This is a genomic window from Caballeronia sp. S22, assembly GCF_964261745.1.
Classification (GTDB): domain Bacteria; phylum Pseudomonadota; class Gammaproteobacteria; order Burkholderiales; family Burkholderiaceae; genus Caballeronia; species Caballeronia jiangsuensis.
Genome location: NZ_OZ180035.1, coordinates 1,541,311 through 1,656,653, shown reverse-complemented (window position 1 = coordinate 1,656,653; position 115,343 = coordinate 1,541,311). Strand labels below are relative to the sequence as shown.

Sequence of the window (115,343 nt, the reverse complement as noted above, 5' to 3'; positions counted from 1 at the left end):
CGCGAGATGCGTCCCCACAGATCCGGCTCCCAGGAGATTTGCGCGTCGATCAGATAGTCGGGCACGGTCACGCCCGCACTCGATTTGTACAGCACGTTCGACGACACGCGCGACTGGTTGAATGCCGCGTTCGCGGTGATCGTAGGGAAGTAAGCCGAACGCGCCTGCGCAGCCGCGGCGCGTGCCCCGCGATAACGCGCGGCGGCCGCGGCAACGGTCTGGTTCGCAGTCACGACGCGTTCTTCGAGCGCGTTCAATTGCGGATCGCCATAAACCTGCCACCAGGGCGCGCGCGGCGTCGCGTCGGCGGGCTGCGCGGGCCTCCAGTCCTGCGATGCCGCAGCGGACGCGGCCTCGGGCAGATCGAGCAGCGTCTGCGACTTGTACGCTGCGGGCACCGGCACGTCGGGCCGGACATAATCCGGGCCCACAGCGCAGCCGGCCGATACGGCGATAGTTAGCCATCCTACGATTCTGACCGATGCGCGCATCATCACGATTCGTTTCCTTCCGCCTTCGCCGCCCCGCCGCGCGCGGCCCCGCTCGCACCCGCGCCCGTGTCCGAGCGGCCGATACGCACCGTCGCGCCATCGATGACCGAATCGGGCGGATTCACGATCACGCGCTCGTCGCCATTCAGACCGGAAACGATGGACACGCGCGTGCCGTAGTCCGTGCCGAGCGTGATCGGCAGAAGCTTCACGCGATCGTTCGCATCGACGCTCGCGGCATGCACGCCATTGGGCCGAAACAGTAGCGCATTGCCCGGCAGCGTGAAGGAAGGATTCGCGCTCGTGAGACGAAAGCGCACCTGCGCATAGGCACCCGCGAGCAACTCGCCGGTCGGATTCTTCACATCGACTTCGACACGCATCGTGCGCGCGACGGGATCGACCGCGCCCGCCGTGCGTACCGTGATGCCATCGAACTTGCGATCGCGTTCCTCGTTGAGCAGCAAATCCGCGGGCAAGCCGACCGTGATCATGCGCGCATACGCCTGCGGCACATCGACGAACACGCGCAACGTCGACGCATCCTGAATATGAAAAAGCTCGCGGCCCGCTGCGCCGCTGCCCGCATCGATCAACTGGCCGACATCGGTATTGCGCGCCGTGACGACGCCATCGAATGGCGCATAGATCTTCTGGAACGACACGAGTTGTTCGAGCCGCGACACGTTCGCCTGCGCCGCATTCAGCGCGGCTTCCTTCGCGAGCATGTCGCCGTTCTTCTCATCGGTTTCCTGACGCGACACCGAGTTGTTCTTCAGCATCTGCGCCCAGCGTTCCGAAGTCGTCTTCGCCAGCAGATAGTTCGCGCGCGCCGTTTGCGCATCGGCGCGGGCCTGACGAAGCTGATCGTTGATCTCGGGCGCATCGATCTCCGCGAGCAACTGGCCTTTCTTCACCTTCGTGCCGATATCGACGGTCCAGCGTTTCAGATAACCGTTGGTGCGCGCGAAGATCGGCGCATCGGAAAACGCGCGAATATCGCCCGCGAGCACGAGATCCTGCGAAGCCTTCATGCGAGCCGGCTTGATGACCTCGACCGTCTGCACGCCATGCTCGTTCGCATCGCGCTCGAGTTCCGCATGCGCCGCGCGCCGCGACCATATGCCTTGCGCGACGAGCACGACGACCACCACGAGCGCGATCACGAGCCATAAGCGCCCGCGTCGCTGATTGCCCGATCTTTGCGAGCCCTGCTCTTTCATCCTTGCTCCACCCACGTATCGATTGCTTATTGATTCGTTCTATTGCGCCGCTTCTCTCGCCGCCGCGTCCGGTCCCTTGCCGCGCGCTTCCATGCGCCGGTAGATCATCGAGAACACGACCGGCACGAAGAACAGTGTCGCGATAGTGCTGACCATCAGACCGCCGATCACCGCGCGCCCGAGCGGCGCATTCTGCTCGCCGCCTTCGCCGAGGCCGATTGCCATCGGCACCATGCCGATCATCATCGCGAGCGCCGTCATCAGCACGGGCCTGAAGCGCGAATAGCCCGCTTCGAGCGCGGAACGCACCGCATCGCCGTGCTCGGCGAGCGCCGATCGCGCGAAGCTCACCACGAGAATGCTGTTCGCGGTCGCGATGCCGATACACATGATCGCGCCCGTCAGCGCGGGAATCGACAGCGTCGTGTGCGTGAGGAACAACATCCACACGATGCCCGCGAGCGCGCCCGGCAATGCGGTGATGATGATGAACGGATCGAGCCACGACTGGAAGTTCACGACGATCAGCAGGTACACGAGCACGACCGCGAGAATGAGGCCGAACGCGAGACCGGAAAATGATCCGTTCATCGTCTCGACCTGGCCGCGCATATCGATCGACGAGCCCTTGGGCAACTCACCGCGCGCTTCGTCGATGATGCGCTGCACGTCGTCGGACACCGCGCCGAGGTCGCGCCGCTCGGTTGTCGCATAGAGATTGATGGTGGTCTGCGCGTTGTAGTGATAGACGACCGCATCGCGCGCGCTGCGCGACAGCGATGCGAGCGCGCCGAGAATATTCGTCTTGCCGCTCGCGGACGTGACCGGAATGTTCGCCACCGATTGCAGCGAGTCCATGTCGTATTGCGGCGCCGTCGTGATGACGTTGTAGCTCACGCCGTTCACGGGATTGAGCCAGAACGTAGGCGTCGTCTGCTGACTGCCCGAGAGCGTGATGAGCAGGTTGTTCGCGACATCGCGCTGCGTGAAGCCCGCTTGCAGCGCCTTGGTGCGATCCACTTCGACATTGATCGACGGCAGATCGGACGGCTGCTGGATGCGCGCATCGACGAGTCCCGGCACGCGGCGGATCTTTTCCAGCAAGCGGTTCGCGAGCGCGCGATTGGCCTGCGCATCGCGCCCGGTGATGGCGATGTCGATGGGCGCGGGCACGCCGAAGTTGAGAATCTGGCTCACGATATCCGCGGGCAGGAACGAGAATGTCACGCCGGGAAACTCTTGCGGCAGGCGCTTTCGCAACTCATGGATATAACCTTCGGTCGGCGCGTGATCTTCGTTCAGGCTGATGAGCACGTCGGCGTCGGCGGAACTGACCGTGCCCGTGTTGCTGTACGAGAGGTTGATGCCCGACACCGGCAAGCCCATGTTGTCGATGATCGAGCGAATCTCGCCGCGTGGAATCAGTTGCCTGATGCGTGCATCGACGCGATCGGTGAGCGCAGCCGTTTCCTCGATGCGCGTGCCGGTTTTCGCGCGCAAATGCAGGGCGATCACGCCCGAATCGATCGACGGAAAGAAGTCGCGTCCGAGGAACGGTGCAAGCCCGAGCGAGAGCAGACAGCACAACAGGAAGAGCGCCGCGAAGCGTCCCGGATGCATGAGACGCGCTTCGAGAAAGCGTCGATAGCGATTGCGCACAGATTCGAAATGTCGCTCGAACGCGAGATGGATGCGCACGAACGGATTGCGCGAGCCCTTCATCGATTCGACATCGCCGCCCATGTGCTCGTGATGGCGCAACAGGTATTTCGCGAGTGTCGGGATCAGGGTGCGCGAGAAGAAGTACGACGCGAGCATTGCGAACACGACGGCCTCGGCCATCGGCACGAAGAGGTAATGCGCGACGCCGGTCAGGAGGAACATCGGGATGAACACGATGCAGATCGAGAGCGTCGATACGAGCGTCGGCACGGCGATCTGCTGTGCGCCATCGAGAATCGCCTGCTCCAGTTCCTTGCCCTCTTCCAGGTTCTGGCTGATGTTTTCGATTGCAACTGTCGCGTCGTCGACGAGAATGCCGACCGCGAGCGCGAGACCGCCGAGCGTCATGATGTTGATGGTCTGCCCGATCGCGGACAGCGCGACGATGGACGTCAACATGGACAGCGGTATCGAGATCGCGATGATGAGCGTCGCGCGCCAGCTTCCGAGGAAGAGCAGGACCATCAACGCAGTCAGCCCCGCCGCGATCACCGCTTCACGCAAAACGCCCGACACCGATGCGCGAACGAAGAGCGACTGATCCGCTACCGGTTCGATCCTGAGCGACTCGGGCACCATGCCGCGTAACGTCGGCAACAGGTTCTTCACGCGCGCGACGATATCGAGCGTCGATGCATTGCCGCTCTTGTTGATCGTGAGTAAGGATGCGCGCGTGCCGTCCACGCGCACGATATTGGTCTGCGGCTGAAAGCCATCGCGCACATGCGCGACGTCCTTGATATAGATCGTGCCGCCCGGACCCGTGCGGATCGGTATGTCGTTGAGTCCTTCGATCGAACCGGGGCTCGCGTTCAGGCCGACCGAGTATTCCGTCGAGCCGATCTTCGTCGTGCCCGTCGGCAGAATCAGGTTCTGCGCGCTGATCGCGTTGACGACATCGGTGGGCGCGAGGTTCTTCGCCTGCAGCTTGCGCGAGTCGATATCGACCATGATCTGCCGCTGCTTGCCGCCATAAGGCAGCGGCACCGATGCGCCCTGCACGGTCGCGAGTTGCGTCTTCAGGAAGCTGTTGCCGAAGTCGTAGAGCTGCTGCTCGGTGAGTTCCGCCGACGACAACGCGAGCCGCAAAATCGGCACTGTCGATGCATTGAACCGCAGGATGTTAGGCGGCGTGATGCCCGGCGGCAGCGAGCGCAATTGCGTCTGCGAGAGCGCGGTGATCTCGGCGATCGCTTCATCGACATTCGCGTTCGGCTGGAAGTAGATGCGAATCACCGCGATGCCCGGCAGCGATTCCGACTCGATATGCTCGATGTCGTTCACCGCCACCGACAAGCCACGCTCGTAGTTCAGCGTGATGCGCCGTTCCATCTGATCGGGCGGCAAGCCCGTGTACGACCAGATGACGCTGACTACGGGAATATCGATGTTCGGAAAGATATCGGTCGGTGTGCGCAGGATGACGAGCGGACCGATGATCAGCAAAAGCAGCGACAGGACGATGAACGTGTACGGGCGCTTGAGCGCGAGTCTGACGATCCACATCTAAATTCTGCCTGCCCCGTTTGGTGTTCGTTATTCGAATACTGTTCGACTACTGCGCGAATGCACCCGCTACGATGACACAACAGAAGCTTACGAAACAATTCGCGCAAACGGTTGCGAGGGTTTATGCGGAAGGATTTCTGCAGAAGAATGCGAGGCCGCACCGAAATTGGAGCGCGAGCGCCAATTGGTGGGAAGCGGATTGCGCCTCGCAGAACGCGAGGCGCTTAAAGAAAAACAGGGCTTTTAGACGGTCGCGGGACGCAGGTCGAGCACGCGTTTCGCCTTGCCCGTGGCGGTCGTCGGCAGCTCGCCGGAATCGAGCACGCGCACTTGCGTCGACACACCGACCATCGTCTTGACGCGGCTTTGAAGCTCGCGCGAGAGACCGGCACGCTCGCTGTCGTTCAACGTCGCGCAGACTTCGGCGCGAGCTTCCACGGAAACGGACAGCGAATCCATGTGACCCTCGCGCGATACGCACAGTTGATACTGGCCGCTCAGGCGCGGAATCGCGAGAATCAGTTCCTCGATCTGGCTCGGGAACACATTCACGCCGCGAATGATGAGCATGTCGTCCGAGCGGCCCGTGATCTTCGCGAGACGGCGCATCGAGCGCGCGCTCGGCGGCAGCAACGACGTGAGATCGCGCGTGCGATAGCGGATCATCGGCATCGCTTCCTTCGTGAGCGACGTGAAAACGAGTTCGCCTGTGCTGCCTTCAGGAAGCACTTCTCCCGTTACCGGATCGATGATCTCGGGATAGAAATGATCTTCCCAGATGGTCGGACCATCCTTCGTTTCGATGCATTCGCATGCGACGCCCGGACCCATGATTTCCGACAGCCCGTAGATATCGAGCGCCTGAATGCCCGCGCGCGTTTCGATCTCGCTGCGCAAGCCCTGGCTCCACGGCTCTGCGCCGAAGATGCCGATCTTGAGGGACGTGTTGGCCGGGTCCATGCCCTGGCGCGCCATCTCGTCGAGGAGATTCAACATATACGACGGCGTGACGAGAATGATCTTCGGCTCGAAGTCGCGGATCAGTTGCACCTGCTTCTCGGTCTGGCCACCCGACATGGGCACGACCATGCAGCCCAGACGTTCCGCGCCGTAGTGAATGCCGAGGCCGCCCGTGAAGAGGCCATAGCCGAAGGCGTTGTGCAGTGTATCGCCCTTGCGCCCGCCCGCGGCGCGAATTGAGCGCGCGGTGACATTGGCCCATGTGTCGATGTCCTTCGCCGTGTAGCCGACCACTGTCGGCTTGCCCGTCGTGCCACTCGATGCATGCACACGCACGACCTGATCGCGCGGCACCGCGAAAAGCCCGAAGGGATAGTTGTCGCGTAAATCGGTTTTCGTCGTGGTCGGAAACCGCGCGAGATCGGACAGCTCGCGCAGGTCATCCGGATGCACGCCTGCCGCATCGAATGCGCGGCGATAGTGCGCCACGTTCTCATAGGCGTGTCGCAACGACCACTTCAGGCGTTCGAGTTGCAGCGCCTGAAGTTCGTCACGGCTCGCGCGCTCGATCGGTTCCAGTTCGCCTTGCTGCGCATTGGATTGGACCACGGTTGTCTCCTGCATGATTGAATGAATGATCGATGAATGACGCGAATTCGCTTTAGTGGAAGCGCTGGCCCGAATAGCGCAAAGCCGAAATCAGCGGCGATGCGCGATAGCGGTCTTCGCCGTAATGCGCTGCGAGATTAAGCAGTACATCGTGAATGCGTGCGATGCCGATGCGCTCGCCCCACGCGAGCGGCCCGAGCGGATAGTTCACGCCCTTCTCCATCGCGAGATCGAGATCGGCGCTCGTGCAGACGCCCTGATTCACAGCGTCTGCCGCTTCGTTGACGAGCATCGCGACGGTGCGCATCACGGCCATGCCGGCGATATCGTTCAACGGCACCACGGCATAGCCAGCCTTTGTCAGCGCGCCGGCTGCGGCGGCGTAAGCATCGTCGTCGCATTGACGCGCAAGCGTGATCGCGATGCTCGGCGCGTGCGCATAGTCGAGCGCGAGATCGATCAGCACGATGTTGTCGATGCCGAGCGCGTGCGCACGTTGGGTGGCGGTGCGGCCATCGGTGACGAAGAGATACGCGTCGTCGATTTGAGCGACGAGGCCGGGCATATCGTTGCGCTTCGCGCTCGCATCAGCGAGGCGCGCTTGCAGATGCTCATACAACGGCGCGCTTTTACCGAGCACGATGTTCGAAGGCGTGCGCGTATGCGTCTCGATGCGCGCAGCAGGCTTCGCGGCATCGGCGCCATAGTCATAGAAGCCACGGCCCGTCTTGCGGCCGAGAAAGCCCGCGTTCACCAGTTCCTGCTGAATCAGCGAAGGCGTAAAGCGCGGATCGTTGAAATACGCGTTGAACACCGATTGCGTCACGGCAAAGTTCACGTCGTGACCGATCAGATCCATCAGCTCGAACGGGCCCATTCTGAAGCCGCCCGAATCGCGCATGACGGCATCGATGGACGCTGCGTCCGCGCCCTGCTCATTGAGGACACGAAGAGCTTCGGCATAGAACGGCCGCGCCACGCGATTGACGATGAAACCCGGCGTCGACTTTGCATGAACCGGCTGCTTGCCCCATGCGGCCGACGTGGCGTACACGGTCCGCGCGACATCATCGGATGTAGCGAGTCCGCGCACGACTTCGACGAGCGCCATCAGCGGCGCGGGATTGAAGAAGTGCATGCCGACCACGCGCGATGGATGCTTCAGGGGCGCAGCGATCGCCGTGATCGAAATGGACGATGTGTTGGTCGCGAGGATGCACTCGGGCGTCACGATGCTTTCCAGCTCGCCGAAAAGCGCGCGCTTGACGTCGAGCCTCTCGGCGACGGCTTCGATGACGAGCGACGCCGTGCGCAAGTCCGCGAGATTTGTAACGATACGCACGCGGTCGACGGCGTTATCTCCTGTTGCCTGATCGAGCTTCTTCTTGTCGATCAGGCGCTGCACGTTCGTCGCGATGCCGATGTGCGCCTTGTCGAGCGCTTTCGCGTCGAGGTCGTAAAGCAGCACGGTGTGCCCCGCGAGCGCCGCGACTTGCGCGATGCCCGCGCCCATCGCCCCCGCGCCGATCACGCCCAAGATCGCCGATGTCTGGATAGCCTGTGTCATGTATCGCCGCCCTCAAACGCGCTCAATCGCGATCGCGATGCCCTGGCCCACGCCGATGCACATCGTGCATAGCGCATAGCGGCCGTTGCGGCGTTCGAGTTCGTACATCGCGGTCGTGACGAGACGCGCGCCGGATGCGCCGAGCGGATGACCGAGCGCAATGGCGCCGCCGTTCGGGTTCACGCGCGGATCGTCTTCCGCGAGGCCGAGTTGACGCAGCACCGCGATGCCTTGCGATGCGAAGGCTTCATTGAGTTCGATGACGTCGAACTGTTCCAGCGTAAGACCCGTGCGTGCGAGAAGCTTCTTCGTCGCGGGCGCGGGACCGATGCCCATGATGCGCGGCTCGACGCCCGCCGTCGCCATGCCGATGATGCGCGCGCGCGGCGTGAGGCCATTGCGCTTTGCCGCCTCCTCGTTCGCGATGATGAGGGCGCATGCGCCATCGTTCACGCCCGATGCATTGCCCGCCGTCACGCTGCCGTCGGGACGCACGACGCCCTTCAGCTTGGCGAGCGTGTCGAGCGTGGTTTCGCGCGGATGCTCGTCGCGATCGACCGCAATCGTTTCGCCCTTCTTTTGCGGCACATTCACTGCAACGATCTCCTGCGCGAGCGTGCCATCGGCCTGTGCGCGCGCGGCGCGCTGCTGGCTGCGCAGTGCGAAGCGATCCTGCGCATCGCGAGAGATACCGAAATCGACGGCTACGCTCTCCGCGGTCTCGGGCATCGAATCGACGCCGTAGCGCTCGCGCATCGCACGATTGATGAAACGCCAGCCGATGGTCGTGTCGAAGATATCGGCCGAACGCGAGAAAGCGCTCGAAGCCTTGGGCATTACGAATGGCGCACGCGTCATGCTCTCGACGCCGCCAGCGAGATAGAGCGAGCCGTCGCCCGCCTTGATGGCGCGTGCGACGCTGCCGACCGCATCCATGCCCGAGCCGCACAGGCGGTTGATCGTCGAGCCGGGCACGTCGATGGGCAAGCCCGCCAGCAAGCCCGACATGCGCGCGACGTTGCGGTTGTCCTCGCCTGCCTGGTTCGCGCAGCCGTAGATCACATCGTCCACCTGCGTCCAGTCCACCGATGCGTTGCGCTTCATGAGCGCGGTGATGGGCACGGCGCCGAGATCGTCGGCGCGGACGTCTTTGAAAACACCACCATAGCGGCCGATGGGCGTACGAATCGCATCGCAGATGAAGGCTTCAGTCATGACAAGTCTCGATGTGGAGGATGATCGATCGCCACGAAGCCGCACAATGGTTACATTGCTAAGGGCTTCGGGCTTGAATTGATTGTTCTGGAAATGCTTCGGCTTCAGGCGCATCGTTGCGATGCGCGTCTTTCATAGGAATCGGGACGGCGTCTCTTTAGCGCTCGTCGAAACTCACCACCACGCGCTCGCTCACCGGATGACATTGGCAAGTCAGCACGAAGCCATCATCGATTTCGTGTTGTTCGAGCGTGTAGTTCTTCTCCATCTTCACTTCGCCTTCGAGCACTCTTGCGCGGCACGTGCAGCACACACCGCCCTTGCACGCATACGGCAACGCGAGTCCCGCTTTCAAGCCCACATCGAGCACGCTCACGCCTTCATACGGCAGCCGCAATTTGCGCTTCTTGCCGTCGATGATCAACTCCAGATCCGCCGCCGGCGTGCTCTCCGTGATCTCGATGGCAGGCACGCCCGCTTGCGGCAACGGCGTGCCGAAGCGCTCCACGTGTATCTGCTTGGGCGCCACGCCCGAGTCCTTCAACGCCGCTTCGGCTGCATCCATCATCGGGCCGGGGCCGCAGATGAACGCCTCGTCGATTTCTTCGGGCGAAAGCAGCGTCTCCAGAAACGCCTTGCACTTCGCTTGATCCAGCACGCCGTTAAACAACTCCACGTCCTGCAGGTCGTCCGACAGCACGTGATACAGCGAGAACCGGTCCATATATCGATTCTTCAGATCTTCGAGCTCTTCGGCGAACATGATCGCATCGACGCTGCGATTGCCATACACGAGCGTAAAGCGGCTCGTCGGCTCCGTATCGAGCGTCGTCTTGATGATCGCCAGCACCGGCGTGATGCCCGAGCCGCCCGAGAACGCCACGTAGTGTTTTGCGTGATCCGCGTTCAGGTGCGTGAAGAAGCGCCCGTCGGGCGTCATCACGTCGATCTCGTGGCCGGGCTTCAGGGTATCGAACGCGAAGTTCGAGAAGCGCCCGCCACGCACGCGCTTGATGCCGATGCGCAATTCGCCGTCGCGATCGTAGTCGGTCACGCCCACGCAGATCGAGTACGAACGGCGCGTCTCCTCGCCATCGATATGCGTCTTGAGCGTCACGAACTGACCCTGCGTGAAGCGAAACGCATCGCGCAGCGCGGGCGGCACCTCGAACGAAACGGTAAACGCGTCGGCGGTTTCGGGGCGGACCTCACGGATGCGCAGCGGATGGAATTGCGGAGTCGCCATGTTTTTTCGGCTCGCTATCGTTGATTCGGTTGATTCGGTTCAGTACGGCTTGAAGTAGTCGAACGGCTCGCGGCAGTCGATGCAGCGATACAGCGCCTTGCACGCCGTCGAGCCGAATTGCGCCAGCTTCTCCGTGTGCGTCGAGCCGCAGCGCGGACAGGCGATCGTCGCTTTCTGGTAAGGCACGAAGCGGATCGGCTTTTCCGTGCTGCTGCATACGCCCGTCGGCGGTGCGATGCCGTAACGGCGCAGCTTTTCGCGTGCTTCGTCGGTGATCCAGTCGGTCGTCCACGCGGGCGCCAGCACCGTCTCGATGCGATGCGCGCCGAGCTCAGCCCGATCGATCGCGTGTGCGATGTCCTCCGCAATCTGCGACATCGCAGGACAGCCCGAGTACGTCGGCGTGATCACCACTTCGAGCACGCCATCGTCACCGTGACGCACCTCGCGCAGAATGCCCAATTCGCGGATCGATACCACCGGAATCTCCGGATCGGGCACCGCTTCGAGCACGTCCCACGCGCGTTCGATGGTTGCGTTGGCGGTATTCATTTACCAGCTTGCGCCCGGATGCTGACGCGCGAGACTCTGCATCTCCGCCAGCAGATAACCCATGTGCTCCGAGTGCTCGCCGTGCTTGCCCGTGGTGATGTGCTTCACCTCGGCGGGCGCTTCGAGCGTCGCTTCTTCCAGTGCCGATGCGACCTGCTCACGCCATGCCGCTTCGAACTCGCTCGCGAGCGGCGCGATGCCCGCATCGGCGACAGCTTGTTCGATCGCATCGGTGGCGAAGAACTCGCGCGTGTACGGCATCAGATAATCGAGCGCGGCCTGCGCACGACGATGCGACTCCTCCGTGCCATCGCCGAACCGCACCAGCCAGTCGCGCGCATGATGCAGGTGATAGCTCGTCTCTTTGACCGACTTCGCCGCGATCGCCGCGAGTTGCGCATCGCTCGATGTCTGCAGCGCGCTCCACACTTCCATCATCAGCGCGCAGTACAGGAAGTTGCGCACGATCGTCACCGCGTAATCGCGCTCGGCGCGCGTCGTGCCCGCGAGCGGGCCGAAGTGCGGCAACTCCGCGATCGTGTAGTTGGCGAACTCGCGCTCGCTGCGAAAGTACGCGTAGTCGTCTTCGGTTTTCTTGCTGCCGTTAAGCGATGCTTCCAGCGACGCCGCGTGCGTGTACAGGAGGCGCGCCTGACCGATCAGATCCAGACTGATGTTCGCCAGCGCGATGTCTTCCTCCAGCGCCGGGCCGTGGCTGCACCATTCGGCGTTGCGCTGCCCGAGGATCAGCGCGTTGTCCGCCAGACGCAGCACGTAGGCGAGATGGTCCTGACTCATAGCTCTGTCGCCCTTACATGTGATTGATTTCGTCGGGCAGCACGAAGAATGTCGGATGCCGATAGATCTTGTCGGCCGCGGGCTCGAACAATTCGCCCTTGTCCGCCGGGTCCGATGCGGTGATCGCCGCCGAGGGCACCACCCAGATGCTCACGCCTTCCTGACGGCGCGTGTACACGTCGCGCGCCATGCGCAGCGCCGCACCCGCATCCGGTGCGTGCAGGCTGCCGCAATGCTTGTGATCCAGTCCCTGCTTGCTGCGCACGAACACTTCCCAGATCGGCCATTCCTTGTTCATCTTCATCGTCTCCATGCTCATGCAGCTTGTTTGTGGGCGCGGACCTTTTGCTTCTCCGCGTAGGCGAGCGCCGCTTCGCGCACCCAGGCGCCTTCGTCGTGCGCCTTTACGCGCGTGGCGAGGCGCTCCTTGTTGCACGGGCCGTCGCCGTTGACCACGCGCCAGAATTCTTCCCAATCGATCTCGCCGTAGTCGTGCGCGTTTCGTTGCGCGTTCCACTTCAGATCGGCGTCCGGGAGCGTGACGCCCAAGATCTTCGCCTGCTCGACGGTTGCATCGACGAACTTCTGGCGCAGGTCGTCGTTCGAGATGCGCTTGATGCCCCATGCGAAGGACTGGCCGCTGTGAATCGAGTCCTTGTCGCTCGGGCCGAACATCATCAGCACCGGCCACCACCAGCGGTCCACCGCCTGTTGCACGAGGTCCTTCTGCGCCTGCGTGCCCTTCATCATCGCGAGCAGCGCGTCGAAGCCCTGGCGTTGATGGAACGACTCTTCCTTGCAGATACGGATCATCGCGCGGGCGTACGGCCCATAGGTGCAGCGGCACAGCGGAATCTGATTCATGATCGCCGCGCCATCAACCAGCCAGCCGATCACGCCGACATCGGCCCAGGTGGGCGTCGGGTAGTTGAAGATGCTCGAGTACTTCGCCCGGCCAGCGTGCAGCGCAGCGACGAGCTGGTCGCGCGAGACGCCCAGCGTTTCGGCCGCGCTGTAGAGATACAGGCCGTGGCCGCCTTCGTCCTGCACCTTCGCGAGCAGAATCGCCTTGCGCTTGAGGCTCGGCGCGCGGCTGATCCAGTTGCCCTCGGGCTGCATGCCGATGATTTCCGAGTGCGCATGCTGCGAAATCTGCCGCACCAGCGTCTTGCGATAGGCCTCGGGCATCCAGTCCTGCGGCTCGATTTTGCCGTCGGCCTGCATCACCGCGTCGAAGCGGGTTTGGTCGGGAGATGAGGCGGATCGGTCCGCGTCAGTGGCCTGCGTGGGGCTCGGGAGGTCGAGGGATTGGGTGTACATGCGGGGCTCCGCCGTCTTTTTTGAGATGCGATGGAGCGAGTATAACTATTAACCGACCGGACGGTTGATTAATTTTGCATGCAACTATTGCGACATAAATAGCATCGCGTTAACCCGAAATTCCAGTCTCACGAGAGGTCCGAACACACGCAAAAAAGCCCAGCCGTATACACGGACTGGGCAAAACCACCGGTTAGCCGGCGGCGGAGGTTGCTTCACGTTCGCGCAAGCCGCGCCGAGAAGCGCATTTCGAATTTCGTATGCAATCGACCGGAACGTGGCATCACGGATGCCGATCGCCGAACATCTTGAACTACTTTATTGCCCGAAGAACACACCCTGCGGATCGACGCGCTTGCTCGCACGGCCCGATTGCGACGCCGCGCCCGTCGACGCTCCATAACCTTCCGCCTGCGCCTGAGCGATGCGCACATCGGCGACGCGCGTTTCGGCTACCTGAAGTCTTGCGGGGTAAGACGCGTCTTCCGCGATGGGCGAATAACCGGCCTTCTGAAGCTGGACGAGTTCCCCGCGAACCTCGGCGCGACTCACAGGCGCGCTCGATTGTGCGAAGGCTGCAAGCGGTGCGGACAAAACGGCGGCTGCGATGACTGCATTGACCCATGATTTCATGATCGGCTCTCCCTGTTATTCGATGAAGCCCGGCGCGCTGGAAGTCTCGAGACATGCCGAGCGGACGACCGAAGTGTAGGTGCACAGCCGTCGATGATCATTCACCGGTACAAAGAAGCATCTTTACGAAATTCGTAAAGAAACAGCGGGCCAATGTGACGCTAATAATGCAGTGCAAGAAGAAGGGACCACACGAACCTGTCATCGCCGACATTGCGCGGACACTTCCACGCAATGCAACAATGCCTCGACGCAATTATTCCTATATCGACAAAGATCATTCAACGGAAACGAGAATGATCTTCGGGAGGCTCGTCTTTACACTCCGTTCACAAGCTGCTTAACACGAAACCAGCAGCACGATCAGATATCCGAATCGGAGGTAGTCAACATGAAGACGTTCATTTCCGCAGTCGCAGTCGCCGCTGCTCTTGCCGTTCCCGCACTCTCGTTTGCACAACAGGCGGATACGCCGGTCACGCGCGCTCAGGTGCGTGCCGAACTCGTTCAACTCGAAAAGGCCGGCTATAACCCGAACATCAGCGACCCGTCGTATCCGTCGAACATCCAGGCAGCGCAAGCCCGCGTGAGCGCTGAGCAACTCGCCCAGGCGCCGGTCCACTCGAGCGACTATGGCTCGGTCACCAACGGCTCGTCGCAGTCGGGCCGCACGACCGGCACTCAGCCGCGTGCGCTCGGCGCCTACTTCGGCCAGTAAGAAGCAGACAGCATCGCCGGCCGATTTCGGTTGGCTATCACACAAGAGGGCGACATCCGTGCGATGTCGCCCTCTTGCGTTTTGCACGCGAAATGCTTTGTGCACGATGGCATTTTGCATTCGACATGTTTAATACCGCGCGGCGGCAGCCGATCGTCGCATCGTGTCCGCGACGATTCACACCGACGCGTCCTGCCCCTACTCTTGCCCCTCACGCCACCGGCTGCGAGCGGCTCCAGTCGCACTCCGGATAACTCAGCGGGCTCCACGCATTAAGCCATACGACTGCATCGTAGAAGCTCATGCGAACGCCGCGTCGACTACGAAGTGCGCACGAGTGCTCGATGTCCGCCGCGCGTCATAAGCGACCTGTCTTCCGCGCCCGCAATTCCAGTCGGGCCACCGCCCCTTTAGCGGTGATCGATTCTTCCGCCGGTTCTTGGGAAGCACGTCCATCGCTCTCACTTGCCGCACGAGTCCGTGAAAAGGCCGTCCATCGCGTTCATAAAATCAAATTCGATCGCGGCCATTCAGCCCCTCGATAACCCACCTCGCAGCGTGGTTCGCGCCACGTATCGACGCCATCGATAAGGTCTATCGATGCGGCTTTATGGACACCGCGCACACGATGTCTATGATCCGCAGGACAGATGCGGCCCGATGCAGGCCGCCTCACCGCAAGCGACATAGCCGCGAAGCCCCGACGTGCAAAACGTCGCTTCACACGGCCTCGCAAAACAGAGATACAAGGAGACAGTCTTGAGCTCACCCATCGCCTTGCGCGTCGATCAATTCATCGATACGCGCGCCCTCTCTTCCTTTCAGAAACGCATCCTGTTGTTGTGCTTCCTGATCGTAGCCATCGATGGCTTCGATACCGCGTCCATCGGCTTTATCGGGCCGGCCTTGCGCGAGCAATGGCATCTCACTGCCGCATCGCTCGCTCCGCTCTTCGGCGCAGGACTCTTCGGTTTGATGGCGGGCGCGCTTATCTTCGGCCCGCTTGCGGATCGTTTCGGACGCAAGACGGTGCTCGTCGGATCGGTCGGCGTGTTCGGTGCCGCGAGCCTCGTATCGTGTTTTGCGCCGGATCTCGCGTGGCTCATCGCTTTGCGCTTCATCACGGGCCTCGGGCTCGGGGGTGCGATGCCCAATGCGATCACACTGACGTCCGAGTATTGTCCGAGCGAGCGGCGCTCCGGCCTCGTCACGCTGATGTTCTGCGGCTTCACGGTCGGCTCCGCACTCGGCGGTCTCGTCAGCGCGCAGTTGCTCGCGCAGGTGGGATGGCGCGGCATTCTCGCCATCGGCGGCGCCGCGCCGCTGCTGCTCTTGCCCGTTCTCATCGTCGCGTTGCCCGAATCGATGCGCTTTCTGCTCGTCGCGAAGCGTAGGACCGCCGCGCGCAACGACGAACGCATCGAGCATATCGCTCGAAGCATCGATCCTTCGCTGCCCGTCGGTACGCGCTTTCAAGCAGGCGAAGCGCCGATGAAGTCGTCGGTGCGCGCGCTCTTCGCGCCGGACGTGCTCGCGGGCACGCTGCTCTTGTGGGCCACGTTCTTCATGAGCCTGCTGATCGTCTATCTGCTGTCGAGCTGGATGCCCACGCTTCTGTCGAGCAATGGCCTATCGCTGAGGCAGGCGTCGTTCATGAGCGCGACGTTCCAGATCGGCGGCACGGCGGGCGCGATCCTGCTTGGCCGCCTCATGGATCGCCGCGAGCCGCATCGCGTGCTGTCGTCGGCATATCTGGTCGCGGCGGGCTTCATCGTGTTGTGTGCGTTCGCGGGCGGATCGGTGCCGATGATCGTCGTTGCGATCTTCGGCATCGGCGTTTGCGTGAGCGGCGGACAGGTCGGCGGCAATGCGCTCGCGGCAGGCTTCTATCCGACCGGCAGCCGCGCGACAGGTGTCGCGTGGGCGAACGCGGTGGGCCGCAGCGGATCGGTTACGGGATCGCTTCTCGGTGGCGTGATGCTCGGCCAGCAGTTCGACTTTCGCACCATCTTCCTGCTGCTCACGGTGCCGAGCGTGATCGCGGCGATCTCACTCGCCATGCTGGCGCGCGAGCGCCGCCGTCAAAGTTTCGACGCCGCTTCGGCCGCGATGACCGTGGCTGAATGATGCATCAAGCATATTGAATGCAAAGCGCCGGAAGGCATTTTGCATTCATTGCCCTTCGCCGCGTTCATGCGATTCCAGAAATAATTCCGTCAGCACCGTGCGCAGCCAGCGATGCGCGGCATCGTGATGAAAGCGCTCGTGCCAGTGCTGCTTCACTTGATACGTCGGCACGTCGAAAGGCAGTTCGAACAGGCGGATGCCTGCTTCATCGGCGATCGGTTCTGCGAGTCTGAGCGGCACCGTCGCGAGCAGATCCGTGCGCGCGATGATGTTGGCGAGGCCCAGATAGTTCGGCAGTTCGAGCACGGCGTGACGCTCGACGCCGAGCTGCCGCAACGTGCGGTCGACGACCGAATGCCCCGTGCCCGAAGGCGTCACGACGATATGTCCTTCGGCGAGAAATGCATCGAGCGTGGGCGCATCGGCGGCATTCTGAATGCGCGGATGATGGGCCGCCACCATGCCGACAAAATGCTGCGTGAATAACTTCTGCTGATAGAAGCCCGCTTCGAGTTGCGGCATGAAACCGACCGCAAGTTCTGCCTCGCCCGATTCCAGCAACTGTGGCGTCGTGTCGTCGATATGCAGCACGCGAATGCGCACACCCGGCGCAATCGCACGCAGCCGCTTGAGCAACGTCGGCAGGAGCACGATCTGGCTGATGTCGGTCATCGCGATGCGAAACACCTGCTTCGCGGTCTCGGGATCAAAAGACTTGCGATGCTTCGAAAGCGCGTCGAACGAAGCGAGCAACGTGACCGTGCGCTGATGCAGGTCGCTGGCGAACTGCGTCGGCTCCATCCCGGCCGACGAGCGCACGAAGAGCGGGTCCTGATAATGCTCGCGCAGCTTCGCGAGATTGAAGGAGATCGTGGGCTGCGACAGCCCGAGATTCGCCGCGGCTTGCGAAACGCTGCGCGTCGCGTGGATTTCGGCGAACACCTGCAGCAGCCTGATGTCGATGTCGGTCATCGGATCATTGTAGTCACGGCCCTTCATGCACGAAAGCGAGAGGAAGGACCATGACGGACCCGGCAGACTAGTTCGCCGGGATCGTGACCACCGGCGACTTCGCCGTGTCCGTGACCTCCGCGAGCGCCATCAGGTTTTGCACGACCGTGAACGCGTATTTCGAATCGAAGTCGCCGCGATCGATCCAGTAATGCGACTCGTCGTAGAGCACGCTCACATACGCGTCCCGCGGCACCTTCTCGCCCACCTTCACGACGATGGTCGGCCGCGTCTCCCCACCGATCAGCCCGATGCCCGGCTTGGTCGCGCCGCTGCCCACTTGCGCGTCGGGAACCGCGATCTGCGCGCCGAGATCGGTGAGGATGCCAAGCACCGAACGCGTGACCATCGGAATGCGGTTCTGCTCCGACGATTGACCATAGATGATTTCGTAAGTCTTCATTTTCGGGGAGAGGTGCAGGAGCTTTCTCACGAGCGTTAGATCGTCGACCACTTCCTTGTTCGACCCGCTGCGCGTCGCGCCGAGCGTGATGAACACGCCGCCCTTGTCGGCGCTGTTGCCCTTCGCGCTCTTGTCGGGCTTGCCGTTCTTGCCGGCCTTGTCGTCATCCGTGTTGCGAGTTTCGATGTTGAGCTCGCCCGCCAGTTGCAGCCTGCGCAATGCCTGTAGCAGCAGAAAGAACTCCGGCGATCCGGATGCGTTCGGCCCGCCCAGCGCATTGCCATTCTGCAAGCCGCTGATCGACTGCGCGGTGATGCGCAGCAGCAGGTCGATTGGAATGCCGCTTTCCGCGAGCGGCATCACGAGCGTCGGCGAAAGCGGCCGGATGTAGGCGCTCGCGTAGGCATCGCCGGTGGTTGGCGTGAATGTGAAAGTCGGATGATTGGAATACGAGACGCTGCCCGTCGCCTGCGCATAGTTAGGTTGCGCGCCGGAGCCGGCATTGAGCACGACGCCGCCTGTCGTATCGAACGTATATGCGGCGATGATGCTGCTCACGGTGAGAAACGACGGCGCGTCGGCGAAGCGCAAACCGACAATCGCTGCAAGAATTTCTCGCTTCTTCGCATCGCCGAGCGCCCGGGCGTAATCCACCTGATCGGCTTTGAGGCGGCCCGGGCCGATGCCCGCGCAGCCTGCTGCGAGAATGGAAACGGAGAGTATGGCAATCGATAGGGCTTTCCTTGGCATGGCTCTGTATGAAGGTGATGAGGAGGATCGTCGGCGTGTAGCCACGGAACATCCGGGCCACCGCCGCAAATTTCATACCTTTGAGCGCAAATGAACGGCCGAGACCGGCGCGAACGATCGCATCCGGCGCGTTGCACGCCGGTTTATCGACAGCGTCGCGACCCGACGGGCTTCGTCAGGCCGCAAGCACGATCAGCCTACGACGCGCCGTGCTGCTGCGCTTTCGACTGAGCGTGCGTTTCCTGCGAGGGCCCCTGGGCGATGTGACGGTTCGCTTCCTTGTGCTGAGCGACGAGCTCATCGAGCCGGTCCTGCGCGAAGCGCGGACCGTCGTCGCGTGCGAAAGCAGGTGCGGCAAGCGTCGCTGCCGCAAGGACGATGACTGTGGCGAAAGGCGTTCTTTTCATGATTCACCCCGCGATTGAATGCGGCATGCCCCGATTGCCGCCGCCCGACTAGCATCGCACATCGGCGTGAAAGCTGCGCGGCGTGCGCTCGCGGCGCGTTCGGCCGTTTTTTGCACGCCGTACGCAAAATGCAGCCGCGCGTGGCGGGCACGCGCGAATAAAACAATCGACGTGATCCAGTTCGAAACGCGTCAGCGCACGGCTTCTCGACATGCATTCATCGATCGATCCAAATTAATTCAGTATTCCGAATTGACTATCAAGTTGGATGCCGATTGCTCGTGTGCGCGCCACGCCGATCCGCCCGACGAAGATGACGAGGCTAGGCCGACATAGAACGTCTCGTCGCGAGCTAACTCTCGTCGAGCTCGAACTCGACGCTCGGATAATCCTGTAGCCGCCCACTCACCTCCGCTTCGCGCTCGCTCGTGAAAAGACCATCGAGATAATCGAACGAGAGCTTGCCGGCGAGCGCCTTCAACGCGAGTTCCGCGCTGCGCTTCGGCTCCGTGGCGATATCGCCCGAATCCATGCACGCGCAAAACTGTCCATTCCTGGAATCCATCGCGCCGATGTCGATCACCTTGCCATCGACGTTTTGCGCAAGCACGCGCTGCTCCACCGCGTAAAGCCTGAACGGCCGTTCGAAGCTCGCGGGCGGCTCGGGATTGCCTTCCTTCATTCCACGATTGACCATGATGCGATTCTCCCGGTCCGTGTATCGATCGAATCGATGCAGCAAGGGCCGAGCCCGCCGTCTTTGCATTGCAGCATCGACGCGCCTTTCTGCGTGCGCCGCGCCGTCCTACATTGAACCATCGGGCACGCAATCAAAGGAGCAGTCACCGTGAACGGAACCATGAGCGGCAAGATCGCGGTCATCACCGGCGCGAGCCGCGGACTCGGACGCAACGCCGCATTGCAACTCGCGCAGCACGGCTGCGGCGTGATCGGCACTTACAACCGCAATGCGGATGCCGCGCGATCGCTCGTCGACGAAATCGCGAAAGCCGGCGGCAAGGCGGCCGTGCTGGAACTCGACGTCGCCCGCTGCGAAACGTTCGCCGCCTTCGGGGACGCGCTCTGCAAGACGCTCGAAGACAAGTTCGAGCGTGAGAACTTCGACTTTCTCGTGAATAACGCGGGCATCGGCATTCATGCGCTCTTTGCCGAAACAACGCCCGCGCAATTCGACGAACTCGTCAACATCCAGCTGAAGGGACCGTTCTTTCTGACGCAGACGCTTCTGCCCTATCTCCACGAGGAAGGCGCGATCCTGAACGTGTCGAGCGGACTCACGCGTTTCGCGTTACCGGGCTTTGCGGCGTATGCCGCGATGAAAGGCGGAATCGAGGTGCTCACGCGCTATCTCGCGAAGGAACTCGGGCCGCACGGCATCACTGTGAACACCATCGCGCCGGGGGCAATCGAGACGGACTTCGGCGGCGGCGTCGTACGTGACGATCACGACACCAATCAGTTCGTCGCGGACAACACGGCGCTCGGGCGCGTCGGCTTGCCGGACGATATCGGCGGCGCGATCGTGGCGATGCTCTCGGATGGCAATCGCTGGATGACGGCGCAGCGCGTCGAAGTGTCCGGGGGAATGTTCATCTGACGCAACCATTGCGCCGCACGTAAAAAAACCCGGACGCACAAGGCGTCCGGGTTTTGCATACAACATGCGTAATGCCTAATGCATCACGCAGTGAAACGTCGCTTAGAAGCGGTGGATGATGCCCACGCCTGCTGCGAACATGCTGCGCGATGCCGACGGTGCGCTTTGGAAGCCATCGCCGATGGTCGCGTTCGCTGCGGTCTGGCTATTCGTAGACGTGTTCGACGGAACAGCCAGCGTGTTGCCGTTCGCGCGCTGGAATGCTTCCAGTGCGTACAGGCCCGTGCGCTTCGAGAGCGAGTAGTACTGGGACAAGTTGAACTGGTGGTACGACGCTGCGTCGTTGATGCCGTTCGCCTTGCTCGCCCACGTGTAGCTGTAGCCCGCCGCGAAGTCCCATGCCGGCGTCGCCTTCCAGTGCAGCACCGTGCCGGCCGTGTTGAACACGGCTTGGTCGGTGAAGCGCGAGTTCACGCCAGGAATGTACTGAACGTTCGTGTACGTGACCGAGATATCCCACGCGCTGTTGAACTGGTAGCCGCCCGCAACCGCGAAGCGCTGCTGAGCCTGTGCGCGCTGGTAGCCAGCCGTCACCGCCGACACGCCCGGTTGGCCCGAGCCATCGGTCGCTGCCGTGCTGTTGATCGTCGTCGAGTTGCTGCTGTAGACGCCGCCGCCGTTGGCCGCGTTGTTGATGCGCGAGAACGCCACCGCACCACCGATCGGACCTTGCTGATACTGGATCGCAGCCGACCACGTCGAGCCTTGGTACACGCTGTCGGGCACGCCCGCGAACGAGTACGAACCGCTCACCGTCACGCCGTAGAACTTCGGCGACGTGTACACGACCGAGTTGTTCGCACGGTAGATCGTGTCCAAACCGTCCAGATCGCCCGGGTGCGCGCCGAAGTAGCCGGTCAGCCAGTTCGTCGGGCTATACGGAGAAAGCAGCGTGTAGTACGAGGTGTACTGGCGACCCAACGTGAAGGTACCGTAGCCCGGATTCGTCAGACCGACCCAAGCCTGGCGGCCGAACATCGCGTTGGTGAACTGCTGTTGCCCGCTGTTGATGTCGAAGCCCGATTCCAACTGGAAGATGGCCTTGTTGCCGCCGCCCAGATCTTCCGCGCCCTTCAAGCCGAACCGGCTGCCCGCCCAGATGCCCGACGCCATCTTGACGTTCGAGCGGCCCGGGTTCGTCTTGGCCAGATTCGTCTGGCTGCTTTGGTAGACGATCGAATCGTCGACGATACCGTACAGCGTGACGCTGCTTTGCGCGAATGCCGGCGCGGCGGCTGCAAACGCCGTGGCTGCGACGACTGCGGCCTTGGTCAACGTGAAACCCTTCATTTTTTCTCCTCAAGCGGTGGGCAATGACTTGCGTGCGAGTGCTGGAACCGGTGCCGCGTTCGCGACTTCGTTATGTTTCAACTCGTAACTTTTATCGCTGGCAAGTGTATGGCTTACAGACCGAATGGGAAAGAAAGACGCACTGGGGTGTCGTTTTTTTTCACTGTCTGGTTAACCAGTATTTTCTGGCTTGCAGATATTAGGCAACCGGGCGCGAAACTGACAACAGACTGACGGAAACGTGGCGTGCCGACGGCTTCAATGCGACCGTTCAATGACGTGCCGGATGTTTAAAAACGATCGTCCGTTCGTGAGAAAGCGACGCGTGGCCCGGTGCGTGCGGCTCGCGAGGTTGCTGCGCCGCAAAATCCGGCGATGCCTTTTGAAATGGGAGGAAGGATGGCCGAAGCAGATGGCCCGAGAACCGCTGACTCGCTTACGCGCGTTATTCAGGCGACAAGGAGCGCCGGCGCATCGAGAATTTTCTGAAGGCTACCCGACGATGCCCCGACGTGAAAATGAACATCAGGCGAACGCGGTGCAAGCTTGGTCCGCCCGATCGACGGTCAGTGCTCGATCTTTGAGCGCAGTTCGCGCGCCGTTTCGAGCAACCCTTCATAGCCCGAGCGCGCGTGCGATGGCAGGTCCGGATCGCCGACGAGCGTGCCGAGCGTCTCGATGATGCTGTACAGAATGCCCTTCGCCGCGCCGGCCGCCATCTTGCCCGCAGCGTAGGATTCGTCGACGTGCGAAATGGCCGCGTCGAAATGCTCGACTTCGGGATGCGCGTCTCCGATACCCGATGCGTCGTCATCGCGCGGCTTGGTCGGGTCGCTGTTCATGATGATGGTCCTCCGTGTGTGGTCTCTGTCTTCTGTATAGCGCCACCGCGGGCGGCGTGCAATCGGCGCAACGCCGCACATCTCAGGATACGGGCTATTCCTGGATCGGCTGGATAAAGTGCACGCGGCGCGTATCGCCCGTGCTTCTGCCCGCGCCATGCGGCACGCCGCACTCCGTCAGAAGCGCGCGCAGTTCGATGATCACCGGAAACACCTCGTGATTGTGGTCCGCGCCCTGCCGGTCATGCGCCTCCTGCTCGCGCTCGACGATCCACCGATCCTCCTTGAAGATGCGCTCGGTAAACCACACGAGCAGCGGCCAGGCGGCATCGAGCAAACCGGGAATCTTCGGGCGGCGGATCGACAAGAGACCAAACGTGCGGTTCGTGCGCTGCTCGGCGTCGAGCGGCACATAGGCGATCCACAGATCCATCACCATGGTGTCGTCCTTCGTGCGGATCTTGAGCGTCTGATACGGATAGTCGGTGCGGATCGTCATCACGTCCTTATCGCTATCGTCGGGCTTCGCGCCGCGCTTTTCCCCGAAAACGAGCGCCTCGCCGATCGGCTGCTTGCCCGCCTCGCGCGCGAAGATGTAGTCGACTTCGACCCAGTCGTCGCCGCGCCGTCTGCCGAGCGAACGCGCGCGCATGCTGCCCATCTGTCGCCGATGCAGAAACTGATGGTTCATGTCCATCAGGTTTTCGTGCATGAAGGAATAGTGGCACTTCACCTCGCGGCCGAAGCGGCGCGTCTTGTAGGCGCGATCCGAGGCGGAGCCGAGCTCGGGGAACTTCGCGGCTTCGGCGCGCGCGGGGTCGCCGGTGAACACGAAGACGAGCCCGCCTGCTTCGCGGCACGGATATCCGCGCACACCGTTGGGCAGACGCTCGCGGCCGAGATAGGGGATATCGGTGCAGCGGCCGGTGCAGTCGTAGGTCCAGCCGTGATAGCAGCAGCGGATCGATTCGCCATCGACGACGCCCGCGGACAAGGGCACTTGCCGATGCGCGCAGCGGTCCTCGAGCGCGAACACATTGCCCGACGCGGTACGCACGAGCACGATCGGATCGCCAGCGAAGCGCACGGCGAGCGTATGGCCGGCCTTCACCTCGCGCGACCACGCGAGCGGATACCAATGATCGGGATGAATGTCGACCCGGCGCAGATCGCGCGGCGGCCTCGTCGGGGTATCGACGGAACCGGCTTCCTGCTCGCCCTGCGGTAACGCTGCGTGCATGTACGACGCCTCCGTTGAAAGGAGATCGGATTGAGCGCCGCATCCACACGCGGCGCAATGAACGACCATTCGCAGTCTACACGGCGTCGATCATTTCGGCGCGTGCCGAATAGCCGGGCGATGCCCACGCGCGCACGTCATGTCGCCTGCCCGAGATGCGCGTGCAGATGATCGATGAGCGCGCGCACCTTCGGCGGCAGAAAGCGATTGGGTGGATAAAGCAGCCACACAGGACCCTGATAGGCGCGCGCCTGCGTTTCCCAATCCGCGAGCACGGCCTCCACGCTGCCCGACGCGAGCGCATCGCGGGCGGCGAACTCCGGCAGCGTCGCGATGCCGAGTCCGCCTTCGGCCGCTTCCAGCCGCGCGCCCGCGTGATTGGCGATATAGCGCCCGCGCACCGCGACCGTCACCGTTTCGCCGCTTCGGGTGAAGCGCCAGCGATTGTCGTCGGCTGTTTCGCCGAGATGGATGCAATCGTGATGCGCCAGCTCGCGCGGATGCAGCGGCACGCCGCGTTCCCGCAGATATTCCGCCGCTGCGCACAGCAGCCAGCGCACGCGCCCGAGTGGCCGCGCGGCGAGTCCTTGCGGGGGATGATTCGTCGCGCGGATGACGAGATCGACCTCGCTGTCGAGCGGATCGATGTCGTGATCGGTGAAGACGAGTTGCAGATCGACGTCCGGATACGCCGCGAGAAATGCCGGCACGAGCGGATGAATTACGGATTTTGCATACGCTGTGGGCGCTGACAACACGACGCGCCCCTGCGGCTTGCCCGACGACTGCCCGGCTGCATCGACCGCGCCCGATGCGGCCGCCGCCATGTCGCGGCAATGGCGATACACCTGATAACCGGACTCGGTCACGCGAATCTTGCGGGTCGAACGCTCGAGCAGGCGCGTGGCGAGCGCCTCTTCGAGACGCTTGATCTGGCGGCTGACCGTCGATGGCGTGCTGCCCAGTTGCCGCGCCGCGACCGAAAAATTGCCCGCATCGACGACGCGTGCGAATACGGCCATATCGGGCATCAGGTCGAACAGATCGGCTGGGTTCATTTGTGCATTCGCGACCATAAAGCTGTGCGTCAGAACCGGATTATCGCTTCGCCTGCATCATTCGACAATGACGGCTATTCCTCACGGAGACGCCGCATGACCATCGAATCCCCCGCCCGACGCTTGCTTCCTCTTTCCGACCTGCTGCTCTTCGTCGTTGCGATGGTGTGGGGCAGCAGTTACGGCATTGTCAAAACCGCGCTCGCGTTCTCCCCGGTGCTCGCGCTGCTCGCGTTGCGCTTCGGCATCACGTTCTGCCTGCTCGCCGTGAACCTGCGCCATCTGCGGCACGCGAGCGCGGCGACGTTGCGCGGCGTGCTCGTTCTCGGCCTGCTGCTGCTCTCGATTTTTCTCGCCGAAACATTTGGTGTTTTGCATACGCGCGCCGCAAACGCCGCGTTTCTCATCAGCTTGTGTGTCGTGCTGACGCCGCTCGTCGAATGGGCGCTGCTCAAGCGGCGTCCCGGCGCGGCCGAGTGGCTTGCGGTCGGCGTGTCGTTCGCGGGCGCGTGGCTGCTCGCGGGCGATGGCGCGTTGTCCTTCGACTTCAATTTCGGCGATGGTCTCATCCTCGTGGCCGCCGTGCTGCGTGCGCTGTCGGTCTGCGTGACCAAGCGCGTGATGCGCGCGGCGCCACTGCCCGCGCTCACTGTGACAGCGGTGCAGGCGGGCGTCGTCGCATCGGGAAGCGCGGCGATCGCCCTGATGTTCGCGCCGTCGCAATGGCAGCCCTTGCCCGCGCTCGCCGGCCACGGCATGTTCTGGGGCTCGGTGCTGTATCTCGTGTTCGCATGCACGCTCTTTGCATTCTTCGCGCAAAACTACGCGATCGGACGAAGCAGTCCGACGCGCGTGTCCCTGTTGATGGGCAGCGAGCCCGCATTCGGCGCGCTCTTCGCGAGCGCATGGCTCGGCGAGCATGTGTCGATGGCGGGCTGGATCGGCGGAGCGATGATCGTCGCGGCATCGCTGATGGCGACCGTGCGCTGGCGCGGCGCGTTCGTGGCGCGTCCGGGCGAAGCGTGAACGCACGGTGAACGCGGACCGCTTTACGCCTGCTTCTCGAACACCACACTGAAGTTATTGGCCGGCATCGCGACCGTCTCCACGAGCGTCAAACCGGCCTTCTCTCCCAGCGCCGCGACCGCTTCCATGTCGCGCACGCCCCAACGCGGATCTCGTGCGCGCAATTGCTGATCGAAGGCTTCGTTGCTCGGCGCGGTATGCGCGCCGTTGCGCCGATACGGCCCGTACAGATACAGCACGCCTCCCGATGCCAGGCGCGCGCCCGCGCCGCGAAAGAGCGATTCGGCGGCCTCCCACGGCGCGATGTGAATCATGTTGATGCACACGATGGCCGCCACGTTTCCGATGCCCCAATCGTTGTTCAGTACGTCGAGCGCGAGCGGCGTGTTCAGGTTCGCGAGTCCTGCGTGAGCGCGCCAGGCAGCGATGGAATCGCGCGCATCGGCATCGGGATCGCTCGGTTGCCAGGCGATGCCCGGCAGCGCCGCCGCGCAGTGCACGGCGTGCTGTCCCGTGCCGCTCGCGATCTCCAGCACGACGCCGCTGCGTGGCAGCACGCGCGCGAGGACCGATAGAATCGCATCGCGATTGCGTTCGGCGGCGGGCGCGCGGCGGCGCACGGCGTTGTCCCAATGTGCGGTGTCGTCGGACCCGGAAGGTGCCTGATTCATATTCGATGGCACATGCGTGCGCGTAGAGTGAAAGTCGCATCGAGCCTAACGGGACGTGCCAAGAAGCGTCAAGCAGCACGCTCCGCAAGCGAGAAACATCACTGCCATGGCGCGATTCCTGCTGACTCGGCCCGCGGAAAAGCGCGGGCTGCAAGCAAACCTGTGTATGCTCCCGGTTGATCCCGCGTCCGCTTTCGCATTTTGCATGCATGCGTGTTGCATGCCGAATGCCAAATTGAATGCATTCGATGCGCATGCAAAATTCAAGCGCGACACGACATGCGCGCCGAAATGCATCCCGACAGACTCAGGCCCGCGCACGCGGCGCGATCGAAATGGAGTGAATCATGGAGCACGATCAGAACCGGAACGCGGCAAAGCAATCGAACGACGGCCCCGACGACGACATGATCGCGTTCGCGAGCGAGGTGTTCGATGTCGCCCGCCGTGGCGATGCGGCGATGCTCGATGCGCTCCTGAACAAGGGCTTGCCGCCGAATCTGCGCAACGACAAGGGCGACAGCCTCGTGATGCTCGCGAGCTACCATGGCCACGCGAACGCGGTGCGGGTGCTGGTCGAGCACGGGGCCGATGCGAACCTGCGCAACGACAATGGCCAGACGCCGATCGCGGGCGCCGCGTTCAAGGGCTTCAAGGACGTGATCGAAACGCTGCTCGAACACGGCGCGGATGTCGAAGGCGCATCGCCCGACGGACGCACCGCGTTGATGATCGCGGCGATGTTCAACCGCGTGGAGATCGTCGACTTGCTGATCGCGCGCGGCGCCGATCCGGATGCGCGTGACGCGGGTGGTTTCTCCGCGCGGGACGCCGCCGAGAAGATGGGCGCGCCCGATACGGCGGCACGGCTTGCGAGGTCATCGGATGAGCGGACGCCGCCGCCTGAAGCGTGAGGGCATCCGACCGGCACAATGTTCCTTGCATGCAGAATTCAGTCCGCTGAACGAACGACGCCTCGCGCACGTCGAATCGACCTGACAACCACCGATCCAACAACGAACCAGACAAGCAGGTGACCCGGAACCATGGAGCTTTTGCGATGACAGGCGGTATCCCGCATCGGGGTGATGCGTCGCCGATCGACCTTCACGCGCCTGCGCGAGCGTGTCGGGCGGACAGCGCCTTCAATGCCGCCGCAGGTTTTATGCTGCGCGTGGCTGCGTTCATCGTCGCGATTGCGCGCACGTTGCGCGCGCTGCGTCTCGCCGCGAGCCTTTCGATCGCCGCCGCGCTCGCGCTCTCGGGATGCGGGCTGATGCCCAAGCAGGTGCCCGCGCCGATCGTCGAACACTCGTATATCCCGGCGCCCGATGAAGCCGGCTCCGGCGAGCCCGAAGAGCCCTTGCCCGCCGTGCAGGCGCCCGAACCGGCGTCCTCCGTGAAGCCCGCGCCCGCGCCGAAGCCGAAGCGCCGCGTCGTAAAGCCGAAGCCGCCCGAACCGGCCGTGGCGCCGCCGCCGGAACCGCCCGAGCCGCCGCCGCCGCCGCAGATCATCTCGACGCGCATCATGCAGCACGATCAGTTGCACGGCCTGCTCGATGCCGAGGTGCAGCGCCCGGACGGCAAGGTCGTCGGCCGCGCGGTGGACATGTATATCGACGGATCTGCGAAGCCGAAGCTCCTGATGGTGAATCTCGCGGGCTTCCTCGGTGTCGGCGACCGCAAGGTCAATTTCCCGTGGACGGCCTTCCGCTTCACGCCGAATTCGAAGACCGCGCCGATCACCTTCGTGCCGCCCCCGCCGCCCGCGAAGGGCAAACCGGCCGATCCGGTGCCGAAGCCGCAGCCCGTCGCGGAGGCACCGGCGAATTTCATGCAGCTCGTCGATTCGACGGTGTCGCAGAAGAACGGCTCGCGCATCGGGCGCGTGGTGGACGTGCTCGTCGACGCTCAGGCGCAGCCCCAGGCGCTCGTGCTCGATCTTTCCAGCTCGCTCGCGGGCGACAAGCGGCATGTCGCGGCCAACTGGGGCGACCTGCATGTCCTCTCACGCAACAAGCAATGGCAACTGCAGATGGATTTCAACGACGCGCAAATGAAGGCCGCGCCGACCTACTCGCCCGAGCAGCCGATCAAGATCGTGTCGCCCATCGTGCCTGCGCCGGCTTCGTCGGCGAGCGCGGCTTCGGCACCGGCTTCGTCGGGCGCGGCCGGGGCTGGGGCGACAGGCGCGCCCGGCGCGGCATCGGCGCAGGTACAGGCTTCGGGCGCGCGCCCGGCCAGATAACGGATAACGAGATCGAGAACCGATTCACAACATGGTAATTGCACGCAGTCTGCGCGCGCTCGACTGGCTGAACTTTTTCGTCGCCAACGTGCAGACCGGCTTCGGCCCTTTCATTGCTTCGTACCTCGCGGCCAACAAGTGGACGCAGGGCGAGATCGGCCTGATGCTTTCCGTCGGCACGATCAGCGCGATGGCGAGCCAGTTGCCGGCAGGCGCGCTCGTCGATGCGATGCGCAACAAGAAGTTCGCCGCGCTCTCCGCGATCATCGCGATCATCGTGAGCGCGCTCCTGCTCGCCGCGAGCCCGACGTTCGTCCCCGTCTTCGCCGCCGAAGTGCTGCACGGCTTCGCGAGCTGCATGCTCGTCCCGGCGATGGCGGCGATTTCGCTCGCCCTCGTCTCGCGCGCCGATCTCGGCGACCGGCTCGGTCGCAACGCGCGCTGGGCGTCGATCGGCAGCGCGCTTACCGCTGCGTTGATGGGCGCGTTCGGCGAGTACCTGTCGCTGCGTTCGGTGTTTTTCCTGACCGCTGCACTCGCGGTGCCGGCGATTTTCGCGCTGCGCATGATTCACTACGATGCGCCGCCCGTCGTGCCGCGCGCACCGCCCGGCAAGCCCAAGCTCACGCCCGAGGGCGAAGAGCGCGAATCCTTGCGCGACTTGCTGAAGGACAGGCGGCTTTTGATTTTTGCGGCGTGCGTGGTGCTGTTTCATCTGTCGAACGCGGCGATGCTCAATCTCGCCGCCGGCGAAGTGACCGCGCACATGGGCGACAACGTTCAACTCGTGATTGCGGCGTGCATCATCGTGCCGCAGTTCATCGTCGCGGCTTTGTCGCCGTGGGTCGGACGACAGGCGCAGAAGTGGGGCCGCAGGCCGGTGCTGATCCTCGGATTCTGCGCGTTGCCGGTGCGCGCGATTCTGTTTGCGGGCGTTAGCAGCCCGTATCTGCTGGTGCCGGTGCAGATGCTTGATGGCATCAGCGCGGCGGTGTTCGGCGTGATGCTGCCGCTCATCGCGGCGGATGTCGCGGGCGGGCGCGGGCATTACAACCTGACGATCGGGTTTTTTGGGCTTGCGGCGGGAGTTGGGGCGACGCTTTCGACGGCTGCTGCCGGGTTTGCTGCTGATCGCTTTGGCACTGCGATGAGCTTCTTTGGACTCGCCGGTGCGGGGGCGCTCGCGGTTCTGATGGTCTGGCTTGCGATGCCGGAGACGCGGACCGCGCATGGGGTGGTTGAGGGGGAGGTTAAGCCTTCGGTTTAGGGGTTGTTTTTTTCGCCGGATCCCGGTTTCGTGTCGGTCTATTAGCACTGCCCCTCCCCGGGGCGGGGGTCACTTTCTTTGCTGCTGCAAAGAAAGTAACCAAAGAAAGCAGCTTCTCATCGCCCGCGGTCACACGCACGTTAGCCATACTTGCCAGCCCGCGGTGGCACTCGCCTAAGTGTCGTCCTCAAAGGCCTAACCGGGCTTGGCTCGCGCACGGTCTGTCACCTCGCACCGCTTCACTGACTGGTTCAGCACCGAATAGCTCCGGCCTGCTTCGCGGCCGATGGGTCAATCGGGTTTGCGGGCGCACGCGCACTGCGACGCTTCCATCTCACTGCATTCGTGATTCGATGGTTTCCCTAGCATACCCAACGGCAGCGCGTAGCGCTGTGCCGAAGCTCTTTCGTGCTGAACCCGCGCCCTAACACCACTAGCTTGTCAGACCGTGCGCGAGCCAAGCCCGATTGGGCCTTCGAGGGCGACACTTAGGCGAGGGCCACCGCGGGATGGCAAGCATGGCCAACCTGCGTGTGACCGCGGGCCTGAACGAGCTGCTTTCTTTGGTTACTTTCTTTGCAGCAGCAAAGAAAGTGACTGCCGCCCCGCACAGGGGCAGTGCCAATAGACCGACACGAATACGGGACCCAGCGAAAGCAAAAACAAAAAAACTCACCCCAACGGCCTCAACCCCTCAAGCAAAGTAGGAATCAACTCACTCACCGTCGGATGAATATGCATAGCCCGCTGCAAAGTCATAAACGGCGCATCCGCATTCATGATATCGATGAACGTATGAATAACTTCATCCCCTTCGATGCCATAAATCGCCGCACCTAAGAACCTTTGCGTCCTGGCATCGACGAGCGCCTTCATAAAACCATCGGTTTCACCGCGCTCTCTCGCGCGCCCCACCCGCGACATCGGCATGGTCGCAAGGAGCGCCTCGCGGCCGTCCTTGCGCACCTCTTCCTCGCTCATCCCCACACGCGCGAACGGCGGATCGACGAACACCGCGTAAGCCATGATGCGCGTATCGACGCTTCGCGACTCCCCATCGAGGAGATTCGAAGCGATGATCTCGTAGTCGTTCCAAGACGTATGCGTGAACGCGCCGCGCCCGTTGACATCGCCGAGCGCATACACGCCTTCCACTTGCGTGCGCAACTGCCCGTCCACGTCGATCATGCCGTGCCTGTTCACCGCGATGCCCGCATGCTCCAGACCGAGGTCGTCGGTGTTCGGCGTGCGTCCCGTCGCGAAGAGCAGATGCGACGCGTCGATGGTTTCATCGCCGCAGACGATGCGCATACCACCCGACAACGGCTCCACGCGCCCGATCTGCGCCCCGAACCGGAACACGACACCTTCGCGCACGAGCACGTCCTGCATCGCGCGCGCAACGTCTTTATCTTCACGCGTCAGAATGCGCTCGCCACGCACGAGCAAGGTTACGCGGCTGCCGAAGCGCCGGAACATCTGCCCGAATTCGAGCGCGATATAGCTCGCCCCGACGATCACGAGATGCTCGGGCACTTCGGTCAGTTCGAGAATCGTCGAATTGGTCAGATACGGCACACCTTCGAGCCCATCGACCTTCGGCACCACGGCGCGTGTGCCCGTGTTGATGAAAACGAGATCGGCTTCGATGTCTTGCGTCGAACCATCGGCCGCCTCGATGGAAAGCGCGTGCGGCGCCGTGAAGCGTGCATGTCCTTTGAATACCGTGACGTTCTTCGTCCCGCGCAGCCACTTCTCGATGCCCGTGCGCGAGCCTTCGATCACCTCGTCCTTGCGCGCCTTCACGCGCGCCATGTCGATGGTGATATCGCCGCCGATCATCACGCCATACTGCGCCGCCGTTCGCGCGACATGCGCGGCGCGCGCGCTCGCCACGTACGTCTTGGTCGGCGTGCAGCCGACGTTCACGCAAGTGCCACCGAACAGATGCCGCTCGATCACGGCCGTGCGCTTGCCGCTTTGCGCGAGCCGCACGGCAAGCGGGGAGCCACCCTGCCCCGTGCCGATGACCACTGCATCGAAATGCTGTGCCATGCTGGGTTCTCCGTGCGAATGAAGCAGATGACGAATCGCGATGCCGCCATCGAAATGCATCTTACGCGCAAGTCGATGAACCGGCAGACACGCTGTACGAGGCGTGTCCCGCGCAAACGGGCATGGCGCGTGCTGTCGCTGTTACGAACGTGACGCGCGTCACGGCGCGCGGTCCGCTCAACCCTCAGCACACGAAGTCCGAAGGCATTCATGATCGAGACGATCTGGTTTCTCGTCGTCGGCGGCGTGCTCATTTTCATGGGCCTTGCCAGCTCGACGTTCAAGCGCCTGCCGATCAGCACCGCGATGTTCTATCTCGCGATCGGTTTCGCGATGGGCCCCGGCGTAGCCAATCTGCTGACGCTCGACCTCGCGGCCGATGCAACCGTTCTCAGGCGCATCACCGAAGTCGCGATGCTCGTGTCGCTGTTCGCGATCGGCCTGCGGCTGCGCGTTCCGCCCATCGACCGCCTCTGGATTCTGCCGATCCGGCTCGGCTTCGTCGCGATGGTGCTCACGGTCGCCGTCCTCACGCTCTTTGCCGCGTACGCGCTCGGGCTCAACTGGGGACCGGCGCTGTTGCTCGCCGCGATGCTCGCGCCGACCGACCCCGTGCTCGCCCACGACGTGCAGGTGGAAGCACCCGGCGACATCGACTTGCTGCGCTTCTCGCTGACGGGCGAAGGCGGGCTCAACGACGGCATCGCGCTGCCCTTCGCGCTGCTCGGCATCGCGGTGTGCAATGTCGAGGCGACCCCGAACCAGGCGTCGCTCGGGAGCTTCGCGTTGCAGGCGATGTGGGGCATCGCAGGCGCGCTCGTGAGCGGCTGGCTGCTCGGCGCCTTGTCGGTGCGGCTCGTCGCCTATCTGCGCACGCGCCACGGCGAAGCGCTCGGACCGGAAGGTTTCTACGCGCTCGGGCTGATCGCGCTGTCGTACGGCGTCGCCGAGTTGCTGCATACCTATGCGTTTCTCGCGGTCTTTGCGGCCGGCCTCTCGATGCGCCGTGTCGAGCAGAAAGAAAGCGGCGGCAAGTCCGCGCGCCAGGCGGTCGGCAACATCGACGCAGAGGATGTCGGGGCCGCCGCCGCCGATCCGGCGCGCGCGCACGCGTTCATGGCCGAGCGCGTGCATGGCTTCACGATCGAGCTGGAACGCATCGCCGAAGTGGCGGTCATGCTGATGGTCGGCGCCGTGCTCGCGACGATGTGGCGCGACCTGCTCACCTGGAAAGCGGCCGCGCTCATCGTCGCGCTATTCTTCGTGTTGCGGCCCGCGGCGGTCGAGGCATCGCTGATCGGCTCGCATGCGACCGGCGCACAACGGCGGCTCATGAGCTGGTTCGGCATACGCGGCGTCGGCTCGTTTTATTATTTGCTTTACGCACTCGAGCATGCGCCGCGTGACGTGGCCGCGCCGCTCGTGCCGCTCGTCATCGCGACTATCGTCGCTTCGGTCATCGTGCATGGCATCACCGCCACGCCGCTCATGAACCGCTATCAGCGCGCGCGCCCGGATGAATGAGTTTGCAACTTCTCTCGAGGACAGATCAGGCGTGAAGCATCTGATTTTTTTCTGCGGTCATGCCGGCACCGGCAAGACGACGCTCGCCAGGCAACTTTTCGCGCCGCTCATGCAGGCGACCGGCGAGCCCTTCTGCCTGCTCGACAAGGACACGCTCTACGGCGCCTACAGCGCGGCGGCGATCGGTGCGCTGACCGGCGATCCGCACGATCGGGACAGCCCGCTTTTCATCGAGCATTTTCGCGATCCCGAGTATCGCTGTCTCATCGATACCGCCGCTGAAAATCTCGCGCTCGGCGTGAGTGTCGTGATCGTCGCGCCGCTCACGCGCGAGGTGCGCAGCGCACGCCTCTTCGATCGTGCATGGCTCGGCATCGATGACGATGTCTTCATTCGCGTCGTATGGGTGCATGTGGATGAGAGCGTGGCGCGCAAGCGCATCGTCGCGCGCGGCGATCCGAACGATGCGTACAAGCTCGCGCATTGGGAAGAATATCGTCAGCGGCTCTTCGTGCCGGACGCGGCGCTCGCGCAAACGCTCGTCATGTTCGACAACACCGCGCCGTCCGATCAGGCGCGCGACGCATTGCTCGCACGCCTGATCGCAACGTAGCGAAGCTCAGGCAGCGGCCAGTTGCCGCGCCGTCACCACCGCGTTCGCGCCTTCGTACAGCTTGCCGAAGCGGTTGTTGAGGAACGCGTCGAGCGGCACCTGCTCCTGACGCACGAAGCCGCTTTGCGGCAGCACGCCTTCGCGGAAGAGATCGAGTTCCGCGCAGATCGCGCCGGCGGTCGTGATCTGGATCGCGCTCATCGGCAAGCCGCACACGTCCTTCGCGAAGATCTTGCGCGTGAACACGTCCTGCACGAGCTGCCCGCGACGCATGCCCGTCACCGTGACAAAGATCAGCACGACATCCTGCGCCGTCGACGGCACCGCGCGCTTCAACATCGTCTTGAGGCCGTCGCGGTCGGATGACATGCGCAGATCGTCGAGCAGAAACTTCATCAGGTCGCGATGCCCCGGATAGCGCACTGACTTGTAGTCGAGCGACTCGACCTTGCCCGCGAGCGTTTCGCACAGCGTGCCGAGTCCGCCCGACGTATTGAACGCCTCGTACTCGATGCCATCGAGCGAAAAATGTTCGACGCCTTCGAGCGGCTGCACCCATTGCGTGCGACCTTCGCGAATCGCCTCGCATGGCTGGCAATATTCATTAATAAGGCCGTCGATGCTCCAGGTGAGGTTGTACTTCAGCGCGTTGGTCGGAAACTCGGGCAGCGCGCCGACGCGCATTTTCACCTCGCGCACGTCGTCGAGACGCTTCGCCAGATCGTGCGCGACGATGCCGATGAACCCCGGTGCGAGACCGCATTGCGGCATGAACGCGAGCTCGGAATCGTCGGCGATCGCGCGGATCGCGTGGGTCGCGCGTACATCCTCGGTCAGGTCGAAGTAATGCACGCCCGCCGCTTTCGCCGCCGACGCGACATTGATCGCGAGGTAATACGGCAGCGCATTGACGAGCGCATCGAAGCCGATCAATGCCTGGCGCAGCGCGGGCGTGTCGGCGGAATCGACGCGGCGCGTCGGGATGCCTTGCGCATCGAGAAGCGCGAGCGCGTGCTCATCGCGATCGAACGCGACGACGTCGAAATCCCCCGTTTCACGCAGCAAATGGGCAATGCTTTGTCCGATCAATCCGGCGCCGACGAGGGCCACTTTCATATTCCTCTCCTTTATGTGTGCGGATGGCGGGCGATCCGATGCCCTTCTTCACACAGTTTAGGAGCGCGCGAATACTGATCCTAGACACAAAATGATGCGCTTCGACGATGCTTTTCGTCGTTTCGACGATCGAACGCTGCGATATGTAGCGCTCAGCCGACGCGATCGATCTTCCGCGCGAGGATGATGGAGGTCGTGGTCCGCTCGACGCCTTCCAGCGCGCCGATCTCGTCGAGCAGGTCGTTGAGCCTGTCGGGCGAATCGGCGCGCAGCCACGCGACGTAATCGAATTCGCCGCTCACCGCGCAGAGCAACTGAATCTCCGGCATGCGCGCAAAGCGCTTCTGCAGATCGCGGCCGTACTTCGGCGTGAGCTTGATGCCGACATACGCCTGGATGCTCGCATCGAGCACGTCCTGCCCGAGCCGCACGCCGTAGCCCGCGATCACGTTGTTCTTTTCGAGTCGCGCAATGCGCGCGATGACCGTCGTGCGCGCGACGTCCAGTTGCCGCGCCAGATTCGCGACGCTCTCTCGCGCGTTCATCTGCAGCAACGCGACGAGATTGCGATCGATGTCGTCGAGCTGGTCGAGGCGCGGCGGTCTCATGTGTGCGTCTCCGTTGGCATCTTGTGTTTTGCGTTATGCGTTTTGAATGCCATCTGGCATTCAGCGTTTTGTGTTTTGCATTATCGCCGAGACGTCGTGAAACGAATCCCGATCACGCGAGCACACGGTCACACGCCGAGCTTCGTCACCATGAAATCGACGAAGCTCGCGAGCTTGGGCGTTCCGCGCGTATCGCGTGGATAGACGAGATGCGCGGGCGACGGTTTCGGCAGGCAATCCTGAAGCACGGCGACGAGCGCGCCGCTTTTCAGCTCGTCTTCGACGAGCGCATGGGGCTGAAGCACGAGACCGAATCCCGCGAGCGCCGCCTTTTTGAGCGCTTGCCCGTTGTTCGCGCGAAAGCGTGCGGACTGCGTGCGATGCGTATGCATGGCGTCATCCTCGCCTTCGAGCCGCCAGCCCGCCTCGCGGCCCAGATGCACGAAACCCAGGCACTCGTGACCCGCGAGATCAGCAGGCGTCGCAGGCGTGCCCGCGCGGGCGAGATAGGCAGGCGACGCGCACACGGTCATCGCATACGGCTTGAGCGGACGCGCGACGAAGCTGGAATCGGCGAGCGTACCGATGCGCACGGCCGCGTCGAAACCCTCTTCCACGATGTCGACCACGCGGTTGGTCAGATCGAGCTCGACGCTGATCTGCGCGAACGCCGCCAGAAACTCGGTCACCGCGGGCGTGACGAACTGCACGCCGTAAGTGAGCGGCACGGTCACGCGCAATACGCCACGCGGCGTCGCGCTCATCGATTCGGCGAGCGAATCGGCCGCATCGACCTCCGTCAGAATGCGACGACAGCGCTCGTAGTATTCGCGGCCGATCTCGGTGAGGCTCTGACGCCGCGTCGTGCGCACGAGAAGCCGCGCATCGAGCCGCGCTTCGAGCGCCTGCAGATGCTTGCCGGCCATCGGCGCGGATATCGAAAAGCGCTCCGCTGCGGCGCTCAGGCTCCCGGCCTCGACGATGGCGACGAAGACCCGCATGCTCAACAAGGTATCCACTGCGTTTTTTCCAGAGACGTTTCGAATGTAAGCAGTTGTGGCAATGCAGGCGAATTCGCACGCAATCGTGATACTAATATCCGCCGATGGCGTGCTCATCGCGCTGCCTTTCAGCGCAACTTACGACGCACGCCGCTCTTAATATCGATCGAAGGTAACCCGAATGAAAAGAACACTCGTTGCATTGGCCGCTTTCTGCGCTTTTAGCCCGGTTTTCGCGCAGACGTCCGCGCCCGCCGCGGCATCGGCGCCCGCCGCGCAGACCGCGGCATCCGCTCCGGCCGCCAGCAAGCGCGAGGCGCGCGTCGAGGAGCGTATCGCGGATCTGCATTCGAGCCTCAAGATCACGCCGCAGCAGGAAGATCAGTGGTCGAAATTCGCCGACGTGATGCGCGACAACGGCCGCACGATGGCCGATCTCTACCGCCAGCGCATCGCGCAGCGCGACACCATGTCCGCGCTCGACGACATGAAGCAATACGAGCAGATCACGCAAGCGAACGCGGATGGCACGAAGCGCCTCGTCGAAGCTTTCGAGCCGCTTTACGCGAGCCTTTCGCCCGAGCAGAAGAAGCTCGCCGATACGAGCTTCCGCGACGAGCACGGCAAGGCGAAGCACACCCACGCGCATCGTCGTCCGCATGCGGCGGGTGCGGACGCGGCATCGACGACCAAGCCCTGAACGGCCGTCGAACCGGAAAGCCCGCATCGCGCGATGCGGGCTTTTTTTCGTCCGACGGGTGCACAATGGCGCGAATGCCGTTACGATCCCGCTCCGCCAACGTCATTCCGGATCGCATCATGCTCAATCTGTCCAAACTCGATCTCGCCACCGATCCCGCCGCACGCCGCGTCGTGAAAGACGAAGCCGTCGCCGTCGAATTCGCCGCTGCATCGGGCGAACTCATGAGCCTCGAAGGCCCGAACCGCTATGCGAGCGGCGACGCGATCGTCACGGGCAGCAGCGGCGAGCGCTGGGTCGTATCGCGCGAACGCTTCGATGCCAAGTACGTACCCGAAGGCGGCATCGCGCATGGCGAGTCGGGCGCCTATCGCAACCGTCCGAGCGTCGTGCTCGCGAAGGAGATGCACGAGCCCTTCTCGATCGCACGATCCGCCGCCGGCGACATCCTGACCGGCGACGCCGGCGACTGGGTCATGCAATACGCACCGGGCGACCATGGCGTCGTGAAGGCGGCGCGCTTCGCGAAGGTCTATCGCGACGCTTAAGCGAAGTCCTCGCCCATCTCGATGTCCACTTCGCGCGGCACGGTCTGGCCGTCCGCGTACATCTCTTCGAGCGATCCGAGCGTCGCTTCGACATACGCCCGCAGCACCGCGTAACTGCGCGCGTGCATGCGCGGCGGCATCGCACGATAACGCGCGAGCGCGGCCGGATCGAAGCGCACGTCGATCGTGATGCGCCGCGCGCTCGACCCGAAGCGCATCGCCACGTAGTGAATTACGAGCGAGGTCCGGCCCTCATCGTCCTTACGTTCGGCGAACTGCGTCTGCTCGGGAAAGAGGTCGCAGATCACGTGCGCGAGCATGTCGATGTCCGCGCTCGGACAGTCGTATTGATAGTCGTCCATTCGATATCGAAATCCGATTGAAGCGCTCGCCCGGCCGCGCTCAGGCGATCCGGGCGGCAGCGCGCCGATAGTAGCGCACGAGCGCCACCGCGACGATCACGCCGAGCACGAGATACACGGCGTCGGCGGCGATGAGCGGCACGAGCCGCGCCTGAAACAGCGCGGCGGGCAAGCCGACGAGCGCATGCGCGGCGATGAGAAATGCGAGCGCATGACGCGAGCGCTCGCGCAGCATCTGCCACATCAGCGCGGAAAAGCCGAGTTGCAGCACGAAGGCGCTCGCGCGTTCGACGATGAAGATGCCCGCCGACAACGGCGACAGGCTCATCAGCACCAGATGAATGCGTGCGAGCGCTTCGAGCGGCGCGCTCTCGAAGTGCGAGTCGAGCGTGCCCCGGTTCGCGAGCACCGCGTAGACGATCCATTGCACCTGCACGAGCACGCCGACGATCCACGCTTCCGCCCCGCCGTGCCCGATGCCGTAGCCGAGCGCGGGCCCGTGACGATCGAGCGCGCCCGGCTCGCGCGAAATGAGCCATTTCATCGCGAGAAAGCGTCCGACTTCCTCGCACAGACCCGCCGCGATCGCGCCGTAGATGACGAATATCGCGGGATTCACGAGCCACGCCGACGTGACCGGATTGCTCAGCATGAAGCCGTGCAGCGCGCGTTCGATGACCATCGCGAAGAGCGCGAACACGGCGATGCCGAGAATCGCCTCGCGCGGCACGATGTAAAAACGCGGCCTCAGCTTCGTGTACAGCACGATGGGCATCGCCGCGATGATGAGCGTCGCGAGCGCGAGGCTCAGCAACGTCGAAACACTGACCATTCAGATTCCCTGTGATGCTTGTTGCACTTGTTGCGCTTCCCGTGTCGTCGATGCGCGCACGACGAGCTCGCCCGGCAGCAGACATTCGCGCGCGGGCATCGCGGCGCCGCCGAGCCGCTCGTGGAGAAATTCGACCGCGCGCCGGCCGATATCGTACGTCGGCTGGCGCACTGTCGTCATGCCCGCGAGTTGCGCCCATTCGGAATCGTCGATCGACATCAGCGCGACGCTTGCCTGCCAGTCGGCGCCATGACGCTCCTTCAGATGCACCGCGACGCGCAGCGCAACCGGCCCGTTCGCGGCGAAAAGCGCGACGCGCCTGCCCGCCGCTTTCGCCGCCGCGACGCGCGTGTCGAGTTCCGTGAGCGCGGGCGATGCATCGGCGAGATCGATCACGAGCGTCGAACCGCTTGCATCGAGCGCGGCGACGGTCTCGCGAAACGCGGCTTCGCGCAGACGCCGCGAACTCACGTGCGTGACGGGCTGCACGATGAACAGCAGCTCGTCGAAACCTTCATCGACGAGATGACGCGTGGCGAGCTGCACGGCGGCGGGATTGTCGAGCCCGACCATGTCGGTGATGAAACCATCGACTGAACGATCGACGAGCACGACCGGAATGCCGCCTTGCGCGAAGCCTTGCAGCAGTTCTTCCTTCACGCCGAGCGCATTGACGATCACGCCTTCCACGCGATATGTCGTCAGCAGTTGCAGATAGCGGCGCTCCATGTCGATCTCGTTGGCCGCGTGACAGATGAGCGGCATGTAGCCGAGCGCGTGACACGCGGCCTCGACGCCCTGCAGCACTTCGACGGAATACGGATTGGTCAGGTCGGCGAGCAGCATGCCGATCAGACGATTGCGGCCGCGCTTCAGGCCGCGCGCCATCTGATTCGGCCGATAGTCGAGCTTCGCGATGGCCGCTTCGATGCGCTCGCGCAGGTCGGGCGACAGCACGCCCATCTCGCCGTTCAGATAGCGCGAAATGCTGGTTTTGCCGGTGCCGGCTTCGCGGGCGACATCGGTGATCGTCGCGCGGCGCGCGCCGTATGCGGCCGGGCGGTTGGTCAATGTGGGATCGTCGGACATAGTGGTCGTGGGCATACGCTTCGCCGTGAAGCGAATCGCGATGCCGTCATTATCGTTCTCCTCGCATCGCGCATGTTAGCGCATGCCCGCCCGACGCCGCGCTTTCAGCGCCCGAGCGCGTCGCGATTGACGATGTTCTGCGTGAGCGTGCCTTCGAGTGCGCCGATGAGATTTTCGGCGGCATTGCGCGCCATCGCGTGACGCGTTTCGTGCGTGGCCGAGCCGATGTGCGGTAGCGCGACGACGTTCTTCATCGCGATGAGCGGCGAATCGGCGGGCAGCGGTTCCTGCTCGAACACGTCGAGGCCCGCGCCGCGAATCGTGCCGTTCTTCAGCGCTTCGATGAGCGCGCTTTCGTCGACGGTCGGTCCGCGCGATGCGTTGATCAGGATCGCGCTTGGCTTCATCTTCTTCAGTTCGTTCGCGCCGATTAGACCGCGTGTTTGCGGCGTGAGCGGCACTTGCAGGCATACGAAGTCGGATTGCGCGAGCAGTTCGTCAAGCCCGACGCGCTTTGCGCCGAATTCCTTTTCCGCCTGCTCGTTTGCGCTGCGGTTCGTGTAGAGCACGTTCATGCGAAAGCCGAGCGCGGCGCGCCGCGCGACCGCTCCGCCAATGCGTCCGAGACCTACTATGCCGAGTGTCTTGCCCTGCACGTCGACGCCGAAGCACGCCTCGCCGATGCTCGACTTCCAGTGCCCTTCCTTCACCCATTCTGCAAGCTCGACGACGCGGCGCGCGCTCGCGAGGATCAGTGCGAAGACGGTGTCGGCGGTGGATTCGGTGAGCACGTCGGGCGTGTGCGTCAGCACGATGCCGCGACGCGTGAGGTCGTCGACGTCGAATTGATCGTAGCCTACGGAGATGGTCGATAAGGCTTCCAGCTTTGTGGCGCCTTCGATCATGTCGGGGGTGATTTTCACGCTTGCGCCGATGGCACCGTCGGCGGTTTTTAATGCGGCGACGAAGGCCGCATGGTCGTTTGGATCGACGTTCACCACGTCGGCGTTTGTGCGAAGGTAGGCTTCGATGTCGCTTGGCAGGGCTTTGTAGGCTACGATCGTTTTTTTCATGGGGTTTTCTTTGGGTTGGGCTTTTGGGGAATCCTGAATTCGTCGGTTTGGGATTTTGTGAAACCCTGAATTCGTGTCGGTCTATTGGCTCTGCCCCTGTGCGGGGCGGCAGTCACTTTCTTTGCTGCTGCAAAGAAAGTAACCAAAGAAACAGCTATCCCCAGCCTAAGCACTTCACGCCGGCCGCGGCACAGGCGATTGGCCTAATGGCCCGGCTGTAGCGAGTGCCCTCACAAGCAGATAAGGGCTTGGATCGCGCACGGTCTGACGCTCCAAATGTTTTGGCGCGCTGGTTCAGCACCAAACGGCTCCGGCCTGCTTCGCGGCCGATGGGTCAATCGGGTTTGCGGGCGTACGCGTACTGCTACGCTTCCATCTCACTGCATTCGTGATTCGATGGTTTCCCTAGCATACCCAACGGCAGCGCGTAGCGCTGTGCCGAAGCCATCTCGTGCTGAACCCGCGCCCTAACACCACTAGCTTGTCAGACCGTGCGCGAGCCAAGCCCGATCGGGCCTGTGAGGGCGACACTTAGACGAGGGCCACCGCGGGCTGGCAAGCATGGCCAACGTGCGTGTGACCTCGGGCCTGAACGAGCTGCTTTCTTTGGTTACTTTCTTTGCAGCAGCAAAGAAAGTGACTGCCGCCCCGCACAGGGGCAGTGCTGATAGACCGACGTGATAACGGGATCCAGCGAAAAAAAACCATCAAGACCGCACAACAACCCCCGCCCGCACCGCAGCCTGCGGTTTAACCGCAAGCGTAAGCCAAACAGAAACCAGCAAAGCAGCACTCATGAACACGTAAGAGGCCGCCGGCGACCCTGTCGCCCCATTCAGATACCCAACAAAATACGATCCAACAAACGACCCCAACGCCCCCATGCTGTTGATGAGCGCCATCGCCCCGCCGGCGACATTCTTCGGCAGCAACTCCGGCACGATCGCAAAGAACGGCCCATACGGCGCATACATCGCAGCGCCTGCGATCACGAGCAACGCATACGAAGCCCAGGAATTCGTCGAACCGAGCAGATACGATCCCGCGAACGCGAACGCGCCGATCAGCAGAAACGGCCACACGAACGCCTTGCGCGCCTGAAGCTTGTCGGAAGCCCACGAAGCAAGCAGCATCGCGATAGTCGCGGCAAGATACGGCACCGCGGAAAGCCAACCCGTCTCGACCATGCCGAGCGTCGAACCGCTCTTCAGGATCGAAGGCAGCCACAGCACGAAGCCATACACGCCGATGCTCCAGCAAAAATACTGCGCGCACAGCTTGATCACCGCCGGCGACTTGAACGCCTCGCGATAGTTCTTCACCGGCTTGATCGCAGCCTGTTCGGCGCGCATCGTCGCATCGAGATCCTTCTTTTCCTGCTCCGAAAGCCAGTTCACCTGCGCGGGCTTGTCCTTCACGATGAACCACCAGATCACCGCCCACACGATGGCAGGCACACCTTCGGCGATGAACATGTGGCGCCATCCGAACGAATTCACGAGATAGCCCGATACGACCGACATCCACAGCACCGTCACCGGATTGCCGAGAATGAGGAACGTGTTTGCGCGCGAGCGCTCGGACTTCGTGAACCAGTTTGCGATGAAGACGAGCATCGCCGGCATCACCGCGGCCTCGACGACGCCGAGCGCGAAGCGGATCGCCATCAGCGATGGAATATTGCTCACCATGCCCGTGAGCGTCGCGCATCCGCCCCACAATACGAGGCTCCAGAACACGAGCTTCTTCACGCTGCGGCGCTCGGCATAGATCGCGCCGGGAATCTGGAAGAAAAAGTAGCCGAGGAAGAACAGCGCGCCGATCAGCGACGACAATCCCTTGCTGATGCCGAGATCCTGGTTGATGCCCGCAGCCGCGGCGAAGCCGTAGTTGGCGCGGTCGAGATACGCGAGGCTGTACGTGATGAAGACGATCGGCATGATCGCCCACCAGCGGCGCACCGCAAGCTTGGGAGTCGTGGATTGCATGGTTGTCTCCGAACGCAATTCGGTTGAGTCTCTCGGGTGCTGGCTTAAGCCAGATCGAACGCGGCTTTGGCCGTCTTGTCATTGGAATCCTGTGCTTCGAGCAAGTCGAGCGCGGCGCGCGTCGGCAAGCCTTCGCTGTCGCCGATCACCTGAATCGCCAGCGCGCCGATACGGTTGCCCCGCGCAATCGCGTGACGGATGTCGCGTCCTTCCAGCAGCGCGCTCACCACGCCGACCGCGAAGCCATCGCCCGCGCCGACCGTATCGACCACGTTGTCGACCGGCACGCCCGGCACGATGCCCGCTTCGCCATCCGCCGTGCGGAAGTACGCACCGTGCGCGCCGAGCTTCACGACGACGCCCTTCGCGCCACGATCGAGGTAGAACGCGGCGATGTCTTCGGGCTTCGCATGACCGGTCAGCGTCAGCCCTTCGGACACGCCCGGCAATACCCAGTCGGCCAGCGCGGCGAGCGCGTTGAGCGACTCGGCCATCGCCTCGCGCGACGGCCAGAGCGTCGGGCGCAGGTTCGGATCGAACGAAATCGTCTTGCCTGCAGCACGCATTTCGCGGGCCATGTGGAAGGCGAGTTCACGCGAGCTGGCCGATATCGCCGGCGCCACGCCCGTCAGATGCAGATGACGCGCGCCGAGCACGTAGTCGGCGACGTAATCGTCGAGCGACAGATGGCTCGCAGCCGAGCCCTTGCGGAAGTATTCGACCTCCGGATCGCTGCCGTCGTCGCACTTGCCTTTGAGCTGGAAGCCGGTCGGAAAGCGCTCGTCGATCGTCACACGGCTGGCGTCGATGCCCTCGGAGGCCAGCACGTCGAGCACGTAGCGCCCGAACGAATCGTTGCCGACGCGGCTCATCCAGCCCACCTTGAACCCGAGGCGCGACAGGCCGATCGCGACGTTCAGGTCCGCGCCCGCGATGCGCTTCGTGAATTGACCGGCCTTCGCGAGATCGCCGGTGACAGCCGCGACGAACATCGTCATCGCTTCGCCGTAGGTGACGACGTCGAGAGCTTCAGACTTGGCTTGCATGTCGTGTCCTTTGCAGATGAATGCTGAATGCAAATGTGTAATTCAGAATGCCGCGATTCGTGCGACCTGGCGCGCGGCGTCGGCGTCGAGCGAAACGTCGGCGCCCGGGATGAACGGATATTCGATGCCGCGCGGCACATCGCCCGGCAAGTGCGCGAGCAGCGTCGCAAAGCGTGCGTCGCCGTTCGCGGGCGCGGCGGCGAAACGGCGCGCGCCCTCGCCCATCACCGCCTTGCAGTGCACGTAGGCGACGTGCGGAGCAAGGCGCCTCGCGGCGTCGAGCGGATCCTGCTCCGCCCAGTGCCAGTTGCCGGTGTCGAAGGTCATCGCGAGGCCGCTTTGATCCGGCAGCGCGACGAACAGCGCGTCGAATGCGCCGATCGTTCCGCCCGCCTTCAGTTGCCCATTCTCGACGACGACACGCGCTTTCGACGCCGCAATTCCAGTCATCAGTCGGTCGAGCGTGGCCGGATCGGTTGCGACGCCGCGCTCCGTGCCGCCCAGTTGCAGCTTGACGATGCGCGCGTTCAACGCGGCCGCTTCGTCGATGGCGAGTTCGAGCGCCGCGCGATCGAGCGAGCCGTCGTCATGAAAAAGCGTCGCGGGCGTCGAATACACGGCCCACAAACCCAGAGCGCTGATCCGGTCGCCGAGCTGTGCGAGCGATCCCGCCTGCGCGTCGGCTTCGTTTGCGAGCAATTCGCGGCGCACTTCGAAGCCGTCCGCACCCGCGCGCGCCGCGGCGGCGGCCCAGAAGGCGTGACCGTCGCGCCGAATCGCATCCGCGCCGAACGCGCTCGCGACGATCACAACTTCGGTGCCTTCTCTATCGATCCGGGAAATCTCGTTCACTTGCATCTCGCTGTCGGTTTCAGTGCCAAAACCAGTTTGGAACCGGTTCCATAAACGATTTTCAAAAAGGACGCCGCAGCGCCCCTGTTGAGAACGAATGGTGCGTCAGACCGCCATCGACGCGCCATAGTGGAATTCCCTAGCCGAGCAGACCCGGCTCGTCGCACAACTCCAGAAAGCGCGCCGCGACGCGCGACGGCGTCGCGGCATGCGGCAGCAGGATGGAAAAGCGCCGCGTAAGCGGCTGGGGCGCGATGCGCACACGCTGCAGCGCGCTGTCCTCGTGACGAATCGACATCGCCGAGACGAAGCCGATGCCCATGCCCGCGCGCACCGCCTCCTTCACGCCCTCGACGCCCGCGATTTCCAGCGCGACGCGCATCGGCGCATCGCAGTCCGCGAATGCGCGCTCGATCACCTGCCGCACGCCGGAGCCCGGCTCGCGCAGCACGAGCGGATGCTCGCCCAGTTCGTCGAGCGTGACGGATTCGCGCCCGTCGGCGAGCGGATGGCCGTTCGGCAGAATCGCGACGATTTCGTCCTCGCGCCACGACGTAACGGTCGTGCCGAGCGGCAGATCGTGGCCGGGCGAGCCTTCGACCAGCGCGATATCGAGCGAGCCGAGCGCGGCGACGATATCGGCGGTATTGCCGTCAATGGTCGTCACGACGACGTCCGGATAGCGCTTGTGAAACGCCGCGATGAGATACGGCAGCAGATAGCTCGCGGGCGTCGTGCTCGCGCCGATGCGCAACGTCCCGCGCTCGAGCCCGCGCAACGCGTCCCGCAGCGCATGCGCCGCGCGGAAAGTCTCGCGCAGGCGCTCCGCGTGGCCGAGCAACTGTTCACCGGCGGCGGTCAGACGCACGCCGCGGCCATCGCGCTGATACAGCGGCTCGCCGAATTCCTCCTGCAGAAGCCGCAACTGGCCGGACACCGCGGGCTGCGACAGATGCAGCGCCACCGCCGCGCGGCTGATATTGCCGTGCTCAGCGACGGTCGCAAAAGTTATCAGTTGTTCCGGGGTCATCTTCCGTAAATATCAGCTCATCCGATACTTCTCATTTTAAATCACGATTTTTCATATTGATATATCGGGAATAGGATTAGCCCATCGAGTCATCCATCCAAAACAGGTTCATCCATGTCCACGGTTCAGTCCGCACACACTCTCGCGCCAGCCGCGTCGTCCACACGGGGGCAGCTCAACGGCATCCTGTTCGTCGCGTTGTTCGCGGCCGCCGTTACGCGCCTCGCCAGCATCCCCGCCGTCGCCGGTCTCGGGATCAGCCCGCTGATCGTCGGCATCGTCGCAGGTGGCATCTACGGTAACGCGTTGCGGCACGGCATGCCCGATAGCTGGGCGGCAGGCGTCAACTTCTCCGCGCGCAAGCTGCTGCGCATCGCGGTCGCGTTTTTCGGGCTGCGCGTGAGTCTCCAGGAAATCGCGCAAGTCGGCGTATCGGGCTTCACGGTGTCGGTGCTGGTCGTCGTCAGCACGCTCGTGATCGGCACGTGGGCCGGCATGAAGCTGATGAAGCTCGATCGCGACACCGCGCTCCTCACGGCAGCCGGCAGCGCGATCTGCGGCGCGGCGGCGGTGCTCGCGTTCGAATCGACCCTTCAATCGAAGCCGCACAAGAGCGCGATGGCCGTCGGCAGCGTCGTGCTGTTCGGCACGCTTTCGATGTTCCTCTACCCGCTCGCGCTCAACGCCGGCTGGCTGCATCTTGATACGCTCGGCGCGGGCCTGTTCTTCGGCGGCACGATCCACGAAGTGGCGCAGGTGGTCGGCGCGGCGAGCAACGTGAGCCCGGAAGCGACGCACATCGCGACCATCGTCAAGATGACGCGCGTGATGCTGCTGGTGCCCGTGCTGCTCGTGATCGGCTTCTGGATCAGCCGCTCGCGTGCCGCATCGGCGGACGGTTCGGCGCAAGGCAAGGGCAAGATCGCGGTGCCCTGGTTCGCACTCGGCTTTCTCGCGCTCGTCGTCGTGAACTCGCTGCACGTTCTGCCCGATGTCGCGACGAGCACGATCAACACGCTCGACACCTTCGCACTCACGATGGCCATGACCGCGCTCGGCATGGAGACGCGCATCGCGCAGATCCGCCAGGCCGGCCCGCGTGCCCTCGCCACCGGCGCGATCCTGTATGCGTGGCTCGTCGGCGGCGGTCTCGCGATCACCCTCGGCGTCGAAAAGCTGTTCGGCTGATCGAAGCACTGAAGTACCCATCGCGCGAGTGTCCCCCTCGCGCGAAACGCTTTTGGAGGAGCACTCATGGAACACGGCGCTCGTACCCAGAACGAAAAGCTCGAAGTCAAGACCACGACGTGCTACATGTGCGCATGCCGCTGCGGCATCCGCGTGCATCTGCGCGACGGCGAAGTCCGGTACATCGACGGCAATCCGAACCATCCGCTCAATCAAGGCGTGATTTGCGCGAAAGGCGCGTCGGGCATCATGAAGCAGTACTCGCCCGCGCGCCTCACGCAGCCGCTGATGCGAAAACCCGGCGCACTGCGCGGCGAAGCGCAGTTCGAGCCTGTTTCATGGGAGGTCGCGCTCGACACGCTCGAAAAACGTCTCTCCCATCTGCGCGCCACCGATCCGAAGAAGTTCGCGCTCTTCACGGGCCGCGATCAGATGCAGGCGTTGACCGGCCTCTTCGCGAAGAACTTCGGCACGCCCAACTACGCGGCGCACGGCGGCTTCTGCTCGGCCAACATGGCAGCCGGGATGATCTACACGATCGGCGGCTCGTTCTGGGAATTCGGCGGCCCCGATCTCGATAGCGCGAAGCTCTTCTTCATGATCGGCACGGCGGAAGATCATCATTCGAATCCGCTCAAGATCGCCCTTTCGAAGTTCAAGCGCGCGGGCGGGCGCTTCATCGCGATCAATCCGATCCGCACGGGGTACGCTGCCATCGCCGACGAATGGGTGCCGATCCGCCCCGGCACCGACGGCGCGCTCTTCATGGCGCTGATCCACGAACTGATCGCCGCCGATGCGTGGGATCACGAGTTCGTCACGCGTTACACGAACGCCGCCGAACTGCTCGACATGAACGAAGCGAGCGATACCTTCGGGCTTTTCGTGAAGGACGGCGAGACGCCCGAGTCGAATGCGCTCTTCCCGCAAAATCACCTCTGGTGGGATACGAAGACGAATCGAGCGGTCGCGCATCATGCGGATGACGCCGAACCCGCGCTCGATGGCCGCTACACGCTCGACGACGGCACGCCCGTCACGCCTTCCTTTGCGCTGCTGCGCGAGCAGGTTGCATCGTGCACGCCCGAGTGGGCCGCCGACATCACCGGCATTCCCGCCGCGACGATCAAACGTCTCGCCGCCGAAATGATCCAGGTGGGCCGCGATCACAAGATCACGCTGCCGATCGAATGGACCGACTGCTGGGGCAAAAAGCACGCTACGGTGACGGGCAATCCCATCGCCTTTCACGCGATGCGCGGGCTCGCCGCACACTCGAACGGCTTCCAGTCGATCCGCGCGCTCGCGGTGCTGATGTCGCTGCTCGGCACGATCGACCGGCCGGGCGGCTTCCGTCACAAATCGCCGTTTCCGCGCGCGGTGCCGCCGTCCGCCAAACCGCCGAATCATCCCGATCAGGTCAAGCCGAACACGCCGCTCGCGAGCGGCCCGCTCGGCTGGCCGGCCGCACCCGAAGACCTGTTCATTCACGACGACGGCACGCCCGTGCGCATCGACAAAGCGTTCTCGTGGGACTATCCGCTCGCGGTGCACGGCGTGATGCACAGCGTCATCACGAACGCCTGGCGCGGCGATCCTTACCCCATCGACACGTTGATGATCTTCATGGCCAACATGGCATGGAACTCGTCGATGAACACGATGGAAGTGCGCAAGATGCTCGCCGACAGAAACGACAACGGTGAGTACAAGATTCCGTTCATCGTCGTATGCGATGCGTTCCAGTCGGAGATGACCGCGTTCGCCGATCTCATCCTGCCCGACACGACTTACCTGGAACGTCACGATGCGATGTCGATGCTCGATCGTCCGATCTCCGAGTTCGACGGTCCCGTCGATTCGGTGCGCGTGCCGGTCGTGCCGCGCACGGGCGAATGCAGGCCGTTTCAGGAAGTGCTGGTCGAACTCGGCAGCCGCCTGAAGCTGCCGGCCTTCACGACGCCCGAAGGCACGCGCAAGTATCGCGACTATCCGGATTTCATCATCAATCATCAGACGGCGCCGGGCTCGGGCGTGGGCTTTCTGATCGGCTGGCGCGGCAAGGATGGCAAGGACGCGCTCGTCGGCGAGCCGAATCCGAACCAGTGGGAAGAGTACGCGAAGCACGATTGCGTCTATCACTACACCTTGCCCGAATCGCTGCAATACATGCGCAACTGCAACGGGCCTTATCTGCAGTTCGCCGTCGACAAGGGCTTTCGCAAGTTCAGCGAGCCGATCCTGATCCAGCTCTATTCCGACGTGATGCAGAAGTTCCGCCTCGCCGCGCAGGGGCGCACGAAAGGCCGCCAGCCACCCGAGCATCTGCGCGCGCGCATCGAACAGTATTTCGATCCGCTGCCGTTCTGGTACGCGCCGCTCGAACTCGATACGACCGATCTCAAGGCGTACCCGCTCGCGGCCGTCACGCAGCGCCCGATGGCGATGTATCACTCGTGGGACTCGCAGAACGCGTGGCTGCGGCAGATTCACGGCGAGAACCTGCTGTACATGAATCCGCGCATGGCGAAGGCGAACGGCATCGAGGATGGCGGCTGGATCTACGTCGAATCGCAATGGGGCAAGGTGCGCTGCATGGCGCGTTACAGCGAGGCGGTCGAGCCGGGCACGGTGTGGACTTGGAACGCGATCGGCAAGGCGTCGGGCGCGTGGAGTCTCGGCCCCGATGCCAACGAATCGCAACGCGGCTTCCTGCTCAATCACCTCATCACCGATGAGCTTCCGGCGTCCGGAAACGAAGGCACGCGCTTCTCCAACTCCGACCCGATCACCGGTCAGGCGGCGTGGTACGACGTGCGCGTGCGCGTCTATCCAGCCGAAGCCGATGCGAGCCACACGCTGCCGCAATTCGCACCGATGCGTCCATCGCCCGGTATGCCGGGTCCGATCCAGCGCGTCGTGCAGACGTACTTCGCCGGGCGCGGCGAGTTTGCGGCGCGTTTGCGCAATGTCATCAAGCGAAACCCAGGCAACTGAAGGAGACCATCATGACTCAAATGGCCCTCGTGATCGACCTGAACGTCTGCGTCGGATGCCACGCGTGCGTGACGAGCTGCAAGGAATGGAACACGTCCGGCGAAGCGGGCAGCCTCGCGGATCAGCGCCCTTACGACGCCGATCCGTCCGGCACCTTCTTCAACCGCGTGCAGACGTATGAAGCCGGTGAGTTTCCGCTTGCCGACACGATCCACTTTCCGAAGTCCTGCCTGCACTGCGAGGACCCGCCGTGCGTGCCCGTCTGTCCGACCGGCGCGAGCTACAAGCGCAAGGAAGACGGACTCGTGCTCGTGGACTTCGACAAGTGCATCGGCTGCAAGTACTGCGCGTGGGCGTGTCCATACGGCGCGCGCGAGCTCGACGAAGAACGCAAGGAGATGACGAAGTGCACGCTGTGCGCCGATCGCATCTACAACGAGGCGCTGCCCGAACGCGATCGCAAGCCCGCATGTGTGCTCGCCTGTCCGACTTCGGCGCGGCTCTTCGGCGATATCCACGATCCGGAGTCGGTGGTGTCGAAAGCGATCGCGGAACGCGGCGGCTATCAGCTGATGCCCGAATGGGAGACGAAGCCCGCGAATCATTATTTGCCGCGGCGTCCGGTGAACTCGTGCAGTAGCGGCGGTTCGTGCGGCTGTCACTCCACCGATGAAGCCGCGCCCGAAACACACGGCGACCTGAATCTCGCGGCGATGGCCGCGCGCGTCTGACTTTTCATCGGAGCTCAACCATGAAACCCGCGTTTTCCGTCGTGTTTCTCACGACATTGAGCGGCGCCGCGCAAGGCTTGCTGATCGCGCTCGTCGGCGTCGAACTGTTCGCGAAGCTCGGCTTGACCGGCGCGCCTGCGCAGATGTTCTTCATCGTCGGCGCGGCGTTGTCGGTCGTGCTCGGCGGCCTCGGGCTGCTCGCATCGTTCTTTCATCTCGGGCATCCGGAGCGCGCCTGGCGTGCAATCGCGATGTGGCGCACGTCGTGGCTCTCGCGCGAATGCCTGTGCCTGCCTGCGTTTCTCGCGTGCGATGCGCTGTACGGCATCGCGCATTGGCTCGGCACGCCCTGGTCGCTCGTCATCGGCGTGATCGGCGTGATTGCGTCGGCGGCGCTCTTCGTCTGCACCGCGATGATCTACGCGTGCCTGCGCTTCCTGCAGGAATGGGCGACGCCGCTCACGATGGTCAACTTCGTGCTGCTCGGCTGCGCCTCCGGCTTCACGCTCGCGACCGCATGCGCCGCGTGGCTCGCGCCGTCGTCGGCCGCGGGTCTCGCGGCTTGCGCTTGCACGTTGACGCTCGCAGGTTGCGCGACGCGCGTTGCCTCGCTCAGGCGCAATGCCCGCTTGCGGCCCAAATCGACCGTGCAAAGCGCGACGGGCATCAAAGGACCGAACGTCGTTCAGAAATCGCGCGGCTTCACGGCGGGCGCGTTCAATCTGCGCGAGTTCTTTCACGGACGTTCTGCCGAAGCGATCAAGCGCATCAAGTGGACGTTTCTCGTCGGCGCGTTTGGTGTGCCTTTCGTGCTGATGCTGGCGGGGATCGGCGCGCAGTCCGTGGCGCTATTCGGTCTCGCCTTCGTCACGCAGTATCTGGGGCTCGTCGCCGAGCGATGGTTCTTCTTTGCCGAAGCGCGGCATCCGCAGAACATTTACTACGCGCGCGCTTCGTGATAGATAGTGATTTTTCTTGCGAGTCCTAAATACATATGCCGCATTGAGCGGCATATGTATTGCCCGACTAACGAATCAGCCCTGGCATGTCAAAGTGCAGCGCCACGTCACCAGTTGAATCCAAAGTCTCCTCCGTAGCCGAAGTCGTTGTTGAACGCCCCCCAATCCCAGTCGTCCTCGCCGCTTCCATAGTCGTCGCTGAGAGAGAAGTTGTAAGCATTTCCTCCCGATGACATGACCATCCCGTTGCCGCCGTAGTCGGCCCAACCGGTCTCGTAGCCCGTCGGTCCGTAGGCAATGGCGTCATAGCCGCCGCCTGCTCCATACGTGAACTGAGTGAAGCCTGTGAGTTGACCGCTGCTGTTGAAAGCGTCGTACTCAATCTCCTGACCGTTGCCGTTGAAAATAATGGCGTCTTGCGAGTTATCGCTGTTGAACAGGTGGGCAATCATGCTGCCATCGTTGCCGTACTTGTCGTACTCCGTCTCTCGCCCTGTTGTGTGGTCGAAGAAATAGTCGTCCGTTTTCTGGCCGGCCGAGCTGAACTTCGCGAACTCGATTTCGTTCCCGAATGCGTTGTAGACGGTCGCTGTCTGTGAATTGTCCGCACCGAAGGTTCTGACGATGGTCTGCGTATTCGAGTATTCGTTCAACTGAGTCTCGCGGCCGGTTGCGTCAAAGTAAGCGTCGCTCGTGATCTGGCCGTTCTTGCCGTAAGTTGCATACTCGGACACATGCCCGGACGGATCGAAGACCGCTGAGTTTTGCGTTCCATCCGGATTGAAGACATGTGCGACGCCACCGCCCGAACTGTTGTAGTCGGTTTCCTGCAACTCGCGCCCGGTGCTTCCGTCGAAGATGATGTCCTGAGTCAGTTTCCCGCCGGTATCGAACGACGCCTGCTCCGTCTGATGACCAGCGCTGTTGTAGACGATCGCGTTTTGGGTGCCATTGATGTTCAGGATATGGTCGACCTGGCTGCCATCGGCGTTGATGTCGTTTTCTTGCGTTTCACGGCCCGTGTTTGCGTCGAAGTAGACGTCCTGCGTCATCTTTCCATTTGTGCCGTACGTGGCGTATTCGGTCTCGTGGCCAGACGCGTTATAGACGGTCGCGTTCTGCGTGCCATTGGCGTTGAAGATGTGATCGATCTGACTGCCGTCGGCGTTGATGTCGTTCTCTTGCATCTCACGGCCCGAGTTCGAATCGAAGAAGACGTCTTGCGTCATCTTGCCATTCGTACCGAAAGATGCGTATTCGGTTTCGTGGCCAACCGTGTTATAGGCGATCGCATTCTGGGTGCCGTTCGTATTGAAAATATAGTCGACCTGGCTGCCGTCGGCGTTGATGTCGTTTTCTTGCGTTTCTCGGCCCGTGCTTGCGTCGAAGTAGACGTCCTGCGTCATCTTGCCATTCGTGCCGTACGTGGCGTATTCGGTCTCGTGGCCAGCCGCGTTATAGACGGTCGCGTTCTGCGTGCCGTTGGCGTTGAAGATGTGATCGATCTGACTGCCGTCGGGGTTAAGGTCGTTTTCCTGCAGCTCTCGGCCCGTATTCGAGTCGAAGACGACGTCTTGCGTCATCTTGCCGTTGACGCCGTATGTCGCGTACTCGGTCTCGTGGCCCGACGCACTATAGACGATGGCGTTCTGCGTGCCATTGGCGTTGAAGACGTGATCGATCTGACTGCCGTCGGCGTTGACGTCGTTTTCCTGGATTTCGCAACCCGTGCCGGCGTCGAAGAAAATGTCTTGCGTCATCTTGCCGTCCGCACCATACGCTGCGTGTTCGGTCTCCTGGCCGGCGGCGTTATAGACGTTTGCGTTATGTGAGCCATCTGCATCTAGCAGATAGTCGGTCTGGCTGCCGTCCGCGTTGAAGTGATTTTCCTGTGTTTCGCGACCGGTTGTGGAGTCAAAGAATACGTCCAGAGTCTTCTTGCCGTCGACGCCAAAGACGCCGTACTCGGTTTCGTGGCCAGAAGCGTTGTAGACGGTCGCATTCTGCGAACCGTCTGCATTCAACGTGTAGTCAACCTGACTGCCGTCGGCGTTGAGGTGATTTTCTTGTGTCTCGCGGCCGTTTGTGGGGTCGAAGAAGGCGTCGAGGGTTTTCTTGCCGTCGGTGCCGAAGGTGGCGTATTCGGTTTCCTTCCCTGAGCCGTTATAGACGGTTGCTGCTTGGGAGCCGTCGACGTTGATTTGGAAGGCAACTTCAGACCCGTCGGCGTGAAATTGATCTTCGTTCGTCAAGCGCCCTTGAGCATCGTAGATGTCTGCGTTGTAGCTGCCGTCTGCTTGATGGAAGTACGTGGTCTGGGAAATTACGTTTCCGAACTGATCTCTCGTCGTGGAAGAACCGATCGTGCCGCTATTGAAGTATTGCGAATTGGTTGAACCGTTCGCGTAACTCTCAGTCATCGAATTGAAGTTTCCATCGCCGGTGGGGTCGGAAAAGCTGATGCTGGTGGGTGGTGTCGGCGCTTGCGCACTGGCTCCTCGTGACGAACCGTAGACATCGTAGTACGGTTTATCAATTGCGCTACCCTTTAATGTAGCGAAGATGCCCATTGCGTCTTCGATCATCCAGTTCCGATCGACGCCAGGTTTCATTTCGTCTGCAACATCTTGCAAGTGTTGTGCATCCAGCAGGCGCTGAAGGCCGTCACTGCTCCCATCAGGGTTATTTGCTCCGGCCAGATAAATTTGCGTCCCGTTCGGATCGCTCTTCATGATCTCCTGCTGGACGACATAATTGTTGTAGACTGCCTCGCCTTCTCGGTGGAGACCGATCATTGCGTCAATACTGTATGCATTCGGATCGGAGGTTGGCAATTCATTTTCGCCCTGAAACGCGACATCCGCACCGAAATTAATGAAATGTCCGATCTCGTGCGCAAGCGTTCCTACTAATACCGAATCGGACCACGTCTGGTAGTTATTAGCAAAGACGATTCCGCTGTTGTTAAAGAAAATCCCTCCGCCCGAACTTGTCGCCATAGGATCGGCAGTGTTGTTTATAACGGCTGCCTGATAGGCGAGAAGTTCGTTCACCAAGGTTGGACTTTCGTTTATCAAAGTCAACGCATTAGCGGACAGTTTGATACCACCCCAAAAGCTTTCGCTTCCGGTTATCGTTTGCGTAGCCATAATTTCTTACTCAATTTAATCTATTTTGAAACAATGAAAAACTTGTGGCGCACTTTGTGTCCACAGGCTCGAAGATCACATTTAACTCATAGTTTTCTTCGTTCTTAATAGAATATCGAAATATTTTGGCTGGAGCATCAGGGTTGGGAAAGGGTCTTGCAAATCCGAACGCCTTGAACATAGACGTTTCATCGATACAGCCTTTCGACCCTAAGTGATATATCGATAATCCCCCTCGATACCTGTGTCCCCCACTCGCCCTGGAGACTCCATAACGGTAATCTTTCGGCATCACAGAGAACCTGGCCGTTATGCTTTCATCCGTGAAAAACTCCATCCGGTCACCCCGATAGTTATGTGTCTCCGGATCCGAAAGCGTTTCCAACGGCCCAACCTTGATATTGATGCCGAGTCTTTGAGCCACATACTTATAGTCATCGAGCTGACCATGATCCACGATGTCACGGATTGCCGCCGCCAGGTCCGGATTGTCGGCGCTCGCCATTCCGGTAGACCCACATCCGGATAAAGCAGCGACTAAACTCAAGCAATACAACCAACTACGCGTCTTGATTAACGGCACAAAAATCCACCTCCCTTTTTGAATTTGATCGCGAGCAAGCTCAACTCAATCCCGCATCGACCTCTGAATCCCATCCCTGACAGGCTCCAGCAAATAATCAAACGCACTCCGCGTGCGCGTCCTGATGAAAACCTCCGCCCGTAAGCCGGGCCCCAGCACCACCGGTTCCTTCGCCAACCGATTCGCCCGTGCCAGCGCCTGCGCCGAAATCTCCACGCGGGCTACGTAGAACTGCTGATGATTGTCACGATCCGCAAGCGAATCGGCCGAAAGATAGGCGACCTTCCCCTCGAGAACCGGCGACGTTCGTGGGTTGTACGCGGTCAGTCGCACATCGGCCTCGCTGCCGATAGCGATCTCGCGAACGTAATCGGGCTTGATCTTCGCCTCCACGATCAGCGGCGTTCCAGACGGCACGAGGTCGAGGATGGGATCACGTGGGCCGATCGCTTCCCCGATCGTATGCACTCTCAGTCCGACCACTTCCCCGGCCACCGGCGCGACAATGCGCGTTCGTGCATCCATGTCCCGTGCGGGACGCAACTGCTCTTCGATCTGTCCAGTCTTTTCCTTGCATTCTTTGAGCTGAGTATCGGCCGATCGAACATAGTCGTTACGCAATGAGGCGATCTTGAGCGTGAGATCCGTTTGTCGCTGCCGCGATCGAATCAGCTCCGCTGTATCGGATTGCTGGCGTGACTGATAGTCGGCAGCAGCACGACGAAGCTCCATCATTTTGGTTTCCGTAACATAGCCTTCAGTTCGCAACTGCTCGTTGACATGCAACTCCTGCTTCGCGATGCCGAGGCTCTGCTCACTGGTGCCCACGAGTGCGCGTTCCGCTTCCGTTTCCTGACGTGTCTGAGCGAGTTGTTGTTGCAACAGCACGAGTTGATCGTCAAAAGCGCGACGTTCCGAATCGAACAGCGTGCGCTCGCGCTGCAACTGCGCAGCGAGCGCAGGATCGCTCTGCCGTGCGAGCAGGCGCTGCGGAAATGCGATCGAACTTTGCATGTCTCGCTCCGCAGTCAGACGCGCCGCCTTCGCTTCTTCATCGTCCAGTTGCGCTTGCAGGGCGGTCATTTCGGCGTTGGAGCGCACGTCATCGAGCATGACGAGCGCCTGGCCAGCCTTGACGCGGTCGCCGTCCTTCACGAAGATCGCCCGGACGATGCCGCCTTCCTGATGCTGAATGGTCTTGCGCTCACCTTCGTCGCGGACCATACCTTCGGCCACGACAGCCCCGGACAGCGGCGCAACCGCTGCCCAGACACCCATCGCGCACGTGCCCACGAAAACCGAGAGGCCGCCGAATGCAATCACCCGGCGTGGCAGGGCGAGCCCTGGAGCCGGGACAGCAGAACACACCCCGTTGCGCCGGGCGAGGCGACACACCGCCCGACACACGCTCATCACAATACGAGTTCTCATGACGCGGGCGTCTCCTGCCGGGACTCGTGCGAAGGTGCAGCGGCCGGCTTCATGCGTGATTGCATCCATCCTTGCACGTGTTCGCGTGTGCCAAAGCAATCGATCTCGCCCGCGCGCATCACCATCACGCGATCAGCAAGCGCAAGCACGGTTTGACGATGCGTCACCACCACGACCGTCACGCCGTCGCGCTTCAGAGCCTGCAACGCCATATTGAGCCGACGTTCGCCTTCGACATCGAGGTTCGAATTCGGCTCGTCGAGAAGCACGAGGCGCGGGTCGCCGAAGAGCGCCCGTGCGAAAGCGATCATCTGCCGCTGCCCGCCCGACAAGGCCAGTCCGGAATCACCGATGTGCGTCTGATACCCGTCCGGCAAGGCGAGAATCATGTCGTGCACGCCCGCTCGTTTCGCCGCGAGAATGATGGCCGCCGAATCATGCCGTGACGCGTCGGGATCACGAGCGATATTGGCCGCTACGCTTCCTCCAAACAACTCGACGTCCTGAGGCACGTAGCCAAGGAATCGACCCAGCGACTCTCGCGGCCACTGGGCGATGTTCGCGCCATCGAGTCGAATCGCGCCGGCATGCGGCTTCCAGATGCCCGCAAGCAGGCGCAGCAGCGTCGACTTGCCGGAAGCGCTCGGACCTACAATCACCAGCGATTGCCCGGCCCCGAGCGTGAAGCGCACATTCCCGAGCAGCGCGCGCCCGCGCGGATCGCCGATCTCCCTGCTGCTGAAGCCGATGACATCGCTACTCAGATGACCGGCGGGACGTGGCAAAGCGACCGTCTGAGGCGCGGGTGGCTGACAACAGAGCGCGTTGAGCCGGCTCCACGCTTGCCGCACTTCGGTCAGCTGTTTCCAGCTTCCGATGATCTGATCGATCGGTGCGAGTGCTTTGCCGAGCAGCAACGTCGTCGCCATCATGACGCCGCCCGTCGCGAATTGATTGATGACGAGCCACGCGCCGGTTCCCATCATCGCCACCTGAATCGCCTGCCGTGCAATCTTGCCAATATTCCGATTGAGCGCCGACGTGTCCGCTACCGATGTCTGAGCGTCGACATCGATGCGTCGCCGCTCGGACCAGGCGTCGATCATCGCAGTGTTCATTCCGAGGACCGTCACGATTTCGGCGTTCCTGTTGATCTGCGCGTAGAGCTGCTCGGTTTCCCGCTGACGCGCCGTGTTGCTTCGAATGCTCGCCCCGGTCAACCGGTCGTTGACGAGCGCAAGCCCGATCAGCAGCACCGCGCTCGATATGGCAATCAATCCCAATGACCAGTGGAACAGAAACATGATGAAGAGATAGAACACGAGCCAGGGCAGATCCATCAGGGCGATGACCCCGGCGCCCGACAGAAACGAACGAAGCGCCGCGATATCGGAGGGGTTGGCCAACGCATGTGTGGACGCACGACGTGCCTGCATCTCGACCCGCGCGGCCAGCGCGAGACGATCGAGCCGATCGCCGATCTCGCGCGCGAGATGGCTCAGAATGCGCGCACGCACGACATCGACACACAGCATCATGCCCAATGCAATGCACATGAAAACGATCAGCATCACGAGTGTTTCGATGCTCCGGCTAGGCAGCACCCGATCGTAGACCTGCAGCATATAAAGCGTAGGCGCGAGCACAAGCAGATTGCTGGCGACACCGAACGACGCGGCGACGATGAGATGTCGTCTGATCGCGTGCAAAATGGATCCGTTCATTTCTGTTGCGCTTCCGAATGTTTCACCGAAGCATTCGCGAGGTCTTCGAGTGTCGTCTCGTCCAGTCGAGCAACGCTTGCCCGCAAGCGCAGAAACTGCATCACGGCGTCATAACGGGCTTTCGCAAGATCACGCCGCGTCGTGAAAAGCTTTTCCGCCGCGCCGAGCACATCGGCGTTGATGCGCACGCCCGCCTTGAATCCCTTCTGATTCGATTTGAGCGATGTTTCCGCCGACAGTTGGGCCGTGCGCAACGCGGCGATCTGCGCGACGCTTTCTTGCAGCGCGAGGAACGACTCACGCGCGTCGAGAGCGGCCGAGCGTCGAGCGTCCTCGAGATCGCCCCGTGCCTTGTCCTGCAATGCCAGCGCCTCGGCTTTTTTGCTGGACGTCTGTAAGCCGTCGAAGAGGGGAATGTTTATCTGAATGCCGATTTCGCCCGAGCTTGCCCGGTTGGCGCCCGTGTAGAAGCTGGTCTGGCCGTTGATGAAAGCGGCATTTCCGTGGTTGATGTTGCCGACGATCGATACGCTCGGGAGGTAGCCCGCATTGACCTTGCTCACCTCGCGCTTTGTGATTTCGAGCGCGATCTCCTGCTGCCTCACGTCGAAAGACTCGCGTTGCGCGGTATCCGCCCAATGATCGGCGCCATCCGCGCCGATTACGGGCGCGCTCAGGTCTGGAGCGAAGGCATCGACGTCGGTGACCGGATGCGCCACGATCTTCTCGATGGCCGCATAGCGCTTCAGTACCTCCGCACTGGCATGCACGAGATCGGATTGCGCCGCGTCCGCACCGGCCTGCGCTTCGTTCAGGTCCACGATCGTGGCAGTGCCGAGGTTGAATCCGCGCTGACTGATGGCCAGTTGTTCGTCGAGCGTACGGACATGCTCGCGCGCAAGGACACGCTGATCCTGGGCGGCGAGCGCGTCGAAATAGGCCTGCGTGGTGCGCAGAAGCAGATCCTGCCGTGCCGCCGCAAGTCCCAAGCCGGCGGATATCGCACTGAGCTTGCCTTCCTGATAGGACTGCCAGTCATCCCACTTGAAAACAGCTTGATTGAGCGACAGGCTCGTGCCAAGCGTCGAATACGATTCGGGGGATTTGCCCGGAACAAAGATGCCGTTGCGGAAGACGGACTGACTCAGCCCCAAATGAGGCAATAGCGCCGCTCTTGCTTCCGGCTCTTTTTGTATGGCCGCGCGAAACTGCGCGTCGGCGCTTGCGAATTTGGCGTCATGCTGTGCAGCTTCCTGCAAAAGCTCAGGCAGGCTTTCGGCCGGACAAGGTGCTGCAACAAGGATCGTCTGGAGTCCTGATAGGACAATAAGGCGCTTGATGCAAAGCGCCCGCCGCCGCTTCCCGCAAAGCGGCGCAACTGCTGTTTTTCTCATTCTTGCTGGCCTCGATAGTGAACGGGGTCTCAAACGTTTCCCCATTCACCATCGCGACTATGCCGCACCACCGGCGTTGTGGCCCTAATCCAAATCCGAATTAAATAGTTAATGAATAAGCAAGCTTCGTTGCATTTTTGATGCGGCCTTTAAACCTATAGCGTGGATTTGAAAGCTTGGTTTGAATCGCGCCGCCCAGCTCCGATTACACCCGCGAGCCTCAGCGCCTGATCGAAATCGGCGATGAGATCGTCGATATCCTCGATGCCCGCGGACAAACGCAGCATGCCGTCCGAAATGCCCATCGACTTGCGCACGTCCGGGCCGGCTTCGTAGAAGATCGTCGGCGCGACGGGAATGATCAGCGTGCGTGTGTCGCCCAGACCCGTCGCCTTGATCGGCAATTGCAGCGCGTTGACGACGTCGATCATGCGGCCGGCATCGCGCAACTCGAATGACAGCAGCCACGACGCGCCCTTGAACAGCGCCTGCGCGATCTCGTATTGCGGATGACTCTTCAGCCCCGGATAGAACACCCGCCCGATAGCCTCGTGCTGCTCCAAAAACTGCGCGAGCGCGAGCGCATTCTCGCTGCACTTCGCAACGCGCAGCGCGAGCGTTTCCGCGCCCATCGCGATCGAATGCGCCTGCTCCGACGACAGCGACGCGCCCATGTCGCGCAGCCCCTTCTTGCGGATCTGCAGAAGCCCCTGCTCCTTCGACGGCGAGCGGCGGTAGTCATCGGCGATATTCGGGTACTGGCTCCAGTCGAAGAGACCCGTGTCCGTCACCGCGCCACCGAGCGCCGCGCCATGTCCGGCGATGGTCTTCGTCAGCGAATTGACGACGAGACTCGCACCGACCGCCTTCGGCCGGAACAGCGCGGGCGACGTGATCGTATTGTCGACGACATATGCGAGACCACGCTCGCGGCACAGTTCGCCGATGCCCGCGAGGTCGGGAATCTGCGTGCCCGGATTCGCGATGGTTTCGACGAACACCATGCGCGTATTCGGCTGGATCGCGCTCGCGACGTTCGCGGCCGATGTCGAATCGACCATCGTCACGTCGATGCCGAGCGTTCGCAGCGTGCCGAGCAGGCTGTTGGTGTTGCCGAACACGTAGCGGCTCGACACGACATGATCGCCCGCGCGCAACAGCGTGAGGAACACCGCCGTCAGCGCCGCCATGCCCGTGCTGAAGCAGATCGACCCGACGCCCTCTTCGAGGTTCGTGATCTTGCGTTCGAGCGCGGCCGTCGTCGGCGTGCCCTGGCGCGCGTAATTGAAACCGCCTTTTTTCGTGCCCTGAAAGACGCCGATCAGATCTTCCACGCGCTCGAATCCGTACTGGACCGATGTGTGGATCGCCTGATGCACGCCGCCATGTTCCACGCCCACGTTTCTGTCGCCGTGGACGATGCCTGTGGTGAAGCCTTGCTTGTCCATCCCTTCTCCGCTGCGTCGAAAACCCAAAACATCGATTTTGGCACGATCCGCGCCGATTCATGGCGTCGCCGCGAAACAGGAACGCGTGTTGCTCGCTCGCCATTTCGTACGCGCGTTTCGCAGCACGCCGGAAAACGCGCACACTCAACCGTCGCCGCGGATGCGGCACGCCTCGACGAGGAGCCTTTTCTCATGGCTTACGAACTCCATTACTGGGACGGATTGCAGGGCCGCGGCGAGTTTGTCCGGCTCGCGCTGGAAGATGCCGGAGCCGAATACATCGATGTCGCCCGCGAATCGAAAACGCGCGGCTACGGCACCGACGCGATGATGAAAGTCCTGAACAGCAAGACCGAGCCGCACATCCCTTTCGCCCCGCCGTTCCTGAAAGACGGCGAGCTGATCGTGCCGCACGTCGCGAACATCCTGCTGTATCTCGGACCGAAGCTGAAACTCGCGCCGAAGGACGAAGGCCTGCGCTACATCGCGCATGGCCTGCAACTGACGATCGCCGATTTCGTCATGGAAGTGCACGACACGCATCATCCGCTCGCGACCGATCTCTACTACGAGGATCAGAAGGACGCGGCCAAGATCCGCACACAGAATTTTCTCGACAAGCGCGTGCCGAAGTTCATGAGGTATTTCGAGCGCGTGCTGAAGCAGAACCCGCACGGCGACACGCAAATGATCGGCGACGCGGCGACTTACGTCGATCTTTCGATCTTCCAGATCGTCGACGGCCTGCACTACGCCTTTCCGCGCGCGATGAAGAAGTTCGGCGCACAGTATCCGCGCGTCGCGGCAATCCATGACGCGGTGCTGCAAAGGCCGAACATCGCGGCCTATGTCGATTCGGAACGGCGCATCCCGTTCAACGAGTCGGGCATTTTCAGGCACTATCCAGAACTCGATCAGGACGCTTGAACCGCTCGAATCTCAACGCAAACCAGGAGCCAGCATGGTAGAAACGATTCCTTCCTTCGGTCTCGGCACGTTCCGCGTCGATGCCGCGAAAACCACGAACGCCGTGAAGAGCGCCTTGCAGATCGGTTACCGTCATATCGACACCGCGCAGTTCTACAACAACGAGGCCGCCGTCGGCCAGGGCGTGCGCGATTCCGGCGTGCCGCGCGACGACATCTGGGTCACGACGAAAGTCTGGTGGGAGCGGCTCTCGCGCGATGCGCTCGTCGCGAGCCTGAAGGACAGTCACGCGAAGCTCGATATCGGCACGATCGATCTCGCGCTCGTCCACTGGCCGTCGCCCGATGGCGCGGTGCCGATCGCCGAAACGCTCGCGGCGATGCAGGAAGCGCAGAAGCTCGGGCTGATCCGTCATTACGGCGTGTCGAATTTCACCGCGCCGTTGCTCGAAGAAGCGCTGAAGGCGCCGGGCGGCAAGGAGATCGTCACAAACCAGTTCGAAGTGAGCCCGTTTCTCGCGAACCGCAAGCTCGTCGATGCGACGCAGCAGCTCGGCGTGAAGGTGACCGCGTACATGCCGCTCGGCGAAGGCCGCGCGCATACCGACGCGACGCTCAAGGCGATCGCGGAGAAGCACGGCGCGACGCCCGCGCAGGTGACCTTCGCGTGGCTGCTGTCGCGCGACATCGTGGTGCTGTCGGCATCGACGAATCCGGCGCATCAGCAGGTCAACTGGGACGCGCAGAAGCTCAAGCTCGACGCCGACGACATCGCGAAGATCGACGCGCTCGACGAAGGCAAGCGCCACGCGAATCCGCCGTTCGCGCCGAAGTGGTGACGCGCGGCGCATCGAACGGAGCCCGGCTGTAAAGGCCGGGCTTTTTTTTGTACTCGTCGCAAGCGTGCCCGCAGCGCCGCCCTGCGATGCTATCCTTGCGAGTCCCTTATTCCGTTTGCTTCTAAGCTTTCCACGATTTCGTAAAAGTGCTCTCATTCCTGCTCAAGCTCCGGACACGCGCGCAACGGCTCTTCCGTCTGTCGGACTCGCATACGATGCTCGTCTGGGCGGTCGTCGTCGGCGTGGCGGGCGCCTTCGCGACGTCCGTCTTTCGTGAAGGCATTCAGGTTCTGCAACGTCTTCTGGGCAATCCGTCGGAAGGGCTCGTCGCGCTCGCGCATGTTCTGCCCTGGCCCGTGCGCGTCCTGCTGCCGGCCGTGGGCGGGCTTATCGCGGGCGTCTGTCTGCTGATCGCGCGCAGGCACGCCAGCAAGAACGCGAGCACGGACTACATGGAAGCCGTGACTATCGGCGATGGCGTCGTGCCCGTCTGGCAGAGTCTCTGGCGCAGTCTGTCCTCGCTCATCACGATTTCGAGCGGCGGTTCCATCGGCCGGGAAGGCTCGATGGTGCAGCTCGCCGCGCTCTCGTCGTCGCTGATCGGGCGCTGGGTCCACTTCGATCCCCCGCGCCTGCGTCTGCTCGTCGCGTGCGGTGCGGCGGCCGGCATCACGTCGGCGTACAACGCGCCCATCGCCGGCGCGTTCTTCGTCACCGAACTCGTGCTCGGCTCGATGGCGATGGAAAGCTTCGGGCCGATCGTCGTCTCGTCGGTCGTCGCCAATATCACGATGCGCGAGTTCGCGGGTTATCGCCCGCCGTACGAGATGCCGGTGTTCCCGACCGTCACGGGCGTCGAAGTGCTGCTCTTCGTCGTGCTCGGCCTGCTGTCGGGCGTGCTCGCGCCGCATTTCCTGAGACTGCTCGCGGCGTCGAGGAAGCGCTTCTCGACGCTGCCCTTGCCGTTGCCCCTGCGCCTCGCGCTCGGCGGCCTGATCGTCGGCGTGATTTCGATCTGGTGGCCCGAAGTCTGGGGCAACGGTTACGAGGTCGTGAACTCGCTCCTGCACGAGCCGTGGACGTGGACCGCGCTGCTCACCGTGCTCGTCTTCAAGCTCATCGCGACGGCCGCCACCGCCGGCTCGGGCGCGGTCGGCGGTATCTTCACGCCGACGCTTTTCGTGGGCGCGGTGCTCGGGTGCCTGTACGGCATCGGCGTGCACACGATCTGGCCGGACTCGACCTCCGCGCCCTTCGCCTACGCGATGGTCGGCATGGGCGCGTTCCTCGCCGCCGCCACGCACGCGCCGCTGATGGCGATCCTGATGATCTTCGAGATGACGCTCTCGTATCAGGTCATGTTGCCGCTGATGGTGTCGTGCGTGATCGCCTACTTCATCGCGCGCACGTCCGAGCAGACGTCGATGTACGAAGTCACGCTGCGCCGCAATCGTGAGGAGAAAGAGCGCGTGCGCCTCGCCGCGACGCAGATGCGCGAGCTCGTCAAGCCCGCGGACACCGTCGTGCCGCTCACCGCGAACATCAAGGACATGACGCGCGTGTTCCTCGAATATCCGGTGAAATATCTGTATGTCGTCGATGAAGCCGAGCGCTTTCGCGGCGTGGTCGCGCTGAAGGACATCACCTCCGATCTGCTCGACGAGCACGACACCAAAACCAAGACCGCCGCCGACTATCTTCAGCCGCAATTCGACGTGCTCACGCCCGACATGTCGCTCGGCGAAGCGCTGCAGCACTTCCTCGCGTTTCAGGGCGAGCGCCTTCCGGTGATCGAAAAAAAGACGCAGCCGCTGCTGCTCGGCGTCGTGTACAAAACCTCCCTTCTGGACGCATACTTCCGTTTGAACCCGACGTCGCGCTGAAACTGCGCAGCCGTGCAATTTCGCGGCGCGCAACGGCGCGGGCGCGCGTGTTTCGCGCGAGTCGGACCAACTTCACAATTCACTCGAAGTATGTCCGCGCGACGCCCACTCGTCGCGCCCGTGTGCGCATCGTCCGAACGGACCGCGTGCACGGCGAGCCGTGCAAAGGCCCATCGGCATAGGCTTTGCTTGGTGCCTTTCGCTGCTTACGTGAGGAGGGGTTGCCCGATGAAGACCTCAACGTTGTTGTCGATGGCTCTGGTTTCGGTCTCGTGCTATGCCGCGCCGCTGCATACGAGTTCGACCGACGAATCGACCGCCACTATCACCGCGACGCGCGCCGCGCTGCGTATGAACGCCGCGCCCGTTGCGCCGCCCGCGCCCGAAATTTCGTCGCAGGACCTCGACCACGCGCGCTGGCGACACGTGCCGCTGCCGAAGTCCCGAACGCCGAATCACGGCATGGCGAGCCAGCCCATTCAGGTGCAGACCTGAGCGCCCTCCTCTCCACCGACTCGACCCTGGACCTCGGAATGACCGACACGCACGCAAAACACGCCTTGAACGACGAGCCGATCGACGACGAGATCGCCCAGGTGCTGCGCCTCGTGAAGTATCCCGCCAACAAGGACGCGATCGTCGATGCTGCGCGGGAAGCGGGCGTATCCAACGACGTCATCACGGTGTTCGACGGGCTGCCCGAGCAGGATTACACGGACGCGAATTCCGTCGAGCAACTGCTGGGCAGCAACGGCGGACCGGGCATTTCCATCTGATCCCGTCACGGCGCGCGAATGATGTGCGCCGATCGCGCGCGCCTTGGGTCAGGTCGTACAAAACGTGGTTCATCAAACACTTAACATCGATACGCGCGCCTTTTCAACACTGCTATCCACAGAAAATGTGGATAAGTCGGGCATCGGACCGATGCGCCTCGCGAGCGCGAAAAAGTGGCGCGATCCGCGTCGCTCGGAGATTTCAGCGCGAAATCAAGAAACTAGATGAGTCGCCAAGCGGTTTTCCACAGCCCTTTCCCCTTGCGCTGGGGATAAGTTATGCAAGGCCCGACGCGCATTGATGCGCCACGAGGCGCAGGTGACTTTTCCTTGGGCATCAGTCATTTAGCAGACTTTTGAGCGCCTTTTCAACAGGGTGCTCCCCAGTTCGTGGGGACAACCCGCGACGACATGCCCGCCGTCTGATCCCAGGAATTTCTGTCCGTTTTGCTTTGTAATACAAAGTAACCCGATGGCATAATCCCCGCACTCGGGATCTCAACAAACCTTCACCCTCATGCGCGGTCGCGTCCATCAACGAACGGGTTCACTGCTGGCATTGCTTGCAATGCTGCTGATCACGTTCGCGCCGATGGTCTCGCAACTGCTCGCGGCCAACGCGCATGCCGGCGACCTGAGCGCCGAGCTCTGTTCGGCGCATGCGTCCGCTTCCACGGTCGAGCTTTCTGCCGGCCATCACGATCCGGACGCGCTCGCGCATCTCGACGATCAGGCCTGCGGCTACTGCCATTTCTTCGCGCATGCGCCGGCAATCTCGAGCGCACGCGCATCCGCGACGCTCGACGTTCCTGCGCGCCGCATAGTCGTCGTCGCGCGGATTGGCGACGGGCGTCCCACTCCCGCGTTCACGACAGCGCAACCACGCGCTCCACCGGTTCTCATCTGACTTCGTCAAAACGGATCGATGCCATCGCGGCATCGAACGGCGTCGCGCGTCCATAACATCGCGCCGCGCTCCTTCATCACGAATTCAAGAAGAACCATGCTCACTCTTTCAGCGAGGGGCGGCGTCAGGCCGTCCGTACATCCGCGCGTCGATGGCGCGTCCCGATCGCACGACATCGCGGGGACGCAATCATGAAGCGTTCCGCCCGACGAAGCATCTTCGTGACCGGCATGACCGCGATGTTCGCCACACGCGCATTCGCACAGACCACGAACACCGGCGAGCCCACGACGCTTCCCGCCGTGATTGTGCAGGGACAGGCGCAACATTCGCTGACATCGCAAAACGTCGCCGACGAGAAGCGGACGCTCGATCAGACGGTCGGCTCCGTGGGCTTCGTCGATAGCGCCGACTACCAGAACACCTATGCCTTCACACTGCGCGACGTCCTCAAGAACGTGCCCGGCGTCTTCGTGCAGAACCGCTACGGGCAGGAGTTGCGCGTGTCCATTCGCGGTTCGGGGCTCGCGCGCGGCTACCATACGCGCGGCCTGGAGATCCTCCAGGACGGCATCCCGACCAATCTCGCCGATGGTAGCGGCGACTACTATCAGATCGATCCGCTCGCGCTGCAATCCGTCGATGTCTACAAGGGCGGCAACGGCCTCGCGTATGGATCGTCGATGATGGGCGGCGCGATCGACTTCGTGACGCCCACCGCCTACACCGCCGATGCACCCAATATCCTGCGGCTCGAAGGCGGCAGCTTCGGCACGGTCAGAGGCAGCGCGCAGTTCTCGCGCGTGATGGGACCGCTGGATTTCATCGGCACGTTCTCCGTGAACCACGCGGACGGCTATCGCGATCACGAGCGCGGCCAGTACGAACAGTTCAACGCGAATATCGGCTATCGATTCTCGCCCGCCGTCGAGACGCGCTTCTATCTCGGCGCGTATGTGGTGGACCAGCAGCTTCCCGGCACGCTGTCGCTCTCCGATGCACTCAATAACCCGACGAAGGCATCCCCGAGCGCGCTAGCCGGCGATCAGGCGCGCGACACGCGCACCGAGCGCATCGCCAACAAGACGACGGTCAAGCTCGATGTCGGCCAGCTCGACTTCGTCACGTGGGCGATCCACAAGAGTCTCTATCACCCGATCTTTCAGGTGATCGATCAGGACGGTTGGACCTACGGCTTCGCGCCGCGCTATACCGCGACGTTCAACGTCGGCGGAATGCGCAACGACGTCATCGCGGGCGCGCGCTTCTTCGGGGGCACCACTCAGGCGCGGCAGTATGTGAACGTGTCGGGCAACGAAGGCGCCCAGACGCTCGACTCGACACAAAGCGCCTATAACTACGAGGCGTATGTCGAAGACCGGCTCTTCTTCCTGCCGACGGTCGCGCTGATGGCCGGCTTCAAGGCGTTGCGCGATGTGCGCAAGTACGTCGATCACGGCGGGCTCGCGGCCGATCCGGCCTACAAGTCGGCGAGCGAAACGTTCAGCGGCGTGAATCCGAAGCTCGGCGTGATGTGGCAACCGAATCGCGAGATTCAGGCGTATATCGACATCACGCGCAGCCAGGATGTGCCGGATTTCACCGACCTCACGCAGACCTTCGCGAACACCACGCGCTTCACGCCGCTCACGTCGCAACACGCGTGGACGCTCGAACTCGGCACGCGCGGCACGCGCGATCGCGTGAGCTGGGATGTCACCGCGTATCGCTCGCTCGTGCGCGACCAGTTGCTTCAGTACACGACGAATCCCGACATTCCGGCATCGACGTTCAATGCGAACAAGACAGTGCTGCAGGGGATCGAGGCGGGCGTGTCGGTCGATGTGTGGCGCGACATCACGCACGCGGGCGCGGGCGACAAGCTCACGCTGTCCGGCTTGTGGAACCTGAGCGACTTCCGCTTCAAGGACGATCCGCAGTACGGCAACAACCGCATCGCGGGCGTGCCGGTCAATGTGCTTCGCGCGGTGCTCGGCTACTCGCGGCCCAACGGATTTCACGTGTCCGCATCGGTCGACTGGGTGCCGGCGGGCGCCTGGGCCGACGACGCCAACACGCTGCGCGTGCCGGGCTATACGCTGCTGGGCGTGCAGGCGGGGATGGATTTTCGCAACGGGCTATCCATCTTTCTCGATGCGCGCAATCTGACCAACAAGCGTTACGTGAGCGACATCAGCACCATTGCGAATGCGCAAACGGCATCGTCGACCGCGATCTTCTATCCGGGCGAAGGCCGCAGCATATTCGCGGGCGTGCGGTACGCGTTTTAAATAGAACTGTCGAAAAACTACCAAGCCCATCCCATCACCCATCATTTTCAGATGTTTCCGATTTGATGGACTTACTTGGACCAGCTACCGTCCCGGCCGCGGGTGGCTACACTAGCCAGGTACTACACACTCCTCACTATGTGTAGAAGTCCCCCGCCAGTGCGTCTACCAACAAAAACCTGACTCGCCTACGGGTCATCTTCAAAGAGAACAAGCAGTGAAAGACGCAAACGGTCGAGCGCTCGCGTGCCTGGGCGACAAGACCGACCACGGCGGCGCGGTCATCGAGGCCACGCTCGAATTCAAGCATCTGGGTATCGCAGTCGCACTCGATCAGCACCTGACCGAGTGCCCGAAGTGCGACGGAACCTTCCCTATCATCGCCACCGGCAGCATGACCCATAAGGGGCGGCGTGTCGCGTACATCGGCGACGCGACTGCGTGCGGCGCCACGTTGATTTGGGGGTAAGCAGCATGCCAAAACCGACTCACACGCGCACCCTCGGGCTGCGCTGTAGCGCATTGCCCGCCTCCGATTATTGGGGCATGCCGTACCTTGTGCCGCTGCGTTTGCGCGGCAGCGAGGCGATCGGCGAATTGTTCGAGTACACCCTCACCGCGCAGACGCGGGACATTTATAGCGACGCGTTCCCGGAGGCGGCCTGTCTCGATCTCGACAAGCTGCTCAATGCCGAAGCAACGGTGACTATCGAAATCCCCGGAAAGTGGCAGTTCATTGCAGGGCAACCCGGTCATACCGGCGCGGGCAATGTGGGCCGCCATACCCGTGAGATAACCGGCATCGTCGCTCAGGCGCGGATCGTGGGCGGCAATGGCCGCTCGATCATCTATGAGTTCGTGATCCGTCCGGCGCTCTATCTCGCCACGCTCAACCAGGCCTCGCGAGCATTCTTCGGTCTGAGCGTCATCGAGATCACGCGCGAGGTGATGCAAGGCTATGGGATATCGGTCGACTACCGCATTGGCGGTCCGGGCGGTGGCAAGGCGCATTATCCGAAGCGCGAGTATCAGCGGCAAGCCTTCGAGAGCGACTACAACTTCCTTCGCCGCCTGTGGGAAGAATGGGGGATAGCGTTCTGGTTCGAGCACACCGACGGCTTCCACCAGCTCGTTCTGAGCGATGGTCCCGGCGCCTTCCAGCCGCACGGCCCCGCTCATGAGACGTTGCGCTACCACCCGTCGAAGGAGCGGATCGACGAGGAATTCATCGATACCCTGTCGATAACCAACGTCCTTTCCACGGGCGCGGTCGCGCTGCGCGATCACGATTACACCGCACCGTCATGGGGTCGTGCGGGTAACCGGGCGTCCGGCATGGAGGAAGTCTCCGCCAATCCGCGTGAGTTGAACCACGCGCGATCCGAGATTTACGATTGGGGCGGTTTCGCGCAGCCCGCCGAGCTGGGCCTTAGCCGCAAGCCAAACGAGCCGCTCGAAGAAGCCCGCCATCTGGCGCGTGTGCGCATGGACGCGATACGCTGCAAGACGCATCGCGCCAAAGGACACGGCCCGCTGAGCGGCCTCCTGTCGGGCCATACGTTCGCGCTGACCGGCTACCCGCAACGCAACGCGAACACGGACTACCTCGTCGTGTCCTGCACGCTGAATATACAGGAAGTCGATACCGAGGCGAAGGAATCGGACCCGTTTCGTTGCGATGCCGACTTCGAGATCGAGCCGTTATCGGAATATCACCGGCTCGAACAGAAGACGCCCAGGCCGCGCATTTACGGCCCTGAGGCTGCGGTCATCGTCGGCTACGAGGATGCGGAGCAATGGCTCGATGCACTCGGCCGCTATCTCGTTCAGTTCCGCTGGGACAGAGAAGGCGAGTTCGACGAGAAGCGCGCCATCTGGTTGCGCGTGGCGTTGCCGTGGCAAGGCAACGCGCGCGGTGTCGCCATGCCCTTGCGTATCGGTGACGAAGTCATCGTGAGCTATGTCAATGGCGACCCTGATTTACCGATCATCGCGGGGAGCGTGACGAACAAATGGAACGTACCCGCGTGGAACCTGCCGAAGAACGCCAGTCTCGCGGGCATCCGCACCCGCAGTCTGGGTCACGAAGCGGGCACCAATCACCTGGCGCTCGATGACACCAAAGGCCAGTTACAAGCGCAGTTGTCGAGCGATCAGGGCTCCTCGATCCTGAGCCTTGGCTTTATCCGCCGCATCTTCGGCAACGAAGGACGGCGGGAGCCTCGCGGTCAGGGCTTCGAGTTGCGCACGGATTTGTGGGGCGTGCTACGCGCCGGATTGGGCATGCTCATTACGACCGAAGGCCGCGCCAATGCGACGGGACACGCGAAGGAGATGAGCGAGACGGTCGGGCGGCTCACGCAGGCGCGCGACATTCACGAGAGCATGGCCGAACTCGCGCAGCGGCATGGCGCGCAGGGCGCGAGCGGCAATCAATCGGACGTTGCCCGGTCGATCAAAACGGCGAACGATGAGCTACGCGGCACGGGCACGGCGAATGTTCATACCGGCGAATTCCCTGAGTTCGTCGCGCCGCATCTGACGTTGGCGAGTCCGGCCGGGATTCAGACGACCACGACGGGCAGCACGCACATTGCGAGCGACAAAGACCTTGCGGTAACGACCGGGCGGCATATCAGCTTCGCGGCGGCGCGCTCGATGTTTGCGAGCGTGCTGGAGTCGTTCGCGGTGTTTGCGCAGAAGGCGGGAATCGCGCTGACGACGGCAGCGGGCAAGGTGCGCATCGAGGCGCAAAGCGATGGCGTGCAGATCGTCGCTCGCAAGGACGTGGAGATCGTAAGCGCGGATGGCTGGATCAATCTCACCGCCGCCAAGGGCGTGCGCATCAATGGCGGCGGAAGTGTCATCGAGATTAGTCCGCAAGGTTTGCGCGGCTTTACCGGTGGAGAATTCCGGGTCCATGCGGCGAGTCATGCGACGGACGCGCCGCTGGAAAAGCCGGTCAGGATGCCGCTGACCGATATCGAAGATGCGAAGGTGGCCGAACACTTCGTGCTGATCGAACACCGATCGGGCTTTCGGCTTCCTGCGCAACCTTATCGAATTACGCTCGATGACGGTGCGGTTATAAAGGGGACGACGAATGCTCGGGGCGAAACTTCGTTGGTACTATCAGCGGCCGTTCAGTTTGCTACGGTAGAGATTTTGCATGATGACGGCACAGAGAATCCCCTTGGAATTTCGCGTGCCGCGCTGACGCAAAACTCCGATGTGGCCTACCCTCTGCCTCTGACAATGGAAAAACGCGTTCAGAGATTCGGTTCAAAAAATGCTGAAAAGAATCAGAATGAGCCGACAAGTCTAGGCCGATACGCCAGCTTGGCAACGTGCAGCCCTAACAACTGGGGCATGCGCTATTCTGTAGCACACGACGTTCAAACGGGAAAGCTGGCGTATCCGGTAGCGAGCGAGTATGCAGAAGCGATACATCAATGCCTACTGGATAAGGTCAAATGGGGCGATGGGTATTTTGGCAAAGATGAAAAAAAGGTAAAAATCGAGCTCGCGTGGCCAATCAGTCCGGACTCGGCGCGCGAGATGTCCAGTTTAATTGCTTCCGTGTTGTACGATGCTCTCACGAGCTCGCTCGGCGGGTTCGCCCTGCCTGAGACCGCGTTACCATCAATCAAATTTGAATCTTTCAGGGTCTCAGTAGACAACCGAAATATTTCGAACTCCCAAGGAGGTTTTACGGCTGCCCGATGGGATCTGTGCATCAATACCGACCGCCTGGACGATATTTTCAAAGGCGATATGAAAGATGTAGGTGCCCGCTCGCTGCGCCTTAAAGGTGTCCGGACCCTCGCAATGACCCTATATCACGAAACCCGGCATTGCCAGCAGAGTTTCTGGATGTATGCGCTCGTGCAGACGCAACCAGAAAATTTCTGTGGTCAACTCGGGAAGGAAAATAAGACATTACCCGACTTACCCAACATTAAGTTCTGGCCCAACGAAGAAGCGATTAATGCAGCTGCCAAACAAGTTGTTAAAATAACGGCGAGACAATCCGTCCCGGAAAACATCGCGGCATTGATCAGCATTAAGAGAATGGCCGTGTCTTATTATTGGTTTTATTTAGGATTCAATCGGCAAAATGATAGCCGTCCGGGATTCCTGACGAACGAAGCCGCGATGGCCGAAGAATTGGCAAAAGCAAGAGAATTTACGACTGATCTAATGAAGAATACCGGGCTCGGAGGAACAGCAGTTGATATCGACGACATGGCAGTCGGTTCAGTTCGGCGCAACGTTGATTACAGCGGTCGCCCGTGGGAGGATGATGCGTTTTTCAGCGAGGAAGTTGCTGGCTGTTACTGGGATCATGTTGACGTCAGCGGTGAGCTTGTTCTTCCCGAACCTGACGTGTGCAGCCCCAAGTTCGTCACGGACAGCCGCGCTTCAGAATACATCGCGCGCACAAATACCGGCCAAGAACATTCCGAGCGGGCAAAGTGATATGTCCAGCAATATCAAAATGGCTAGCGCCGAGCAGCAGAGAAAGATCTTTGAGTGGTTGAAATTCGGATTGGATTGGGCGAGTGGAAGAGCCGGTTCAGAGGAATTGATCCGCACATTCGGCAGACCCAAACTGGACAATGTTTTGAGAAAAGTGCGATCTCTGGATTACTTTCCAGACTTCGCGTCAATATCACTGGAATCTAACATAGATGATGGCAGTGCAAAGGCCTTCACGCTGACAGTCAGTTCTGAACTGGACACCAGTATTCCAAAAGAGAGCTATGAGAATTTATTGGGATTACATAGAGTAGTGCGCGGAGAATTGATCGATGGACAGCGCACGGAGGAAAGCGACTTCTTTAATCCGAATATCGTCCCGAACGGAAACCCTGATGTGGTAACGTTAATTTATCGGGTCCCACTTCCTTCAGAATCTGCATTCGATGTCTACGTTGATATTGACTACTTAGGTAAAAATGAGTTCGACGGACCCGAATTCGACAGCTTAAAACGCACTACGAACCTGAGGAAGATAACCATTCACCGCTTCCCGCTATTACTTGAAGAGCTCGAGCAACGCAACCGCGCCAAGCAAAAGTAGTATTGGTTGCATGAACCTCGGACGGGAATGTTACGCCGAGTCGGTAAGCAGAAAAATGATCGCGCAGAACCGACTAACCCGCTCGCAGCAGTAGATATAGCGCGGTTCTTAGAAGAACAGCGATAGCAGCGGATAATCGCCAGCCCACGCCAACCGCTCAACTCCCCCGATACTGCGCCGCACTCGCCGGCGCAGGCGCGGCGGGCTTCTTCGCGCCCTTGTCCTTTGCCGCGCCACTCGCCGCCGCATCCGACGACATATACGCCGGCGCGGCCTTTGCCTGCTGCTTCTGCCCGGCGGGCGGCGCGCTCGGCGGACGGCCGATGTCGGCGAGCATCTGCTGGCAAGGCAGCGGCTTGTTGTTGCTCGGCGCGATGAGCGGAATCAGCGCCGCGAACGGATTGATCAGCCCCAGTCCCACCGCGGCAGCGCCACGCAGCGCAAGAACCGGACTCACGCCGATATGAGGATCCTTGAACGTGCCCTTCACGTACAGCGGCGAGCGCAACGAGAAAACGCGCAGGCCCTTTGTGTGGGGATGGATGCCGAGATCCATGTCCTCGGTCTTGAGATTGATCGTGCCATCGACGTTGATGACCGCGTCGTCGGTATCGAGCGCGAAGACGCGTGAATCGAGCACGCCGTCGGTCACGACGAAATCCGCCGCCGCGCAGTTGATGTTCACGTCGCGCTTGCCGAACAGCTTTTCGTACACGACGTTCGCCACGTTCAGCCCGGCCGCCTCCATGTACAGGCGGCTCACGGTGCCCTCCGTGATGAGCGCCTTCACTTCGCCGTTCGATGTCGCCGCGAGCGCCGCGGGCGAGTTGCCCGTGGCCGAGAGCGCGGCGTCGCCGTTGACTTCGCCGAGCGCGGACTGCATCGTCTTCACGGTCGGGAAAAGCTGCTTGAGCTTCAGATGCCGCGCCTGCGCCGACACGCGGCCCTTCAGCGGCGTGGTGCTGCCGTCGAGATGAATGTTCGATGCAAGCGAGCCGCCCGCCACGCCGAACTTGAGCGGCTCGAACGAGAGCACGCCGTTCGTCATCAGGACATGCGTGTACAGGTTCGTGATCGGCAGATCCGGGTCCTTGATGATGCGCTCGCCGGTGAATTTCACGTCGGCGTCGATGGCCTTCCAGCGATCGGTCTTGAACTCCTCGGTCGGCAGCGCCTTAGACGTCGGCTGCTTTTCCGTCTCGCCGCGCTTGGCCTTGCTCGCGTTCGAATCGGCGCCGATGATCGGCGCGAGATCCTTGAACTGCAGCAGATGCGACACGAGTTCGCCCTGCAGCAGCGGTCGCGGCTTCTTGCCGGCATAGACGAGCGATCCGTTGATGTCGCTGCCGCCCACGCGCCCGGTGAAGTTCTCGTAGTGGAACACGTTGCCGTCTTCGCGGAACTGGCCGGTCAGCCGCCCTTCGGTGGCGAACGGCGGCGTCTCGGGCAGGGTCACGCCGGTGAACGGATAAAGATGCGCCATGCTCACGGCCTGAATCCACAGCCGCAGATCGAGCGCTGCGAGATGCGCGGGATCGGTCACGGTGCCGACGAACGCGATATGCGTGTCGCCCAGGCGCACGTCGGCCTGAACCGGGAACGGGCGTGTCGCGTCCTGCACGGCGAGCACGCCGCCCAGCTTGCCGTCGCCGGACACCTTGCCACCGTTGTAGGTGCCCTTCACCGTCCAGCCGAACGCGTATGGCGGAATCGGCGGTTTCGGGCCTTGCTTGGTCGTGATGCTCGTATTCGCCGACGTGCTCGCCGGATTCGGCGTGGACGCGTTCGCCGCGGCGGCAGCGGACGCGGCAGACGCCGCCGACGCTTCCGATGCCGCGGCCGCATCGGCCTGTTTGTTGAGCTTCGCCGCGCCGCTCTTGCCGACCATCTCCGACGACGACTTCGCGGATGCCGCTTCCTGCTGCTTCATCACATCGCCGATCGGCACGGGCTGCCCGAGCGTATCGATGACGACGTGCATCTCGGCCTTGGTGACTTCATCGCGCACGTCGACGGTGCCCTTCGCGAGGGAGATATCGCCGAGCTTCAGGTTCCACGTGGACGGTTCGCTGGACTGCTTGAACTTGAACGTCCAGTTGTTGCGATTGTCCTTGAGCCGCTCGATATCGATCGACGGATTCACGAGATTGATCGTCGGCACCACGATGTCGTGCGCGAGCAGCGGCAGCACGGCCACCTGAAAGTCGATTTCGTCGAGCGTTGCGAAGAACTTCTGACGCGTCCAGTCCGGATTCGCGATGGTGATTTTTTCAGCGGAGAAGCGCGGCCACGGCACCCAGCGTTTCCAGCCCGTCTCGTTGGGCGGACGACGCCAGCCGACTTTCAGATCCCCCGTGATTTCGAAGCGGCGGCCGATCGCTTCGGACACTTTGTCATCCACCCAGGGTCGCAGACGGTTCCAGTCGAATGTCAGGAATATGACCACCAGTATTGCGATCAGAACCGCCAGAACGGCAAAAAACCATGCGACGATCCTTCCGATTTTTCCGGTCGTTCTGGCCTGCGGCATGACGGCTCCATCCGTTTTTTCTGATTATGAGTGCGGCAGCACATAGTGTGCCCGCGCGAATCGCGTGCCTTGTCGCCGCAAACCGCGGAATGTCCGTAAGATGTCCGCTCGAAGAACGAGACCCCACATAAAAACGATGCCCGACGCGACATCGCCTGCTTCGCCGCCTTCGCCTTCGATCGAACTCGTCGCGGCGCATGGCGTCGTGCGCCGCGACGCCGTGCGCGGCACGGTGCTTCTGCATCCCACGGACTTCACGCTTTACGCGGGTCAACGCGCGGCGATCACCGGGCCATCGGGCTCGGGCAAGAGCGTTTTCCTGCGCACGCTCGCGCTGCTCGATGCGTGCGATGCCGGCCATGTCACGTGGCGCGGCGAGCGCATCGCGCGCTCGCGCATACCGGCTTACCGGCGGCGCGTCGCCTATATCGCGCAGCGGCCCGCGATGCTCGATGGCACCGTCGAAGACAATCTGCTTTATCCGTTCACGCTGAAAACCTATCGGGACGCGCATTTCGATCGCGACACGGCGATGCGGCTCGCGCTGGCTGCCGGACGCGCCCCGGATTTCCTCGACAAGCTCGCGAGCGATCTCTCCGGCGGCGAGGCGCAGATCGCGGCGCTCGTGCGCGTGCTGCAACTCGCGCCCGACGTGCTGCTCCTCGACGAGCCGACCGCATCGCTCGATCCGGCTTCGGCGCGCTCGATCGAAGCGCTCGTTTCCGCCTGGTTCGACGCGGACGCGGAGCGCGCATGCATCTGGGTGTCGCACGATCTGGAACAGGCGCGGCGCGTCGCCACACGTCATCTGACGATGAACGCGGGCGTGCTCGGAGGCGATACGCGATGAGCGGCTATCAGAACCTCAGTCTCTTCGATATCGGTCTCGCGGCGGCGCTGATCGTCGTCAATGGCGCGCTGTCGGTCGCGCTCGACCTCGGGCTCGAACGCAGGTTGCTCATCGCCGCGGTGCGGACCGTCGTGCAACTGCTGCTGATCGGCTATGTGCTCGGCTGGGTGTTCGCGTTTAGCCGCTGGTATGTGGTGCTGCCGCTGATGGCGCTGATGACGATCATCGCCGGCTTCGCTGCCTCCGGCCGCGGACGGCGGACCTACGCGGGACAGCGCGCGGACAGCATCGTGTCGATCTGGGGCAGTTCGTGGCTGATCGGCGCGTTCGGGCTGTTCGTCGTGATCCGGATTCATCCGTGGTACGAGCCGCAATACGCCATCCCGATTCTCGGCATGATTCTCGGCAACACGCTGACGGGCGTGTCGCTCGGCATCGAGCGCATGACGGAGGAACTGACCGCGGGACGCGCGGCGGTCGAGATGTCGCTCGCGCTCGGCGCGTCGCGCTGGGAAGCGGCGCAAGGGCCCGCGCGCCAGGCCGTGCGCGCGGGCATGATTCCGACCCTGAACCAGATGGCCGTGGTCGGGCTCGTCAGCCTGCCGGGGATGATGACGGGCCAGGTGCTGGCCGGGCAGTCGCCGTTGCAGGCGGTGCGGTATCAGATCGTCATCATGTTTCTGATCGCGGCGGCGTCGGGGCTCGGCGTGGTCGGGGCCGTCGTGCTGACGTATCGGCGGCTGTTTTCGAGCGATCACCGGTTCATGGCGTCGAAGCTGTTCGAGCGAAACGCCCGCAAGCGCGCCGCGTAACTCACTCGCCGTTGTACGCCCGTTCCAGCGTCGGGAGATCGAGCTTGATCATCTCGCGCATCGCTTTCATGGTGCGGTCGGCCTTCACCGGGTCCGGGTCCTGCAGCATCTTGAGCAGGCGTCTCGGCGCGATCTGCCACGTCACGCCGAAGCGATCCGTGAGCCAGCCGCAGGCCAGCGACTGGCCGCCGTCCAGCAGCTTGTCCCAGTAGTGGTCGATCTCTTCCTGCGTGTCGCATTTGATGAACATCGAGATGGCCGGCGTGAACTTGAATTCCGAGCCGCCGTTCAGCGCCAGGAACGCCTCTCCTTCCAGTTCGAACAGGATGGCGAGCACGCTGCCGACCGGTCCCGGACTGGACTCCGTATGACGCATGATCTCCGTGATGCGCGCATTCCTGAAGGTGTCGACATAAAAGTTCACGGCGTCTTCGGCGTTGGCGCTTTCGAACCATAGACAGGGCGAAATCTTGTACATATGCGGATCTCCGTTGGTGGAATCGTGCGTCACGCGCACGGTTGCTGTCCCATCGCCTGCTTCATTTCTTCCGGCGTGACGTCGCGCGTATGCGTCGCGACCGACCATTGATGGCCGAACGGGTCTTCCAGCCGCCCGTAGCGATCGCCCCAGAACATGTCGGCGACGGGCATCGTCACTTTCGCGCCGGCGCTTTCGGCCTGCTTCACGGTGGCGTCGGCGTCTTCGACATACAGGTGGATCGTGACCGGCGAGCCCTTCAGCGCCTTCGCACCGACCGATCCAAATTGCGGGAATTCATCGACGAGCATCAGCATCGAATCGCCGATCTTGACCATGGCATGCATGAGCTTGCCGTCCGGTCCCGGCATGCGGCCCAGCTCGACGGCGTTGAACGCGCGCTTGTAGAACTCGATCGCTTCGGCCGCGCCCGCGCAGACGAGGTGCGGGGTCAGCGAATGCATGCCTTCGGGGATCGGCTTGACAGCGGAAGTGGACATATCGGCTCCGTGTAGTGAACGAGGCGCGCCGGGCTCGGCGCGGCTCTCATACCCTACAACGAACGGGCAGCCGGTCAATCGACACGACTACCCACGTCGCCGTCAAATTTCGTGTACCGGCACGCAGATAGCCTATTTCGAAGACTGCTCCGCGAGCGATTGAATCAGCGCTTCGAGCCGCGAGAAATTGACGGGCTTGGTCAGATGATCGCGAAAGCCCGCTTCGCGGCAGCGGCGAATGTCCTCGTCCATGCCGTAGCCCGTGATCGCCACCGATGGCTTCTCGGGCTGAAAGGTCTGCCATGCGCGAGCGACGTCGAGCCCGCTGCCGTCGGGCAGGCCGATATCGCTGACGAGCAGATCGAACGGCCCGCTCTTCGCACGCTCCAGCGCCGCCGCGACGGTCACCGCGACCGTCACTTCGTGGCCGAGCATTTCGAGCACCTCGGCCATTGCCGACGACGTCTGCTCGTTGTCCTCCACGAGCAGCACCCTGAGTGCGCGTCCCTGCTCCTGACGCGCGGCCTCGACCGCCGGCTCGTCCTCGTGCGCGGGCTGAACGCGGGCGAGCGGCAGCGTGAGCGTGAAGCGCGCACCGGCGTCGCGCCCCTCGCTATGGGCGGAGAGCGTGCCGCCGTGCTTCTGCGCCAATGTGCTCGCGATCGCGAGGCCGAGACCCAGGCCGCCGAACGAGCGCGTGATCGAATCGTCGGCCTGTTCGAACGCGGAGAAGATGCGCGGCAGCGCCTCGGCGCTGATGCCGATGCCGCTGTCCGTCACCGAAACCGCGATCGTCGCCGGGTCCGGGTTCCAGGTGCGCACGTCGATGCGCCCGCCCGCCGGCGTGAACTTCACCGCGTTCTTCATCAGGTTCCAGACGATCTGTTGCAGACGGGCGGCGTCGCCGAGCACGACGAAATGGTCCGCATCGAAACGCGTATCGAGCGTGAGGTCCTTCGTGCGCAGATCGGCCTCGGACATGTCGAGCGCGCTCGTGAGCAAGGTATCGAGCGCGACGCTCGCGAAATTGAGCGACAGCTTGCCGCGCGCGATGCTCGTCAGATCGAGCAGATCGTCGATCAGACGCGCTTCGAGCTCGACATTGCGGCGGATGAGATCGAGCGTCGGATGCGCCTCGCGCGGCAACGAATGTTTCATCTCCAGCAAGCGCACGGCCGCGAGGATAGGCGTGAGCGGCGTGCGTAGCTCATGCGACAACACCGCCAGAAAATGGTCCTTCGCGCGATTCGCGGATTCGGCCTGATCCTTCGCGAGGCGCAGCGCGTCGGCGGCCATGTGGGCGTCGGTCGCGTCGCGCACGATCTTCGAGAAGCCGATCAGCTCGTCATGCTCGCTGCGGATCGCGGTCGTCACGCCCGACGCGAAGAACGAATGGCCGTCCTTGCGCCAGAGCCAGCGGTCGTCGCTCGCGCTGCCTTCGCGCCGCGCCGTCTCCAGCTCGGCCTCGAACACGCCCGCTTCGCGGTCTTCCTGCGCATAGAAGATGCTCGCGGACTGGCCGAGCACGTCCTGCGCGGGAAAGCCGAGAATGCGCTCGGACGCCGCGTTCCACGTGCGGATGCGCCCTTCGGGATCGAGCGTGATGACGGCGTAGTCCTTGAGCGCATCGATGAGCAGGCGAAAATGCGTTTCCGTCTCGCGCAACGCACGCTCGACCGCGATGCGTTGCGCGCGCTCCGCGCTCTCGCGCATCGCCCGGCGCACGACCGCGGGCAGGCGTTGCAGACGCTGCTTCAGAACGTAATCGGTCGCGCCGCGCTTGAGCATATCGACCGCATGTTCTTCGCCGAGCAAGCCCGACACGAAGATGAACGGCGTGTCCGGCGAGCGCTCGCTCGCGATCGTGAGCGCTTCGATGCCCGAGAAGGTGGGCATCACGAAATCGGCGAGGATCACATCGAAGCGCTTCTTGTCGAGCTCGCCGATGAAGGCCGCGGAGTCGTACACGATCGATGCGTCGACCGCGTAGTCCGCGCGCTCCAGCTGGGCGATCGTCAGCTCCGCATCGAGTGCGTTGTCTTCGACGAGAAGCAGATGCAGAGGCTGCATGATCTAGACGTCCTCTTCAAAGGACGCTTGCGGGCCCATCGGACGGGGCGGGTTCGCGAACATGAGCGCTGCGGTCATTGAGTGGACGTCGGCCGCCGAAAGCGCGTGGAGCCGGGCGGCGGCTCGTTGAGCACGGCCCAGAATACGCCGAGATCGCCGATCGCCTCGACGAACTCCGCGAATTCAACGGGCTTGACGACGTACGCGTTCACGCCAAGCTCGTAGCTGCGTATGAGGTCCTGTTCCTCGCGCGAGGAGGTCAGCATGACGACCGGCACGCTCTTCAACGATGCATTCGAGCGGATCATGTCGAGCACTTCGAGACCGTCGATCTTCGGCAGCTTCAGGTCGAGCAGGATCACGGCCGGATTGCCGGGCGCGCGCTCCTTCCACTCGCCTTCGCAGGTGAGATAGTCGATGGCTTCCTGGCCATCGCGCGCGACGATCACTTCGTTCGCGAGCTGACTCTTGTCGAGCGCGACGAGTGTGAGCTCGAGGTCGTTTGGATTGTCTTCAACGAGCAAAATCGGTTTAAGCATGGTCTTTTCTTGACTTTGTAGCTGGCGCACCCTGCGTTCCATTCGCATTGCGGAATTCGACCGGCAGCGAGAAATAGAATACCGCGCCCTTTCCCAGCCGGCCTTCGGCCCATGTGCGCCCTTCGTGACGCTCGACGATGCGCCTCACGTTGGCGAGCCCGATACCCGTGCCTTCGAATTCTTCCGCGCGATGCAGCCTCTGGAACACGCCGAACAGCTTCGCGCCGTACTTCATGTCGAAGCCGACGCCGTTGTCGCGCACGCCGATCACGTATTCATCGCCGTCCCGGCTCGCGAATATCTCGATTTTCGCCGATTCCCGCGTCCGCGTATATTTCACCGCGTTCGAAATCAGGTTGCGAAGTGCAAGCTGCAGGAAAGCCGCGTCGCCGATGACGCGCGGCAGCTCGCCGATCACCCATTCGATGCGCCTTCCCGCGCTTTCCGCCTCGAACTCCTGGACGACGCCGCGCACGAGCTGCCCGAGATCGGCCGGCGCGGGTCTGAGCGCCGCTCGGCCCATCTGCGAGAACGTAAGGAGATCGTCGACGAGCGTGCCCGCGAAGCGCGCCGAATCCAGCATGTTGTTCAGGAAGCGCCGGCTCTTGTCCGACATGCGTTCGCCTTCCTGCTCGCGCAACAGATCGCCGTAACCCGCGATATGGCGCAGCGGCGCGCGCAGGTCGTGCGACACCGAATACGAAAACGCTTCCAGCTCCTTGTTCGCGCGCGCGAGCTCGGTCGCGAGCTCGGCGCGTTCTTCCGCGCGGCGCAGCACGATGTTCAGCAACGCGCCGCGCAATTCGCCGGCGATTTCGAGTTCGCCCTGACGCCACATCGCGGACTGGCCGCGCACCGTTTCGAGCCACGGCGAGAAGTTCGTGCGCGGCGCGCTCGCGCCATCGGCGCCTTCTATCTTGACCGGCTCGCCCGCCCACTTGATGGTCTGCATCACTTCGGGCCTGAACCACAGCAGATAGTTGCGAAAGATCTGCGAGACCGGCACCGCGAGCACGCCGCACGCGTGGTCCTCGTGCCCTTTCGCCGGCGCCCATTCGCGCGCGAGCGAATCCGTCGCCCATACGCCGGATGTGTTCTCCGCGAGCCAGTGCGTGAGCGCGCGCACGGTGTCCTCGTCGGGCGTCGAGCCGAGCAGCGTGATCTGGTCGTCGAAGACGATCGCCGCGCCTGCCGAGCGCGCGAAGCTCAACACGTCCGTCGGCACCGCCTGCAAGCCCGCGACGAAGTTCTCGTGCTCGCCCATCGCGGAGATCAGACGGCCCATCGTGCGACGCAGCGCGGCCAGATACTCGCCTTCGGCGCGCTCTTCCTTCGCTTCGATCTGCAACGACAGCATGTGACCGAGATGCTCGACCGCGACGCGCGTGTTGAACGGCACGATGCGCGCGTCGTGATCGTGACACGAGACGAGTCCCCACAACTGCCCGCGCACGACGATCGACACCGACATCGACGCATGCGTGCCCATGTTGCGCATGTACTCCAGATGCACCGGCGAAAAACTGCGCAGCGTCGCGTAGGTGAGATCGGTGGGACGGCCCGTGACCGGGTTCACGCCCGGCACGAGCCGCGCGGGCGTGTAGTTCACGTCGGCGACGAGGCGGATGCGGTGCTTCAGATACAACGCGCGCGCCTGGCGCGGAATGTCCGATGCAGGGAAGAACTGATGCAGGAACGACGGGTAACCCTCGTCGCGATCTTCCGCGAGCACATGACTGCGGCCTTCCTCGTCGAAGCTGTAGAGCATCACGCGGCCGAAGCCCGTGATCGCGCGCACTTCGCGCACCGCGAGCTCGGCGAGCGCCTGCACGTTCCCCGCGTCCTGAAGGCCGCGCGCGAACGTGCGCACGAGCGGATACATCGATGCGAAGGCATCGCCACTGGCCGCGGCGGCTTCCATCTCGACGATGAGCGCGCCCTCATGACGATGCATCGTCACATCGAAGCGCAGCGGATTGTCGGAGGACGAAGCCGTCACGTCGATCGGACCGATGTAGAGCGGCGCATCGTCGAGCGCGGACGTGACGGCCGCCTGCGCGATGCGTTGCGCGCCCGCCGCGCCGATCACAGTATCGAGCGGCTCGTCGAGCAATGCATCGACGTCCTCGCCTGTCAGCGACGCAAGGTTTTCGCTTGCCTGCACGATGCGCAGATCGTCGGCGAGCACGAGCAGAAATCCGTGCGGCTGGATGCCGCCGGGGATATGGATCGGCTCGGCATCGCAGTCCTTGCCCGCGATGCCCGAACTGAGCGTGCGACGACGCGCCTCGGCATCCGGCGGTCCTTGCGATGCTTCTTGCGAAGCCTTCGCGATGGGCGGTTCGCTTGCGGACTCGTTCATCAGGCCGCTCCCGCTGCCGGCTGCAGACGCTGCTGCACATCGTCCGCTTCGGGGCATAGCCATGCATGCAGGCTTTCGAAGGTCGCGATGGCGGCTTTCACCGCGTCGTCGTACTGGCTTTCGGGTACGCTTGCCGCCGCGGTCTCGCGAAACGCATTCCACATGCTGCCGGTGCGCGGGCCGTAACCTTCGAAATAGGCGTTGCCGCGGCCCGGCACGAGATCGAGCCGCTCGGCGACGTGAGGCGCGATGAAGCGCCCGCCGAGCGTGCTGCCTTCCATCACGTACATCGAGCCGAACGCATCGCCGATGTTATGCATGCGCGGCAGATCGTCGTGCGAATCGGCGTGTTGTACTGAGGCGCTGCGCTGTGTCTCGCCGGTCAGCGCGACGAGGTCGGCGGCGAGAAGCTGCGCCTTGCGGCGCGTATCGAAGAAGTCTGCAAGCGATGCCGGCATGCACGCCGCGGTCGCATCTTCCCACGGCGCGACATAGCCATAGAATCGTTCGAGCAGCGCGATGTATTCGTCGCCCTGCAGATCGTCACGCATCAGGTCGAGCGCATTCTCGAGCCGCGCATGACACGCGGCGGTTTCGTTCTTCAGACGGGACAGAAGGTCGTGTGGCATGTTCCGTTAAGTTGGCTTCGGTCCGCATGGCGGGGCAAAGGATGCAAGCATCGGAAGGGCTTACCGGTTCGCGCGTCCCATGTATTGCGTGCATCGGTAGAAAAAACGCGGCAAACGATAGCTTCCAGACCCGCTCATGATCAACGGTTCATTCTACGCAAGCGGCCCGTGCGGTGCCATTCGCGAAGGCTTTTCACCGTTCGGTTCACCGCTTGGTCGAGCGCCCTTCATTGCTGTTCACGTTTGCGTGTTCGTCGCGCTGCGTATCGCGTTGATAATCGTCGCCGCCCCGTCGATCCGTATCGACCAAACCGCGTTCGATGTCCTCATGCGCCTGCATGCCGACATCGCGCGGTTCATGTTCATGCTGCGATTCGACGCTCTGATCCGCCTCGTGAGGCAGCGGCGCGTTGGACGCATCGTCATGCGTTTGCGTCGCGCGATCCTTGCTCGCCATCTCGCGTCCGCTATCGGGCGCGCTCGCGGGTGTCGTGTTGGTCTGCTTCATCTTCGTCTCCCTGTGTGAACGCTCACTTGCGTGAGCCGTTCATGCCGAGCCGCTTCTTCATCTCGGCCGTAAGCCGTTGACGCGCCTTGTCATAGCCCGCCCACGGATCGCCTTTCAACGCATCGAGCCGCTCGCGCACGTTGCCGATGTTCCATTGATCGCCGCTCGTAACGGAATCGAGCTCGTCCCACGAGAGCGGCATCGATGCGCCGAGCCCCGGCCGCGCGCGCAGCGAAAACGCCGCCACGGTGCTCGACCCGCGATTGTTGCGCAGATAGTCGATGAAGATCTTCCCCTTGCGGTTCTGCATGCCCATCTTCGCGGAGAAGAGCTTGGGCAGCGCGCTCGCCATGTGCTGCGCGACCGCCTGCGAGAAGTCCTTCATATCGTCCCAGCCGGCCTGCTTCGCGAGCGGCACGACCACATGAAAGCCCTTGCCGCCGCTCGTCTTGCAGAACGACGTGAGGCCGAGTTCGGCGAGCAGATCCTTCGTCAGCTTCGCGGCTTCGATCATGCGTTCCCAGCCGACGCCTTCGCCCGGATCGAGATCGAACACCATGCGATCCGGCTTCTCGATGTTCGATGCCACCGCGTTCCACGTATGCAGCTCGATCGTGCCCATCTGCGCGGTGCCGACGAGCGCTTGCGACGATTCGATCGTGAGCAGCGGCGGATGCCCCGGATCGATATCGGCATGCTGCGTGATATGCGGAATCGCGAGCTTCGCGCTGTGCTTCTGAAAGAACAGTTCGCCGCCGATATCTTCGGGCGCGCGCACGAGCGACACCGGGCGATCCTTCAGATGCGGCAGCATCCAGTCGGCGACGGACGCGTAATACTCGACGACATCGATCTTGGTGAAGCCGGTCGATTTGTCGATCACGCGATCCGGATGGCTGATCTTCACGCCTTCGATTTCCGCCGAACCCGCTTTGGCTTTGGTAGCCGTCTTCTTTGCGGGCGCTTTCTTCGACGCCACCTTCTTCGCCGATGCCGGCACTTCCTTCACGATCTGACGCGCGGGTTTATCGTCGCGCAGACTGACGAACGAGGCTTGTCGCACGATGCGCTCCTTGGTCCATTCCGCAAAATTGCATTCGGCCACGAGTTCGGGCTTCACCCAATGCACGGGCGTACGGCTGCGTTCCTGCGGCTCGCTGGCAAACGGCATGCGCTTCACTTCGCGCTTGTCGAGCTCCTTCTTCACCGCGATGAGCGTCGCGTGATCGAAGCCGCTGCCCACGCGACCCGCGTACTGCAATTTGCCGTGCGTGTCGTACACGCCGAGCAGGAGCGCGCCGAACTGCCCGCGGCTGCCCGACGGCTCCGAATAGCCGCCGATCACGAACTCCTGCCGGCGACGGCACTTGAGCTTGATCCACGAGGTGCTGCGCCCCGACACATACGTGCTGTCGATCCGCTTGCCGATGATCCCTTCGAGCGCCATGTCGCAGGCGCTTTTCAGGAGATCGTCGGCGTGAAAGGCGAAGTCCTGCGAATAGCGCAGAACGGGATCGTCTATCGGTTCGATGAGCGCCTTCAGGATCGCGCGGCGCTGCACGAGCGGCACATTGCGCAGGTCATAGCCATTCAGATACGGCACGTCGAAGAAATACACGACGATGTCCTGCGGGCGTCCTACATCGAACGCGTTTTGCAGCGCCTGAAAATCGGGCAGGCCGCGATCGTCGAGCACCACGGCTTCGCCGTCGAGCCAGCCGCTTTCGATATCGAGCCGGTCGAGCGCCTTCACCTGCTTCGAAAACTTCGCGGTCCAGTCGTTGCCGTTGCGCGTGTAGATCAGAATCTCGTGCTTGCCTTTGATGGTTTCGATGCGCGCGAGCACGCGATAGCCGTCGAATTTTATTTCGTAGGCCCAATCATTTTCGGGCGGCGCGGCATCGACGAGCGTTGCGAGTTGCGGCTTGAAGGTCGCAGGAAGCTTGGCCTTTACCGCGCCTTCGATCGCCGGTTCGTGCGACAACGTGCGCAGCGACTCGGCGCTGCGATTCGCGACGATATCCGGATGCGCGTGTCCGTTCGCTTTCTTGCCGGCCGTTTTCCGCGCCGGCGCTTTCTTCGCGGCGGCCTTGCGTTCGCTGCGCTCACGTACCGCGCCGCTTTTGTCGCGCGCACCGAGCGATGTCGACATCACGCTGCCCGGCTTCTTCAGCAGGATGTCGTATTCGGCTTCGGGACGCGCTTCGTCGTCGCGTTCCTTGATGAGCAGCCACTGCTCCTTGTCGCCGCTGCCGCGCATGTGGCTCTTCACGAGCGTCCAGCCGCCGTGCAGCTTTTCGCCGTCGAGTACGAACTTGAGCTTGCCCTTCTCGTATTCGCGTGCGGCTTCCTCGACAGTGCCCGACTGCGGCGCCCACGTCCCGCGATCCCACACGATGACGCTGCCCGCGCCGTAGTTGCCCTCGGGAATATCGCCTTCGAACGAGCCGTAGTCGAGCGGATGATCTTCGACATGCACCGCGAGCCGCTTCACCGAAGGATCGAGGCTCGGTCCTTTCGGCACTGCCCACGATTTGAGCGTGCCGTCGAGTTCGAGACGGAAGTCGTAATGCAGACGGCGCGCGTCGTGTTCCTGGATCACGAACGACAACGCGTGATCCGCGGACTTCCTTGTGCGCGCACTGCGCTTCGCGGCGCCGGAGGGCTCCGGCGTCTTGTCGAAGCTGCGCTTGCGCTGATAGGTTTCGAGTTTGTCAGCCATCGTCGTCTATCGTCGTCTATGCGTGACTCACGCGCGTTTGCGACGCGTCGTCTTGCGTGCCGGGCGCGCCGTTTCCTCGCTGGTATCGTCGTCGGATGGCGCGGCCTTGCTGCCGCGTTTCGCCGGGGCGCCCTTCTTCAGACTGCGCTTGAGTAATTCCGACAGATCGAGAATTTCAGCGGATGCCTTTTGCTCGCCGCCCTCCTCGACCTTCATGACTTCGGCGACCTTGCCTTCCTTCACCTTCTTGTCGACTAGCGCCATGATGTCGTCCTTGAAGGTGTCGTGATACTTGGCCGGATCCCATGAGTCGCTCATGTCGTCGATGAGACGCTTCGCCATTTCCAGTTCCTTCGGCGTGACGCCGGCCTTCTTGGTGTCTTCGTCGGGGAACTTGAACTCGCTGAAGTCGCGCACTTCGTCGCCCCAGCGCAGCGTGTTGAGCGCGAGCGCGGGGCCGACCGGAATCAGCGCCGCCAGATGCTGCTTGTTATGCAGCACGACGCTCGCGATGCCGACCTTGCCGGTGTCCTTCAACGCGTCTCGCAGAAGCGCGTAGACTTTCTCGCCCTTGCGATCGGGCGCGAGATAGTACGGCGTATCGAGCGAGAGGAACGAGATGTCGGGCGCATCGACGAAAGCGAGAATGTCGACCGTCTGCGTCGATTCGGGATTGGCCGCGCGGATTTCGGCGTCGGTCATCACGACGTATTTGCCCTTCTCGTATTCGAAGCCCCGCACGATGTTGTCGCGCGTGACTTCCTTGCCCGTGTTCTTGTTGATCTGCTTGTAGCCGATCGGATCCATCGAGCGCTTGTCGAGCAGGTTGAAGCCAACCTTCTCCGACTGCGTCGCCGGATAGAGTTGCACGGGCACGTGGACCAGCCCGAAGCTGATCGCGCCTTTCCAGATCATGTGCGGCATCGCGGCACCTTCGCTGTCGGATCGAGTCGATGGATACGCCCGGGCGCGTGAGCCAAGGCGGTTTTCGCGCCGGCAATCAGCGCAGTATCGAATGGAATCGCACGAAGCGTGCCAAGAGGCGTCCAGGCGCCGATCCGCGCAGCATATGAAGGATTGCGTTTACGCGCGAAGCGATGCTCCGTGCGTATCTGTAAGCTTTACTGACGATGAACGCGCGAGGGAAATTTGGGACGGTTGAAAATAAAGACCGTTAGTTGCGGATAGCGCTTCTAAAAAACGCGCCGATCTGAAATCTGCGCGTCAGACAGTGACGGTTATTTGCGGTTCGCCGTGACGGTCAACTGCGTGCCGTCGTCGAGCGTGACGGTTTTCTTGGAGCCTGTGGACGTCGGCATCGAAAAACGCACGATCTGGCTGAAGCGATTATCGACCGGACATTGCACGGTCTTGCCGCCCACGGTCACCTTGCTCGTGCCCTTCGGCGCGTAGGCGCGAAAGCTGATCTGCACGTTCGCGGAACCGTTGTCCGCGACGACCGGCGCGAAGCGGATCTGCACCTGCCGCACCGCCTGCCCGTCCGCGCTCTTCGGCACCGACGCCGCCTGCGGGCACGCATCCGGAACCGCCTGCGCGCCGCCCGGCGCCGAGCCCTGCCAGGTGAAGTCATCGGTCTGGCCGGAACGGATGGTGCGGGTTTCCTGCTCGTTGCCGAAACTCTTCGATGCCATCTTCACCGTGTACTTGATGGGACCGTCATTGGGCGCTTCGGAGAGAACCTTGATGCCTGGCGTCGCGTGGGCGGTCGCCGCGAACATTGCGAGCGCGGCGACGGAAACGATGCGACGAACGACCGAACGACGATTCATGCCGCCACCTCCGTATCGAGCGCTGAGGAAGGCCGGCGCCGCGAGGCGCCAGCGTGCTGTAGGGCGGTTTCAGTCTAGCGCCCCGCATGGCGGCTCATCCTAGTGGAAAACCCGCGTGCGCGGCACTGTCGATGACGTTCGTCAACGCGCGCTCAGAAGCCGGTCAGCACGAGCTTGCCGACCGTGCGCCCTTCTTCCAGCAGCCGATGCGCCTCGCGCAGATTCGCCGCGTCGATCCTGCCGAGATCGCGGCCGAGCGTCGTGCGGATCGTGCCTGCGTCGATCAGCCGCGCCACTTCGGAAAGCAGCTTGTGCTGCTCGATCATGTCGGGCGTCTTGAACATCGCGCGCGTGAACATGAACTCCCAGTGAAACGCCGCGCTCTTCGATTTGAGCAATTCGACCGGCAGCGGCTTTGCGTTCTCGACGATCGTCGCGATCGCGCCTTGCGGCTTGATGACTTCGGCGGCGGCGGGGAAATGCTTGTCGGTGTCATTGAAGATCAGCACGTAATCGACTTGCGGGAAGCCGATATCCTTCATCTGCTTCGGGATGTCCCCGAAGTGATCGACGATATGATCCGCGCCGAGATCCTCCGCCCATTTCGCCGATTCGGGGCGCGAGGCCGTGGCGATCACCTGAAGCTTCGCGACGCGCTTGGCGAGCTGGATGCCGATCGAGCCGACGCCGCCCGCCCCGCCGATGATCAGCACCGATTTGCCCGCGTCCTTGCCTTCCGCCGACACGCGCAGCCGGTCGAAGAGCGCTTCCCACGCGGTGATGGTCGTGAGCGGCAGCGCGGCGGCGCAGGTGAAATCGAGCGACTTGGGCTTCGCGCCGACGATGCGCTCGTCGATCAGATGGAACTCGCTGTTCGCGCCCTGGCGCGTGATGTCGCCCGCATAGTAGACCGGGTCGCCCGCCTTGAACAGCGTGACCTCGGGACCGACCGCCTCCACGACGCCCGCCGCATCCCAGCCGAGCACGCGCGGCGCTGCTTCGACCTTGTCCTTCGGCGCGCGCACTTTCGTGTCGACGGGATTGACCGCGATTGCCTCGATTTTCACGAGCAGGTCGCGGCCCGTCGGCACGGGCTTGTCGAGCTCGATATCGACGAGCGATTCGGGATTGGAAATCGGAAGGTAACGCGTCAGGCCGATGGCTTTCATGTGTGTGCTCCGTGAAGTGGATTTGCTTCGATCTTAGTGCGCGATCGCCCTCTCGAAAACGGTCATAATCGATGAAACATTTTTCGGGAAATCCATCGAATGGCGAGCGATCTACTGACGGACGGCGCGACGCGAGAGCGGCTCGATCTGCTCGACGTCGGCCTGTTCATGCGTGCGGCGGCGTTGGCGAACCTGTCGGCGGCGGCGCGTGAGTTCGGGTTGTCGCCGGCGGTGGCGAGCGCGCGCATCGCCGGGCTGGAACGCATGCTCGGCGCGCGGCTTTTGCATCGCACGACGCGGCGCGTCTCCATCACGCAGGAAGGCGAAATCTTTGCGGCGCATGCGCGCGAGCTGCTCGACGCCGCCGAGGCCGCTCGTGCATCGGTCGGGCAAGCGCGCGAGCATCCGCACGGCCGCCTGCGCGTGACGATGCCCTCGTCGCTCGGCCGCCAGCACATCTCGCCGCTGATTCCCGCGTTTTTGCGCGCGTATCCCGGCGTGAGCGTCGATCTGCGCATGACCGACCAGATCGTCGATCTCATCGATGAAGGCATCGACCTCGCGATCCGCATCGGCGCGCTGAAGGATTCGACGCTCGTCGCGAAAAAGCTCGCGAGCAACCGGCGCGTGCTGTGCGCGTCGCCCGCGTATCTCGCCGCGCACGGCACGCCGCGTCATCCGGCCGATCTCGCCGCGCACGAATGCGTGATACTCGCCGATCAGCGCGACTGGAGTTTCGTGACGCCGACCGGCGTGATCGATGTGCGCGTGTCGGGGCGGCTCGTGACGGACAACGGCGAAGTGATCCGCGACGCGCTCGCGGCGGGCGTCGGCATCGGGCTCAAATCGACGTGGAGCGTAGCGCCGCTGATCGCGAGCGGCGAGCTCGTCACCCTGCTCGACGATTACCCGCTCGCGCAGACGGTGGCGATCTGGGCCGTGTATCCGAGCCGCGCGTTCGTGCCGCCGAAGACGCTCGCGTTCATCGACTTTCTGGCGGCGCAGTTCGGCGAGCCGCCTTACTGGGACATCGATCCTGCGCGCGTGCAGCGCTGAAGGTTCTTTACAATGGCGGTTTCCGCCTTCATGCGTTTGCCCGCCGATGAACCTCGTCATTCAAAGTCCCAGCCCTATCTCCGATTCACATCTGCGGCCGCTCGCGGCGCTCGCGCGTTCGCGAGAGACGCAACGCGCCGACGACACGCTGCTGCGCCTGATCGGCGCCGATCCGCTCCAGCGTCCGGATATCGACGCCTACTGCGGCGCGCATGCGCTCGATTACGCTTACATCGATCCGAACGCGAAGCTCGCCGATTTCGGCCTCGTCGCGATGGACATGGACTCGACGCTCATCACGATCGAATGCATCGACGAGATCGCCGATTTCTGCGGGCTGAAGGCCGAGGTCGCGGCGATCACGGAAGCGTCGATGCGCGGCGAGATCAAGGATTTCAACGAGAGCCTCACGCGGCGCGTCGCGCTGTTGAAGGGCCTCGACGCGGGCGCGCTGGAGCGTGTCTACGAGGAACGGCTCAGGCTGTCGCCGGGCGCGGAACGCATGCTCGAAGGCGCGCGCGCCGCGGGTCTTAAGACGCTGCTCGTGTCGGGAGGGTTCACGTTTTTCACCGAGCGTCTGAAGACGCGCCTCGGGCTCGATTACACGCGCGCGAACACGCTCGAAATCGTCGATGGCAAGCTGACTGGGAAGGTCGTCGGCGACATCGTGAACGCGGATGAGAAGGCGCGCACGCTGATCGACACGTGCAAGAAGATCGGCATCGAGCCGAAGCGGGCCATCGCGATGGGCGATGGTTCGAACGATCTCAAGATGATGGCCGAAGCGGGGTTGTCGGTGGCGTTTAGGGCGAAGCCGGTCGTGAGGCAGTCGGCGAGTGTCGCGTTCAACTTCGTTGGACTCGATGGGTTGTTGAGGCTTTTTTGATCGATGTATGGGTGGGGGCTTTTTTTGCTGGATCCCGTATTCGCGGTGGTCTATTAGCACTGCCCCTGTGCGGGGCGGCAGTCACTTTCTTTGCTGCTGCAAAGAAAGTAACCAAAGAAAGCAGCTTCTCACCGCCCGCGGTCACACGCACGTTGGCCATGCTTGCCAGCCGCCCGCGGCACTCGCCTAAGTGTCGCCCTCACAGGCCCCATCGGGCTTGGCTCGCGCACGGTCTGCCGCACCAAATGGTTTGGCGCGCTGGTTCAGCACCAAATAGCTTCGGCACAGCGCTACGCGCTGCCGTTGGGTATGCGAGGGAAACCGTCGAAGAAGAAGCACGTGCACACCCGATTGACCCATCGGCCGCGAAGCGGGCTGGAGCTATTTGGTGCTGAACCAGTTTGTTCTGTGGTGCGATGTGTCAGACCGTGCGCGAGCCAAGCCCGGTGGGTCCTTCGAGGGCGACACTTAGGCGAGTGCCGCTTCCTGCTGGCAAGCATGGCCAACGTGCGTGTGACCGCGGGCCTGAACGAGCTGCTTTCTTTGGTTACTTGTATATTGATTCCAGGTGGGCGGAAACTGATCTCCTCCGCTCACCCGAAGCGGTAGCCCGTTTGTGTTACATGGGCTCGCAGCCCGAAAGAAAGCTGGTGGCGCCGCTTCTTCTTACCGCTTTGAACCCGGACAGTTGACTGAGCCTCGAGCTCGTATCTTTACAAGTATGGGTGCTGTGGTGAACCAAATTCCTTCCGCCTTCGCTTCGCCCTTGTTCGTCGGTATCGATGTCAGCGGACCCTTCCTCGACATCGCCTATCACGGATCCGCCGAAACCTTTCGTCTACCCAATGCGCCTGAAGGCTTCGCCGAACTGATCAACCGATTGTTGCCTCTCAAGCCGGAACTCATCGTCCTCGAAGCCACCGGCAAGCTCGAACGCGCCGTCCTTCAAGCCCTCTGCCAAGCCGGTCTGCCCGCCGTCGCGGTCAACTCCACGTGGGTGCGCGAGTTCGCCAGATCCGCCGGACAACTGGCCAAGACCGATCGCATCGATGCGCGCGTCATCGCTCGCTACGGGGCCGTCATGCAACCCGAAGTCCGACCCCTGACCGATGAGCAGACCCAGCAGCTGCAGGCCCTTATCCTGCGCCGCACACAACTCATCGAGATGCTCACCGCCGAGCAAAACCGTCGCAAGCGCGCTCATAAATCGGCCCTGCCCAGCATCGATGAATTCATCCAGTTCATCACGCAACGCATCAAGGACGCCGATCGCGACATCGACTCCTTCCTCCACACCAACGAACTCTGGCGCAAAAACGAAGCCCTGCTGCGCTCCACTCCGGGTATCGGCAAAACAACCGCCGCGACGCTCATCGCCTTCCTGCCTGAATTGGGCTCCCTCAACAACCGACAGATCGCCTCGCTCGTCGGCCTTGCCCCATTCAACTCCGACAGTGGCACACACCGCGGCGAACGCCATACCAAGGGCGGGCGTCACTTCGTGCGCCGCGCCCTTTACATGGCCTGCGTCGCCGCGCAACGAGCCAATCCCTATCTCAAGGCGTTCTGCGATCAGCTACGCGCCAGAGGCAAAAAAACCAAGGTCGCCTTCGTCGCAGGCATGCGAAAACTCCTCACGCAGCTCAACGCCATGATGCGCGATGGCACGGCCTGGAATCCCCCAAAACCTTGATTCTTTGCTCACTACCGCTTGACTCTCAATACAGTTGCTTTCTTTGCAGCAGCAAAGAAAGTGACCCCCGCCCCGGGGAGGGGCAGTGCTAATAGACCACCGCGATAACGGGATCCAGCCAAAGCCCCATAAATCCCTCGGTCAACCAAGCGCTTTGCCCAGCGCCCCCTCCAGATCTGCCCGCAAATCCGCCTCCGCTTCCAGTCCGACATAAAACCGCACCAACACCCCCTCATGCGGCCATTGCGACGCAGTGCGCATCGAAGAAATGTTGTAGGGCATCGCGAGACTGTGCGCGCCACCCCAGCTCCAGCCGATCGAGAACAGTTCGAGCGCTTCGACGAACGCATCGACTTGCGAAGGCGTATAACGGCCATCGAACACGATCGAGAACAGGCCCCCCGCGCCACCCTTGAAATCGCGTTCATAGAACGCGTGCCCCGGACAATCCTCCAGCGCCGGATGCAGCACCGCCGTCACTTCGGGGCGCGTCTTGAGCCACTGCGCGAGCGCAAACGCCGTGCGGTCGTGCGCTTCGTAACGTGCCTTCATCGACGGCAGGCTGCGCAGCACGAGCGATGCATCGTCCGCCGATACGCCGATGCCCATTCTCATGCGCGCGCGCTTCAGCTTCTTGTGCAACTCCGGATCGCGCGTGATGGTCGCGCCCATCAGGATGTCGCTGCCGCCCGATTGATACTTCGTCAACGCCTGCACGGAAATATCGACGCCATGTTCGAACGGCTTGAACGCGAGGCCCGCGGAATACGTGTTGTCGATCGCCGTGACGATGCCCTTCGCCCGCGCGACAGCGACGATCGCGGGCACGTCCTGCACTTCCATCGTCACCGAGCCGGGCGCTTCGAGCCAGATCAGCTTCGTGTTCGGACGGATCGCATCGGCGATGCCCGCGCCGGTCATCGGGTCGTAGTAGGTCACTTCGAGCCCGAAATCGGCGGCGAGCCAGTCGGCGTGATCGCGGTTCGGCGAATAGGCGTTGTCGGGCACGAGCACGTGATCGCCCGCCTTCAACAGGCCGAAGTAGACATTCGAGATCGCCGCGAGCCCGGACGGCTGCAGGAGCGCATACTCGCCGCCTTCGATCGCCGCGAGGCGCTGCGCGAGCGCGATGGTCGTCGGCGTGCCGTGCAAGCCGTAGCGCCACTTCGAATCGTCGCTCCAGACGAGCGAGCGCATCGTCGCGAGATCGGGAAACACCACCGTCGAAGCGCGCGCGACCGGCACCGAGAACGACTCGAAGCCGGGCGTGATGCGATCCTCGGGCTGCACGATGCGCGTCTGCAGGTCGCGGTCGAGGGCGTTGTTGCTGGAATCGGTCATGAGGTCGATTTGAAGCGAAATAAGGAAAAGCCGCCGCCGGAAACGCCCGGCGGCGTGTAGACGAGACAGCCTATTCGCCGATGATGACGTTGCTCGTGCCGCCCACGGAATTCTTCGGCGGCGCGGGCGGAGCAGGTTCAAGCGACGGCGCGGCCGGCGCCTTGGCCGCGCCCATCGGCGGCAAGGCCTTGCCGGGCACCGCCGGGCGCAGATCGAACGGCTGCGCGTTCGATTCGTCCGGGTCCATGCGCTCGCCCGACACACTGCCGTCCGGCGCGAACTTGCCGACCCAGTTGCCCGTGATATGCGTGCCGTCGTTCGATTCCTCGATCTCGAGCGTGTCGCCATCGCGATCGCCCGCGACCAGAATCACGTTCGGGCTGCCCGCGAACTTGTATTCGCCATGCACGCCGGACGGCTCGTCGGTTTTCGCGCCGAGCTTCATCTCGATCTGCCTGTCGCCGAGCGTGCCGACATAGCGCGGAAACCGCGCGTATTCCGCGTTCGGCGTCAGCGGCTTCTGCGGCGGCAGCGCAAGCTCCTTGATGGCGGCCTGCGCGCCGTGCGCATCGGCGCCCGACGGTTCGCGCTGATCGACTGGAATGACGCCGGACGCGCCGGACGAACCCGGCGGCATCGGCGAATTGCAGCCGGCCAGCGCAACCAGCGCGGCCGAGATCGCGAAGGCCGCGTAAAGGCGCGGCCCGGTCTTGCTTTGCGTCATCCTTCGGTCCTTCAAATGCGCTCGAAGATCGCCGCGATGCCCTGCCCGCCGCCGATGCACATCGTCACGAGCGCGTAACGCCCGCCGATGCGCTGCAGCTCGTACAGCGCCTTCACGGTGATGAGCGCGCCGGTCGCGCCGATCGGATGCCCGAGCGAAATGCCCGAGCCGTTCGGATTGACCTTCGCGGGATCGAGCTTCAGTTCCTGCGACACGGCGCACGCCTGCGCGGCGAACGCTTCGTTCGCTTCGATGACGTCGAGATCGTTCACGGTCAGGCCCGCGCGCTCCAGCGCCTTCTGCGTCGCGGGAACCGGGCCGATGCCCATGATCTTCGGATCGACGCCCGAATGTGCGTAGGCGACGAGGCGCGCGAGCGGTTTCGCACCGCGCTTCTCCGCGACGCCGCGCTCCATCAGCACGACGGCCGCCGCCGCGTCGTTGATGCCCGACGCGTTGCCCGCCGTCACCGTGCCGTTCTCCTTCACGAACACGGGTTTGAGCTTGGCGAAGTCTTCGGCGGTCGCGTTCATGCGCACGTGCTCGTCGCGGTCGAACACGGTGTCGCCCTTCTTCGACGCGAGCGTGATCGGCAGGATCTGTTCCTTGAAGTAGCCGGCTTCGGTCGCCTTCGCCGCGCGACGATGCGATTCGAGCGCGAGCGCGTCCTGCATCTCGCGCGTGATGCCGAACTTCTGCGCGACGTTCTCGGCCGTCACGCCCATGTGGATCTTGTCGAACGGATCGTTTAGCGCGCCGACCATCATGTCGACGATGCGCGTGTCGCCCATGCGCTGGCCGAAGCGCGCGGCGGGCATGATGTACGCCGCGCGGCTCATGTTTTCCGCACCGCCGCCGATCGCGACATCCGCATCGCCGAGCAGAATCGACTGCGACGCCGAGACGATCGCCTGCAGTCCCGAGCCGCACAGGCGGTTCACCGTCAGCGCGGGCGCGTGCTGCGAAACGCCGCCGTCGAGCGCCGCGACGCGTGCGAGATACATGTCGCGCGGCTCGGTATGAACGACGTTGCCGAACACCACGTGGCCGACTTCATCGCCCGCGACATTCGCCCGCGAAAGCGCCTCGCGCACGACGCGCGCGCCGAGATCGGTCGGGGAAAAGTCCTTCAGCGCGCCGCCGAAATCGCCGATTGCCGTGCGCACGCCGCTTACCACCACTACTTCACGTTGCATGTTGCCGTCTCCGCTGGGTTGTGTTGATCTGGTAACTCGTTCGATGATCGATTCGTCATTCGCCGAGCGCGCGCTCGACGGTTGCCTTGTCCGGGATCGGTGCGACTGCGCCGAAGCCTTGCGTCGACAAAGCCGCCGCGACGTTGGCATAGCGCGCCGCGGTAAAAGGATCGTCGCCCGCGACGATGCGCGCGATGAACGCGCCGCCGAAGCAATCGCCCGCTCCGGTCGCATCGACCGCCTTGACGACGCGGCCCGGCACGACGCGCCGCTCGTCGGGTGTCGCGATATACGCGCCTTCCTTACCGAGCTTCAGCGCCACGACCTTCGGGCCGAGATTCAGCAGCGCGTCGACGATCGCGTCCTTGTCCTCGCGACCCGTGAGCAAGGTCACGTCGTCCCAGCTCGGCAGACAGATATCCGTCGAGCGGATCGCTTCGAGCATGACGGCGCGTGCGCGTGCGAGCGGCCACAGCTTCAGGCGCAGGTTCGTGTCGAAGCTCACCTTCACGCCGTGCGTGCGCGCGTGATCGATCGCGGCGAGCGCGGCGTCGCACGCCGCCACGCCGATCGCGAGGCTGATGCCCGACAGATGCACGACCTTCGCGGCGGCGATCGCGTCGAGCGGCAGATGCGACGGCGCGTAGCGGCTCGCCGCCGAGCCCGCGCGCAGATAGTCGAAGCGATGCCCGTTCTCGCCGTGCGACACGAAGTAGACGCCCGTGGGAGCGTCGTGGTCCACGCGAACCGTCGAGGTATCGACGTTTTCCGAACGCCACAGATCGAGCAGCAATTGCCCGAAGTGATCGTTGCCGACTGCCGACACGAAGCCCGTCGCCGCGCCCTGGCGCGATGCCGCGATCAGGAAGTTGGAGACGTCGCCGCCGAAGCCTTGCAGATAGTCCGGCTGATCGCGCGTCGACTGATTGAACTCGATCATCGCCTCGCCGAGCGCGAGAATTTGCGGCGTTTGCGGCATGGCTTACACCTCGCCCCAGAGATCGTGGCCATCGGCGCCGGTGATCTTCACCGACACGAAGTCGCCGGCCTTGTAGCGCTTCGATGCCTTCGTCGCCGGCGCGATGTACACGACGCCGTCGATTTCCGGCGCATCCGCCGCCGTGCGGCCGATGCCGCCGTCCGTGCTCACTTCATCGACGAGCACCTTCAGCGTCTTGCCGACCTTCTTCGTCATGCGCTTCGCCGAAAGTTCTTCGGCCAGTTCCATGAAGCGCGCGCGGCGTTCCTCGCGCACTTCGTCGGGCAGCGCGCCGTCGAGTTCGTTCGCGGTGGCGCCTTCGACCGGCGAGTACGCGAAGCAGCCGACGCGATCCAGATCCGCTTCTTCGAGGAAGTCCAAGAGCGTCTGGAACTGCTCTTCCGTCTCACCCGGAAAGCCTGCGATGAACGTGCTGCGGATGGTCAGATCGGGACAGATTTCACGCCACGTCTTCACGCGTTCGAGCACCTTCTCGGCGTTGGCCGGGCGCTTCATGCGCTTCAGCACTTCGGGATGCGCGTGCTGGAAAGGCACGTCGAGATACGGCAGCACGTGGCCGCGCAGCGGGCCTTCGGCCATCATCGGGATTACGTCGTCCACGCTCGGATACGGATAGACATAGTGCAGCCGCACCCACGCGCCGTATTGCGCGGCCAGCTCACCGAGCGCGCCGACGAGATCGGTCATGCGCGTCTTGAGCGGCTTGCCGTTCCAGAAGCCCGTGCGGTACTTCACGTCGACGCCGTATGCGCTCGTGTCCTGCGAGATGACGAGCAGTTCCTTGACGCCGGATTTGAAGAGATTTTCCGCTTCGAGCATGACTTCGGCGACGGGGCGCGACACGAGATCGCCGCGCATCGACGGAATGATGCAGAACGTGCAGCGATGATTGCAGCCTTCCGAAATCTTCAGATACGCGTAATGGCGCGGCGTCAGCTTGATGCCGGCGGGCGGCACGAGATCGGTGAACGGGTCGTGCGGTTTCGGCAGGTGCGTGTGCACGGCGTTCATCACTTCATTGGTCGCGTGCGGACCGGTGACGGCGAGCACTTTCGGATGCACTTCCTCGATGAGGCCCGAGCCGCTCGCGCTCTTTTTCGCACCGAGGCAGCCGGTGACGATGACCTTGCCGTTCTCGCTCAATGCCTCGCCGATGGCGTCGAGGCTTTCCTGCACGGCTTCGTCGATGAAGCCGCAGGTGTTGACGACGACGAGGTCCGCGCCGTCATAGGTGCCGGAGATTTCGTAACCTTCGGCGCGCAACTGGGTGATGATCTGCTCGGAATCGACGAGCGCTTTCGGGCAGCCAAGCGACACCATGCCGATTTTCGGCGCGGGAGTCGTTCTGGCGGTTGAATCTAAAGAATTTTTCACGGGAACAGTGTCTTGTGGGGACGCGCGAGGCCAATCCAACATTTTACCCCGGAGTGCCGATGGCACGGTTTCGCCGGTCCGGAACGGCCGATATCCATCGGGACGCTTTCCGTCCTTGTCCCATTCCCTTCGTGGGCCGGACGCCGCAGACTCGGCGCCCTTTTCGCCGCTTCCGGCTCACACATAACCCGTTCTCATGCTCGACGACTCCGCTCTGCGCCACTTCAATCCCCTTTTCATGACGCCCTGCTATTCCGGCCAGGTGACCTCCGGCTTCGCCACCAGCATGCTCGCCCTCACCAACGAGCTCTGGCGTCTCGGCGTGCAAGGCTCGGTGCGCATCCTCTCCGGCGAAAGTCTCGTGACCCGCGCGCGCAACGAAGCCGTCGCGCATTTCCTCGCGCAGAAGCAGCACACGCATCTTTTCTGGATCGATGCCGATATCGGCTTCACACCGGACCAGGCGCTGCGATTGTTGCTGGCGGATCGCGATGTCGTCACGGGCGTTTATCCGCTCAAGCGCATCGACTGGACGGGCGACATTCCCGCCGGCCTCACGCAAGAGCAGTTTCTGACGCGCGCGTTGCGCTATCCGGTCAACTCGCACGCGGGCGCGCACCTCGAGATCGACGCCGACGGTTTCTTGGAAGTCACCGAAGCGCCGACGGGTTTCATGTGCATTCGCCGCGCGGTGCTCGAAACGATGATCGCGCGGATGCCCGAACTGCAATACACGCCGGACGCGCCGCCCGGCTCGCCGCTGCATGGCCACTGTCATCGCTTCTTCGACGTGATGGTCGAGCGCGAAACCGGACGCTATCTTTCCGAGGACTACGCGTTTTGCCGCCGCTGGCGCGATCTGGGCGGAAAGGTCTACGTGGATGCCCGCTCGAAGCTCGCGCACCACGGCTCGTACACCTATCGCGGAGATTTCGGCGCGGCGTGGGCGCAGGACCCGGCAAGAGCGATAGGCGGACTCTAGGCATCCGACGCGCGCTCGCTCGCACCGGGCGCGCCAACCCGGCGCCCGAACGCGCGCCTGAAATGGATTACTTCTTCTCCGTCGACGGCGGCGTGGGCGTCGGGAACGGGAATGTGTTGAACATCGACTTCGCCTGCGTCTGCATCTGCTCCTGCATCTGCACGAACATGTTCTTCGACTGCTCGATGTAGCTCGTCATCATGCCCTGCATCATCGGCGCCTGCATGTTCATGAACTGCGACCAGACTTCCGGATTGAGCGCGTTGCCGTCGTAGATGCCCTTGCTCTGCTCGGTCAGCTTCTGCTGGATGTCGATGAACGCCTGGATGTTCTTTTCCAGATACGTGCCCATCATGCCCTGCATCGCGTGACCGTAGAAGCGGATGATCTGTGAAAGCATCACCGATGAAAACATCGGCAGGCCGCCGCTCTCCTCCTCCAGAATGATCTGCAGAAGGATGCTGCGCGTGAGGTCGTCGTTGCTCTTCGCATCGAGCACCTTGAAGTCTTCCTGATCGAGCACGAGCTGCTTCACATCCGACAACGTGATGTAGGTGCTCGTTTCCGTGTCATACAGCCGACGGTTCGGATACTTTTTGATAAGTCGTTCGGCGGCTTTCTTTGTAGTAGTAGTGGTGGTCATTTAACGCCTTTAAACGCAAAACTTTACTGCGATGGCAGCAAGCAGGTCTTGCGTTGTCGCAAAAAAGCGCTGCTGCATGTTCGCCGCATCGTTGATGTACCCCGGCGAGTGGCGGCTTCCCGCGCGCATGAAAGGCGTCGCGGGAAGCCGCCGCCCGTCAGCCCATATGCAAGCCGCCGTTCAGCGAGAAGTCCGCGCCGGTCGAGAAACCGGATTCGTCGGACGCGAGCCACGCGACGATCGAACCGATCTCGTCAGGCGTGCCGAGACGCCGCACGGGAATCGTCGCGACGATCTTCTCCAGCACTTCGGGGCGAATCGACTTCACCATGTCCGTGCCGATATAGCCCGGCGACACCGTGTTGACCGTCACGCCCTTGGTGGCCACTTCCTGCGCGAGCGCCATCGTGAAGCCGTGAATGCCGGCCTTGGCGGTCGAGTAGTTCGTCTGGCCGAATTGCCCCTTCTGGCCGTTCACCGACGAAATGTTGATGATGCGGCCAAAGCCGCGCTCGACCATGCCGTCGATGACCTGCTTCGTCACGTTGAAGAGGCTCGTCAGGTTCGTGTCGATGACCGCGGTCCAGTCTTCGTGCGTCATCTTGCGGAACACGACGTCGCGCGTGATGCCCGCGTTATTCACGAGGATATCGACCTCGCCGACTTCGGCCTTCACCTTGTCGAACGCATTCTTGGTCGATTCCCAGTCGCCGACGTTGCCTTCCGAGGCGATGAAGTCGAATCCGAGCGTCTTCTGGTCTTCCAGCCATTTCACCCGGCGCGGCGAGTTCGGGCCGCAGCCCGCGACGACCGTGAAGCCGTCCTTGTGCAGACGCTGGCAGATGCTGGTGCCGATGCCGCCCATCCCGCCGGTTACATACGCTACGCGCTTCGTCATTCCGCTCTCCATTTTCGTTATGCGGACGGCGATCTCCTTGCCGCCCGCTGGCCCTTCCCATTCCCGCCATCGACCGCCAGTGACTTACGGACGTTCCAGCGCCAGCGCGACACCCATGCCGCCGCCGATGCACAGCGACGCAAGACCCTTCTTCGCATCGCGCTTCTGCATTTCGTGCAGCAGCGTGACGAGAATCCGGCAGCCCGATGCGCCGATCGGGTGACCGATCGCAATCGCGCCGCCGTTCACGTTGATCTTCGACTGATCCCAGCCCATCTGCTTGTGCACTGCCAGCGCCTGCGCCGCGAACGCCTCGTTGATTTCCATCAGGTCCAGATCGTTCACCGACCAGCCCGCGCGCTCCAGACAGCGCTTGGATGCCGGCACCGGGCCCATGCCCATGATCTTCGGATCGACGCCCGCGTTCGCGTACGCCTTGATGCGCGCGAGCGGCGTCAGACCCAGCGCCTCGGCCTTCTTCGCCGACATCACGACGACCGCCGCCGCGCCGTCGTTGAGGCCCGACGCATTCGCCGCCGTCACCGTGCCTTCCTTCGAGAACGCGGGCTTCAGGCCCGCAAGCGCTTCGGCCGTCACGCCGTGGCGCACGAATTCGTCGGTGGCGAACTGCAGCGGCTCGCCTTTGCGTTGCGGGATCGAGACCGGCACGATTTCGTCGTTGAAACGGCCCGACTTCTGCGCGGCTTCCGCCTTGTTCTGCGACAGCGCCGCGAACTTGTCCTGATCCTCGCGCGTGATGCCGAATTCCTTCGCGACGTTCTCGGCCGTCGTGCCCATGTGGTAGTTGTTATAGACGTCCCACAGGCCATCGACGATCATCGTGTCGATCAGCTTCGCATCGCCCATGCGGAAGCCGTCGCGCGAGCCCGGCAGCACGTGCGGCGCGGCGCTCATGTTTTCCTGACCGCCCGCGATGACGATCTCCGCGTCGCCCGCGATGATCGCGTTGGCCGCCAGCATCACCGCCTTCAGGCCCGAGCCGCAGACCTTGTTGATCGTCATGCCCGGAACCATGTCGGGCAAACCGGCCTTGATGAGCGACTGGCGCGCCGGGTTCTGGCCCGAGCCGGCCGCGAGCACCTGGCCCAGAATCACTTCGCTTACCTGGTCCGGCTTTACGCCCGCGCGCTCCAGAACCGCCCTGATTACCGTCGCGCCCAGCTCCGGCGCCGCGATCTTCGCGAGCGAGCCGCCGAACTTGCCTACCGCCGTACGCGCGGCCGATACGATCACTACGTCAGTCATTTCAGTTTCCTTTTGGCATCGAATGTTAATGCGATTCGGAACGGCACCATGCGCTCTCGCACACGGTCAGACGCCGCTCACACATCGCGTTCCAGTACGTAACGGCCGGGTGCGGCCTCGATTACCGGGTGAGCCTTCGATCCCTGTGCCGCGCGCGCCTTGACCCGCTCGCCCGCGTTTTCGGCGAGCCACTTCGACCAGGCCGGCCACCAGCTTCCGGGATGCTCCGCCGCGGCATCGAACCACGCATCGGGATCTTCCGGCAGACGCTCGTCGTCGCTGTCGATCATCCAGAAGCTGCGCTTGTTCTTCGACGGCGGATTGATCACGCCCGCGATATGACCGGACGCGCCGAGCACGAACTTCTGCGGACCGCTGAGAACCGGCGCGGACGCATAAGCCGATTTCCACGGCACGATATGGTCTTCCCGCGAACCGTAGATGAAGGTCGGCAGCGTGAGGCGCGACAGGTCGATCGACTCGCCGCACACCGTCAGCGCGTGCGGCGTCTTCAGCTTGTTCTCGAGATATGTGTTGCGCAGATACCAGACGCACATCGGGCCCGGCAGGTTCGTCGAATCGCTGTTCCAGAAGAGCAGATCGAACGCTTGCGGCGTGCGGCCCTTGAGGTAGTTGTCGACGACATAATTCCAGACCAGGTCGTTCGGACGCAGATACGAGAACGTGTTGGCGAACTCGATGCCGCGCATGAGGCCGGCAGGCGCGCCGCCCTTGCCGCCGATCGACTGCTCGCGCATCTGCACGTGCGCCTCGTCGACGAAGACATCGAGCACGCCCGTATCGGAGAAGTCGAGCATCGAGGTGAGCAGCGTCATCGATGCGGCCGGCTCCTCGCCGCGCGCCTTTGCCACCGCGAGCGCGGTCGCGAGGATCGTGCCGCCGATGCAGAAGCCGAGGGTATTGATCTTGTCCTCGCCGCTGATCTCCTGCACGACGCGGATCGTTTCGAGGGCGCCCTCTTCGACGTAGTCGTCCCACGTCTTGTGCGCGATCGACTGATCCGCATTGCGCCACGACAGAATGAATACCTGATGCCCTTCTTCGAGCGCATAGCGCACGAGCGAGCCTTCCGGCGACAAATCGAGGATGTAGAACTTGTTGATGCACGGCGGCACGATCAGAAGCGGGCGCGCGTACACGTTCGGCGCGAGCGGCTTGTACTGGATCAGTTGCACGAGATCGTTCTCGTACACGACCGAACCTTCCGTCGACGCGATGTTCTTGCCGACGAGAAAGCGCGATTCGTCCGACTGCGAAATCTTGCCGCGCTGCATGTCGTTCAGCAGATTCATCATGCCCTGGCGCAGGCTTTCGCCCTTGCTTTCGATGAGCGTCTTCTGCGCATCGGGATTGAGCGCGAGGAAATTGCTCGGCGCGGCGGCGGCGGCCCATTGCTGCACGGCGAAGCGGATGCGCTCGCGCGTCTTCGGATCGCTCTGCACCGCATCCGCGAGTTCCTGCAGATAGCGCGCGTTCAGCAAATACCACGCGGCGGTGAACGCGTAGGCGGGCGTGGTTTGCCAGGAGGTATCGGTAAAGCGCCGGTCCTTCAGCGCGCTCGGATCGATGCTTTGCGCGCCCGCCTGCTTGAGCAGATCGGCGGCGTCGCGCGAATAGCTGCTCTGCAATTCATGGAGTCGTTCGGGAGCGATCGCGGCGGTCGGAATCTTCGGCAGCGTGGGCAATCCCTGCATCGCCGCGCCGAAGCCCGGCATGCTGCTCGCGAGCTTGGCGAACTCCGCGAGGCCGTTCATTTTGCTGAAATCGGGCATCTGCGGCATCGCGCCCGGTGTCGGGAATGCGGCCGGAAATGCCGTCGATGGAAATCCGTTCGAAAAGCCTTTGGCAAAATCGGCGAATGCAGCGAACGGCGCTGCCGCCGCATCACTTGCGGTATTCGTCTGTTGAGTGAATTTCGACCATTGCGAAGGATCAGCGACGGAACGCCAGGCGTTCAGCCATTGATCGAACGCCTGCTGTACGCCAGTCGTATCGGCGGATGATGCTTCGGCCGAGGTGCTGTCGGCGGTACGGGAGCGGGAAGATGAGGAAGTTGATTTGGAAGCCATACCCGCTATTGACCTGTGAGTCTCGCAAGACTTGGATTGCTGATGCAGGCATCGCCGGGCTTTCCTCGACCAGCGCGCAAGTATTGGTGCGCCTTATGCGCGCGGCAAGTGTGTGCCTTGCTACGCCGTGCCCGATTGGTTGAATTCCAGGAACATTCTTGCTCCAGGATGTCAGGCATGTCAATGCTTCGTCCCGATTTTGCCGCAGTGCGATATTTTTTTAATTATCGTTTTCCCCCATGCGAATTATTGCGTTTCGCATGAGGTTTAGTCATCGGCGGGAAATGCTTGTCGCGTATCTTCCGAGACGATTGCCAATAGCCAATCGTTTAATCGGTGAGCCAGATCATCGCTGCCATGCGGCCGGTCACGCGATCGCGACGGTACGAATAAAAGCGCTCTTTCTCCGTGACGGTGCAATGCGTGCCGCCATGAATGCGCACGGCGCCGACGCCGAGGTCGGCCAGGCGCAGGCGCGCGAGCGCATAGATATCCGCGAGATATTTGTTGGGCGTGCCGTCGATAAGACTGAACGCGGCCTTCGTCGCGTCACGCCGATCCGGCCGCGCCGCCGCGACGAACGCATCGAGCACGTCCTCGCCCACTTCGAACGCTTGCGGCCCGATTGCCGGCCCGAGAAACGCATTGAGCTTCGATGCCGGCACGCCCGCGAGCGCCGCCACGCGCTCGCCCGTCTTCTCGACGATGCCGCCGGCAAGACCGCGCCAGCCTGCATGCGCTGCGCCGATCGCGCGACCGTCGTCGTCGCAGAAAAGTACTGGGAGGCAATCGGCCGTCATCACGACGCACACGACGCCCGCGCGATCCGTCACGCTGGCGTCGGCGCGCGTGCGCTCGCCAAGCGAGAGGCGTTCGATGACCGCGTGCCCATCTTCGACCTGCGTGCCGTGAATCTGTTCGAGCCACGCGGCGTTGCGCAGACCTGTCGATGCGAGCGCGCGGCGGCGGTTTTCCTTCACCGCGTCGGGCGCATCGCCGGACGAGAAGCCGAGGTTGAGGCCGCCCGCGCCGGGCGCGCCGCCATCGTAGGGCGCATCGCTCACGCCGCCCGCGCGCGTCGTGACGAACGCGCGCACGCGCGGTGACACATTCCATTGCGGCAACACGCAGTCTTTCGATTGCAGTTCGGCGGCGTCGGTGGTCATGCTTCGTCGTCCTCGCTCTCTTCGTCGTCCCAGTCGTCTTCTTCGCCCTCGCCCATCTCATAGACTTCGGCGAAGCCCTCATCCTCGTCGAACTCGACTTCCTCGTCCTGTCCGAAGCCGAGCTCCGCTGCGAGCGCCGCGATGTCCTCGGGCACGTCCGCGCGCCAATGCACTTCCTTGCCCGTCGCGGGATGAATCAGGCCGAGCCGCCACGCGTGCAGCGCCTGACGCGCGAAATCGTTGGGCAGCGGCTTCACGGAGCGCTTGCCGCGCGCGTGTCCGTACACCGGATCGCCGAGCAGCGGATGCTGGATATGGGCGCAATGCACCCGAATCTGATGCGTGCGGCCCGTTTCCAGATCGCAATGAATCGCGCTGACGGGCTGACCGTGCCACGTGGTCCGGTCGATGGTGCGGAAGTGCGTACGCGCGGGCTTGCCCGATGCCGTCTTCACGACCGCCATGCGCGTGCGCTCGCGCGGATCGCGGCCGATCGGCGCGTCGATCGTGCCTTCGTCGGGCATGTTGCCCCACACGAACGCGACATAGCGGCGCTTGACCGTGCGCGCCTGCAACTGGCGCACCAGATCGGTCTGCGCCTCGAGCGTGCGCGCGACGACCATCAGGCCGGACGTTTCCTTGTCCAGCCGATGCACGATGCCCGCGCGCGGCAGGCCGGCGGCGGCATCGCCGTAACGATGCAGGAGGCCATTGAGCAGCGTGCCGCTCCAGTTGCCCGCGGCCGGATGCACCACCATGCCCGCGAGCTTGTTGATGACGACGAGCGTCTCGTCCTCGTACACGATATGCAGCGGCACCGGCTCGGGCGCGAAGGCGAGCTGTTCGGGCAGGAGATCGGGCACGAGCGTGATCGTCGCGCCGAGCGGCACGGGCTGGCGCACTTTCGCGCCCGCGCCATCGACGAGCACGCGCCCCTCCTCGATCCAGCCCTGCAGCCGGCTGCGCGAAAACTCGGGGAAGACTTTGGCGAGCACCTTGTCGAGCCGCTCGCCCGCGAGTTCGTCGGGCACGTGCGCCTCGCGCGTCGCTTCGCGGCCCGCGCTGCCGGTCGAATCGGGCGATGCCGAGTCGTGGCCGGGGTCGCATGGGCTATAATCTTTGAGTTGGTCTTTGGTACGACGAGTACTTGAGCGGGTCATTTGAACGAGATTCGGCGGCATGAAACGGAAGCCGCGCCGGAAATACAGCTAGAACAGCGAGAATCAGCCAGGAACAGCAAGCACTGATGCGAGCCTTCAACACCATTCATCTCTCGATGCGTCAATCCATCAAGTATCTGGCGCTGGCCGCGAGCGTCGCCATCGTAACGGCCTGTCACGGCCTGCCCGAGAAGACCGACGAAACGGCAACGTGGAACAACAACAAATTATATACGGAGGCTCAGGACGCGCTATCCGGCAGCGACTGGGGCAAGTGCGCGAAGTATTTCGAAGCGCTCGAAGGCCGCGACCCGTTCGGCCATTTCGCGCAGCAGGCGCAGATCAACGTCGCGTATTGCGACTGGAAGGATAGCGAAACCGCCAACGCCGACCAGGCCATCGATCGTTTCATCAAGCTGCACCCGGATCATCCCGAGATCGCTTATGCGTACTATCTCAAGGGCATGATCCACTTCAACGACGACCTCGGCCTCTTCGGCCGCTTCTCCGGTCAGGACATGAGCGAGCGCGACCCGAAGTCGCTGCGCGAGTCCTATGACGCATTCAAGGTCGTCGTCGACAAATATCCGCAAAGCAAGTACGCGCCCGATGCCGCGCAGCGCATGCGCTACATCGTGAACGCGCTCGCATCGCACGAAGTGCACGCTGCGGATTACTACTACCGCCGGGGCGCGTACGTGGCCGCCATCAACCGCGCGCAACTCGCGATTCGCGAGTACCGCAACGCGCCGGCGACGGAAGACGCGCTGCACATCATGATGCTGTCGTACGAGAAGCTCGATCAGCCGCAACTCGCCGACGACACCAAGCGCGTGCTCGCCGCGACCTTCCCGGACAGCCCGTATGTGACGGGCAAACGCCGCGCGGGCGCCGACAAGCCCTGGTATCAGATCTGGTAAGCCACGCAGGCAATAAAAGAAACGGCCGGTTGATAACCGGCCGTTTTTTTACGTCGATGAAAAATCAGGATTCCGACAGTTACTCCGCCAGCTCCGTTTTCCACTTCGCCGCATCGCTGAAGAATTCGCGCACCACGTCCAGTTCGCGCGTGCGCTTGAACGGCGGCAGGCTTTGCCAGATGCGCCGGCCATACGGTTTTTCGACGAGGCGCGTGTCGCAGATCATCAGCACGCCGCGATCCGTCTCCGCGCGAATCAGCCGCCCCGCGCCCTGCTTCAACGTGATGACCGCCTGCGGCAACTGATGCACGGCGAACGGGCTCAGACCTTTTTTCGTCAGCGCGTCGAGACGCGCGGCGAGCACGGGATCGTCGGGCGGCGCGAACGGCAGCTTGTCGATGACGACGAGCGACAGCGCATCGCCGCGCACATCGACGCCTTCCCAGAAGCTTTGACTGCCCACCAGAATCGCATTGCCGTAGGCGCGGAAACGGTCGAGCAGCTCGGTACGGCTCGCGTCGCCCTGCACGAGCAGCGGATTGTCCCAGCCACGCCGTTCGATGATGTCGCGCATGCGCGTCGCGATGCGATCTACAGCGCGCAACGTCGTGCACAGCACGAACACGCCGCCGCCCGCCGCCTCGATCACGGGCAGCGCCGCCTCGAACACGGCATCGGTGAATTGCGGCGACGAAGGTTGCGGCAGATTACGCGGCACATACAGCAAACCTTGCGACGGGTAATCGAACGGGCTCGGCAAGGTCATCGAACGGCGTGCGTTCAGGCCCATCTGCGCCGCGTAGTGCGTGAAGTCGCCGCGCACCGAAAGCGTCGCGGAAGTGAAAATCCATGCGCGCGGCACGCCCGCGCGCTGCTTCGCGAAGATCGGCGCGACCGACAGCGGCGTCTCGTGCAACTGCACCGTGTGCGAGAACACTTCGATCCAGCGCACCATCTCGTTCGGTTCTTCCTTCGCAGCCTGCTTCGCGGTGTCCTCGTCCGCGACGACCGCGCGTTCGAGCGATGTCGGCGGCGTCGTCCAGCCCGCGAGCAGATCCTGCAACTCGCGCGCGCGGCGCACCAGCGCCTGCAACGATTCTGCCCGCTCCGCATGCGACGAGAGCGTCGTGGCGAGCGCGGACAAATGCGTCTCCAGCGTGTCGAGCGCCTCGAAGATCGGATGACCGTCCGGCAATTGCCCGAGCGACAGGCGCACCGAATCTTCCTTGAACGCGAGCCGCACATCGCGCGCCGCACGTTCCAGCGCCGCGCCGAGCTTGGTCCAGTCGGCGGCGTCGCGTGCGTGCGAGAGACCTTCGGCGACCGTATCGCGCGCGAGTTCGAGCAACTGCGTCGTCGAGAGCGTATCGCCGAAAAAGAGCGTCGCCGTCTCGGGCAACTGATGCGCCTCGTCGAAGATGATGGTGTTCGCCGTCGGCAGCAACTCGGCCATGCCTGTGTCGCGCAGCATCACATCGGCGAAGAACAGATGGTGATTCACCACGACGATGTCCGCCTGCTGCGCTTCCTTGCGCGCCTGCATCACGAAACATTCCTTGTAATGCGGACATTCCTGACCGAGGCAGTTATCGCGCGTGGACGTGACCATCGGCCAGACGGGCGAATTCTCCGGCACGCTCGCGAGCTCGGCCTTATCGCCGGTGCGCGTGATCTTCGCGAAACGGATGATCTCCTGCAGATGCGACGTATCCTGGCGCGACGGCAGGCGGCCGTTGTCGGCGGTGCGTTCCAGGTAGTAATGGCACAGATAGTTCGCGCGGCCCTTCAGCATCGCGACGGACACGGGCACGGCGAGCGCGTCGCGCACGGTCGGGATGTCGCGCTGGAAAAGCTGATCCTGCAGATGCTTCGTACCCGTCGACACGATGACCTTGCCGCCCCACAGCATGGCCGGAACGAGGTACGCATAGGTCTTGCCGGTGCCCGTGCCGGCCTCGACGATGAGCGTGTTCTCGCCGCCGTCGATGGCCGCTTTCGCCGTCGCGATGCCGATTTCATCGGCCGGTTGCTCGTCGGGCGCGTACGGCTTGTCGGACGGTCCGAGCTTGCGCGCGGGACGGCGCTGCGCCTCGAACATCGCGGGTTCGGGCATGGCGCGGCCGGATGCTTCCATCGCGGCCGCGACCGAGCGCGCCATTTCGATCTGCGATGCGCGCGAGCGATAACCGTCGATCGCGCGCGCAAGCAGTCCTTGCGCGGAAAAGATGGCGTCGAGCTCGACGCCGCGTTTGTCGGTCAGCGCGAGCGGCGCGCTGGCGCCGTCGCTGGATTGTGCGGGTGAATTCAAGGCGTGCTAAATCCTGCGGGTTTCGGCGCGGCCGCGCACGCGAGGCGCCGACGGCAGCGAGCCTGCGGACGGCGCGCTGCGTTCAGTGCGCGTCGGAGTCCAGCTGCAATTGCAGCAGGAGAATGGTGTCCTTCACCTTGAGCTTGCGCTTTTTCAGGCGCCTCAGCTCCAGGTCGTCGGTGCCGGACATCTTTTCGATCAACGTGTCCAGGCTGTGATGCTCTTCCTGCAATTGCGCGATTCGGTCGCGCAGCACAGCGGCATCCATGGCGGGTTGTCGGGGTGCGCGCGTGGATTCATTCAAGCGCTGCTGCATGCTCGCCTCCTTTCATCCTCTTTGCGCGGGCCCAAAGAACGAGCCCGACCGCCCTACTTACCTTGCTGCTGTTGTTGCTGCTGCAGTTTCAGTTGCTCCTGGCGCTCCTGCTCCTGCTGTTGCGCCTTTTCCTGCGCCTTTCTGGCGGCTTCCTTCTGACGCGCATCGACTTCCGCTCGATGCTGCGCGGCTTCCTGCTGTTTCTGCTCGTAGCGCTGCGCCTTTTGCTCGCGTTCCTGCGCGTCCTGCACGCCGCGAGCGCGCGCGTCATCCAGCTTCTTCTGGTAGTCCGCCTGCTTGCGATCGTACGCCGCCTGGTTGGCCGCGCGCTGCGGCGCTTCGGCGTCACGCTGGGCGGCGGCCAGCGCGTTCTGACGCTGCTTGTCTTCGTAGGACTGCTGGCTGGCCTTCTCGTTCGCGGCGCGCTGCGGCGCTTCCGCTTCGTATTGCGCCCGCTTGATGGCCGTCTGCTCGTCGCGTTGCTTTGCCCGCTCGGCGCGCTGCTCGTCGTCGAGTGCGAGTTGTTGCTGGCGAATCTGCTGACGCACTTCGCGCATCTCGTTGCGCGCGTTGTCCAGACAGTGATTCACGAAGAATTTGCTGTAGCAGTCGTGCTGCTTCACGCCGTAACTGTAGTTGTTTTCTTCGGTACGCCGGTCGAGCACCTTCTGACGCTGGACGAACTCGGCTTTCAGCGCGTCATCGGGATTTTGCGCGGCCGGCGCGTCCGACGGCGCCGCGTCCAGCGGACGTGCGCTCACGGACGTGCCGGGATCGATCGGCCTGGCGGTTTGAGCGAGCGCTTGCTGCGACGCGAATGCGCCTGCCGCGCACAGCAGCGAAAGAGCCGCGGCGACCGGCACGTTTGAAAGGCGAAAGTTGGGCAAATGGATGAACGGCAACGTGATAAAGAATCAGGTGCGAAACGGCTTGTGCGATGTCCAAATTCTATCACCGCGCGCCGGAGCGCTCCTCCATTTATGGCAAAATGCCCCGCTCCAGCAACCCGGTCCGAACCTGGCTCGTTGCACGGTCATCCGCCCGCGGCGTCTCGCTCTCGCGAGGCTGCGCACGCGGTGCGAATCTTGCCGGCGAGCCGCAGACAGCGCAGAAACATGACGGAAACCGTAGCACTCAAGATCGTACAGCGCATTGCCTCCGAACTCACCGTGCAGCCGCGCCAGGTCGCCGCCGCCGTGGGGCTTCTCGACGAAGGCTCGACTGTCCCGTTCATCGCCCGGTATCGCAAGGAAGTCACCGGCAATCTCGACGACACGCAGTTGCGCACGCTCGAGGAGCGCCTGCTGTACCTGCGCGAGCTCGAAGACCGCCGCGCGACGATCCTGCAAAGCATCGACGAGCAAGGCAAGCTCACGGCCGAACTGCGCGGGGCCATCGAAGGCGCGGACAGCAAGCAGGTGCTCGAAGACCTCTACCTGCCCTACAAGCCCAAGCGCCGCACGCGAGCGCAGATCGCCCGCGAGGCCGGCCTCGAACCGCTCGCGCAGGCGCTCCTCGCCGATCCCACGCTCGATCCGCAAGCCGAAGCCGCAAAGTTCGTCGATGCGGAAAAAGGCGTCGCCGACACCAAAGCCGCGCTCGACGGCGCGCGTGACATTCTCTCCGAGCAGTTCGGCGAAACGGCCGAAATCCTCGGCAAGCTGCGCGAGCATCTGTTCAACCAAGGGCTCGTCACGTCGAGCGTGGTGGACGGCAAACAAGGCGAGGAGGGCGAGAAATTCCGCGACTACTACGACTACAGCGAGACGATCCGCACCGTGCCGTCGCACCGCGCGCTCGCGCTGTTCCGTGGCCGCAATGCGGGCGTTCTGACCGTCAAGCTCGGCCTCGGCGAGGAACTCGACGCGCAGATTCCGCACCCGTGCGAAGCGATGATCGCGCAGCATTTCGGCATCGCCAATCGCGGCCGCGCCGGCGACAAATGGCTCTCCGACGTGTGCCGCTGGTGCTGGCGCGTGAAGGTGCAGCCGCACATCGAAACCGAATTGCTCACGCAACTGCGCGAAGAAGCCGAGCA

The 115,343-nt window shown here is 62.9% G+C and carries 98 protein-coding genes (2 of these 98 only partly in view); 33 read left to right on the top strand and 65 right to left on the bottom strand.

From position 1 onward, the window contains the following. The 12 genes from ACEN42_RS07720 to ACEN42_RS07665 form a co-directional block, all read right to left on the bottom strand. A protein-coding gene (locus ACEN42_RS07720; protein WP_371881087.1) for an efflux transporter outer membrane subunit crosses the window boundary here: on the bottom strand, positions 1-494 show its beginning. The gene continues 1,018 nt to the left of window position 1, outside the view; only the first 494 of its 1,512 coding nucleotides appear in the window; the start codon lies at positions 492-494; its stop codon lies beyond the left edge, outside the window. Then, positions 494-1,714: an efflux RND transporter periplasmic adaptor subunit gene (locus ACEN42_RS07715; protein ID WP_371879625.1), complete on the bottom strand. Its 1,221-nt coding sequence runs from the start codon at positions 1,712-1,714 to the stop codon at positions 494-496. The genes ACEN42_RS07720 and ACEN42_RS07715 overlap by 1 nt, the downstream gene beginning before the upstream one ends. 39 nt (positions 1,715-1,753) lie before the next feature. Next, complete coding sequence (locus ACEN42_RS07710) at positions 1,754-4,942, bottom strand: efflux RND transporter permease subunit (RefSeq protein WP_371879624.1); 3,189 nt, start codon at positions 4,940-4,942, stop codon at positions 1,754-1,756. A gap of 246 nt (positions 4,943-5,188) precedes the next feature. Then, complete coding sequence (paaK, locus tag ACEN42_RS07705; RefSeq protein WP_051626664.1) at positions 5,189-6,529, bottom strand: phenylacetate--CoA ligase PaaK; 1,341 nt, start codon at positions 6,527-6,529, stop codon at positions 5,189-5,191. Between the two features lie 37 nt (positions 6,530-6,566). Continuing rightward, positions 6,567-8,081, bottom strand: a complete 1,515-nt coding sequence (gene paaH / locus ACEN42_RS07700; protein ID WP_371879623.1) for a 3-hydroxyacyl-CoA dehydrogenase PaaH — start codon at positions 8,079-8,081, stop codon at positions 6,567-6,569. Positions 8,082-8,093: 12 nt separating this feature from the next. Next, on the bottom strand, positions 8,094-9,296 hold the full coding sequence (gene pcaF / locus ACEN42_RS07695) for a 3-oxoadipyl-CoA thiolase (protein WP_371879622.1): 1,203 nt from the start codon (positions 9,294-9,296) through the stop codon (positions 8,094-8,096). Between the two features lie 157 nt (positions 9,297-9,453). Next, positions 9,454-10,542 (bottom strand): 1,2-phenylacetyl-CoA epoxidase subunit PaaE, encoded by a 1,089-nt coding sequence (gene paaE / locus ACEN42_RS07690; protein WP_238217736.1) that lies wholly within the window; start codon positions 10,540-10,542, stop codon positions 9,454-9,456. 39 nt (positions 10,543-10,581) lie between these two features. Then, the gene (paaD, locus tag ACEN42_RS07685; protein WP_371879621.1) at positions 10,582-11,094 is read right to left on the bottom strand and encodes a 1,2-phenylacetyl-CoA epoxidase subunit PaaD; all 513 of its coding nucleotides are present in this window, start codon (positions 11,092-11,094) and stop codon (positions 10,582-10,584) included. Then, positions 11,095-11,892, bottom strand: a complete 798-nt coding sequence (paaC, locus tag ACEN42_RS07680; RefSeq protein WP_371879620.1) for a 1,2-phenylacetyl-CoA epoxidase subunit PaaC — start codon at positions 11,890-11,892, stop codon at positions 11,095-11,097. 13 nt (positions 11,893-11,905) lie between these two features. Next, a complete protein-coding gene (paaB, locus tag ACEN42_RS07675) occupies positions 11,906-12,190 on the bottom strand; it encodes a 1,2-phenylacetyl-CoA epoxidase subunit PaaB (RefSeq protein WP_014191517.1) in 285 nt (94 codons plus the stop codon). A 17-nt stretch (positions 12,191-12,207) separates the two neighbouring features. Continuing rightward, positions 12,208-13,212 carry a 1,2-phenylacetyl-CoA epoxidase subunit PaaA gene (gene paaA / locus ACEN42_RS07670; protein WP_371879619.1) on the bottom strand — a complete coding sequence of 335 codons (1,005 nt, stop codon included), beginning with the start codon at positions 13,210-13,212 and terminating at the stop codon, positions 12,208-12,210. 318 nt (positions 13,213-13,530) lie between these two features. Next, positions 13,531-13,845, bottom strand: a complete 315-nt coding sequence (locus ACEN42_RS07665; protein WP_371879618.1) for a DUF4148 domain-containing protein — start codon at positions 13,843-13,845, stop codon at positions 13,531-13,533. Positions 13,846-14,236: 391 nt separating this feature from the next. Here ACEN42_RS07665 and ACEN42_RS07660 point away from each other — a divergent pair, with 391 nt between their 5' ends. Together ACEN42_RS07660 and ACEN42_RS07655 are read left to right on the top strand one after the other, a co-directional pair. Beyond that, a complete protein-coding gene (locus tag ACEN42_RS07660; RefSeq protein WP_371879617.1) occupies positions 14,237-14,563 on the top strand; it encodes a DUF4148 domain-containing protein in 327 nt (108 codons plus the stop codon). Positions 14,564-15,322: 759 nt separating this feature from the next. Next, on the top strand, positions 15,323-16,690 hold the full coding sequence (locus ACEN42_RS07655; protein ID WP_255503620.1) for an aromatic acid/H+ symport family MFS transporter: 1,368 nt from the start codon (positions 15,323-15,325) through the stop codon (positions 16,688-16,690). 45 nt (positions 16,691-16,735) lie between these two features. On the opposite strand, the gene ACEN42_RS07650 is transcribed toward ACEN42_RS07655, so the two are convergent. The 4 genes from ACEN42_RS07650 to ACEN42_RS07635 all read right to left on the bottom strand — a co-directional run bounded on the left by ACEN42_RS07650 (position 16,736) and on the right by ACEN42_RS07635 (position 19,958). Continuing rightward, positions 16,736-17,662: a LysR substrate-binding domain-containing protein gene (locus ACEN42_RS07650; protein WP_371879616.1), complete on the bottom strand. Its 927-nt coding sequence runs from the start codon at positions 17,660-17,662 to the stop codon at positions 16,736-16,738. Positions 17,663-17,729: 67 nt separating this feature from the next. Continuing rightward, entirely contained in the window at positions 17,730-18,854 is a 1,125-nt protein-coding gene (locus ACEN42_RS07645; protein ID WP_371879615.1) for a hypothetical protein, read from the bottom strand. Positions 18,855-19,051: 197 nt separating this feature from the next. Next, positions 19,052-19,261, bottom strand: coding sequence for a hypothetical protein (locus ACEN42_RS07640; protein ID WP_238295305.1), 210 nt, complete (start codon positions 19,259-19,261; stop codon positions 19,052-19,054). A 352-nt stretch (positions 19,262-19,613) separates the two neighbouring features. Next, complete coding sequence (locus tag ACEN42_RS07635) at positions 19,614-19,958, bottom strand: hypothetical protein (RefSeq protein WP_371879614.1); 345 nt, start codon at positions 19,956-19,958, stop codon at positions 19,614-19,616. Between the two features lie 162 nt (positions 19,959-20,120). On the opposite strand from ACEN42_RS07635, the gene ACEN42_RS07630 reads away from it, so the two are divergent. Further along, positions 20,121-20,879: an SDR family NAD(P)-dependent oxidoreductase gene (locus ACEN42_RS07630; RefSeq protein WP_371881086.1), complete on the top strand. Its 759-nt coding sequence runs from the start codon at positions 20,121-20,123 to the stop codon at positions 20,877-20,879. Positions 20,880-20,981: 102 nt separating this feature from the next. Here ACEN42_RS07630 and ACEN42_RS07625 read toward each other — a convergent pair whose 3' ends face one another. The 4 genes from ACEN42_RS07625 to ACEN42_RS07610 form a co-directional block, all read right to left on the bottom strand. Then, the gene (locus ACEN42_RS07625; protein ID WP_187604683.1) at positions 20,982-22,229 is read right to left on the bottom strand and encodes a porin; all 1,248 of its coding nucleotides are present in this window, start codon (positions 22,227-22,229) and stop codon (positions 20,982-20,984) included. A 566-nt stretch (positions 22,230-22,795) separates the two neighbouring features. After that, entirely contained in the window at positions 22,796-23,071 is a 276-nt protein-coding gene (locus tag ACEN42_RS07620) for a hypothetical protein (RefSeq protein ID WP_035507855.1), read from the bottom strand. Between the two features lie 94 nt (positions 23,072-23,165). Next, positions 23,166-24,311, bottom strand: a complete 1,146-nt coding sequence (locus tag ACEN42_RS07615; protein ID WP_371879613.1) for a Rieske 2Fe-2S domain-containing protein — start codon at positions 24,309-24,311, stop codon at positions 23,166-23,168. A gap of 137 nt (positions 24,312-24,448) precedes the next feature. After that, entirely contained in the window at positions 24,449-25,369 is a 921-nt protein-coding gene (locus ACEN42_RS07610) for a LysR family transcriptional regulator (protein ID WP_238295308.1), read from the bottom strand. Between the two features lie 96 nt (positions 25,370-25,465). Here ACEN42_RS07610 and ACEN42_RS07605 point away from each other — a divergent pair, with 96 nt between their 5' ends. Then, positions 25,466-26,395, top strand: a complete 930-nt coding sequence (locus ACEN42_RS07605) for a DMT family transporter (RefSeq protein WP_371879612.1) — start codon at positions 25,466-25,468, stop codon at positions 26,393-26,395. Positions 26,396-26,418: 23 nt separating this feature from the next. Here the strand turns inward: ACEN42_RS07605 and ACEN42_RS07600 are convergent, their stop codons facing one another. Next, a complete protein-coding gene (locus ACEN42_RS07600; RefSeq protein WP_371879611.1) occupies positions 26,419-27,066 on the bottom strand; it encodes a DUF938 domain-containing protein in 648 nt (215 codons plus the stop codon). Between the two features lie 407 nt (positions 27,067-27,473). On the opposite strand from ACEN42_RS07600, the gene ACEN42_RS07595 reads away from it, so the two are divergent. From ACEN42_RS07595 to ACEN42_RS07585, 3 genes are all read left to right on the top strand, one after another. Further along, positions 27,474-27,980: an ankyrin repeat domain-containing protein gene (locus ACEN42_RS07595; RefSeq protein ID WP_371881085.1), complete on the top strand. Its 507-nt coding sequence runs from the start codon at positions 27,474-27,476 to the stop codon at positions 27,978-27,980. Between the two features lie 146 nt (positions 27,981-28,126). Continuing rightward, on the top strand, positions 28,127-29,314 hold the full coding sequence (locus ACEN42_RS07590; protein ID WP_371879610.1) for a hypothetical protein: 1,188 nt from the start codon (positions 28,127-28,129) through the stop codon (positions 29,312-29,314). Between the two features lie 31 nt (positions 29,315-29,345). After that, on the top strand, positions 29,346-30,581 hold the full coding sequence (locus ACEN42_RS07585; protein WP_187604676.1) for an MFS transporter: 1,236 nt from the start codon (positions 29,346-29,348) through the stop codon (positions 30,579-30,581). A 672-nt stretch (positions 30,582-31,253) separates the two neighbouring features. Here ACEN42_RS07585 and ACEN42_RS07580 read toward each other — a convergent pair. Then, entirely contained in the window at positions 31,254-32,636 is a 1,383-nt protein-coding gene (locus ACEN42_RS07580) for an FAD-containing oxidoreductase (RefSeq protein WP_371879609.1), read from the bottom strand. 210 nt (positions 32,637-32,846) lie between these two features. Between ACEN42_RS07580 and ACEN42_RS07575 the strand changes: the two genes are divergently transcribed. Both ACEN42_RS07575 and ACEN42_RS07570 read left to right on the top strand, forming a co-directional pair. Next, positions 32,847-34,160, top strand: a complete 1,314-nt coding sequence (locus ACEN42_RS07575; protein ID WP_035507848.1) for a sodium:proton antiporter — start codon at positions 32,847-32,849, stop codon at positions 34,158-34,160. 31 nt (positions 34,161-34,191) lie between these two features. Further along, positions 34,192-34,773: an AAA family ATPase gene (locus ACEN42_RS07570; protein ID WP_371879608.1), complete on the top strand. Its 582-nt coding sequence runs from the start codon at positions 34,192-34,194 to the stop codon at positions 34,771-34,773. A gap of 6 nt (positions 34,774-34,779) precedes the next feature. On the opposite strand, the gene ACEN42_RS07565 is transcribed toward ACEN42_RS07570, so the two are convergent. From ACEN42_RS07565 to ACEN42_RS07555, 3 genes are all read right to left on the bottom strand, one after another. Beyond that, entirely contained in the window at positions 34,780-35,889 is a 1,110-nt protein-coding gene (locus ACEN42_RS07565) for a saccharopine dehydrogenase family protein (protein ID WP_035507875.1), read from the bottom strand. 152 nt (positions 35,890-36,041) lie between these two features. Continuing rightward, entirely contained in the window at positions 36,042-36,497 is a 456-nt protein-coding gene (locus ACEN42_RS07560) for an Lrp/AsnC family transcriptional regulator (RefSeq protein ID WP_371879607.1), read from the bottom strand. Positions 36,498-36,625: 128 nt separating this feature from the next. Further along, positions 36,626-37,516, bottom strand: coding sequence for a LysR family transcriptional regulator (locus tag ACEN42_RS07555; RefSeq protein ID WP_371879606.1), 891 nt, complete (start codon positions 37,514-37,516; stop codon positions 36,626-36,628). A gap of 163 nt (positions 37,517-37,679) precedes the next feature. On the opposite strand from ACEN42_RS07555, the gene ACEN42_RS07550 reads away from it, so the two are divergent. Together ACEN42_RS07550 and ACEN42_RS07545 are read left to right on the top strand one after the other, a co-directional pair. Further along, on the top strand, positions 37,680-38,198 hold the full coding sequence (locus tag ACEN42_RS07550) for a Spy/CpxP family protein refolding chaperone (RefSeq protein ID WP_371879605.1): 519 nt from the start codon (positions 37,680-37,682) through the stop codon (positions 38,196-38,198). Positions 38,199-38,317: 119 nt separating this feature from the next. After that, positions 38,318-38,746, top strand: a complete 429-nt coding sequence (locus ACEN42_RS07545; RefSeq protein ID WP_371879604.1) for a PGDYG domain-containing protein — start codon at positions 38,318-38,320, stop codon at positions 38,744-38,746. On the opposite strand, the gene ACEN42_RS07540 is transcribed toward ACEN42_RS07545, so the two are convergent. From ACEN42_RS07540 to ACEN42_RS07505, 8 genes are all read right to left on the bottom strand, one after another. Further along, positions 38,743-39,108: a DUF3022 domain-containing protein gene (locus tag ACEN42_RS07540; protein WP_035507842.1), complete on the bottom strand. Its 366-nt coding sequence runs from the start codon at positions 39,106-39,108 to the stop codon at positions 38,743-38,745. The genes ACEN42_RS07545 and ACEN42_RS07540 overlap by 4 nt on opposite strands. 40 nt (positions 39,109-39,148) lie before the next feature. Beyond that, positions 39,149-39,940 (bottom strand): YhfC family intramembrane metalloprotease, encoded by a 792-nt coding sequence (locus ACEN42_RS07535; RefSeq protein ID WP_371879603.1) that lies wholly within the window; start codon positions 39,938-39,940, stop codon positions 39,149-39,151. Then, entirely contained in the window at positions 39,941-41,029 is a 1,089-nt protein-coding gene (locus tag ACEN42_RS07530; protein WP_371881084.1) for a LacI family DNA-binding transcriptional regulator, read from the bottom strand. It lies immediately after the preceding gene. A 104-nt stretch (positions 41,030-41,133) separates the two neighbouring features. Continuing rightward, on the bottom strand, positions 41,134-42,102 hold the full coding sequence (locus ACEN42_RS07525; protein WP_371881044.1) for a 2-hydroxyacid dehydrogenase: 969 nt from the start codon (positions 42,100-42,102) through the stop codon (positions 41,134-41,136). 707 nt (positions 42,103-42,809) lie between these two features. After that, positions 42,810-44,090 carry an MFS transporter gene (locus ACEN42_RS07520; protein ID WP_371881043.1) on the bottom strand — a complete coding sequence of 427 codons (1,281 nt, stop codon included), beginning with the start codon at positions 44,088-44,090 and terminating at the stop codon, positions 42,810-42,812. Positions 44,091-44,134: 44 nt separating this feature from the next. Beyond that, the gene (locus ACEN42_RS07515; protein WP_371881042.1) at positions 44,135-45,136 is read right to left on the bottom strand and encodes a sugar kinase; all 1,002 of its coding nucleotides are present in this window, start codon (positions 45,134-45,136) and stop codon (positions 44,135-44,137) included. A 42-nt stretch (positions 45,137-45,178) separates the two neighbouring features. After that, positions 45,179-45,994 (bottom strand): sugar phosphate isomerase/epimerase family protein, encoded by an 816-nt coding sequence (locus tag ACEN42_RS07510; RefSeq protein WP_371881041.1) that lies wholly within the window; start codon positions 45,992-45,994, stop codon positions 45,179-45,181. A 133-nt stretch (positions 45,995-46,127) separates the two neighbouring features. After that, positions 46,128-47,018, bottom strand: a complete 891-nt coding sequence (locus ACEN42_RS07505; RefSeq protein ID WP_035507833.1) for a LysR family transcriptional regulator — start codon at positions 47,016-47,018, stop codon at positions 46,128-46,130. Between the two features lie 114 nt (positions 47,019-47,132). Between ACEN42_RS07505 and ACEN42_RS07500 the strand changes: the two genes are divergently transcribed. The 4 genes from ACEN42_RS07500 to ACEN42_RS07485 all read left to right on the top strand — a co-directional run bounded on the left by ACEN42_RS07500 (position 47,133) and on the right by ACEN42_RS07485 (position 52,893). Further along, positions 47,133-48,206, top strand: a complete 1,074-nt coding sequence (locus tag ACEN42_RS07500; protein WP_035507832.1) for a YeiH family protein — start codon at positions 47,133-47,135, stop codon at positions 48,204-48,206. Between the two features lie 66 nt (positions 48,207-48,272). Next, positions 48,273-51,203 carry a molybdopterin-dependent oxidoreductase gene (locus ACEN42_RS07495; protein ID WP_371881040.1) on the top strand — a complete coding sequence of 977 codons (2,931 nt, stop codon included), beginning with the start codon at positions 48,273-48,275 and terminating at the stop codon, positions 51,201-51,203. Between the two features lie 11 nt (positions 51,204-51,214). Further along, complete coding sequence (locus ACEN42_RS07490; protein WP_371881039.1) at positions 51,215-51,934, top strand: 4Fe-4S dicluster domain-containing protein; 720 nt, start codon at positions 51,215-51,217, stop codon at positions 51,932-51,934. A 20-nt stretch (positions 51,935-51,954) separates the two neighbouring features. Continuing rightward, the gene (locus tag ACEN42_RS07485; RefSeq protein ID WP_371881038.1) at positions 51,955-52,893 is read left to right on the top strand and encodes a dimethyl sulfoxide reductase anchor subunit family protein; all 939 of its coding nucleotides are present in this window, start codon (positions 51,955-51,957) and stop codon (positions 52,891-52,893) included. A 107-nt stretch (positions 52,894-53,000) separates the two neighbouring features. Here the strand turns inward: ACEN42_RS07485 and ACEN42_RS07480 are convergent, their stop codons facing one another. From ACEN42_RS07480 to ACEN42_RS07455, 6 genes are all read right to left on the bottom strand, one after another. Then, entirely contained in the window at positions 53,001-55,949 is a 2,949-nt protein-coding gene (locus ACEN42_RS07480) for a hypothetical protein (RefSeq protein WP_371881037.1), read from the bottom strand. A 103-nt stretch (positions 55,950-56,052) separates the two neighbouring features. After that, on the bottom strand, positions 56,053-56,547 hold the full coding sequence (locus tag ACEN42_RS07475; RefSeq protein WP_371881036.1) for a hypothetical protein: 495 nt from the start codon (positions 56,545-56,547) through the stop codon (positions 56,053-56,055). A 123-nt stretch (positions 56,548-56,670) separates the two neighbouring features. Continuing rightward, complete coding sequence (locus ACEN42_RS07470; protein WP_371881035.1) at positions 56,671-58,056, bottom strand: HlyD family type I secretion periplasmic adaptor subunit; 1,386 nt, start codon at positions 58,054-58,056, stop codon at positions 56,671-56,673. Continuing rightward, complete coding sequence (locus ACEN42_RS07465) at positions 58,053-59,780, bottom strand: type I secretion system permease/ATPase (protein ID WP_371881034.1); 1,728 nt, start codon at positions 59,778-59,780, stop codon at positions 58,053-58,055. The genes ACEN42_RS07470 and ACEN42_RS07465 overlap by 4 nt, the downstream gene beginning before the upstream one ends. Further along, positions 59,777-61,051: a TolC family protein gene (locus tag ACEN42_RS07460; protein ID WP_374191185.1), complete on the bottom strand. Its 1,275-nt coding sequence runs from the start codon at positions 61,049-61,051 to the stop codon at positions 59,777-59,779. The genes ACEN42_RS07465 and ACEN42_RS07460 overlap by 4 nt, the downstream gene beginning before the upstream one ends. A 278-nt stretch (positions 61,052-61,329) precedes the next feature. After that, on the bottom strand, positions 61,330-62,622 hold the full coding sequence (locus tag ACEN42_RS07455) for a cystathionine gamma-synthase family protein (protein ID WP_371881032.1): 1,293 nt from the start codon (positions 62,620-62,622) through the stop codon (positions 61,330-61,332). Between the two features lie 192 nt (positions 62,623-62,814). Here ACEN42_RS07455 and ACEN42_RS07450 point away from each other — a divergent pair, with 192 nt between their 5' ends. The 10 genes from ACEN42_RS07450 to ACEN42_RS07405 all read left to right on the top strand — a co-directional run bounded on the left by ACEN42_RS07450 (position 62,815) and on the right by ACEN42_RS07405 (position 75,327). Beyond that, positions 62,815-63,549 (top strand): glutathione S-transferase, encoded by a 735-nt coding sequence (locus ACEN42_RS07450; protein ID WP_371881031.1) that lies wholly within the window; start codon positions 62,815-62,817, stop codon positions 63,547-63,549. Between the two features lie 34 nt (positions 63,550-63,583). Beyond that, positions 63,584-64,387 carry an aldo/keto reductase gene (locus tag ACEN42_RS07445; protein ID WP_371881030.1) on the top strand — a complete coding sequence of 268 codons (804 nt, stop codon included), beginning with the start codon at positions 63,584-63,586 and terminating at the stop codon, positions 64,385-64,387. A 146-nt stretch (positions 64,388-64,533) separates the two neighbouring features. Then, positions 64,534-66,270: a ClcB-like voltage-gated chloride channel protein gene (locus ACEN42_RS07440; RefSeq protein WP_035507824.1), complete on the top strand. Its 1,737-nt coding sequence runs from the start codon at positions 64,534-64,536 to the stop codon at positions 66,268-66,270. Positions 66,271-66,498: 228 nt separating this feature from the next. Continuing rightward, on the top strand, positions 66,499-66,765 hold the full coding sequence (locus ACEN42_RS07435; protein WP_035507822.1) for a hypothetical protein: 267 nt from the start codon (positions 66,499-66,501) through the stop codon (positions 66,763-66,765). 38 nt (positions 66,766-66,803) lie between these two features. Continuing rightward, the gene (locus ACEN42_RS07430; RefSeq protein WP_035507820.1) at positions 66,804-67,046 is read left to right on the top strand and encodes a DUF2795 domain-containing protein; all 243 of its coding nucleotides are present in this window, start codon (positions 66,804-66,806) and stop codon (positions 67,044-67,046) included. Between the two features lie 568 nt (positions 67,047-67,614). Then, a complete protein-coding gene (locus tag ACEN42_RS07425) occupies positions 67,615-67,953 on the top strand; it encodes a DUF2946 domain-containing protein (protein WP_371881029.1) in 339 nt (112 codons plus the stop codon). A 191-nt stretch (positions 67,954-68,144) separates the two neighbouring features. Further along, positions 68,145-70,244, top strand: a complete 2,100-nt coding sequence (locus tag ACEN42_RS07420) for a TonB-dependent receptor family protein (protein WP_371881028.1) — start codon at positions 68,145-68,147, stop codon at positions 70,242-70,244. Between the two features lie 217 nt (positions 70,245-70,461). Beyond that, on the top strand, positions 70,462-70,713 hold the full coding sequence (locus ACEN42_RS07415; protein ID WP_371881027.1) for a PAAR domain-containing protein: 252 nt from the start codon (positions 70,462-70,464) through the stop codon (positions 70,711-70,713). A 5-nt stretch (positions 70,714-70,718) separates the two neighbouring features. Then, positions 70,719-74,723, top strand: coding sequence for a type VI secretion system Vgr family protein (locus ACEN42_RS07410; RefSeq protein ID WP_371881026.1), 4,005 nt, complete (start codon positions 70,719-70,721; stop codon positions 74,721-74,723). A gap of 1 nt (position 74,724) precedes the next feature. Further along, positions 74,725-75,327 (top strand): hypothetical protein, encoded by a 603-nt coding sequence (locus ACEN42_RS07405; protein WP_238293130.1) that lies wholly within the window; start codon positions 74,725-74,727, stop codon positions 75,325-75,327. A gap of 157 nt (positions 75,328-75,484) precedes the next feature. Here ACEN42_RS07405 and ACEN42_RS07400 read toward each other — a convergent pair whose 3' ends face one another. Beyond that, positions 75,485-77,857 (bottom strand): AsmA family protein, encoded by a 2,373-nt coding sequence (locus tag ACEN42_RS07400; RefSeq protein ID WP_371881025.1) that lies wholly within the window; start codon positions 77,855-77,857, stop codon positions 75,485-75,487. A gap of 136 nt (positions 77,858-77,993) precedes the next feature. Between ACEN42_RS07400 and ACEN42_RS07395 the strand changes: the two genes are divergently transcribed. Both ACEN42_RS07395 and fetB read left to right on the top strand, forming a co-directional pair. Then, positions 77,994-78,707, top strand: coding sequence for an ATP-binding cassette domain-containing protein (locus tag ACEN42_RS07395; protein ID WP_371881024.1), 714 nt, complete (start codon positions 77,994-77,996; stop codon positions 78,705-78,707). Continuing rightward, positions 78,704-79,519: an ABC transporter permease gene (gene fetB, locus ACEN42_RS07390; RefSeq protein WP_371881023.1), complete on the top strand. Its 816-nt coding sequence runs from the start codon at positions 78,704-78,706 to the stop codon at positions 79,517-79,519. The genes ACEN42_RS07395 and fetB overlap by 4 nt, the downstream gene beginning before the upstream one ends. Position 79,520: 1 nt before the next feature. Here the strand turns inward: fetB and ACEN42_RS07385 are convergent, their stop codons facing one another. The 11 genes from ACEN42_RS07385 to ACEN42_RS07335 form a co-directional block, all read right to left on the bottom strand. After that, positions 79,521-79,997: a VOC family protein gene (locus tag ACEN42_RS07385; protein ID WP_371881022.1), complete on the bottom strand. Its 477-nt coding sequence runs from the start codon at positions 79,995-79,997 to the stop codon at positions 79,521-79,523. 29 nt (positions 79,998-80,026) lie between these two features. Continuing rightward, a complete protein-coding gene (locus ACEN42_RS07380) occupies positions 80,027-80,497 on the bottom strand; it encodes a VOC family protein (protein WP_035507810.1) in 471 nt (156 codons plus the stop codon). Positions 80,498-80,629: 132 nt separating this feature from the next. Then, complete coding sequence (locus tag ACEN42_RS07375) at positions 80,630-82,567, bottom strand: response regulator (RefSeq protein ID WP_238214392.1); 1,938 nt, start codon at positions 82,565-82,567, stop codon at positions 80,630-80,632. Positions 82,568-82,641: 74 nt separating this feature from the next. Continuing rightward, positions 82,642-83,106 (bottom strand): response regulator, encoded by a 465-nt coding sequence (locus tag ACEN42_RS07370; protein WP_035507806.1) that lies wholly within the window; start codon positions 83,104-83,106, stop codon positions 82,642-82,644. After that, positions 83,099-85,468 carry an ATP-binding protein gene (locus ACEN42_RS07365; protein WP_371881021.1) on the bottom strand — a complete coding sequence of 790 codons (2,370 nt, stop codon included), beginning with the start codon at positions 85,466-85,468 and terminating at the stop codon, positions 83,099-83,101. Before ACEN42_RS07365 ends, ACEN42_RS07370 begins: the two co-directional genes overlap by 8 nt. Then, complete coding sequence (locus ACEN42_RS07360; protein WP_371881020.1) at positions 85,468-86,097, bottom strand: biliverdin-producing heme oxygenase; 630 nt, start codon at positions 86,095-86,097, stop codon at positions 85,468-85,470. Before ACEN42_RS07360 ends, ACEN42_RS07365 begins: the two co-directional genes overlap by 1 nt. Before the next feature lie 205 nt (positions 86,098-86,302). After that, a complete protein-coding gene (locus ACEN42_RS07355) occupies positions 86,303-86,554 on the bottom strand; it encodes a hypothetical protein (protein WP_371881083.1) in 252 nt (83 codons plus the stop codon). 73 nt (positions 86,555-86,627) lie between these two features. After that, positions 86,628-89,327: a DNA ligase D gene (ligD, locus tag ACEN42_RS07350; RefSeq protein WP_371881019.1), complete on the bottom strand. Its 2,700-nt coding sequence runs from the start codon at positions 89,325-89,327 to the stop codon at positions 86,628-86,630. A gap of 27 nt (positions 89,328-89,354) precedes the next feature. After that, positions 89,355-90,251 carry a Ku protein gene (locus tag ACEN42_RS07345; RefSeq protein ID WP_187604638.1) on the bottom strand — a complete coding sequence of 299 codons (897 nt, stop codon included), beginning with the start codon at positions 90,249-90,251 and terminating at the stop codon, positions 89,355-89,357. A 314-nt stretch (positions 90,252-90,565) separates the two neighbouring features. After that, positions 90,566-91,117 carry a DUF6013 family protein gene (locus ACEN42_RS07340; protein ID WP_371881018.1) on the bottom strand — a complete coding sequence of 184 codons (552 nt, stop codon included), beginning with the start codon at positions 91,115-91,117 and terminating at the stop codon, positions 90,566-90,568. A gap of 152 nt (positions 91,118-91,269) precedes the next feature. Then, positions 91,270-92,286, bottom strand: a complete 1,017-nt coding sequence (locus ACEN42_RS07335) for a zinc-binding alcohol dehydrogenase family protein (RefSeq protein ID WP_187604636.1) — start codon at positions 92,284-92,286, stop codon at positions 91,270-91,272. Positions 92,287-92,385: 99 nt separating this feature from the next. On the opposite strand from ACEN42_RS07335, the gene ACEN42_RS07330 reads away from it, so the two are divergent. The 3 genes from ACEN42_RS07330 (at position 92,386) to ACEN42_RS07320 (ending at position 95,921) form a co-directional block, all read left to right on the top strand. Further along, positions 92,386-93,342 carry a LysR substrate-binding domain-containing protein gene (locus ACEN42_RS07330; RefSeq protein WP_371881017.1) on the top strand — a complete coding sequence of 319 codons (957 nt, stop codon included), beginning with the start codon at positions 92,386-92,388 and terminating at the stop codon, positions 93,340-93,342. A 46-nt stretch (positions 93,343-93,388) separates the two neighbouring features. Continuing rightward, positions 93,389-94,228 (top strand): phosphoserine phosphatase SerB, encoded by an 840-nt coding sequence (gene serB / locus ACEN42_RS07325; protein WP_371881016.1) that lies wholly within the window; start codon positions 93,389-93,391, stop codon positions 94,226-94,228. 721 nt (positions 94,229-94,949) lie between these two features. Beyond that, complete coding sequence (locus ACEN42_RS07320; protein ID WP_371880810.1) at positions 94,950-95,921, top strand: IS110 family transposase; 972 nt, start codon at positions 94,950-94,952, stop codon at positions 95,919-95,921. Between the two features lie 141 nt (positions 95,922-96,062). On the opposite strand, the gene ACEN42_RS07315 is transcribed toward ACEN42_RS07320, so the two are convergent. From ACEN42_RS07315 to rimO, 5 genes are all read right to left on the bottom strand, one after another. Then, positions 96,063-97,262: a cystathionine beta-lyase gene (locus tag ACEN42_RS07315; RefSeq protein ID WP_371881015.1), complete on the bottom strand. Its 1,200-nt coding sequence runs from the start codon at positions 97,260-97,262 to the stop codon at positions 96,063-96,065. A 70-nt stretch (positions 97,263-97,332) separates the two neighbouring features. After that, positions 97,333-97,986 (bottom strand): hypothetical protein, encoded by a 654-nt coding sequence (locus ACEN42_RS07310; protein ID WP_371881014.1) that lies wholly within the window; start codon positions 97,984-97,986, stop codon positions 97,333-97,335. Positions 97,987-97,997: 11 nt separating this feature from the next. Further along, positions 97,998-99,182: a beta-ketothiolase BktB gene (bktB, locus tag ACEN42_RS07305; RefSeq protein WP_371881013.1), complete on the bottom strand. Its 1,185-nt coding sequence runs from the start codon at positions 99,180-99,182 to the stop codon at positions 97,998-98,000. A 55-nt stretch (positions 99,183-99,237) separates the two neighbouring features. Further along, on the bottom strand, positions 99,238-100,161 hold the full coding sequence (locus ACEN42_RS07300) for a sugar kinase (protein WP_187604629.1): 924 nt from the start codon (positions 100,159-100,161) through the stop codon (positions 99,238-99,240). Positions 100,162-100,164: 3 nt separating this feature from the next. Beyond that, positions 100,165-101,502, bottom strand: coding sequence for a 30S ribosomal protein S12 methylthiotransferase RimO (gene rimO, locus ACEN42_RS07295; protein ID WP_371881012.1), 1,338 nt, complete (start codon positions 101,500-101,502; stop codon positions 100,165-100,167). A 250-nt stretch (positions 101,503-101,752) separates the two neighbouring features. On the opposite strand from rimO, the gene ACEN42_RS07290 reads away from it, so the two are divergent. Beyond that, a complete protein-coding gene (locus tag ACEN42_RS07290) occupies positions 101,753-102,538 on the top strand; it encodes a hypothetical protein (RefSeq protein ID WP_371881011.1) in 786 nt (261 codons plus the stop codon). A 67-nt stretch (positions 102,539-102,605) separates the two neighbouring features. Here ACEN42_RS07290 and phaR read toward each other — a convergent pair whose 3' ends face one another. From phaR to ACEN42_RS07260, 6 genes are all read right to left on the bottom strand, one after another. Next, the gene (gene phaR / locus ACEN42_RS07285) at positions 102,606-103,181 is read right to left on the bottom strand and encodes a polyhydroxyalkanoate synthesis repressor PhaR (RefSeq protein WP_035500980.1); all 576 of its coding nucleotides are present in this window, start codon (positions 103,179-103,181) and stop codon (positions 102,606-102,608) included. Positions 103,182-103,338: 157 nt separating this feature from the next. Next, positions 103,339-104,079, bottom strand: a complete 741-nt coding sequence (locus ACEN42_RS07280) for a 3-ketoacyl-ACP reductase (protein ID WP_035500981.1) — start codon at positions 104,077-104,079, stop codon at positions 103,339-103,341. 84 nt (positions 104,080-104,163) lie between these two features. Further along, positions 104,164-105,345: an acetyl-CoA C-acetyltransferase gene (locus ACEN42_RS07275; protein ID WP_187603757.1), complete on the bottom strand. Its 1,182-nt coding sequence runs from the start codon at positions 105,343-105,345 to the stop codon at positions 104,164-104,166. 77 nt (positions 105,346-105,422) lie between these two features. Then, positions 105,423-107,435 (bottom strand): class I poly(R)-hydroxyalkanoic acid synthase, encoded by a 2,013-nt coding sequence (gene phaC, locus ACEN42_RS07270; protein ID WP_371881010.1) that lies wholly within the window; start codon positions 107,433-107,435, stop codon positions 105,423-105,425. Positions 107,436-107,764: 329 nt separating this feature from the next. Beyond that, positions 107,765-108,601 carry a peptidoglycan editing factor PgeF gene (pgeF, locus tag ACEN42_RS07265; RefSeq protein WP_371881009.1) on the bottom strand — a complete coding sequence of 279 codons (837 nt, stop codon included), beginning with the start codon at positions 108,599-108,601 and terminating at the stop codon, positions 107,765-107,767. Continuing rightward, a complete protein-coding gene (locus ACEN42_RS07260; protein ID WP_371881008.1) occupies positions 108,598-109,761 on the bottom strand; it encodes an RluA family pseudouridine synthase in 1,164 nt (387 codons plus the stop codon). Before ACEN42_RS07260 ends, pgeF begins: the two co-directional genes overlap by 4 nt. 86 nt (positions 109,762-109,847) lie before the next feature. Between ACEN42_RS07260 and ACEN42_RS07255 the strand changes: the two genes are divergently transcribed. Then, positions 109,848-110,681, top strand: coding sequence for an outer membrane protein assembly factor BamD (locus tag ACEN42_RS07255; protein WP_187604624.1), 834 nt, complete (start codon positions 109,848-109,850; stop codon positions 110,679-110,681). Positions 110,682-110,760: 79 nt separating this feature from the next. On the opposite strand, the gene ACEN42_RS07250 is transcribed toward ACEN42_RS07255, so the two are convergent. The 3 genes from ACEN42_RS07250 to ACEN42_RS07240 form a co-directional block, all read right to left on the bottom strand. Then, positions 110,761-112,989: an ATP-dependent DNA helicase gene (locus ACEN42_RS07250; protein ID WP_238214372.1), complete on the bottom strand. Its 2,229-nt coding sequence runs from the start codon at positions 112,987-112,989 to the stop codon at positions 110,761-110,763. Positions 112,990-113,071: 82 nt separating this feature from the next. Further along, positions 113,072-113,257, bottom strand: coding sequence for a DUF465 domain-containing protein (locus ACEN42_RS07245; RefSeq protein WP_035500990.1), 186 nt, complete (start codon positions 113,255-113,257; stop codon positions 113,072-113,074). A gap of 101 nt (positions 113,258-113,358) precedes the next feature. After that, complete coding sequence (locus ACEN42_RS07240; protein ID WP_371881007.1) at positions 113,359-114,168, bottom strand: colicin transporter; 810 nt, start codon at positions 114,166-114,168, stop codon at positions 113,359-113,361. A 252-nt stretch (positions 114,169-114,420) separates the two neighbouring features. Here ACEN42_RS07240 and ACEN42_RS07235 point away from each other — a divergent pair, with 252 nt between their 5' ends. Next, positions 114,421-115,343, top strand: the 5' end (the start) of a protein-coding gene (locus ACEN42_RS07235; protein WP_371881006.1) for a Tex family protein. 1,411 nt of this gene lie beyond the right edge of the window; 923 of the gene's 2,334 nt are visible here — the first part of the coding sequence; it begins with the start codon at positions 114,421-114,423; its stop codon lies beyond the right edge, outside the window.

What these genes read in the sequence shown, in the direction of transcription:
- ACEN42_RS07310 (WP_371881014.1), bottom strand. Translation starts at nt 97,986, where the DNA reads ATGACGCAAAGCAAGACCGGGCCGCGCCTTTACGCGGCCTTCGCGATC.
- ACEN42_RS07410 (WP_371881026.1), top strand. Translation starts at nt 70,719, where the DNA reads ATGCCAAAACCGACTCACACGCGCACCCTCGGGCTGCGCTGTAGCGCA.
- ACEN42_RS07435 (WP_035507822.1), top strand. Translation starts at nt 66,499, where the DNA reads ATGAAGACCTCAACGTTGTTGTCGATGGCTCTGGTTTCGGTCTCGTGC.
- ACEN42_RS07630 (WP_371881086.1), top strand. Translation starts at nt 20,121, where the DNA reads ATGAGCGGCAAGATCGCGGTCATCACCGGCGCGAGCCGCGGACTCGGA.
- paaE (WP_238217736.1), bottom strand. Translation starts at nt 10,542, where the DNA reads ATGGCGACTCCGCAATTCCATCCGCTGCGCATCCGTGAGGTCCGCCCC.
- ACEN42_RS07610 (WP_238295308.1), bottom strand. Translation starts at nt 25,369, where the DNA reads ATGAACCCAGCCGATCTGTTCGACCTGATGCCCGATATGGCCGTATTC.
- ACEN42_RS07575 (WP_035507848.1), top strand. Translation starts at nt 32,847, where the DNA reads ATGATCGAGACGATCTGGTTTCTCGTCGTCGGCGGCGTGCTCATTTTC.
- bktB (WP_371881013.1), bottom strand. Translation starts at nt 99,182, where the DNA reads ATGCAACGTGAAGTAGTGGTGGTAAGCGGCGTGCGCACGGCAATCGGC.
- ACEN42_RS07635 (WP_371879614.1), bottom strand. Translation starts at nt 19,958, where the DNA reads ATGGTCAATCGTGGAATGAAGGAAGGCAATCCCGAGCCGCCCGCGAGC.
- ACEN42_RS07315 (WP_371881015.1), bottom strand. Translation starts at nt 97,262, where the DNA reads ATGACCGATTCCAGCAACAACGCCCTCGACCGCGACCTGCAGACGCGC.
- ACEN42_RS07395 (WP_371881024.1), top strand. Translation starts at nt 77,994, where the DNA reads ATGCCCGACGCGACATCGCCTGCTTCGCCGCCTTCGCCTTCGATCGAA.
- ACEN42_RS07380 (WP_035507810.1), bottom strand. Translation starts at nt 80,497, where the DNA reads ATGTCCACTTCCGCTGTCAAGCCGATCCCCGAAGGCATGCATTCGCTG.
- ACEN42_RS07510 (WP_371881041.1), bottom strand. Translation starts at nt 45,994, where the DNA reads ATGCAAGTGAACGAGATTTCCCGGATCGATAGAGAAGGCACCGAAGTT.
- ACEN42_RS07665 (WP_371879618.1), bottom strand. Translation starts at nt 13,845, where the DNA reads ATGAAATCATGGGTCAATGCAGTCATCGCAGCCGCCGTTTTGTCCGCA.
- paaH (WP_371879623.1), bottom strand. Translation starts at nt 8,081, where the DNA reads ATGACACAGGCTATCCAGACATCGGCGATCTTGGGCGTGATCGGCGCG.
- ACEN42_RS07345 (WP_187604638.1), bottom strand. Translation starts at nt 90,251, where the DNA reads ATGCCGCACATGATCTGGAAAGGCGCGATCAGCTTCGGGCTGGTCCAC.
- serB (WP_371881016.1), top strand. Translation starts at nt 93,389, where the DNA reads ATGAACCTCGTCATTCAAAGTCCCAGCCCTATCTCCGATTCACATCTG.
- ACEN42_RS07710 (WP_371879624.1), bottom strand. Translation starts at nt 4,942, where the DNA reads ATGTGGATCGTCAGACTCGCGCTCAAGCGCCCGTACACGTTCATCGTC.
- ACEN42_RS07585 (WP_187604676.1), top strand. Translation starts at nt 29,346, where the DNA reads ATGGTAATTGCACGCAGTCTGCGCGCGCTCGACTGGCTGAACTTTTTC.
- ACEN42_RS07260 (WP_371881008.1), bottom strand. Translation starts at nt 109,761, where the DNA reads ATGACCCGCTCAAGTACTCGTCGTACCAAAGACCAACTCAAAGATTAT.
- ACEN42_RS07425 (WP_371881029.1), top strand. Translation starts at nt 67,615, where the DNA reads ATGCTGCTGATCACGTTCGCGCCGATGGTCTCGCAACTGCTCGCGGCC.
- ACEN42_RS07580 (WP_371879609.1), bottom strand. Translation starts at nt 32,636, where the DNA reads ATGGCACAGCATTTCGATGCAGTGGTCATCGGCACGGGGCAGGGTGGC.
- ACEN42_RS07370 (WP_035507806.1), bottom strand. Translation starts at nt 83,106, where the DNA reads ATGCTTAAACCGATTTTGCTCGTTGAAGACAATCCAAACGACCTCGAG.
- phaR (WP_035500980.1), bottom strand. Translation starts at nt 103,181, where the DNA reads ATGACCACCACTACTACTACAAAGAAAGCCGCCGAACGACTTATCAAA.
- ACEN42_RS07360 (WP_371881020.1), bottom strand. Translation starts at nt 86,097, where the DNA reads ATGCCACACGACCTTCTGTCCCGTCTGAAGAACGAAACCGCCGCGTGT.
- ACEN42_RS07640 (WP_238295305.1), bottom strand. Translation starts at nt 19,261, where the DNA reads ATGAAAAGAACGCCTTTCGCCACAGTCATCGTCCTTGCGGCAGCGACG.
- ACEN42_RS07615 (WP_371879613.1), bottom strand. Translation starts at nt 24,311, where the DNA reads ATGCACGCAGCGTTACCGCAGGGCGAGCAGGAAGCCGGTTCCGTCGAT.
- ACEN42_RS07420 (WP_371881028.1), top strand. Translation starts at nt 68,145, where the DNA reads ATGAAGCGTTCCGCCCGACGAAGCATCTTCGTGACCGGCATGACCGCG.
- ACEN42_RS07465 (WP_371881034.1), bottom strand. Translation starts at nt 59,780, where the DNA reads ATGAACGGATCCATTTTGCACGCGATCAGACGACATCTCATCGTCGCC.
- paaC (WP_371879620.1), bottom strand. Translation starts at nt 11,892, where the DNA reads ATGAGTCAGGACCATCTCGCCTACGTGCTGCGTCTGGCGGACAACGCG.
- ACEN42_RS07255 (WP_187604624.1), top strand. Translation starts at nt 109,848, where the DNA reads ATGCGAGCCTTCAACACCATTCATCTCTCGATGCGTCAATCCATCAAG.
- ACEN42_RS07245 (WP_035500990.1), bottom strand. Translation starts at nt 113,257, where the DNA reads ATGGATGCCGCTGTGCTGCGCGACCGAATCGCGCAATTGCAGGAAGAG.
- ACEN42_RS07445 (WP_371881030.1), top strand. Translation starts at nt 63,584, where the DNA reads ATGGTAGAAACGATTCCTTCCTTCGGTCTCGGCACGTTCCGCGTCGAT.
- paaK (WP_051626664.1), bottom strand. Translation starts at nt 6,529, where the DNA reads ATGCAGGAGACAACCGTGGTCCAATCCAATGCGCAGCAAGGCGAACTG.
- ACEN42_RS07290 (WP_371881011.1), top strand. Translation starts at nt 101,753, where the DNA reads ATGCTCGACGACTCCGCTCTGCGCCACTTCAATCCCCTTTTCATGACG.
- ACEN42_RS07385 (WP_371881022.1), bottom strand. Translation starts at nt 79,997, where the DNA reads ATGTACAAGATTTCGCCCTGTCTATGGTTCGAAAGCGCCAACGCCGAA.
- ACEN42_RS07515 (WP_371881042.1), bottom strand. Translation starts at nt 45,136, where the DNA reads ATGCAAGCCAAGTCTGAAGCTCTCGACGTCGTCACCTACGGCGAAGCG.
- ACEN42_RS07550 (WP_371879605.1), top strand. Translation starts at nt 37,680, where the DNA reads ATGAAAAGAACACTCGTTGCATTGGCCGCTTTCTGCGCTTTTAGCCCG.
- pgeF (WP_371881009.1), bottom strand. Translation starts at nt 108,601, where the DNA reads ATGACCACCGACGCCGCCGAACTGCAATCGAAAGACTGCGTGTTGCCG.
- ACEN42_RS07400 (WP_371881025.1), bottom strand. Translation starts at nt 77,857, where the DNA reads ATGCCGCAGGCCAGAACGACCGGAAAAATCGGAAGGATCGTCGCATGG.
- ACEN42_RS07405 (WP_238293130.1), top strand. Translation starts at nt 74,725, where the DNA reads ATGTCCAGCAATATCAAAATGGCTAGCGCCGAGCAGCAGAGAAAGATC.
- ACEN42_RS07645 (WP_371879615.1), bottom strand. Translation starts at nt 18,854, where the DNA reads ATGCCAAGGAAAGCCCTATCGATTGCCATACTCTCCGTTTCCATTCTC.
- ACEN42_RS07545 (WP_371879604.1), top strand. Translation starts at nt 38,318, where the DNA reads ATGCTCAATCTGTCCAAACTCGATCTCGCCACCGATCCCGCCGCACGC.
- ACEN42_RS07455 (WP_371881032.1), bottom strand. Translation starts at nt 62,622, where the DNA reads ATGGACAAGCAAGGCTTCACCACAGGCATCGTCCACGGCGACAGAAAC.
- ACEN42_RS07605 (WP_371879612.1), top strand. Translation starts at nt 25,466, where the DNA reads ATGACCATCGAATCCCCCGCCCGACGCTTGCTTCCTCTTTCCGACCTG.
- ACEN42_RS07525 (WP_371881044.1), bottom strand. Translation starts at nt 42,102, where the DNA reads ATGAAAAAAACGATCGTAGCCTACAAAGCCCTGCCAAGCGACATCGAA.
- ACEN42_RS07500 (WP_035507832.1), top strand. Translation starts at nt 47,133, where the DNA reads ATGTCCACGGTTCAGTCCGCACACACTCTCGCGCCAGCCGCGTCGTCC.
- ligD (WP_371881019.1), bottom strand. Translation starts at nt 89,327, where the DNA reads ATGGCTGACAAACTCGAAACCTATCAGCGCAAGCGCAGCTTCGACAAG.
- ACEN42_RS07450 (WP_371881031.1), top strand. Translation starts at nt 62,815, where the DNA reads ATGGCTTACGAACTCCATTACTGGGACGGATTGCAGGGCCGCGGCGAG.
- fetB (WP_371881023.1), top strand. Translation starts at nt 78,704, where the DNA reads ATGAGCGGCTATCAGAACCTCAGTCTCTTCGATATCGGTCTCGCGGCG.
- ACEN42_RS07475 (WP_371881036.1), bottom strand. Translation starts at nt 56,547, where the DNA reads ATGGCGAGCGCCGACAATCCGGACCTGGCGGCGGCAATCCGTGACATC.
- ACEN42_RS07520 (WP_371881043.1), bottom strand. Translation starts at nt 44,090, where the DNA reads ATGCAATCCACGACTCCCAAGCTTGCGGTGCGCCGCTGGTGGGCGATC.
- ACEN42_RS07330 (WP_371881017.1), top strand. Translation starts at nt 92,386, where the DNA reads ATGGCGAGCGATCTACTGACGGACGGCGCGACGCGAGAGCGGCTCGAT.
- paaD (WP_371879621.1), bottom strand. Translation starts at nt 11,094, where the DNA reads ATGAATACCGCCAACGCAACCATCGAACGCGCGTGGGACGTGCTCGAA.
- ACEN42_RS07375 (WP_238214392.1), bottom strand. Translation starts at nt 82,567, where the DNA reads ATGCAGCCTCTGCATCTGCTTCTCGTCGAAGACAACGCACTCGATGCG.
- ACEN42_RS07595 (WP_371881085.1), top strand. Translation starts at nt 27,474, where the DNA reads ATGATCGCGTTCGCGAGCGAGGTGTTCGATGTCGCCCGCCGTGGCGAT.
- ACEN42_RS07355 (WP_371881083.1), bottom strand. Translation starts at nt 86,554, where the DNA reads ATGGCGAGCAAGGATCGCGCGACGCAAACGCATGACGATGCGTCCAAC.
- ACEN42_RS07485 (WP_371881038.1), top strand. Translation starts at nt 51,955, where the DNA reads ATGAAACCCGCGTTTTCCGTCGTGTTTCTCACGACATTGAGCGGCGCC.
- ACEN42_RS07530 (WP_371881084.1), bottom strand. Translation starts at nt 41,029, where the DNA reads ATGTCCGACGATCCCACATTGACCAACCGCCCGGCCGCATACGGCGCG.
- ACEN42_RS07600 (WP_371879611.1), bottom strand. Translation starts at nt 27,066, where the DNA reads ATGAATCAGGCACCTTCCGGGTCCGACGACACCGCACATTGGGACAAC.
- rimO (WP_371881012.1), bottom strand. Translation starts at nt 101,502, where the DNA reads ATGGTGTCGCTTGGCTGCCCGAAAGCGCTCGTCGATTCCGAGCAGATC.
- pcaF (WP_371879622.1), bottom strand. Translation starts at nt 9,296, where the DNA reads ATGACTGAAGCCTTCATCTGCGATGCGATTCGTACGCCCATCGGCCGC.
- ACEN42_RS07625 (WP_187604683.1), bottom strand. Translation starts at nt 22,229, where the DNA reads ATGAAGGGTTTCACGTTGACCAAGGCCGCAGTCGTCGCAGCCACGGCG.
- ACEN42_RS07650 (WP_371879616.1), bottom strand. Translation starts at nt 17,662, where the DNA reads ATGACCGACATCGACATCAGGCTGCTGCAGGTGTTCGCCGAAATCCAC.
- ACEN42_RS07430 (WP_035507820.1), top strand. Translation starts at nt 66,804, where the DNA reads ATGACCGACACGCACGCAAAACACGCCTTGAACGACGAGCCGATCGAC.
- ACEN42_RS07320 (WP_371880810.1), top strand. Translation starts at nt 94,950, where the DNA reads ATGGGTGCTGTGGTGAACCAAATTCCTTCCGCCTTCGCTTCGCCCTTG.
- paaA (WP_371879619.1), bottom strand. Translation starts at nt 13,212, where the DNA reads ATGTACACCCAATCCCTCGACCTCCCGAGCCCCACGCAGGCCACTGAC.
- ACEN42_RS07340 (WP_371881018.1), bottom strand. Translation starts at nt 91,117, where the DNA reads ATGAATCGTCGTTCGGTCGTTCGTCGCATCGTTTCCGTCGCCGCGCTC.
- ACEN42_RS07540 (WP_035507842.1), bottom strand. Translation starts at nt 39,108, where the DNA reads ATGGACGACTATCAATACGACTGTCCGAGCGCGGACATCGACATGCTC.
- ACEN42_RS07495 (WP_371881040.1), top strand. Translation starts at nt 48,273, where the DNA reads ATGGAACACGGCGCTCGTACCCAGAACGAAAAGCTCGAAGTCAAGACC.
- paaB (WP_014191517.1), bottom strand. Translation starts at nt 12,190, where the DNA reads ATGAACAAGGAATGGCCGATCTGGGAAGTGTTCGTGCGCAGCAAGCAG.
- ACEN42_RS07590 (WP_371879610.1), top strand. Translation starts at nt 28,127, where the DNA reads ATGACAGGCGGTATCCCGCATCGGGGTGATGCGTCGCCGATCGACCTT.
- ACEN42_RS07565 (WP_035507875.1), bottom strand. Translation starts at nt 35,889, where the DNA reads ATGAAAGTGGCCCTCGTCGGCGCCGGATTGATCGGACAAAGCATTGCC.
- ACEN42_RS07490 (WP_371881039.1), top strand. Translation starts at nt 51,215, where the DNA reads ATGACTCAAATGGCCCTCGTGATCGACCTGAACGTCTGCGTCGGATGC.
- ACEN42_RS07470 (WP_371881035.1), bottom strand. Translation starts at nt 58,056, where the DNA reads ATGAGAACTCGTATTGTGATGAGCGTGTGTCGGGCGGTGTGTCGCCTC.
- ACEN42_RS07535 (WP_371879603.1), bottom strand. Translation starts at nt 39,940, where the DNA reads ATGGTCAGTGTTTCGACGTTGCTGAGCCTCGCGCTCGCGACGCTCATC.
- phaC (WP_371881010.1), bottom strand. Translation starts at nt 107,435, where the DNA reads ATGGCTTCCAAATCAACTTCCTCATCTTCCCGCTCCCGTACCGCCGAC.
- ACEN42_RS07715 (WP_371879625.1), bottom strand. Translation starts at nt 1,714, where the DNA reads ATGAAAGAGCAGGGCTCGCAAAGATCGGGCAATCAGCGACGCGGGCGC.
- ACEN42_RS07505 (WP_035507833.1), bottom strand. Translation starts at nt 47,018, where the DNA reads ATGACCCCGGAACAACTGATAACTTTTGCGACCGTCGCTGAGCACGGC.
- ACEN42_RS07335 (WP_187604636.1), bottom strand. Translation starts at nt 92,286, where the DNA reads ATGAAAGCCATCGGCCTGACGCGTTACCTTCCGATTTCCAATCCCGAA.
- ACEN42_RS07275 (WP_187603757.1), bottom strand. Translation starts at nt 105,345, where the DNA reads ATGACTGACGTAGTGATCGTATCGGCCGCGCGTACGGCGGTAGGCAAG.
- ACEN42_RS07620 (WP_035507855.1), bottom strand. Translation starts at nt 23,071, where the DNA reads ATGAACAGCGACCCGACCAAGCCGCGCGATGACGACGCATCGGGTATC.
- ACEN42_RS07660 (WP_371879617.1), top strand. Translation starts at nt 14,237, where the DNA reads ATGAAGACGTTCATTTCCGCAGTCGCAGTCGCCGCTGCTCTTGCCGTT.
- ACEN42_RS07560 (WP_371879607.1), bottom strand. Translation starts at nt 36,497, where the DNA reads ATGAGACCGCCGCGCCTCGACCAGCTCGACGACATCGATCGCAATCTC.
- ACEN42_RS07280 (WP_035500981.1), bottom strand. Translation starts at nt 104,079, where the DNA reads ATGACGAAGCGCGTAGCGTATGTAACCGGCGGGATGGGCGGCATCGGC.
- ACEN42_RS07365 (WP_371881021.1), bottom strand. Translation starts at nt 85,468, where the DNA reads ATGAACGAGTCCGCAAGCGAACCGCCCATCGCGAAGGCTTCGCAAGAA.
- ACEN42_RS07300 (WP_187604629.1), bottom strand. Translation starts at nt 100,161, where the DNA reads ATGCCGCAAACGCCGCAAATTCTCGCGCTCGGCGAGGCGATGATCGAG.